The sequence below is a fragment of the Microbulbifer echini genome (assembly GCF_041447225.1).
GTDB classification, from domain to species: Bacteria; Pseudomonadota; Gammaproteobacteria; order Pseudomonadales; family Cellvibrionaceae; genus Microbulbifer; species Microbulbifer echini.
The window spans coordinates 57,112-172,454 of sequence record NZ_JBGMEL010000007.1 but is presented as its reverse complement, the minus strand read 5'-3'; the positions used below and the strand labels follow the sequence as shown (position 1 = coordinate 172,454).

The window sequence follows — 115,343 nt, the reverse complement described above, 5'->3', positions numbered from 1 at the left end:
AGCTGACGCAGGTGTTGGTGGTCTATCTGGGGGTGTTGATCAAAGAAGGCACCTTGGGCAGTGTTGCCCTCTTCGAGCAGGCGCTTGCGCCACTCCTCCGCCATTTTGTCAAAACGCAGGTGCTGATGATCCCGCTCTTTGAACTTATTCAGGACAGCTTCTACCGCCTCGTGGTCGGCGCTGCGCATCAGTTTGCCAATATATTGCATTTGGCGACGGCGGGCCTCGTTTGATTTGATTCGTGCGAAGGTCTCAATCGCCTCGCGCATGTCTTCATCAATAGGCACCTCGGCCAGTTGGGCTTTGGACAGTTCGGTCAACTGTTTCCCCAGGGCTTGCAGCTCGTGCATTTCTTGCTTTAGCTGTGTCTTGCTCTTTGGCAAATCTTCATCGTGGTCGTCGTATTCGTACATCTCGAGTTCCGTGTATTGGTTCCGGGTCGCCCCGGTCTAATTGAGACGGTTGCGTATTTCCGCTCAGCTAAATTGCCAGGTGGCGAGTCCCAGGAAGGACATAAACCCCACCACATCGGTGACTGTTGTCAGTGCGACACTGCCGGCCAGGGCCGGGTCGATGCGCATGGCGCGTAATACAACTGGTAAAATTGCCCCTGCCATTGCCGCCACAATCAAATTGATAAGCATCGCCGCAACAATAATGACGGCAATAGTAATATCGTCAAACCAGAGTGCGGCTACTCCCCCCATGACTAGGGACCAGAGTAGGGCGTTCATCGCCGCTGCGCCGAGTTCCCGCGAGAGGAGCCAGCGCAGGTTGCTCCTGCCAATTTGCCCCAGCGCCATCCCCCTGATCACAACTGTGAGGGTCTGACTCCCTGCGACCCCGCCCATACTTGCGACAATTGGCATCAAAACGGCCAGGGCTACTACCTTATCCAGCGTATTCTGGAACAGGCTGATTACCCAGGAGGCGAGCAGGGCAGTAAGCAGGTTGATGCCGAGCCACAGAGCGCGCCTGCGGGCAGTGCGCCTTACCGGGGCAAAAGTGTCCTCCTCCTCATCGAGACCAGCCATGCTCATCAGAGAGTGGTCGGCCCCCTCGCGGATTACGTCGACGATGTCATCGATAGTGATTCGGCCCAGCAGGCGGTTATTCTCATCCACGACCGGAGCGGTAATCCAGTCGTATTTCTCAAAAAGCTGGGCCACTTCGGTATCGCGCATATCTGCGGGAATGGGCTCTACATCGGTGCTCACCACCTCGCGAACGGTAACGGAGGGGTCCGTTGTCAGTAGCTTAGAAAGAGGGAGCAGCCCAATATATTGCCCCTGGCGATTAATCACAAAGAGGCTGTCGGTGGATTCTGGCAACTGTTCGTGGCGGCGCAGGTAGCGCAGGACTACGTCCAGGCTTAGATTGGGGCGCACAGAGATGGTATCGGTGTCCATCAAACCGCCGGCGGTGTTCTCATCGTAAGCGAGAACGCTTTCTACCCGCAGACGGTCTGTTTCGCTCATTGCTGAGAGGACTTCCGAAACAACGCGCTCGGGGAGTTGCTGGAGGATATCGGCAATATCGTCCGCGTCCAGCCCCTCCATAATCTCGACCATCTCCTCGGTGTCCAAGGTATCGAGGATCTGGCTGCGCACCTCATCGGTCAGTTCCTGCAGAACCTCACCTTCGACATCCCGGTCGATCAGGTTCCACAGTACTTGGCGGATACGCGGGGGGGAGCTCTCCAGGAGTTGCGCAATACTCTGGGGGGTCAGAGTTTTAAGCATGCGCCGGACTTCCTGCCCGGTGCCACTATCCAGAGCGGCGAACAGCTCACTGAGCTGGTTTTGCGCGCGGAACTTGATTTCGGCTTGGGGTGGGCTGGACACGATAAATCCTTACTGCTCAGCGATAATTGGGAGGCGATGGCCACTGGAGAACGGTGGCGATTTTATGCTCATGGCGGGACTCTATCCAGAGCGGCTAACCATTGCAAATTACTCCGCTTCGCCAAAGCGCTCGGTGACCAGGGCGCAAATAGCGTCGAGCGCGGCGCTCTCATCCCGACCTTCAATCTCCAGCTCCAGCTCAGTACCTTGGCCGGCGGCGAGTAACATCAGCGCCATCACGCTCTTGCCATCCACTGAGCGCCCGTCACAGTGCACCTTGATGTTGGAGGAAAAGCGGGCGGAGGTCTGGGCGAATTTACTGGCTGCACGGGCGTGTAGGCCGAGCTTGTTGATGATGGTAAGGCGCTGTTTTTGCATAGGGGCCGGAGGGTGTGGGGTTATCTCTGTTGTTCGCGGTGGCGGACCTGGATATTGCCAAACTTGTGTAGAAAAGTACGGGCCAGTTGTTCAACCATGTATACAGAGCGGTGTCGCCCACCGGTACAACCGATGGAGATACAGGTGTAGCTTCGGTTACTCTCCTGGAAAGAGGGCAGCCAATTTTCCAAAAAGCCGGTGATGTCAGCTTCCATTTTACCGGTTGCGGGGTGCGAGCGTAGAAACTCAGCGACCTCTGGATCTAGCCCGGTTTTTTTTCTCAGGCTTGGCTCCCAGTAAGGGTTTGGCAAGCAGCGTAAGTCGAACATTAGGTCGGCGTCCACAGGGATCCCATACTTGAAGCCGAAGGACTGAAACAGTATTGCCATTCCCTCCGAGTGCCCGCCCACTACGCGGTTTTTAATCAGCTCCCTCAGCTCGTGCAGGCCGAGACTGCTGGTATCAATTACCATGTCGGCCATGGCAGAGATTGGCGTTAATAACTCCCTTTCCTGGTTGAGGGCTTCCAGTAAATGGGTGCAGTCATTACTGAGGGGATGTTTTCGGCGTGTCTCACTAAAGCGCTGTACCAGTACGGGTTCGCGTGCATCCAAATAGATGATGTCACACTGGACGCCGCTGGCGCGCAGGGACTCGATCACTCGCGGAGCCTGTTTGATATCCTGCCAGAGATTGCGTGCGTCTATTCCCAGGGCGAGGCGGGCATCCCCTTTCGGCGGTTGTTGTTCGACGCGCTTGATGAGTTCCGGCAGCAGGCTGGTCGGCAGATTGTCGATGCAGTTAAATCCGGCGTCTTCAAGTAGCTGTAGTGCGGAGCTTTTGCCGGAGCCGGAGCGGCCACTGATAATTACCAAGCGCATAAAGACCCTCTCTTTTTTGTTCTTTATACCACTAGTTCATTCAACAATAAGTGTTTTTATTCCTAACGGTAATTGAAACGTCGCAACGCAGTAAAATATTGCAGATGGCATTTGGGTGGACGTGCAGTGCAGAGATCAGGCCGCTGCGGCAGAGTCTATGGCCAGTGCGTAGAGAGCATCACTACTATCGGCTTGCCTTAATTTGTCCCGAACCTGGCTGCTGGAAAAGAGCGCGGCGATTTCTGCCAGGGTGTCCAGGTGTTGTTGCTCTGAGTCTTCTGGAACGAGGAGGACAAAGAGCAAGTCGACAGGTTGGCGATCAATTGCATCGAAATCTACGGCCGGCTCGATAGTGCAGAGCACGCCTATGGGCTCCTCACAGCCGGGGAGGCGGCAGTGGGGTATGGCCACGCCCTCGCCAATTCCAGTAGAACCCAAACGCTCGCGAGCAATCAATTGGTTGAATATTGTGTCGGAATCATGCTGTGGGTATTGTTCGGCGATAGCCTGGGCGATGTTGAGCAGCAATTTCTTTTTGCTGCTCCCCGCCAGGTGGCAAAGGCTGAGGCGGGGAGATAGTAGGGCTTCCAGTGTCATAATTCAGCGGTGGTTCTGCAACTTCTCTTTGTGTTTTTTCAGTTGGCGGTCCAACTTATCGGTGAGCGAGTCGATGGCCGCGTACATATCTTTATCTTCTGAACCGGCACAGAGGTCGTGACCATTGATATGTACTCGGGCCTCGGCTTTCTGGATCAGTTTTTCTACCGATAAAATGACCTGCGCGTTGGTTATGTTGTCGTAGTGACGTGTGAGCTTTTCCAGCTTGTTTTCACAATAGTTGCGCATTGGCGAGGTAACGTCGACGTGGTGACCACTAATGTTGATCTGCATGGATTTCTCCTTATTGGGTGCATCACATTTCGGCGAGCCTCCTTTCGGGTCGCAACCCTACTAGGAAGTGGCCCAGAATGGAAGGATACACTCAAAGTTCGGAGTTCGGTTGCGAAGGCGCAGCTACAGGCGCCAAATAGAGCGTGACCGTGGCAGTTAGCTTGGCTGGTCACAAACACCGTGACCGCTTAGACCAGGCGCTTTCTCTCGCTTGAGGAGGGGATGCCCATGGATTCCCGGTATTTGGCCACAGTTCGGCGGGCCACTTTAATCCCCTGCTTGTCCAGTTCCTGGGTAATCTTATTATCGGATAAGGGTTTACGCGGGGTTTCCGAGTCGATCAGTTTTCGAATCAATGCGCGTATGGCGGTAGAGGAGGCATCTTCGCCTGAGTCTGTGCTCACGTGGCTTGAAAAGAAATACTTCAGCTCGAAGACCCCGCGGGGCGTGAGCATATACTTCTGAGTAGTTACTCTGGAGATGGTCGATTCGTGCATACCGATTGATTCGGCGACATCTGCGAGCACCATGGGGCGCATAGCTTCAGGGCCTTCTTCAAAGAAACCCTGTTGTTTCTCGACAATACAGTTGGCCACCTTCAGCAGGGTCTCGTGGCGACTTTGCAGGCTTTTCATAAACCAGCGCGCCTCTTGTAAGTTGTCTCGCAGGAAGTTGTTATCCCTAGAGTTGTCGGCGCGCTTGACCAAAGAGGCATAGTGGTCATTGATTCGGATTTTTGGAGTGATTTCCGCATTCAGTTCCACCTGCCAGCGCAGAGCTTTGCGGGAAACAATGATATCCGGAATCACATAGTCCGGCTCCTGCCCGCCGAAGCTCTCCCCAGGGCTTGGGTTGAGCGTTTGTATAAGGCGAATTGCCTCTCCGAGCTGAGCCTCACTGAGGCGGGTGCGCCGCCCCAGCTGGCGAAAATCTCTTTTACCGAGCAGATCCAGATGTTTCTCAACAATATCGTGCGCCTGCTGGAGCCACGGGGTTTCTGGCGGTAACTGCTTTAACTGTAGTTGTAAACATTCCTTCAGGTCCCTGGCGCCGCACCCTGCGGGCTCGAACTGCTGGATGGTCTTTAATACCGCAAGCACCTCATCTTCCTCGACATTCACCGAGGAGGAGACTTCCTCCAGCGGGGTGCTCAGCAGACCGCTGGGGGTGATACCGTCTATGAGGTTCTCACCAATCCACTTATCCTGTTCGGATAAGGGGGTCAGGTTGAGCTGCCAGCGCAGGTGGTCCTGTAGGTCGATTGAGGTGGAGTTGCGTTCAAAGGCTGGCGAATCGGCATCGTGGCCACTGCTGTGGCTGGTGTAGATGTCATCCCAGCGGGAGTCGACGGGAAGTTCATCGGGGAGGTTTTGCTCCCAGTCCCTCTCAGTGAGGTCTCTTTCCTCTAAAGGTTGAGCGGCACTTTCGGGCGCTTGCTCTGCTTGGGGCTGCGGCTCTTCTGTTTTTGCTGGCAGTTCTTCACTATCCGCCTCCAGCATTGGATTGCTGTCAAGTGCTGCCTGGACCTCTTGCTGCAGATCGAGGGTGGATAGTTGCAGGAGGCGAATTGCCTGTTGCAACTGGGGAGTCATTGTCAGCTGAGTGCCGAGTTTGAGCTGGAGAGACTGCTTCATAATAGAGAGCCGCAGGCCATACGACAGAGTGATTATCAAATTGTCCTGAGATGGCGCAGACTACCTTTCTCTCCAAACCATTACAAGCAATAAGCGTGCCGACCCCGGAGCGAAAGCTGGGGGTCGTGATTCGGACTGATGACTCATTTAATGCAAATTGGCAGGAGAGAGGACAATGATCGGTGATTCACTTTAAATAGTGAATTCGTGTCCCAAATAGACTTCGCGAACCTGCTGGTTGGCAAGAACTTCATTCGGGGTGCCTTCAGCAATGATGTGGCCTTCGCTGACTATATAGGCCGTCTCGCAGATATCGAGAGTCTCGCGTACATTATGATCGGTGATGAGGACTCCGATATCGCGGTCCCGAAGGTGGCGGATGATCCCTTTGATATCATTGACTGATATGGGGTCTACCCCTGCGAAGGGCTCGTCCAGAAGGACGAAGCTGGGGTTGGTGGCCAAGGCACGAGCAATCTCTACCCTGCGGCGCTCTCCCCCAGAGAGGGCCATGCCCAGGCTCTGCTCTATGTGAGTAATGTGGAACTCCTCGAGTAGCTCTTGTGCCTGTTGTTGGCGCTCAGCTCTGGAGAGGTCTTTGCGGGTTTCAAGAATAGCCAGGATGTTGTCTTTAACGCTCAGGCGGCGAAAAACGGACGCCTCCTGGGGGAGGTAGCCTATTCCCTTGCGCGCCCGACCGTGCATGGACAGTCGGGTAATATCCTCGTCGTCAATCATCACCCGCCCAGCGTCGGCCTGTACCAGACCGGCAATCATATAGAAACAGGTGGTTTTCCCGGCGCCGTTGGGTCCGAGAAGGCCCACGACCTGCCCGCTGGAAACGCTGACACTGACATCCTGGACAACTTTTCTTTTTTTATACTGCTTGGCGAGGTGTAACGCTTTGAGCGTTGGCATAGTGTGTACCGAAATCTATCCATGCCGCGGACATAGTAATGTCCGCCGGTGCAATTATATCTAGAGCTTTGGTGCCCGAGTGGTGCCCAGGGACCCTACTGTCCCTTGTTATCACCGTTACTGGGTGTACTTTCTTTTTTCTCGGGCTTCCAGGTCATTTCCACGCGCCCCTTGCCTGTCTGGCCCTGGGCACTCATTTGCTCGGTGGTGAGGTCGTAGTCAATTTTCTCGGCGGCCAGCGTGTTACCTTCCCGGTCCACATGGGCCTTGCCTGTGAGCTGGAGTTCCTCAGAGCTTACCCGATAAACGATTTTCTGGGCTTTGGCCTTCACCGGGCGCTCAGTTTGTAGAATTTTTTGCTGGAAATGTGCGGGCTTACCGATGGCTACGACACGGCTGATCTCTTTCTCCGGGGTGAAGTAAACCTCGACGCGATCAGCCTGAATCTTTAAAGATCCCTGAGTTATAACAACATTCTTATTATATACCACCAAGTTATTATTGAGACCTGCGTTCATTGCATCAGAGCTGATATTGATCCGTTGTTGGCGATCTTCAGGGAGGGCTACAGCGCTAGAGGCTGTGAGTACCAGGGCTGCAATGGCGGAGGTTTTCAACAGATGGCGGTATTTAGTCAGTGTCATAGATGCTCTTTACGTCGGACAGTATTTCCACCCGATCTTCATTTAAGTAAGCGCGCATCCCCTTTCCTGTGGTGCGGTTGGGGCCGGAACTAATAGTAACAACTTTGTCTGTCTCGGCGAATTCCTTGCCGGGCAAAATCGTAAGACTTGGCGTTTCCAATTTGATACCACCAGGGGTCGGTAGTTCATCAATTTCTACCTTGCCGCGTAAAACAACCCGCTCGCCACGATTGTGGGCCACCCCCCGGCGGGATTCGGTGCGCCACTTTGGCTGGTCATCCTGATAAAAGAGCATGCGGGGCTCGGTAAGGTCTGCCCGGTCACGACGTTTAAACTGGTAGTAGGTTATTTGCTCCGCATCCACCCGGTAAGCCAGGTTTCCGGCTTCATTAAAATGGCGCGTTTTGGCATTTCGGATGATCAGTTCCGCGGCTTTATCATGCTGCTGTGGAGTGGGGCGCATCCCCAGAAGCTGTTCTGGGGGGCTTTCCGAGAGCCAGAGTCCGGCGCTGATTAGGGATACCACCAGCAACAGTGGTAGCCAGGTGCGCACTACTGCTCTCCTATGTAGGGCGCCAGTGCTGAATCAAATGTCCCCTGTACCTGCATAATGCGATCACAGGCTTCGCGCACGGCACCTTCGCCACCACGAGCGTGGGTGATCCATAGGGCGCGCTCGCGAACGGGCGGGGCGGCATTTGGGGGAGCGATGGGACAGCCGATGCGGGTCATAACCAGCAGGTCCGGGTAATCGTCGCCGATATAGGCAATATCTTCGAGGCGGCAGGATTCGTCAGCTAACAGCTCCTGAAGGGCGGAAAATTTATCCTCGCGCCCCTGAATAAGTTTGGTGATTCCGAGGTCGTGCGCGCGGCGCTCGACCACAGAGCTGCGTCGCCCAGTGATAATCGCTACCCGGACCCCCGAACTCTGCAGCATCTTAATACCGTGCCCATCTAAAGTATTAAAGGTTTTCAGCTCGTTGCCATTATTGTCGAAATAGAGTTTGCCATCGGTGAGGACGCCGTCTACATCCAATACCAACCAGCGCACTTTCTGCAAAGCGCTCTTTAATGCATCTTCGGAAATCACCAGGGTCTTCCTTAATTGCTTATAGCGGGGTGCTCATTCTCCCCGCAATTTCTTCGATTATCTCAGATTACGCCGGCGCGGAGTATATCGTGCATATGCAATACGCCGACGGGAAAGTGGGCTTCGTCTTCCACCACCAGGGCCGTGATCTTGTAGTCTTCCATGATGCGCAGCGCTTCCGCGGCTAATGTGTCGGCGGAAACTGTTTTGGGGCGGTGGCTCATAACCTGTTCCATGGTGGCTTTATCCAGCTCGATTTTATGGTCAATGACACGGCGCAAGTCGCCATCGGTAAACACACCGAGCAACTCCCCTTTCTGGTCAACGATAGTGGTCATACCAAATCCTTTGGTGGTCATTTCCAGTAAGGCTTTGGAGAGAAGGGTTTCTGGGTGAACCTGCGGCAACTCCTCTCCTGCGTGCATCACGTCTTCCACTTTGAGTAGCAGGCGTCGGCCTAGGGCGCCACCTGGGTGGGAAAAAGCGAAGTCCTCGGCGGTGAACCCTCTCGCCTCGAGGAGGGCAACGGCCAGGGCATCACCCATTACCAGGGTGACGGTTGTCGAGGATGTGGGGGCCAGGTTAAGGGGGCAGGCTTCTGTTTGCACTGAGATATCCAGGTTGGCCTCTGCCGCCTGCGCCAGAGGGGAGTCGGCTTTGCCGGTCATGCTCACCATGGGGATGCCCAAGCGCTTCAGTAGGGGCAGCAAGGTCAGAACCTCGGCGGAAGAGCCGGAATTTGAGATGGCAATTACCAGATCGTCGCGAGTGATCATTCCCAGGTCCCCGTGGCTCGCTTCGCCGGGATGCACAAAAAAGCTCGGCGTGCCGGTGCTGGCGAGGGTGGCTGCTATTTTGCGGCCGATATGCCCCGACTTGCCCATGCCTGTCACAATGGCACGGCCGGGGCACTGTAGGATCATTTCGCAGGCGCGTTGGAACTCGCCATTGATCCTGTGTTCCAGTGCGGCAACAGCTTCTGTTTCCATGCGAACAGTGCGTTGCCCAGCTTCCATTATTAGTTCTCGGGTCATTGGGTGCCTCTGGTTACTGACTTCTAATTTAATAACTTCTCATTTTACTCGGTATCTTTGATCGCTTCCTTCGCCCAAGTTATTCGCGGGCATGGACGTTATGGGATGCAGATTTTAGATCCTGAGCCTGGCCGCAGTAGATCCACTGTTGTCGTGCTAATCTGATTGTGAGCCCGTAACAGGCATTTCAGAAAGCCAGCCGCCAGCCGGTGGGGCAAATGACACGCTCGTACACTGCCACACCACCGGACGCGGCCATGGTATAGTCTGCCGCCGCTGCTGTCAGCTATGTCACTCAGAGGATGAACGACAAGCTCCCATTTCCCTGGGAGCAAATGCCAGTAGTCTCGTCATGGCACTTATTTTCGCTGTGTGCGTCCAAGGAATGATTTGCTAATTGGAGAGTATTTGTGAACACATCATTTTGGATTGGTCGGTACGGTTTTTCCCGATGGCTAAGATTCTTACTTTGCGCAGTACTGGTGTCTGCTGTGGTTCCCGCTGCGAATGCCGATCAAAACCCCTATGTAATGATCGAGGGGGTTTCCGAAAAACTTCTCGGTGTGATTCGCTCAAATGGGCAATATGCCAACACTGATCCACAGAGATATTACAGTGCTATAGAGGGTGTGCTGACGCCGGTTGTGGATTTTGACTTTATCGCCCGCGGTGTAATGGGGCGCTATGCCAAACAGGCCACGGCAACCCAGCGCTCCCGCTTTGCCAGCGCTTTCCGGCGTGATCTGGTGGCAACATTTGCTCGCGGCGTAGCGAATTTTGGCGACCTTGATGTGAAGGTGGTTAACCCTGGAACGCAACCCAGCGGTAACCGTGTCAATGTGCTGCAGGAAGTGCGCAGCAAAGAGGGTATTACCAAAGTATCCTATACCCTGGTGCGTAATCGCGCGGGCCAGTGGAAGTTAATCAATGTCATCTTAAACGGCGTTAACCTGGGCAAGACCTTCCGCAGCCAGTTTTCCCAGTCTATGCAGACCTATGGCGATATCGACAAGGTCATCTCCAATTGGTCCGCCGGGCAGGATGTCGCTGATAAAGTGAGCTAGTCGGTGAACTTCAGGGTGTGCAGCTGCGCACCCTCTTCGATTCAAGTACACTTGCGTGCTGTTTTTTAACTAACGCAAATCCCACCTATGCAACCAGATGAAATCAAAACCCTAATTGAGGGTCATATCCCCGAGAGTAATGTAGACGTCACTTTTGAAGGCAGCCACGTGATGGTAACCGTGGTGAGTAGTGCCTTCGAAGGGCTCAGTCGCTTAAAAAAGCAACAGCTCGTTTATGCAGCACTGAATGAAAAGATTGCCGATGGCACTCTACACGCCGTGCAAATGCAGACCCTTACTCCAGAAGAAGCCAGTCGTTAACCCGTCGCCTGAAAACAGGCGACTCCCGATATACGAGACCGAATGGATAAGTTAATAATAGAGGGTGGCAGCCCAATTTCTGGCACCTTGCGAATTTCTGGTGCAAAGAATTCCGCACTGCCAATATTGGCCGCAACTTTGTTGGCCGATGGCCCAGTGCATATTCATAATCTGCCACACCTTAACGACATCACTACGATGATCACCCTGCTGCGATGTATGGGGTGCGAAGTCACAATTGATGAAAAACTGGGTGTCGAGATAGACCCGCGTTCGGTTAACGATCTGACAGCACCCTACGAGCTGGTGAAAACCATGCGCGCCTCTATTCTGGTGCTGGGTCCACTGCTGGCGCGTCACGGTGTGGCCAATGTTTCTTTCCCCGGTGGTTGTGCGATCGGCAGTCGTCCTGTGGACATTCACTTGAAGGGGCTGGAGGCGATGGGGGCCGAAATTACCATTGATGGTGGTTTCATCCGCGCTCGCTCAAATGGCCGCCTAAAAGGCGCCAATATCGTTATGGAGAAAGTAACGGTTGGTGGGACAGAAAACCTGTTGATGGCTGCGGCCTTGGCTGAGGGAACCACGGTACTGCACAATGCGGCACGGGAGCCCGAAATTGTCGACTTGGCAGAATTCCTCATCGCCATGGGGGCGCAAATAGAGGGTGTCGGCACCGACACTATGCGTATTCACGGCGTACCCAAGCTGAACTCTTGTACCTTTACGGTTATGCCGGATCGCATCGAAACTGGCACTTTCCTTGCGGCGGCCGCAGCCGCCAGAGGCAAGGTACGTCTTCTGCACACTCGCGCGGATATCCTGGATGCTGTTTTACTGAAATTCGAAGAGGCGGGCGCCCATCTGAGTTGCGGCGATGACTGGATCGAGTTGGATATGAAGGGTAATCGCCCCAAAGCGGTCAGTTTCCGCACGGCGCCCTACCCGGCATTTCCCACCGACATGCAGTCGCAGTTTACCGCTATGAATGCGGTGGCAGAGGGCAAGGGTGCGGTGGTCGAGACGATTTTTGAGAACCGACTGATACAAGTACACGAGCTGAATCGCATGGGGGCTGATATCACCCTCGAGGGCAATACTGCGTTTGTCACTGGCGTGGAAAAGCTTAAGGGAGCGCCTGTGATGGCCTCGGATTTGCGTGCGTCGGCGAGTTTGGTTATTGCGGGTATGGTGGCGGAAGGTACGACCATCGTAGACCGTATCTACCATATTGACCGGGGTTACGAGTGTATCGAGGAAAAATTACAGCAGCTGGGGGCGAATATTCGCCGAGTGCCCGGTTAGTAAGTGGAGAAGGCCGCCTTTGAATAGGGCGGCTGTCGAAGACAAGCCGGCTGAATAATGACTATGCAAATCACTATCGCCCTGACCAAGGGGCGCATTCTGCAAGAAACTTTACCGCTACTCGCCGCTGCGGGCCTGGAGCCGCTGGAAGATCTGGGGAAGAGTCGCAAGCTGATTTTTCCCACCAACCGTGAGGGGGTTCGACTACTCCTTTTGCGCGGTGTTGATGTCCCTACTTATGTGCAGCATGGGGCGGCCGATATCGGCGTTGCCGGAAAAGACACTTTGCTGGAACATCACTCCGATGGTCTCTATGAACCCCTGGATTTGGAGATCGCACGCTGTCGCCTGATGACAGCAGGCGTGAAGGGTGCGGCACTGCCGTCGGGTCGGATTAAAGTGGCGACAAAGTTTGTCGAGAGTGCCAAGCGTCATTACGCGGCTCGGGGTCGCCAAGTGGATATCATTAAATTGTATGGCGCTATGGAGCTGGCTCCATTAATGGATCTGGCCGATGAGATAGTGGATATTGTCGACAGTGGCAATACTTTGAAAGCCAACGGCCTCGAGGCCCGCGAAATGATTGCCCATATCAGCAGTCGCCTAATCGTCAATAAAGCCGCGATGAAGATGAAGTATCAGCCCATCAGTGAGCTGATCGAAAAATTATCAGCGGCGGTCGCACAAAACTAAAAGTCCCCGGAAGTCATGACTCGCAAGATTATTCGCAGGCTGAATGCAGCTGAAAAAAATTTCGACACGCAATTAAAACAGCTGCTCGCCTGGGAGGCGGTGGCCAATGAGCAGGTTGAGGCAACCGTTGCGGAGATCCTGCAACAGGTGCGCAGCCGTGGAGATGCCGCCGTAGTTGAATATACCAACCGGTTTGACCGGCGTGATCTTGTTGTGGCTGAAGACTTTTTATTGGCGTCACTGGAGCTGGATCAGGCGCTCGGGCGTATTGGTGCCGAAGAGCGCGAAGCCCTGGAAATTGCCGCTCAGCGAGTGCGGAGTTACCACGAGCGGCAGAAGCAAGAATCCTGGCGCTATACCGAGGCCGATGGCACGGTATTGGGACAGCAGATTACGCCAATGGAGCGCGTTGGTATTTACGTTCCCGGTGGCAAAGCCAGTTATCCGTCCTCGGTGTTAATGAATGCCATTCCGGCCAAGGTTGCGGGTGTGGATTCGGTGACCATGGTAGTCCCTGCTCCCCAGGGCGAAATCAGTGATTTGGTTTTGGCGGCGGCGGCTATAGCCGGGGTCGATCAGGTGTTTACTATTGGCGGTGCACAAGCGGTGGCGGCTCTGGCCTATGGCACCGAAACCATTGATTCTGTGGATAAAATAGTCGGCCCCGGCAATATCTTTGTCGCCAGCGCCAAGCGTGCTGTCTTTGGTCATGTGGCTATCGATATGATCGCCGGGCCTTCAGAGATCCTGGTGATTTGTGACGGTGCTACAGACCCCGATTGGATCGCGATGGACCTGCTGTCTCAGGCCGAACACGATGAGCAAGCGCAGTCAATTCTGTTATGCCCCGATAGTGAGTTCCTCGATGCTGTGGAGGCATCCCTACTACGCCAGTTGGAGGATCTACCCCGGGCTGAGATAGCGACCAAATCTCTATTGGATCGTGGAGCCCTGATTCTGGTGGACTCCCTTGAGCAGGCACTGCAAATTTCAAACGGTATCGCACCGGAACACCTGGAAGTTTCTGTAGCTGATCCAGAGCCTTTGTTAGCGCAAATTCGTAATGCAGGCGCCATCTTCCTGGGCCGCTATACTGCTGAAGCTCTGGGGGACTATTGTGCTGGTCCCAACCACGTGTTGCCCACCAGTGGTACAGCGCGTTTCTCCTCCCCCCTGGGCGTTTACGATTTTCAGAAGCGCAGTTCAATTATTTTTTGTTCACCGCAAGGTGCCGATCAACTCGGTCGTGTGGCTGCTACCCTCGCTCGTGGTGAGGGACTGGAGGCACATGCGCGCTCGGCTGCATTTCGAGTCAAGAAGTAAGCGTGTGCATTGCGCACCGCTTCGGCATCAGCGCCAGCAAGACACATCATGCGTAAAATACTATTGGCTTTAATCGTCTTGTTGTTGACCGGTTGTGTGGTCACCAATGAGTACAGTGCCGCGGATTACACCCGGGCCGAGCAGAACCTCCCGCCCATTTCGCTGTTCGCAAAAATGCCTGAGGCGGATTTTGAGCAGCGCTGTAATGACTATGGCGACAGCTCTCTGTTGAAGCACTGCCAGTTTGGTGTGTTGGATTATGCCGAGTTACTCCGGGCATTGGAGGGGGCCGCTGCTTTTCGTTCGGTACAGCTTGGTAATGAGGATGTTCCCTATCAATTACTGATAACCTCGGCCGGATATACCGAAGAGGGCGTTGAAGATATCGGTGAGGCGGTGATTGCCGGAGCTACCATGATGTTGGCTCCTATGAGCACAACTCGGGACATTCATGTCGATGCAATCCTCACTTGGCACGGTCTGCCTTTACAGCGCTATCAGCTGGAATTCCCTTTCACCACTACGGTCAATTTATTCACTCCCCCGGAAGCGGCGAAGAGGGGGCTGGCTCAAGTGGTGGCATCGAAGTTGATTGCCCACGTGCAAGAGAGTGGGGCCATGGCTCCGGAGTACCTCTACCGCTCAATCGGTGCAAGTGATTACCATTCTGCGCTGAATTTACCGGATTCTGTCGGCGAATATGTGAGCAATCCACTGGAGCTTGCCAGCCACCCTTTGTTTGGCGCTCAGGCCCGGTATATACATCGCCATTTTCAGTTCGACTCAGTAGATGTTTTTGTGTACCCGATTCCCAACTGGCAGTGGGAGGATTTGGCGTTAACGCAGGTGCGCGAACTGGACAGAGTGCGCGAGGAGCTTCAGTTGGTGGAAAGGGAGGCGCAGTGGCAGGTATTGGATCTCAGTGAGGAAGCGTCAGAAAGTTGGCGTATTCAAGGGCGGGACACCCCGGTGGCCAGACTTTCTGGCTATTTCCTTTCTGCCGATGGGGAGCGGTTTGATACCCATACTTACCTGTTTGTGCGCAAAGATAAGTTTATAAAAGTACGTGCCTCTTTTTCCGGCCAAGGCAGAAGCAGACAAGACGTGGAGGCGTTTGCGCGGGGGCTGATCGCCCAGGCGGATGTCCCCAGTGAATCTCAATTTATGCTAAATGTCCGTGAGAACTGGCGAGAGGCCCAGGTGGAGGATTAACGGGGTCTGCTCCGGGTATTATTTTTTCTCACTGGGTTTTCCCTCGTTGGGAATTTGAGTTGCCTGCCAGGCGACTACGTACCAATCGCCTTTGCGTTTGGCAAAGGTGCCGGTATTGAAGTAATAGTTCTTCACCCCGTTGCTTCTGTCGTTAGCCACCAGTTTGAAAGCCACGATTGCCGTATCGCCCAGTAGGCGGATATCGATATCTTCCGCTGCATAACGCATCGTTACCGGCTCGTCGGGTGAGACTTCCATTCCCTGCATAATTTGTGTTTTGCCAAACCGCTTGCCGGCAGAGCTGGTGTAAATCAGATCCTCGGCCCAGAAGCGCCGATGAACCTCGGCACTGCTGGCAGCATTTTCAATAAAGTGATGCAGCAGTTGTGATAGCTCCTCCTTATCGTCCGCTCGGGATTGCCCAGCTGTCAAAACCAGGAGAATACAGAGGATGATTGCGCGCATAGATTTACCTTCCGTGTTGCGTTAATTGATTATTCTTCGGGCGCTGTCGTGTCAGGTTTGACTGACACCGTTGCCTCTACGGTGTGGGATGCACCCTCGCGGGTAAAGGTTATGGAGATGGTGTCTCCTGGTCGCAGGGTTGCCATGGTGGCCTCTCCCTGCTTTCCATCGCCAATGGGTAGCCCGTCGATATGGGTAATCACATCCCCTGGCTTGAGTCCGGCGCTGTGGGCTGGGCTCTCATTGTAAATTGCGGTAATCATAACGCCCCCGGTAGAGGCCAGCTTAAACTCTTTGGCCATCTGTGGGCTGATGGCACTGGCTTCAATACCCAGCCAGCCGGGCACGACGCGACCGTAAGCGATGATGTCCTGCATCACCTTGAAGGCGATATTGGCGGGAATCGCGAAACTGATTCCGCCGGAATAACCGGATTGGTTGAGTATGGAGGTATTGATGCCGAGTAGGCGACCTCGAGAATCTACCAGCGCGCCCCCTGAATTACCGGGATTGACCGCCGCATCAGTTTGCAGAAAGTTTTGTAGGTGGCTGCCGGTGCCGGAGTTTTCCAGGTGGCGGCCTTTGGCGCTGATAATACCTTGGGTGACGGTCTGACCGACCCCAAAGGGGTTTCCGATTGCGAGTACTACATCGCCCACTTGGGCAGATTCAGGCTCGCCCACAGAGATTGAGGTGAGATTGTCCAGTTCAATTTTTAAGACGGCCAGGTCAAAGTCGACGTCGCTTCCGACCATGCGGGCGTGTGCTTCGCGGCCATCAGCCAGCAGAATAACGATAGCAGCGGCCTGATCGACAACATGGTGGTTGGTGAGAATATAACCATTGTCGCTGACGATAACCCCGGAGCCCAGATTCGATTGCATACGCTCCCTCTGCGGGACGTTCATATTGTCGAACAGCCGGCGAAAAAGGGGGTCGTTAAATAACGGATGTTGCCGCTGTGGCAGTGCCATGCGCGTATAGATATTCACTACAGCAGGTCCGGCCATATTGACGGCCTGGGCATAGGATATCGGCCCCTGCCAACTCTCCTGCGGCGGGGTGGGGTTTGCACCGCGCAACTGCGGAAATAGCACCAGCAGCAGGGCGGCCATGGTCAGGCCTATCAGGGCAGGCAGGGCCCAGTCCTGTAAAAAGCGATTTTGGGACACTCGAGACTCCTCTTTGCGCTGATTATACACACGTCTTGCCGGGGATTCGCTGAGTAGGGGAGGCTCGACTCTGTTGGCTGGGGGCTCAGTAAGGGGAGATAAAGAGTCTTCGTTCGACTTTTACGCAGCGTAACCCTCTCGGTGCTTCCGATTAGCTCCCAGCAGATTGGTATTGCTTCGGGGGAGCGTGAGTCTCCGATGGAATTTCTGCCCGGAGTGGGTTTTCCGCTGGTATTCCTGGTCGTTGGATGGATTTTGGTTGGGCGAATGCATTTTAAAAAGTGGGCATTGTTGTTCAGGGCTGCCACACGGGCTCTTCATTGCCTGAGGTTCATTACGGCTTCAAGACTTATCACAGAATGGATCTGAGGCTCTTTTAAATAACTTTTTTTTAGACATTTTGGTTTGAGCCGTTTGAATAGCCTTGGTGGGGATAAGTGTTTTTGTGGTTAGTCAATGACGCTGCTCGTAGACATTGTCTTTTTCGCAGAATGCGAGTTCAGGCTGTTTTATTCATCGAGCCAATATCGGTGGGTGGTAAATTTGGTCCTCAGGTTGACCGCAGGCGGGGGGCTATACTCTCTCATCCTGTATAGGTTTGACATTGGTCGGCCAGCACAGATGCGTATAATAACCAGTCGCAATTTTAAGACTAACCGGCAACCTAAGTATTTGGAGACCAAAATGTCCCTTGTTCGCCCCCATGGCAGTGTTGATTTGCAACCTCGCTTTGTTTATGACAGTGAGCGGCATCACCAGTTGATGCATGAAGCGGAATCGCTGCCCTCTATTGTGGTCAGTTCCGCTGCCGCTGCCAACGCGGTAATGCTGGGTGCGGGTTACTTTAATCCTTTGCACGGTTATATGAACTTGGCGGATGCACTGAGTGTGGCGGAGACCCTGCGCACTGTCGATGGGCTTTTTTGGCCGGTTCCGGTATTGAATGTTGTAGAGGATACCCGGGCAATTGAAGGCGCCTCCCGTATCGCCCTACGCGACCCAAATGTTGAGGGTAACCCGGTACTGGCGGTGATGGATGTGGAGGCGATTGAAACCGTTTCCGATGCGCAGATGGATACGATGGCCGAGCAGGTTTTCGGTACTTTGGATGACAAGCACCCCGGTGTCGCCACGTTTAAGTCTGCTGGTCGCAAGGTGATTTCAGGCCCAATCGAAGTGCTTAATTTCAGCTACTTCCTGAATGATTTCCCGGATACCTTCCGCACCGCAGTGGAAATTCGCAACGAATTCGCTGAGCGCGGCTGGAGTAAGGTGGTGGCATTCCAAACCCGCAACCCCATGCACCGTGCCCACGAAGAGCTGTGTAAGATGGCCCTGGATGGGGTTGAGGCTGACGGTGTACTGATTCACATGTTACTGGGGCAGCTGAAGCCTGGCGATATTCCCGCCCCGGTACGGGATGCCTCGATCCGCAAGATGGTGGAGCTCTACTTCCCGGCCAATACGGTAATGGTGACCGGTTATGGCTTTGATATGCTCTATGCAGGTCCCCGCGAGGCGGTTCTGCACGCGGTGTTCCGCCAAAACTGCGGTTGTAGCCACCTCGTCGTAGGTCGCGACCACGCCGGTGTTGGCGATTACTACGGCGCCTTTGATGCGCAGACAATCTTTGATGAAAAAGTCCCCGAGGGTGCTTTGGAAATTGAAATCTTCCGTGCCGACCACACCGCTTATTCAAAGAAGCTCAATAAGGTAGTGATGATGCGGGATGTGCCGGATCATACCAAGGAAGACTTTATTCTGTTGTCCGGTACCAAGGTGCGGGAGATGCTGGGGGATGGTATTGCGCCTCCGCAGGAGTTTTCCCGCCCGGAAGTGGCTCAGATCCTTATGGATTACTACCAGAGCCTGTAAATTTTAAATTTACACGGACACATTAAAAAAGGCGGGATTACCCGCCTTTTCTTTGATCCCCGACAGGTTTGCTCAGTTACCTGCGTGCGCCTCTTTTTCTAGGCCGTAGTCTTCAGCGAGGGTGCCTTTGGCGCCGGGTTCTTTTGGGGCCCAGTCTTTTGGTGGGCCCATATCCTGAAGCTGTGTGTCATCTTCCTTCAGCTTGCCGCTACCGGCTTCCAGCATTTGCCGCCCTATATCCTGATTGGATAGGCGTAAGGCACTATTCGACAGATATTCGTGTATCTCTTTATAGCTTTCGGTCAGATTGTGAACCAACTGGGAGGTCTGGTCGAAGTGTTCATTGACTTGAAGCTGGAAGTCTTCGAGCTTGTCATTGGCTTCGTGTAGGCGCTGTTCCAACTCTTGCGAGCGATCGACACTGGAGCGTCCGCGAATAGCGAGGTACGCCAAGAATGCACCCAGCGTCATGCCGAGGATGCCAGCTAGAATTAATACCGATGTAGAGTGCACTTCCTACCTCCTGAACTTGCTCTTATATGGCACTGGCGATCCCTGGTGCATGATGGATGGCGGTGTATTTGGGGAGTATTGTCGCCCCAGGCCCCGGGAAGCCCCTTAAAGTGGCTGATGCCCCCTGTTAGCGGGCCCAGTATACGCGATTATTAATCCGACAATTAAGATTGTTGGTGGTTTGCGATACACCGATTTACTGACAATTCCGAATCGCCAGTGTCGGCTGGCGAATCAAGCCTGGGTGGCGGCGAAAAGTACTCTCAGCTCGTCGAGTCTTTGCCGCCTAGGCGGCTCTGTGTTGAATTTGGTAGAGTGCGCGCCAGTAATCCAGTTGTTAAAGATATTTTCCTCTATGTTGCCCGCTAAACCCCAACGATTTACTCCTCTTGAGCGCTATGAAAGTGATTTGCAACGTCCCGACTTTATTGAGGATTTGTCCCAGCGCGCGGCCGTGCAGGAGTTGCAAGACTTGCATCTACGTTTAGTGGCCAGGGGGGAGCGGGGCTTTGTGGCAAATATGCTCGCACGACTGCGCCGTACGGATACCGGTCCGGAGCGAGGGATCTATTTTTGGGGGGGGGTCGGACGGGGCAAGACATACCTTATGGATGCATTTTATGAATCCCTGCCATTTGCCCAGAAGCAGCGAACACACTTCCATCGTTTTATGCGCCAGGTACACGGGGACCTGAAAGAGTATGCCGGGGAGAAGAATCCCCTGGAAAAAGTGGCGGATAAGATCGCGGGACGGGCCCGGGTGCTTTGTTTTGATGAGTTCTTTGTGTCAGATATTGCCGACGCCATGATCTTGGCGGGTCTGCTGGAGGCGTTATTCCGCCGCGGAGTGGCACTGGTGGCCACTTCCAATATTGAGCCGGAGGGGCTTTATAAGGATGGCTTGCAGCGGGCGCGCTTCCTGCCGGCCATTAAACTCCTGCAGCGTCACACCAAGGTAGTGAATGTCGATGGAGGCACCGATTACCGCCTGCGCACTCTGGAGTTGTTGGAGTTGTACCACGCACCTCTCGATAGAGAGGCAGATGAAAATCTGTCCCGCAGCTTCGCTCGTCTGAGTGTGGATGGCAGTGAGATGCGCAACAACGTGGAGCTACAGGTCGAGGGGCGCCCGATTCGGGCCTTGAAAGTGGCCGATGATGTTGCCTGGTTTGATTTTGTGGACCTCTGCGACGGTCCCCGCTCCCAGAATGACTATATAGAGTTGGCGCGAGAGTTCCAGACGGTTCTGCTGGCTGCGGTGCCGAGGTTTGATGAGCGTATGGATGCCCAGGCGCGCCGTTTTATCAATCTGGTAGATGAATTTTATGACCGCTGTGTCAAGTTGGTGATTTCTGCGGAGGCGCCGGCTGAGGAATTATACGCTGGACAGCACCTCCGTTTTGAGTTTGAGCGAACGGTCAGCCGGCTATTGGAAATGCAGTCTCGGGAGTACCTGGAGAGGGCGCATCGCCCGGAGTGATTTCGGTGCATACGGCCCTAGGTTAGGGGCTATAAACCGCTTGAAAAGCGAGCACTCCTTTTGTACTATCCGCGCTCTTTTGTGGGACGGCCCCTAATACTAGGGGGTCATATTACAGGTGTTTATAACATGAAGACATACAGTGCCAAACCGGAAGCGGTAACACGCGACTGGTACATTGTTGACGCTGCGGACAAGACCCTCGGCCGTATTTCCGCCGAGATCGCGCACCGCCTGCGTGGCAAGCACAAGCCTGAATACACGCCCCACGTGGACACTGGCGATTACATTATTGTGATCAATGCCGAGAAGGTTCGCGTGACCGGCAACAAGGCCAAAGACAAGATCTACCACAGCCACTCCGGCTATCCCGGTGGTCTGAAGTCGATCAGCTTTGAAAAGTTGATCGAGAAAGCGCCCGAGCGCACCATCCAAAGCGCCGTTAAAGGTATGCTGCCGAGGGGTCCTCTGGGTCGAGCCATGTTCAAAAAGCTGAAAGTATACGGCGGTAGTGAACATCCTCACACGGCACAACAGCCGATTGAACTGGCGATCTAAACGGGAATAAATCTGATGGCAACTACTCAATACTACGGTACCGGCCGCCGCAAGACCTCCACCGCTCGTGTATTTATCGTGCCTGGTGAAGGCAAGATCAGCGTAAATGGTCGCGCCCTGGACGAATACTTTGGTCGCCAGGTGGCTCGCATGATCGTGCGTCAGCCGCTGGAAAAGGTTGATCTGGTCGAAAAATTCGACATCATCGCAACTGTAAAAGGTGGTGGTTCTTTTGGTCAGGCGGGTGCTATCCGTCACGGCCTGACCCGCGCCCTGATGCAGTACGATGAGGAGCTGCGTCAAACCCTGCGCGCCGCTGGTTATGTTACCCGCGATGCTCGTGAGGTTGAGCGTAAGAAAGTCGGTCTGCGCAAAGCGCGTAAGAAACCGCAATTCTCCAAGCGTTAAGCTTTCTTTTTGGCCCGGCTTCTGCCGGGCTTTTTTCTGTCCTGTGTTTGAGGATTTGAGCGGCCGTTCTGGGTTTTGCTTGATTTCTCATGGTTCCACCACGCAATTCCTGACGTTCCCCATGTCTTTGCCTTGTATCAAAATGGCATTTTCTTTAACATTGCGCGGATTTGTATCCGCTTGATTTGTGGGGTTTATTCGCGCGGGCAATCTGCCGGAGCGGGACTTCTTTCAAGACTTTTTGGGTTTGGGCCAGCGCATTTCCGGTTTTCCCGGGATCGCTGTGATGGGAGAACTACGTCATGAGTGATGACGGTGTAAATGTAGGACGGCGTCGTTTCTTGACCGCTGCTACCTCTGTCGTTGGTGGTGCGGGTGCGGTTGGGGTTGCCGTGCCCTTCGTCGCCTCCTGGAATCCGAGTGCCAAGGCAAAAGCTGCGGGCGCTCCGGTTAAGTACAACATTAGCAAAATCGAGCCGGGCCAGATGGTCACCGTTGAGTGGCGAGGCAAGCCGGTATATGTGGTTCGTCGAACAGACGAGATATTGCAGGACCTGGAGAAAGTGGAGCCGCTGTTGCGGGACCCCAACTCCGAGGAATCCATTCAGCCGGTTTATGTAAATCCGGAAAACCGCTCTATCAAACCGAAGCTGTTAGTCCTGGTTGGCTTGTGCACACACCTGGGCTGCGCCCCGATGTACCGCCCCGAAGTCGGCGCCGCTGATTTGGGTGGTGCCGAGTGGATGGGCGGCTTCTTCTGTCCCTGTCACGGCTCCAAGTACGATATGGCTGGTCGGGTCTATGCCGGTGTTCCGGCACCGACGAACCTGGAGGTTCCGCCTTATTCCTATGAGAGCGACGACGTAATCGTGATTGGTGTAGACCAGGAGGGCGCTGCATGAAATGGCTAGCAAATTTCGGTGACTGGGTAGATCAGCGACTGCCGATCTACCAGGCCTGGGATAAGCATATGGGCAAGTACTATGCGCCCAAAAACTTTAACCTCTGGTATTTCTTCGGTGTTTTCTCCCTGCTAGTACTGGTCAACCAGCTGTTGACAGGTATCTGGCTGGTGATGAGTTTCACCCCTTCCGCCGAAGGAGCCTTTGCCTCCGTTGAATACATCATGCGCGATGTGGAATGGGGCTGGTTGATCCGCTATCTCCACTCGACAGGTGCGTCTGCATTCTTCGTAGTGGTGTACCTACATATGTTCCGCGGCTTGATGTACGGCTCTTACAAGCCACCGCGCGAGCTGGTGTGGATATTCGGTATGTGCATCTACCTGGTGCTGATGGCGGAAGCCTTTATGGGCTATGTGCTGCCGTGGGGACAGATGTCCTACTGGGGCGCCCAGGTGATCGTATCTCTGTTTGGGGCCATACCCGGTATTGGGGACAGCCTGGTAGAGTGGATTCGCGGTGACTACCTGATTTCCGGTATTACCCTGACCCGCTTCTTCTCCCTGCATGTGATTGCTCTGCCACTGGTATTGGTACTGCTGGTGGTATTGCACATTCTTGCCCTGCACGAAGTGGGCTCCAATAACCCTGACGGCATCGAAATTAAAAAGAACAAGGATGAGAATGGCATTCCTAAAGATGGAATTGCTTTCCACCCTTACTACTCGGTCCACGACCTGGTGGGTATCGCGGTCTTCCTGTTTATCTTCGCCACTGTGGTGTTCTTCTTCCCGGAGATGGGCGGTTTCTTCCTAGAATACGCTAACTTCGAAGAGGCGAACCCGCTGAAGACCCCGCCGCATATCGCGCCGGTTTGGTACTTTACGCCGTTCTACGCGATTTTGCGTGCAGTAACGATGGATATTGGCCCGCTTACAGCTAAGTTCCTCGGCCTGGTGGCTATGGGCGCAGCTATTGCTGTTCTGTTCGTGCTGCCCTGGCTGGATAAGAGCCCAGTGCGTTCGATTCGCTATAAAGGCTGGCTGCCCAAAGGCCTGCTGCTCCTGTTCGCAGCGGTATTTATTATCCTGGGCTACCTGGGGGTTAAGTCTCCAACTCCGGATCGCAACTTCCTTTCCCAGTTGGCGACTCTGTTCTACTTTGCCTTCTTCCTGACTATGCCGGTTTGGACGAATCCAAAGGGGCGCAAAGGGATCGGTTCATGGGTTGTGAGTATTGGCTTTGGTATCCTGTTCCTGTGGATGGCATTCGCAAACTTTACCTTTGGTCATGAAGATCAAGACAAGAATGGCTTTGTGAATACCTTTGTTGGTATTTCGGCTCTGTTACTTGCTGCTTTCTTTGCTGCGCTACCGTGGATTACCAACCGCGATGAGGTATACCCGGAGCCAGAGCGTGTCACCAGCCCGTCTGGCGGTAAGACTTTCGGTATCCTGTTTATTGGTATCGTTGTTGTGGGTCTGCTGACCTTTATTCCGATCAAGGCCGTGGGTGCTGAGTCCAGTGTTGAGCTGGACCACATTGATATCGACCTGCAGGACAAGCCGTCCTTACAGCGCGGTGCCAAGTACTTCGTCAACTACTGTATGGGTTGTCACAGTGCCAACTATTCCCGCTGGGAGCGCGTTGCTACTGATCTGGATATCCCCAGAGAGTTGATGATGGAGAATCTGATTTTGGGGAACGATAAGATCGGTAACCTGATGGAGATCTCCATGCGCTCGGACGACTCCAAAGTATGGTTCGGTGCCACGCCGCCGGATCTGACATTGGTGGCTCGCTCACGCTCCCCGGAATGGCTCTACACTTATCTGCGCAGTTTCTACAAGGATGACAGTCGGGCTACCGGTGTGAACAACCTGGTATTTCCCAGCGTTGCTATGCCCCACGTGTTGATGGAGCTGCAAGGCTTGCCTGAATGTGCTCCGGGCCCCAAGCGTGACCACGGAAAAATTGTCCGTGATGAGCTGGGTAACCCGATTATGGATGCGGATTGTGGCAGCTTGCAGGTTGGCAAAATCAAAGGCTCCATGACTCCAGACGAGTTCGACCAGGCTATGTATGATCTGGTTAACTTTATGGAGTATATTGCTGAGCCTATGGCAGAAGATCGCAAGCGCATCGGTTTCTATGTGTTGGCGTTTATATTTGTGTTCTTTATCTTTGCCTGGTTACTGAACCGGGAGTATTGGAAAGACGTGCAACACTAAGCGTGGCAGTTTTTCTCTGATGGGTGGTGGAGTTAGTCCTCCACCCTTTTATATTTTGAATAAAAAGGTTGGCACTCGCTAACCAAAAGTTTGAGGTAGTTTGAACATGGGTGTGCCTACCAACAAGCGCTCCTCTATGACCTTCTTCTCCGATGGTCGCAGCCACTACAGCCACCGCGTGCGTATTGTGCTTGCAGAAAAAGGAGTTTCCGTCGATATCATAGATGTTGATTCTGACGATAAACCAGCCGAGCTCGCTGACCTCAACCCCTACAATTCGCTGCCGACTCTGGTGGACCGCGATTTGGTGTTGTTCGAAACCAAGGTAATGATGGAGTACCTGGACGAGCGCTTCCCTCATCCGCCACTGCTGCCGGTTTATCCGGTTGCTCGCGCACAGAGCCGCCAGATCATGCACCGCATCGAGCGAGATTGGTGCCCTCTGGTCGATAAAATTCTTGCCGGTGGCAAGGATGTGGCTTCGGCTCGTAAAGAGTTGCGCGATAGCTTCGTTGGCATCGCACCGATGTTTACCGAACTGCCGTTCTTCTTTAACGAAGAGTTCTCTCTGGTGGATTGCTGCATGGCACCGCTGTTGTGGCGTCTTGAGCAGTTTGAAATCAGCCTGCCCAAAACCAAGCAGGTTAAGCCGTTGCTGGATTATATGGATCGCCTGTTCGCTCGCGAAGCCTTCCAGCAGAGCCTGACCGAGTACGAGCGGGAAATGCGTTGAGGATACTTTTGTGAGTAAGCCGGCTATGACATCCAATCGCCCCTATATTTTACGGGCATTCTATGAGTGGATAACCGACAACCGGTGCACTCCTTATATTCTTGTGGATACCCACCTATCCGGGGTACTGGTACCCCAACAGCATGTCAACGATGACGGTCAAATTGTACTGAACGTTTCCGAGGGTGCTGTCGCTGGCCTGACGATGGATAACTACGCGATTCGCTTCAATGCGCGTTTTGGCGGGGTACCCACCGATATTCAGGTTCCGGTCGGGGCCGTGGTCGGTATTTACGCGCGTGAAAATGGTCAGGGAATGGTGTTTGAGGCGGAGGAAACTCCAGAGCCACCAGAGCCCACACCACCCACCAGCCTGGGTAAGAAGTCGGTGAAGAAGCCTGCGTTGCGGGTTGTGAAGTAACTTCACTAGAAAAAGGAGGCATTAGGCCTCCTTTTTTTCTTCTGTATCACTGGCCTGAGCCTGTATGTCCAGTTGGGGCCTATATTTCATCCCGTATTGCCTGGACTATTTTTCCTTCTCCTTCTCTCATTAAACTCATACTCTAGCTTTTTCACAGCTAAGCAATGTACCGACTAATTTTTCCTCTCTCAGAAATCTCAATTCAGTGATCGTATTTTGACGCTAATTTTACTTTTAGATTTTTCAGGTGTTGCCTGATACAGCCTGCGGTTTGAACGTTGAAATGCCTAAGTAAGGGGCTGCTGTCATTAAAGGGATTTTCGAGACGCAATGCCGATCAGAGCCACTGAAGGCGCTTCTGTAAAATTAGCTTATCAAATTGAAAGCGCGGACGGCTTTGCTGTGGAGCTGGTAATAAATAGAAAAAAGCCACGGATATTTAATGTCCGTGGCAAAGGGTCGAAGGATGGAGGCCTTCGGGGCTACCTTGGGGGGGTAGCGGGGAGGATTAATTCATGCTGGCAACGGTCGGAGATTCATAGGCTTCGTTTTTGCCCAGTAATACAACTTCTACACGGCGGTTATGCTGTCGGCCTGCGAGAGTATCGTTACTGGCCACGGGGTTCGATTCGCCATAACCTTTAACGCTAATACGGTCGCTTGCAACACCGGAATTGATCAGAACATTTTGGATCGACCGCGCGCGTTTTTTGGATAATTCCAAATTATATGCTTCGCTGCCTAGAGAATCGGTATAACCTTCAATAACCGCTTTGGTATTCTCATGTGCGCTCAAGAAATCAGCTAATTTCTTCACTGTGGGTTTGGCACCGGGTTGCAGCTCGTGGTCGTCAAAGGCGAAGAGTACGTCACCAAGAGTTAGCACATTAGTATCTGCACTTTGTTTGCTTCCCATTTTTTCGAGCTCTTTTTTCAGCATCTTGAGCTCCTGCTGATTCTGGGCCAGCTCTGAATTCTTATCTTGCAGTACTAGACCTGCACGCACCATATCGGCATTTTCAAACTGAGCTTCCATCTTGGCAATATCAACTTCGTATTTTGCAACGCCCAGCATTTTTTGCGCCAAGTAAACTTGATGCTCCATATCGGTTTCATTGCCTTCCTGCCATGCCGTTTTGGCTTCACTCACGCTATCACCCGCAGCTCTGAGCGGCACTGTCGCATGGCGATTAACCAGATCATTACGGCTCATAGCCTGGTACTGATCCTCAACCTCGGCGAGAGGTTTTGGCATTTCTGTGGTGGCACAGCCGCTGACTACTGCAGTGGCGATGCCAAGAGCGATTAACGACTTATTCATGGTCAAATCCTGTATTTTAAATGGCAAATGTGGGCGTAGTTTGCGAAGGGTGATTAGATTAAGAGTCCTGATCGATTGTCTGCTTGAGCTGAATGAGGGTTGCATTCAATTCATAAAGTTTTTGCTTGGTGGATTCGGAGCGGGCCTGTGCGCTGGCGAGCTTGGCATCGGCTGTGGCTTTCTCTGCAAACCTGCGTGCCTTATTAAATTCACTCTTGTCTACAGCAGTCTGTGCCTTTCCCTGGTGCTCTTTTGCCGTAGCCAAGTGTTGAGCGGCAAACTGTTCACTTTTGTCTGCTTCAGCCGTGGAGATATGTATTTTTGCTTCTGCAATCTCATTTGTGGGCATGTTTCCGGTGGCACAGCCTGAAATTGCAGTGACCAGTACCAGACTGCCAAATAGCTTTGTTGACTTCATTTCCTTCTCCTTCTGTAGTGGATAGAGAGTTCGCTAGAGAAGGTACATCCCTGTACCTCTCTGGCTAAATATTTACCGGGTCCTTAAAAAGCGAATTGCAGAGAAGCGGAGGCGACATCAAGTTTTGGTTCGATATCATCTTCAATTTCGAAGCGCTCATACTCTAAACGCAGGTCAAGGTTCTCAAGCAGACCAACTTTTACACCAGCGCCATAGAACCAGTCGCCACCGTCCATATCTTCAGAAACCCCACCGAGTACAGGCAGGTCAGCCTTCACTTCAGCATTCCAGGTAAACCAGCCACCTTTTACATACACAGATGCGCGCTCATGAATGGGAGCAGACAAAATACCGGCGAAGGTAAAACCATCAATTTCAGCATTGGTGTCGAAATCGTTGGCTTCGTCGAAGTTTAAGTAAGCGACTTCGGCACCGAGGTATTCATTCAGTTTGATACCACCAAAAATTTTCACGACTTCAGATTTTTCATCGAATTCCGTTTCTTCGTCATCCCATTTAACGGAGTACTGGCCGTAGCCGCCGCCTACAAAGAACTCTGATTCCGAGCGATCAAAGATGTCCTGTGCCATAGCTTGACCAGTAAGGCCAGTGGTCATTGCAATTGCAGCGATTAGTTTTCCGTAGTTCATGATAGTAATCCTCATGTGAAAATATTTTGTTACTTCTCGGTATTTTCTCTTGGGAGTAAAACCGAATTCAGTTTCGAATCTCTAAGCTGTGAAGCTTGTTGTTGATGGTTGCAACCGGTATGCCAACTTTTTTGCATGGGGAAGAAAAATATTTCAAAAGTGTGTCTAAGCCGCATGGGTGCTGAGTTTTTTTGGGGGCAGGTACTGTTGAGATTTTTTAATATCGGTCAATAACTGATGGCTTCCAGGGGTGTTCTTACGGTGTAGGAATGTTTTTGGTATGTAAAAATTGCAAAGAGTTCTATTTCTGTTTTGTAAAAATTTATACAAAGTGCAATTTGACGTTGGGTATTTAAAAGAACAATGCCCATTTCGCACCTATAAAGAAGGGAGAGATGTCAAAGTAGAAGTTGGCATGCTAACTGCAGGTTCACTAATGAACTTTGCAAACTAGGAGATTCTCATGGCTACAGCAGATAACTCAAAAACAAACTCAAGCCGCGGTAATAAAAGTGCAGTTGGTAAGGATGCGGTGCAGGAAGAGGTTCTTTTATCCGAAATGGCGAGAGAGAAAGCCCACTCGGCGGTAGACAGCGTCTCTGATAAAGCGGCTGCTACGGAAGAAAAGATCCGTGAATCTGCAGCGCAATCATCTGAGTCACTCTCGCAAAAGCAGGAGCAGATCAAGCAGACCGCTAGCCAGACCCGTTCAGACATAGAAGGCTTTGCGAAAAAAAATCCATGGGCTGCTGCGGGTATTGCGTTCGCTACAGGTGCGATTGTCAGCGCACTAATTCGTCGTCGCTAATTTATGTCGGACGTTGAAAATACTCAGCAATGCGACTCCGGGGTAGAGGGCTCTGGCGAAGCGTCGGATTGGCAGCGTCTGGGCGTGAGCGCCCAGGCGCTGCTGTCAGCATTGCAGCAAGTGGCCGGCGGGCGCTTGGCATTGATCGGCGCGCAGTGGCGACTCAGTCTTGTTGCTATCTCGCTGTCACTTGTCATGTTGGTCAGCCTTGGCTGTGTCATCGCATTAAGTTGGTTTGCTATTTCCCTCGGGGCAGGTTTTGCCATTTGGAAATTTCTTGATCACTGGCTCTGGGCACTTTTCGTGGTGCTGTGTATGCAGCTATTGGCCGTATTTTTATTATGGAAGCAAAGTCGACGCCTGTTACAGTTGATTTCCATTGACCTGAATATCTTTGAAAGTGAGGCTTCTGGTGCTGGATCTCCTGCTAAAGAATGAGAAGGCTGCTGTGCGGGCAGCACGCAAAACTGAGCGAGAAGGTCTAGTAAGTGCCAAAGCGGCCCTAGATTCACTTAAGACTTACTCCGCCAAAGTTGCTGTACAGCCAGTCAGTTTGGCGGCCATGGTTGCAGCTGGATTTATTTCGGACAGGGCTTTTGCCGATGTAGGGAAGCAAAGACTTAAAGTCCTGCTTTCAGGGCTCAGTTACAGTGCCCTCGCAGAGTATGGTTTTCAGTTTTGGTCGGACTATGCCGATGAAAAACCCGGTGAAGATAAAACTTCCGGCGAGGCAGAAGCCTCTCAGATTTGACCACTCCCTAAGTCTAATAAAATCTCAGATGCAACTGCATTGTTGTGAGCGAGTGCCGGTCACCTTGAGGGATGGGGCAACTTGCACTTTTAATATTCAAGTACGGCAGATACCCGAGTGAATGCACAAGACAGCCCTGAACAAGAATCAATACAAGCACCTAAAATGAGCAGTGAATCTAGGAGCCATCGTCAGTTTAAGATCCTAGCTACTTGTGCGGTCATCCTGACCGCCCTGGCAATTATCGCAGCCCTTTACCTAGGGCGTACGATTCTTTTGCCTTTTACCCTCGCATGGATGAGTTCGCTGCTGCTCTCACCCCTCGTGCGCTGGACATCTCAAAAGGGCATACCCAACCCTATTTCAGCGGGGTTTTTGGTTCTGTTTGCCGTATCCATGTTATTTCTCGCTGTGCGTTTGCTGGCGGAGCCCGCTAGCGAATGGGTAGAAAGTTGGCCGCAAAAAACGGCAGAGGTACAGGAAAAACTCAATATGGTGCAAAAACCCTTAGTCGATTTGCGTAAGGCGGGTGACGAGGTGGTGAAGCTCGGTAAGTCAAACGATGAAAGTCATGTAACGGTATCGGTAAAGCAGGAAAGCTGGCTGAAAAGTATTGTTACGGATGATATTCCAACTTTGTCTGGTCAGGCGTTAATGATTATTGTTCTGACCTTTTTCCTGCTTTCAAGCCGCGGAAGTATTGCTCGGCACATTGGCCAGTTTGGCCGTGACTTCAGTGGGCGCCGACATCTTATGGGCATTGCTACCCAGGTGAGAAGGCAAATCTCAACCTACCTAAACACGATCGCATTAGTGAACTTGGCATTGGCGATTGTTACGTCACTAGTCTTATGGGCTCTGAACTTTCCCAATCCCTTTCTTTGGGGATGCCTGGCAGGCCTTTTGAATTTTGCCCCCTATGTAGGGCCTTTGATTACTGTTTCTTTGCTCTCAATCGTTGGCTTGGTTTCTTACGATACACTCTGGGCAGGCCTGCTGGCGCCAGCGGCATTTATGGGAATTACAATGCTCGAAGGGCAATTGATCACCCCCTCAGTGGTTGGGCAAAGATTGAAACTATCGCCCATCTCAGTTTTTTTGGCAGTAATTTTTTGGACTTGGATCTGGGGTGTCGGCGGAGCTTTGATGGCAGCGCCAATTCTGGCTTGTCTGAAAATATTTCATGAAAACCTCTTCCCCGCTCCACCAAGAGCTGAATCGAAAGAAGAAGCGTTGAGGCCCTTAGCACTATAGCTGGGCCAGCTTGTTAAGGTCATAGGGTTTGCTGAGGATGCCGTCGAACCCCGATTCAGTGAGCTTATCAGAATTCGGACTTTCGCCTGTGGCGGCGAGTAATCGCCCCGTGTAAGACAGTTTGCGGATTCTTTTGGCAAGCGTGAAACCATCCATATCTGGAAGGTTAATATCCATTAATATCAGATTTGGCTGGTAGGTTGCGAAGAGTTCCAGGGCTGATTGGGCATCGCCACAGGCTTTCGTTTCCCAGCCTAAAGCGATGAGTAGTTGCTGTGTCGCACTGCGCGCATCTTCATCGTCTTCAACCAGAATCAGCTTTTTATTGATTGCAGGGGCTGGCAGGTGCTTAGTAAGAAGATCAAATAACTGATCTGGCTGCACTGGCTTGCCTAAGTGATCGGTACAGCCGGCATCCAGGCAGCGTTGGCGTTCGCCGAGCATCGTCTGAGCTGTGAGCGCAATGACCGGCGTTTCGAACCCTAGCATGCGTAGCTCTTGAGTGGCGGTAAGACCGTCCATAATGGGCATCTGCACATCCATTACGACTAAATCAAAGGGTTTGCCATTATTGCGGGCCGCTAGTAATAGATTGATTGCCTCCTGGCCATTCGCTGCTTGCTGGACGTTACAACCTGCGCTTTCAAGCAAGTGGGCTACCAGTTCGCGAATTTCCCTGAGATCGTCTGTAACCAATACCTGCCCAGACAGGCTTGGGGTCTGGATATGCACCGCAGAAGAGGGTTGCTGAATATCCCAGGTCTGATACTGGTATTGCGCAGGGTGCTTGCACTCTAATGTCAGGGTGAAACAGCTGCCCGATCCCTCCTCGCTGTGCAAAGAGATTTTCCCTCCCAACAGCTGGGCTAACTGCCGGCTGATGGCCAGCCCCAGGCCCGACCCGAGTTCGGAACGGTGGGCACCGCCGTGGGCCTGGACAAAGGGGGTGAACAGTTTTTCCTGTTCGGCGGGAGGGATACCAATGCCGGTATCGATGACACGAAAGCGCAGCTGGCAACTGTGTTCAAGTCGAGTCGCGTCAACTTCGAGGCGGACTTCACCGGTATCGGTAAATTTCACAGCGTTGCTGAGGAAGTTCAGTAGAATCTGTCGCAAGCGGGTTGTATCCGTGATGATCTGCGATGGGAGTTCTGTCTGAATATCAATACTAAAGCGGATCCCCTTATCTTCCGCCTTAATTGCGATTAATTGATAGAGCTCGGCAAGAAAGCCGGGGAGGGCCAGTTCGCTGAATTGCACCTCCAGGCGACCCGCTTCGATTTTGGATAAATCGAGTACATCGTTCAAGAGGCTCAACAAATGATAGCCGTTACGCTTGATAATACTTAAGTGATCGAGCTGTTGCTGGCCCTTGTGATTTTGTAGGAGAAGGTCGGTATAGCCCAATATAGAAGTTAAAGGCGTGCGCAATTCATGGCTCAAATGCGCGAGGAACTCGCTCTTGGATTTGTTCTCGGCTTCCGCTTTGAGGCGCTCCAAGCGCTCCCGCTCCATATCCCTACGTGATACTGCGTAGCGGATAGCCCGACTTAATCGGGCTGCGGTAAGTTGGGTTTTGACCAAATAATCGACTGCGCCTGCAGAGAGGGCTTCGGCATCCAGGGTGCTATCGTCATGGCCTGTGAGCATGATGATAGGGGCATCGAAACCCTGGCGTCGCGCCTCAGCGAGAATCTGCAGGCCAGTAAGTGCACCCAGAGAGTAATCGAGTAGGCATACATCAAAATTATTAGAGGCAAAGTATTTGTGGGCCTCCTCCGGCGAGCGTGCCCACTCGATCTGGTAGCCCTCAGGGTCTATATCCTGAAGAAGATCTTTCGCGATAATAAAATCATCTTCGTCATCTTCTACCAGAAGTAATCTGGTGACGCCCATCTTAAAACTCTACCTTGCTGTTTATCTTATCGAAACTTATATCGGGGAACTACTACTGATAGCTGCGTTGCTTACCAGGGAATTCAACAAATTCGACCCAATAACGCCCCAGTGAGCGCATCAATTCCACCAGGTCTTCAAAAGTTACAGGCTTGGATAGATAGGAGGCCGCGCCAAGGTCGTAGGATTTGAACATGTCCTCTTCGGCCTTGGAGGTTGTGAGAATGACGACTGGAATACGTCGCAAATTGGGGTCTGCTTTTATCGCTGCCAGAGCCTGTCGACCATCCATACGAGGCATATTTAAATCGAGCAGAATCAAGTCGGGCAGATGCTCATTAGCCAGATGTTCAAATTCGCCTTCTCGCTTTAGGTAGGACAGCAACTCGGCACCATCGCTAACGATGGAGAGTTCGCTTTTTACGAGGCTTTCTTCGAGGGCCTCTCGGGTGAGCAATTGATCATCCTTGTCATCGTCCGCGAGGACGATGCTGATGGATTTACTTGCTTGCATAAATTGTTCTCTTAAAGGTTGAGACCTTGCTGTGACTGCGCACTCGTATCGAGCAAGCGAGGTTCAGAATCATTGTATTCCACTTGTACCGGCGGGTTTTCCGGTATCAGCAGTTCAAAGGTTGCCCCTTTACCTGGTGCGCTGGCAGCGTGAATTTCGCCGCAGTGGCGCTCCAGTATTCTTCTACAAATCGCAAGGCCAATACCTGTACCTTCATACTCATTGCGACCATGCAATCGCTGAAAGGCTGAAAACACTTTGTCGACAAACTGCTCGTCAAAGCCAATTCCATTGTCACTAACAGTGATGCGATAGCCTGGTACCTTGGTGTCCACATGGGAAATTTCTGTTTTCTCACATTGGATCCGAATAATTGGCGGGCATTCGGGTTTGATAAATTTAAGCGCATTACCGATCAAGTTGAGAAACAGTTGGGCCATCTGCGTCGGATCAGCAAGGATCGTCGGTAGAGGCTGAACGTCAATTTGTGCGTTGGTTTCTTCGCGCTTAATTTGTAGGTCATCCAGTACTTCTTCGACCACAAGATTGAGGTCGACTGTCTCAAAAGGTGTCGTTCGTGTAGAAACACGGGAGAAGGCGAGCAGATCTTCAATCAGCTTGGACATTCTTTTTGCAGCACTTTGCATACGCTCCACATAGTCCTTGCCGTCGCCTAGTTTTTCGCTATACCGAGCCGTTAGCCGGTCGCCAAATGCACGAATCTTGCGCAGCGGCTCTTGCAGGTCATGGGAGGCGACAAAAGCAAAGTTTTGCAGCTCGCGGTTACTGCGTGTTAATTCCTGTGAGTACAATTCCAATTCCTGGGTTCGCTCCGTGACCCTCAGTTCCAGAAGTTGTGCATATTCGTTTTGTTGCCGCATCGACCGGTTGGTAAGCATGGCGATGACCAAAATTAAGCCTATACCCAGGCAGTTGGCGAATAAAACGGCACGCGTAACCTCTCGGCGTCGGAGGGCGGAATCATCCATTAGCGATTGAATGTGCTGGAATTCTTCCTCTTCGATGGTGCTGATAAACTGTGAGAGCATCTCCAGAGTCTTGTGGCTAGCCTCCATCGTTCGCGCAAGACTTTTCACTTCGCGCTTATCTTGGGCGGCGTTAAAATCTGTTACAAGCTGTGAGCTTTGGTTGCTATCAGCAGGCGTCGTCACGGTGTCAATTGCTCGGTAATGACTGCTTAGCAGCCGCTCGAGTTCGTCAAAACGAAATGCCGACTTGGGGATTTTGGTATTTTGAGCTTGCAGTTCGTTGACCAGTTCTGAGGCGTGAGCAACTGCGGCCTCATACTTGGTAAAGTTTGCAGCATTTTCGTTTTGTTTGAATTCACGCAACTGGAGTTCGGCGGTATGCACGGCAAAATAAGTATCGCTGGCCAGCTGAAGGATATCTTTAATCTCACCGGAGCGTGCCGCATTTTCCCCGAGCTCATTCAGGTTGCGGTAGGTATAATAGCTGTTTGCTGCAAAAAGGAGGCATAGTCCCAGGATCAAAGCCGACCAGAAATAACGCAGCTTGGACGGTTTGCTATCCATGATCATGCGGCTCACTATCCAGTACCTCTGCGCAGCTTCGACAGCTTTCGGTGACTTTTTCCAGGCTGACCAGGATTTTTTCAGCAGGCGCTTGCTGGCTTATCTGCAGTTTGGCCAGCTCCGCATTCATGGCAATGTTGTTCATCAAATTACGCAGCTTGTGATGAATATCTTGTTTGGTCATGACTCACTCTGCTTGTACTGATTGAGACGGTTGTAAAGCGTTTTTAAGCTAATCCCAAGCATATCGGCGGCTTGCTTCTTATTGCCATCTACCGCTTCTAAGGTATTCGCGATCAAGCGTTTTTCCATGGCCTCGATGGTCGTGCCCGCCTGTAGATTACTGGAAGAGTCTGAGCTCTGTGTCTGTTCCGTAGTTGTGGCGGAACGCCCAAAAGGAGAGCCCAGTTGTGGAGGGAGACTGAGGGTATTCTGATTGCGGTCAGACAGAATAAATGCGCGGTGTAAGGTATGGCGCAATTCTCGCACGTTGCCTGGCCAGTCGTAACTCTGCAACGACGCCAATATTTTGTCATCCAGAGCGTAGGCGGTTGCGTACTCTTCGTTCATCTGATCGATAAATGACTGGGCCAGTAGGGGGATGTCTTGTTTTCGATCCCTCAAGGGTGGCAGCTGCAAAGGGAACACCGCGAGGCGAAAATAGATATCCTCACGTAGATGGCCGCCATCGGCAATATTTTCATTGCTGCGGTTGGTTGCGGATACTACCCGGCAGGAGACATCTAACTCTGTGGTACCCCCCAGCCTGGTTACCTTACCGGTCTCGAGCACCCTCAGTAGGTTAGGTTGCTGATCGATCGGCATTTCAGTCACTTCATCTAGGAAGAGGGTGCCTTCATTGGCGCGCTCGAACAGGCCGGGCTTACGCGCTACCGCACCGGTAAAAGCTCCCTTTTCGTGACCAAATAATTCGCTACCGATCAACTCCGCGGAGATGGCCCCGCAGTTGGCTGCTACGAGAGGGCCTTGTGCGGCAGAAGCATTGTGGATTGCCTGGGCGACCAGCTCCTTACCTGTACCACTTTCTCCCTGGATCAGCACATTGGCTTGGGTTTGCGCAACTTTGCCGATCATATCGTAAAGAGCTTGCATGGCTGGAGACTCACCGACTAAAACACCAAAATGCCGTTCATACGTTGCCGGTGCCGATTCCCTTTTCCGCAGTAGCAAATCTTGCAGCTGCTGGATTTCAATCGGTTTAACCAGATAGGTCATGTTCGGACCGGCCAGGTGATCCACCATGGATCTGATGGCGCTATGCCCAGTGACAAAAGCGACTTTATCGGGGGTTCGATCGAGGGGGAGGGCGTCCAACACATCAAAGCCGCTGCCTTCAGGAAGCATTAGGTCAAGCAAAAGCGTGTGGTAGCGATTGCGGGCCAAGTAACTGCGGGCTTCGCTTACCCTGTCAGCCACATCTACCGCAAATCCCATATTTTCAATTAGGGGGGAAACTGCGCTCGAGAAATCTTTGTCGTCATCTACCAATAATACCCGTTGCAAAGTCCCAACTCCTATCGATTAGGGATTAAATAAAGGCAACGTAGTTTGCGGTGATTGCAGAGCGTGCCGCAAGCAGTTGATACAAAAAATCGTCATCTTGAGAGGAATGTCTAGATTGGGATGAAATTTACGAACTCAACCCCTGGGCTCGAAGTTTTATTTAAAGCGAGTTTTTGGATTTCTGATCGGATTGGGCTTGTATTCTGAGACTTTGCGGTGAAGCACTACAGTGCCAACAATGACATGTCTTGGCGGTTAAGCGAAAACCTGAGGGAGGGGTGCTGGAAGGATTGCGGGGCTGCCGACAGCGATAGCTTGTCGGCGAGCGCCACTTAGACCAATCGATTAGCAGTTGGTATCTTTAGCTTGCACGCCTTCTTTTACTTCTTCACAGGCGTCCTCAACACTGTTGCCAATTTTATCGGCTGTCTGATCTACAGACTCACCCAGCTCCTCAGCAGGGCCTTCGTTAATATCGCAAGCGGCCAGGGCAAAAACGGAGAGCATGATTGAAAAAATCAGGGTCAACTTGGTCATTTTGTAAGTCCTCATTCTTAGTAGTTACATTTCAACTTTATTGCTAGAAAACTATTCTGTAAAAAATCAATTTTCTGCATTTACATAAAATGTTATTCAAGGAGTGTGCCAACTTTGTGGGATGCAGTGATTCTGCGCGGTTGCGCTGGATTCTCTCGTTTTGGCTGTGGGTAATAGTTGCCCATACTGTAAAAATTGGCTGGCAATTGGGCTTGAAATTGTAATAGCTACAAAAAACCTTCGAAATTTAGCAAAAATACTTGGAAATTCGTTGGCATGGGGATTGCAGATTACCCATTGTCAAAGGAGGGCGGTGCTGAATCTGCTCACTAAAACACAGGAACGCTCAATTTTATAAAAGTTGAGTGGAGTGTTTTACCAGTTGAGGTCATAAATTTATTGTTTGCTAGAAAGAGAGTAGAGGTCTCCTATGCTCATTTGGGCTAATACCTTTTTAGTGCTGTCAATTATTGCCGGGATTATAGGTTTCTCTGGCTTTGCCAGCGGCTCTCTTGATTTTGCGAAGGTGCTGTTTGCGGTATTTGCGTTACTGTATCTAATTTCGCTGGCAGCACATTTTATGACGAAGCGTGAACCCCCGGCCGATTAACTCGTTTTTGCCAGTATTAAAAAGAAGGAAGAAACATGGATATTCAAGTAGGTGGCATATTAGGTTTTCTGATTTTGGTTGCTGATATTTGGGCCATTTTAAATATTGTGCAGTCGGGGAGTAGTACGGGATCGAAGTTGATCTGGATTCTACTCGTCTTGTTTTTGCCGGTGATCGGTTTGATTTTATGGTTCCTTTTGGGCCCCAAGAGTGCCAGGGCTTAATTTTAGAGGCTTTTGGTAGTTTTTTCAGAAGGTTTTGATGGACCTTATTGCTGCGTCGCAGCTCTTTCTAGAGCTGCGACGCTTTTCATCCTCTAATCGCCGTGGCATCTCCCTAGGTATTTGGGCGTATATTCATCCTCGGAGTGGCGAGGTATCGGCCCTGATCTACCCCGCAGTTAAGATGATGACAAGGCTTCCGGGTGGCAGCCAGAGCCCATAGGCATTCGCCTGCAGAGCCTACCTGCCTGTGTGCCCAGGCTTGATATAAGTCAACCTGATTTGAAAGTGGCGCTTAATTTCTTATTCGCATTGGTTAATTCCGCGCCGGCCCCCGATACTGCAAAGCAGGGTATAAAAGGGAGCATTAGCGTGCGGTTACTCAGTCACACAATTGGTATTCTGACCAATCCGGAAAAAGAGTGGAAAGCTATACGGGCGGATCGTCACTCTTTCTTCCAGGTTTTCCTGACCCATGTGCCATTTTTGGCGTTGATACCCACAGTCGCCGGTTATTTTGGCGTGACCCGTGTAGGTTTTGAGGTGGGCGGTCACTTGGCAAGGTTGACCCCAGGGAGCGCAGCGGTTTTGTCTATCGTTACCTACTTTGCGCTATTGGTTGGCGTTTATTGCCTGGGCGAGTTTATTAACTGGATGGCAAGATCTTACGGGGTGGAGGGCGATGAGCCCACTAGGCATTATGAGGGTACAGCGCTTGCAGTATTTATTAGTACGCCAATTTTTCTCGCCAGCATCGTGGTGTTGTTTCCCCATCCCTGGCTGACCATGGCCTCAGTGGGGATTGCCGGAATGTACTCTATTTACCTGGTGTTTGCTGGCATTCCGATTTTAATGAATATGAATAAGGACCGGGCATTTCTCTATGCTTGTGCGGTATTGACCGTCGCCTTGGTCATGATGGTGACGGTACTTATTACCTCTGTAATTTTGTGGAGTGTGGGTATAGGCCCCATTTACCAGCACCATATTCACTAAGGCATTTGATGCGTGATTTCACCGCTGGTTATTTCACCGGCAGCAAAGGCGGCATAGGGCAGTCCAGGCTGTCGGCCACCGCGCGCAACAATTCAATTTCCTCCGCTTTAATAACGCCATTGTGGTTCAGGGTATGAACCATAGCCTTCAGGAGCGCGGGCTTTTCCAGCGGCTTCATTTGACCGGCTATTGCGATGGCTTTATCGAGGTGCTGCAGGCCGATGTCTTTGCGGCTCGGTAGTGGCGTTACATCTAGGGATAAAAACTTTAGGCCCTGTTCGTAGGCGCGCTTCGCCGGCAGGTACTGGTTGTTGCCCGCGTGAGCGATAGCGGCGAGAAGAAAGCGGGAGGCATCCTTGCTGGCCCCTTTTTTATTGGAAAGGCGCTGTCGATCGGGCGTTTGTTCCAGAGCGTGCATTAGTACTCGGTACAGTGCCCACTCCCAGGTCTCAATAATTTCATCACTGCGCAAGAGCTTGATCAGGTTTCTTTTGAATATTTGATACTGCTGAGGAACCAGCGCTTTGAGCGCAGGGATACAGAGATCCAACAGTGGCAGGCGAGCATCGTCGGGCAGGGCCTTTATTTGCGGTGCCAGCTTGTCCATTTCCCGCACAACGGCAGGGTGGGCAATTTTTTTCAGAAGTGCCATTTGGGCCCGCTGCTTAGGCGCTTGGTTGTGTAATAACAAGTGATAAACCAAGGCGCGCGCAATAAAGGGGTCATGTGCGGCTTGCTGGAGACTGACCGGGATGGATTGCAATAGCTGACGGCCGTATTGCACCTGTTGTTCACTGGGGTTTGCAATACTGTTGTCCACCGCATCCAGAGCCATTTGAAATGAGGCAGTCCCTGCGATACCTGCCGCCTGTGGCCGGTTCGATTCTCTCCCCTGAAGTTGTGGGGTTGGGCTGGCGCCGCTGGGGTACTGGCCGTTCCAGGTGGGGTCGAGCCGCAAAATGCGCTCGGTTAACGGGGGGTGCGTGGAAAAGAGGTTGAAAATCGAGCGCTTTAGACCGCTGGCGAAAAACATATGGCTGAATTCCGCTGCTCTGCCGTTACTCAGATTGGAACCGGCGCTGCTGCCACCAATTTTTTTCAGTGCGCCGGCGATGCCCGAATTGTTACGGGTGAATTGCACGGCCGAGGCATCGGCGAGAAACTCCCGCTGGCGGCTCACGGCGGATTTGATCAGGTTGCCCAGCAGTGTCCCGGTGTAACCCACTCCTATCAAGGCGACGCCGAGTCCAAATAAAACGGCGCGTCCGCGATTGTTGCGGTTCGGATAGATACCGCGCACCAGCCAGTGACCGAGCAGGCCGATGATCAATATCCCATTTAACCAACCAACGATACGAATGTTCAGGCGTGTATCGCCATTGAGGATGTGGCTAAATTCATGGGCCACTACGCCTTGCAGCTCATCTCGGTTGAGCCTCTCGATACAGCCTCGGGTGAGACCGATTACCGCGTCGGAGGGCTTGTAGCCCGCGGCGAAGGCGTTGATGGCCTGATCTTCGATCAGGTAGACATCCGGCACCGGGGTGCCCGAAGCGATCGCCATTTCCTCTACCACATTCAGAGCGCGCTGCTCCGCGGGACTCTGTGGGGCAATATTGAGTTTGCGCCCGCCGAGCGATTCCGCCACAGCAATGCCACCAGTGTCGAGCTGGTGCAGTTTGTACAGGCTGCCCAGGCCTACAATGATGGTAATGGTGAGGGCGATGGAGCCTACCGTTTGCCAGCCCAGCAGTTGCTCAATGTCCAGCGGAGAAAAAAACTGGCCGCGGGAGTAAGCCACAGCGGCAGCGGCGATCAGGGTGGTCAACCCAATCAGCAAGACTACCGCCAGAGAAAATAGAGCGATTAACAAGCCGCTGTTCCGCCTCGCTCTATCCTGGTACTCAAAGAAATTCATGGCTTAAAACTCTATTCGCGGGGCTACCTGGATGGCTTCGGTGTCGGCAAACTCGAGCAGGCGGCCGTCGGTGCGGTGACCGAAGAATCCCGCGAGCAGAACCGGGGGAAAGCTCTGTTTGTAAATGTTGTAACTGGTGATGGCGTCGTTGAAAGCCTGGCGGGCAAAGGCAACCTTGTTCTCGGTGCTGCTCAGCTCCTCGCTCAGCTGCATCATGTTTTGATTAGCCTTGAGGTCCGGGTAGGCTTCTATAACAGCACTGAAGCGACCCAATGCACTATTCAGAGCACTTTCGGCGCGACCGAGACTTTCTATTGCGCCGGCATTGGAGGGGCTGGCCGCCGCGGCTTTTAGGTCGCTGATGGCCGTGTTGCGCGCGCTGACCACGGCTTCCAAGGTGTCCCTTTCGTGCTTCAAATAACCCCTGGCAGTTTCAACCAGATTGGGAATCAGGTCGTGACGGCGCTTTAGTTGCACTTCAATTTGCGCAAAGGCATTTTCATTGCGGTTTTTCAGAGAGACCAATCGGTTGTAGATGCCGACTCCGTAAAACAGTAGCGCGGCCAAAACAACCAACACGACGATACTCGAAATCTCCATATACTCTCTCGCCACTTTCTCATGTGATTGGCGTCGATAGTAACACGGCCCTTGCTTCAATTGAGATGCACCACTGCGCGACCCTGGCGAAGCGGAGGGTCGCTTCGGCTATAATGGCGCGACATTAAAAACAATTGCCGCCACAACAATGATGGCGGCGCAGAATTGGGAGCAGACAGAATGAGCGATGTAACCTCAGATCCGGTAGTGATCGTTGGAATGGCACGCACCCCGATGGGTGCTATGCAGGGCAGCCTGTCGGCGCTGAGCGCACCGCAGCTGGGTGCCGCAGCGATTCGCGCAGCCCTGGAGGACGCCGGCGTGGCGCCGGCCGATGTCGATGAAGTACTGATGGGCTGTGTGCTCCCGGCTGGTGTTGGTCAGGCTCCTGCACGCCAGGCGGCACTGACGGCGGGCATTCCCGAGGGCACACCTGCTACCACGGTGAATAAAGTCTGTGGCTCCGGTATGAAGACCGTGATGATGGCCCGAGACGCCCTGCTGCTGGGCGAGGGGAAAATTATCGTCGCTGGGGGTATGGAGAGTATGAGCAACGCTCCGTATCTGATACCCAAGGCCCGCTCCGGCATGCGTCTCGGACACGGTGAGATCAAGGACTCTATGTTCCTCGATGGCTTGGAGAATGCGGCCGATGGCAAGTTGATGGGGACCTTTGCCGAGGCTACGGCAGAAAAATACGGTTTCACTCGTGAGGAGCAGGATGCCTTCGCGTTGGAATCTCTCGCCCGCGCCCAGGCGGCTATCGAGAGCGGTGGCTTCGAGCGCGAAATCGCCCCGGTCACTATCACTTCGCGCAAAGGCGAGGTGCAGGTTGGCACCGATGAGGCGCCGGGCAATGCTCGCCCGGACAAAATTCCCCAGCTAAAGCCAGCTTTCCGCAAAGATGGCACCGTGACAGCGGCCAACTCTAGCTCTATCTCCGACGGCGCTGCGGCCTTGGTGTTGATGCGCAAAAGCGAGGCGGAGAAGCGCGGCCTTAAAGTGCAGGCGGTGATCAAGGCCCAGGCCCAGTTTGCCCGCGAGCCCGAGTGGTTCACCATCGCCCCCGTAGGCGCCATGCACAAGTTGCTGGAGAGTAGCGGCTGGTCTGCTAGCGATGTCGATCTGTTTGAAATCAACGAGGCCTTTGCTGTGGTGACCATGGCGGCTATGCGCGAGCTGGACCTGCCCTGGGAGAAGGTCAATATCAATGGCGGTGCCTGCGCACTGGGGCATCCGCTCGGGGCCAGTGGTGCCCGAATCCTGACTACTCTGCTGGCGGCGATGGAAAAACGCGATGTGAAAAAAGGGGTGGCGAGCCTCTGTATCGGTGGTGGTGAGGCCACTGCGGTAGCGATAGAGCGCGTATAAAAAGCTCGGGCTCTTTTGCATAAAAAACGGAGGCTTGAGCCTCCGTTTTTTATGTTGCCGATTCTCGCCGGGTCGCATCTGAGCCCGGCGGCGACGCTCCAGTTTTAGTTGATGTACTCTACGGCCTTGACCACTTTTTGAACTCCGCCAATAGAGCGGGTGATGTCCGCGGCGCGTTCGGCTTCGGCCGGAGTCAGCAGGCCCATCAGGTAAACCACACCGTTTTCTGTCACAACCTTGATGCGGGCACCATCGATTTCCTTGTGCGCGAGCAGGTTGGTTTTTACCTTGGTGGTCAGCCAGGTATCGCTGGTGGAGGCGAGCAGGGTGACTTTGCCACGCACCTGGGTTTCATTATAAACCTGACGCACATTCTGCACCTGGCTTGCGGTGCGCCCGGCGAGCAGGCGCAATTCCTGATCGGGCACCTGTCCGGTAAGCAGTACCACACCATTGAAGGAGGTGATATCGATATTCGATGCCTTCAGGTCCGGGTGTGCTTTATTGATATTGACCGTAACTATGGTTTCGATTCTCTCGTCATCGATATAAGTGCCCAGTGAGCGCTTGCCCGGGTCTTGCTGAATGGGGCCATCGTGCGTGGCCTCCATAACGGTGCTGCAGCCGCTCAGAAGCGCGGTTGCGGCGAGTGCAGAGAGAAGACGTTTTCCCAGGGAAAGTCGGTTATTTTTCATTGTTCAGTCCTCGTAGCCACCAAACAGGCTGCTGTCGATTAAGTCACACAGGCAAAAAATAGTCAGAAGGTGTACCTGGTGTACTTCAGCTGCGACATCAGATGGTACGCGCAGTTCAATATCGTGTGTATCGATTAGGGCTGCGCAGTCGCCGCCGTCGCCGCCGGTCAATGCCAGTATGCCCATATCGCGATCCCGCGCAGCGCGCATGGCTTGTACCAAATTGGAATCGCGGCCGTCGCTGCTAATAATTACCAGAAGGTCGCCGGGTTGGCCCAGGGCGCGCACCGGATGGGCAAAGGTATCCGCACTGCCGTGATTCTGTGCCACTGTGCCCATCGAGACCCCGTCGCTGTTGAGCGCCATGGCGGGCAGCCCGGGGCGCTCCCGCTGAAAGCCGCCAGTCAGTTGCGAGCAGAAACTCTGTGCCAGGGCACCGCTGACCCCATTGCCGCAGAGCAACACTTTGCTCTCTGCCAGCAGTGTGTGCACCACCATTTCACTGGCTTCCGCAATCAGGGGCGCCAGTATTTCACCGGCGTTCATGGTGGCTTCCAGGCTGTGGTGAAAAAGGGTTACGACTCGCTGTTCCATTGTGTCCTTAATACAGGCGAACTGCAGTTCGCCATAACTTGGCAAGGTAAATCTCGGTTTTGCCTCAAGCTTCGAAGGCGTTCTTTATCCACTGAATGTTTTGCGCATCGCCCTCTATGGCAAGGACATCGAAGCGGCATGGACAGTCCAGTTTGTGTTGTTGCAAATAGTTTTGGGCGGTGGCGAGCAGCTTCTGTTGCTTGCGGATATCCACACTGGCCCCGGCGCCGCCGAAGCGATTGTTGCGGCGAAAGCGCACCTCCACAAACACTACAGTATCGCTTTCGCGAGCGATTAGGTCTATCTCTCCGTGACGACTGCGGTAATTTCGTTCGATCAAAGAGAGTCCAGCACACTGTAAATAGTGTGCTGCGGCCTCCTCCATCTGGGCGCCGACGCTCCCCGCGGAGCCCTTAAAAAGCTTCACTTTCGCCGGGCTGCAGGCTGGGTTGTTGTGTGGGAAAGTGGGGCTCCATAGTGGTTACCGGGACGGGTATCCCCTTTTCAATTTGCGCCCACATCTGTTCGCGCACTATGCGGCCATCCGCACTTAGACTCAGCGCGCCGGTGAGGCCGTGCATCTTTTGTGCGGGGAATTGGCGCAACATGGGCAGGCGCGGATAGAGGCGGAACGCATCGGCGCCGAGGGCGTAAAGGCGCGCAAAAGCCGGTGGTGGGGCCGCCTGCTGTTCGATCTCCTGTTTGGTCGCATTGTCTTCAAACAGCCAGGGCAGAGCGGTAAATCGTACTCCATTGAGGTCGCGATCGCGGTTTGGGTTAGCTTTGCCGGCGAATACGTGTGAGGTCGCGTAAATTGGCAGGTCATTGGCGTAGTAGTAAGTCAGCATGGGGTTAATCTGTCGGGCCTGCTGCGGTAGGGCGGCGACAAAGATCATATCCACATCGTCGCGCCGGCGCGGAGTGAACTCCAGCGGTGCGGACAGGCGGCCCTGCAGCGTTTTCTTGCGCGCGTTGCTGTCGGGGATCAGTAAAGCATTACTAATCAGATTGGAAAACTTACTGCTTTTCGTGAAAGTTTTGTTGATGCTCACCGAGCCGCCGAGTTGTTGCCAAGCTTCCACAAAAGTCTCGGCACCGCGTTGCCCCCAGCTGCTATCGCTGGTCAGGATCATGGCTTGGCGGTGGCCTTGGCGGTAGGCGTGTTGGGCGATCTGGCGCGCTTCATCCTCAATGGCCAGGCCGAACTGAACCAGATCGCCAGTGAGGCGGCCCTGGTCGCCGTAGTTCAGGGCGAGTGTGGGTACGGGCAGCTTTTCGGTGGCCAACAGGTTGGCGACCTTGCTTTTGTCGAGAGGGCCGATAATGGTTTGGGCCCCCGCATCCACCGCGGCTTGGTAGATTTCCTCGAAAGGCTGCTCGGTGCCGGTGTCGTACACCATTACTTTTGGCGTTGCGGCACCGGCTGTCAGGGCGGTGTAGTGGGCCGCCATAAAGCCGTCGCGAATTGCGCGACCGGCGCTGCCGAGTGATCCGCTGAGTGGTAGCAGCAGGGCGATATTATTGGCGCGTTGATCCGCCAAGCGCTCGAGCAGCTGCAGCGCTTGAGGTGGATGGGTATTGGCGCTGTGGGCTGGCCAGCGTTCGCGCCAGCGGCTTAGGGCAGAGAGCTGCGAGCTGATATCGGCCTGGGTGTCGCGCCCCAGCAGAGCCAGCTGGTACCAGCCGCGCATCTGTGTGTCACTGCTGGTGTTGGCGCGCTGCTGGAGTTCGCTGGAGGGGAGTTGAGTCAGCAGTTGCCAAAAACCGTTGTTGTTTTCGGTAATGGTCTTGTCGGACTGGGTCAGGTAGGAAATCTCGCGGCGCTCACTGATGGCGCTGTCCAGGTTGCCCAAGAGCCCCCAGAGATCGGCGCGCAGGTTGCGCAGTGGCAGCGCTGTGTCGCGCGGCAGTTGCGGCCAGACACCCTCGAGGCGGGGTGAAGTCGCCAGATCTAGGGCCTCAAAGAAATCGTCATCATCGACTAGAAGGCTGCCGTACACCTGGGCGTAGTTGGCAAAGAGGGTGTTATCGAGCTGCTCGGGAATAATTTTGGTAACAGCTTCTTTGGCCGTCTCTTTGTCGCCCAGCTCGTATAGAATGGCCGCCGCTTGCAGGCGCTGTTGATCACGTGCGGGTGTCGGCAGGGTGTCTGCCCTGCGCAGCAGGCGCACGGCATCACTGCGGCTGGCTTGGTGGCTGGCCGGATGTGTTGGCTGGTAGCCCCCTGGTCGTGAGGCCGGAGTCTGGCAGGCAGCCAGTGCCAGTGCCAGTGTGGCGGTTGCCACACTGGTTATCACAGTAGAGGTACGCCGGGAAGAGGCGGACATATTCTTCTCCCGCAAAATTTATATTTGGAGTGAACAGCTATGGGGCCGGATCAGGCGCTACTTTATATTGTCGCTACGCCCATCGGTAATTTGGCCGATATGGTACCGCGAGCCATTGAAGTTCTACAATGTGCCGATCTGGTTGCGGCAGAGGACACACGTCACAGTCAGAGACTCTTTTCTCATTTCAATATCGATACGCCTCTGATGGCGTACCACGATCACTCCGACGACAAGCGCACCAACCAGATCCTGCAGCGTTTGGAGCAGGGGCAAACGGTGGCGCTGATCTCCGATGCGGGCACGCCACTGATTTCTGATCCCGGCTACCGCCTGGTGCGCGAGGCGCGTGAACGGGGCATCCGCGTAGTGCCGATTCCCGGAGCCTGTGCCTTCGTGGCGGCACTGAGTGCGGCGGGATTGCCCAGTGATCGATTCAGCTTTGAAGGTTTCCTGCCCGCCAAGACCGGCCCGCGGGAGCGGGCACTGCAGGAGCTGGCGGGGGATACCCGTACTCTGGTCTTCTACGAGGCCCCGCACAGGGTGGCCGATACTTTGCAGGCTATGGCAGAGGTTTTCGGCGCCGAACGCGAGGCGGTCATCGCGCGGGAAGTGAGCAAGGCGTTCGAAACTTTCCAGTTACTACCCCTGGGTGAGCTGGTGAGCTGGGTGCGCTCCGATAGCAATCAGCAGCGCGGTGAGATTGTCTTGCTGGTGCGCGGTGCCGAGCGCCGTCGCGACACAGAGCTGGATGGTGAGGCGCAGCGGGTAATGTCTCTGTTGCTGGCCGAGCTGCCACCCAAAAAGGCCGCCGCTATTGCCGCTGAGATCACAGGGGTGAACAAGAAGGTTCTGTATAACTGGAGCCTGGAACAGAAATAAGGCGCAATCTTTTCGCTTTGTGGGGAAATCGCTGTTGCAATCCAGCTGTCGCCTCATTACTCTTCGCCGCGAGCTGGCCGGGCAATCGCTGTCGCCTTGTGCGATGGAGGAAAGTCCGGGCTCCATAGGGTGGAACGCCAGGTAACGCCTGGGGGGCGCGAGCCTACGGAAAGTGCAGCAGAGAGTAGACCGCCGATGGCCCGCTTGCGGGCACAGGTAAGGGTGAAAGGGTGCGGTAAGAGCGCACCGCGCGGCTGGCAACAGTTCGCGGCATGGTAAACCCCGTTCGGAGCAAGACCAAATAGGCCCTCAATAGGTGTGACCCGCACTGAGGGCGGGTAGGTCGCTTGAGGTGTCTGGCGACAGGCATCCCAGATGAATGATTGTCCTCGACAGAACCCGGCTTACAGGCCAGCTCACACAATTCTAAAGCCCGGCATCCGCCGGGCTTTTTGTTTTGGCCCCCAGTTTGGCCCCCAGTTTGGCGCTGGTTGGTTGGCGCGAATCCCCATTGCGATTTAGTGAGGAAGTTTGGGCTTTTGTCGTTGGCGCAGGCATCGGCACAGTGGCGGCTAGTTTAAGATGATCGATTATTTTGTGAGTGAGCGCTCGCACTATTTGGCTGGGTTGTGGGAGTGATTTTTATGTCATTGCTTCCATCTGGGCTGCAGACCGCGAATTTACTGGGGTTTATGGGGACTTTGCGGTCGATTTCCTTGACTTTGTGTCGACCAGTTTTATAGTGTCGAAGGTGGGGAAAAGTGGAAAATCGTGGAACTTTGTGGTTTATTCGTTGCGGGTGAGTGGGTATTTACACCGCGCGGGTAAAGTTTGAATTTTTCCTGCTATCGGCCCGCCAAAATAAGGCCTGCCGCGACAAGTGCGAAACAAGCGAGCTATATCACAAAGTGTATCTGGGTAGCCATGCAATCAATATGGACGCCAAGGGGCGTCTGGCGATTCCGGCGAGGGTCCGCGACCACTTGCTGGATGAGTGTGCCGGTTGTCTGGTGGTGACTGCCCATACGGAAGAGCGCTGCTTGCTGGTATATCCGGCGCCTCAATGGCAGCAAATCCTACCGAAGGTGGAGGCTCTCCCCAGTTTTAACAAGGTGGCACGGCGTGCCCAGCGGTTACTGATTGGCTACGCCTGTGAGCTTCAAGTCGATGCTAATGGCCGTGTGCTGATTCCCCCCACCCTACGTGAGTACGCGGGGTTGGAGAAAAAATTGATGCTCGTGGGGCAGGGTAAGAAATTAGAACTTTGGAGCGAGGAACGCTGGATGTCCTGGCTCGATGACAGTGAAGACGAGGAGGGAATGCCTGAGGAAATGGCTTCCCTCTCTTTATAGGAGCACACCGGGTGTCTCAAGAATTGCATCGCAGTGTGTTGCTGCGTGAGGCCGTGGACGCTTTGGTGATTGATCCAGAGGGTTTCTATGTGGACGGAACCTTCGGGCGCGGTGGACACAGTGCCGCGATCCTCGAACAGCTAGACCCTAACGGGCATCTGCTGGCGGTGGATAAAGACCCCCAGGCGATTGACTACGCGCACGAGCGTTTTGCTGGTGAGGCGCGTTTTTCGATTTGGCACGGTTCTTTTGCCGATATGGATCTCGCCGTAGCCGAACGGGCCGGCAAGGTCAGTGGCATCCTGCTGGACTTGGGGGTTTCCTCACCTCAGCTGGACCAGGCCGAACGCGGCTTTAGTTTTATGCAGGATGGGCCATTGGATATGCGCATGGATACCAGTCGAGGTATCAGTGCCGCCCAGTGGGTCAATACCGAAGCCGAGGCCGAGATGGTGCGGGTATTTAAAGAATACGGTGAGGAGCGCTTTGCCCGACGTATTGCCGCTGCGATTGGGCGCCGCCGAGTGGAAACACCATTTGCGCGCACTCTGGATTTGGCCGAGGTGGTCAAGGCGGCCAACCCGGCTTGGGAGAAGGGCAAGCATCCCGCTACCAGGGTCTTTCAGGCAATTCGCATTCACGTGAATGGCGAGCTGGATGATCTGCACAATGCACTGGAAAAGTCTCTGCAGTTGCTGGCACCTGGAGGGCGGTTGGTCATTATCAGCTTCCACTCCCTGGAGGATCGCATGGTTAAGCGCTTTATCCGCGACAAAGAGCGCGGGCCAAAGCTGCCTCGCGGGCTTCCGGTGATGGATAGCGAAATTATTAAAACCCTGCGTTCACTGGGTAAAGCGGTGAAAGCCAATACCGTGGAAATCGATGAAAATTTGCGCTCGCGCAGTGCCGTAATGCGGGTTGCGGAAAAATTGGGCGGGAGTTGATCTGGTGTCCACTAGATCGCTATTGGCCTTGGCCGCACTTTGGGTCGCTGCAATTGCCTCGGCTTTGGCGGTGGTGTATTCGACTCAGCGCAATCGGGAGTTGACCGCCGAATTAGGTAGGGCACAAAAGGCCCGCGATGAGTTGCGCTATGAACAGGAGCGCTTGTTGTTGGAGCGAGGCGCCTGGTCTGCCTACAGCCGTGTGGAGAAGGTGGCGCGAGAAGGGTTAAAAATGCATATGCCGAGCCCCTCGGAGCAGGTGCTGGTTCCGGCAGAGTGATGCTTTAGCGCAGGGGTTTACACTGCGCTTCTGTATTTATAGGCGCGAATGGATTTCTATCTAATCGCGGCAAAATAACCATAAAAATTTTATGTGCCGATGCGCAATCGGGGGTGGTGGTCGAATGCTCCCGCGAAGAGGTTTGTCCTCAGGATGAAAATATAACGCCAATTGGAAAATTATGGGCGCAGTAAAGAAAAAGCAAACTCAACCGGGAATCGCTCGCTGGCGCTTTGTGCTGGTGGCGGCCCTGTTGTGTCTGCTCGCCCTGGCGTTGGTGTTGCACCTGGCGCGTCTACAGGTCGTGCCCGCAGCAGAGCGGGGTTACCGTTTTCTGCAGGACCAGGGGCGCGCGCGTACCATCCGCACTGAGGAGATAGCGGCTTACCGAGGCTCCATTGTCGATCGCAATGGCGAGCTGTTGGCGGTGAGCACCCCTGTACACAGCCTTTGGGCCAACCCCAAGCTGCTGCGTGAAAGCAGTCCTGCCCAGGTAAGCGAACTTGCACGGGCTCTGCAGATAAAGCCGGGAGCGTTGTCTGCTCGCCTGGAAAAATACCGCAATAAAGAATTTATGTACCTGCAGCGCCACCTGACGCCCGAGCAGGCGGAGCAGGTGTTGTCTCTCGATTTGGCCGGCGTTTACAGTAAAAAGGAATACCGCCGTTTTTACCCTGCCGGAGAAGTGGTTGCGCAGCTACTGGGATTTACCAATATCGATGATCGGGGGCAGGAGGGTATTGAACTCGCCTATGACAGCTGGCTCTCCGGTGAGCCTGGAGCCCAGCAGGTGGTCAAGGACCTGAAAGGCCGTACGGTGCAGGAGCTGGCTATTCGGCGGGAGGCCCAGCCGGGGCAAGAGCTGCGCCTGTCGATTGATATGCGCCTGCAATACCTCGCCTATCGGGAGTTGAAACGTGCCGTGGCGGAAAACGGTGCAGCCTCCGGGTTTATGGTTATTTTGGATACCCGCAGTGGCGATGTCCTGGCGATGGCCAATCAACCTTCTTTTAATCCCAATAATCGCAAGGGAGTGAAGGCCGCGGCAATGCGCAACCGCGCCCTGATCGATCAGTTTGAGCCCGGCTCTACGGTGAAACCCCTGACAGTACTGGCCGCCCTTGAGAGCGGGCGCTACAAACCCTACACCCAAATTGATACCAGTCCGGGTTATATCCGTGTGCCCGGCAAAACCCTGGTGGATCCGGTTAACTACGGCAAGCTGGATTTGACCAGCATTATTACCAAGTCGAGCCAGGTGGGTATTACAAAAATTGCCCTGGATTTGGAACCAAATACGTTACGGGAACTCTTTTACCGCCTGGGGCTGGGAGAGGCGATTGGTAGTGGCTTCCCTGGAGAGACCCCGGGAATCCTTCCCAGCCGCAGTCGCTGGCATCCAATCGAGCGGGCCAATTTTGCCTTCGGCTACGGTTTAACAGTGAATGCGGTGCAACTGGCCCAGGCTTACAGTGTACTGGCCAACAGCGGGCTCAAACGCCCGGTGTCTCTGGTTTTATCCGGTGACAAAACGGACGCTGAAGCGGCGCGCGTGGTCGAAGGACCCCTCGCTAAGCAGGTGAGCGCCATGCTGGAGACGGTCATTGGCAGTCGTGGTACCGGCCGCCTTGCGGCGGTTGAGGGTTATCGGGTGGCGGGAAAGACCGGCACAGTACACAAGGTTGGCCGTGGTGGTTATGCCGATAATCGCTACCGCTCAGTATTCGCGGGTTTTATCCCCGCAGATAAGCCGCGCCTCGCCGCGGTTGTAGTAATAGACGATCCCAGTCAGGCGAAATATTACGGTGGTGAAGTGGCCGCGCCGGTATTTGGCGCTGTGATGACTGGGGCCATGCGCCTGCTGCAGGTACCGCCGGAGCGTAAGTCGTCGGCGGAGCGGCAGCTGGCCGCGCAGTTAAGCGAAAGGGGTTCAAAGTCGTGACTCAGCGCGAACAATTATTTATTTCCCTGCAGGAGCTGGTGCCCGGCTATGCGGGTATTCCCGATGTGCCGGTCAGTGGAGTGGCGCTCGACAGCCGCCAAGTGGCGGCGGGCGATGTTTTTATGGCGTTGCGTGGCTCAGTTGTAGATGGGCGGGCCTATATTGATGCGGCTATCGATGCTGGTGCTGCAGCGGTACTGGCCGATGGGGATAAGCTGGAGAGTAAAGAATACCGAGATATTCTAGTGGTCACTGTGCCGGGGCTCGCCAAGCGTGTGGGGGAGATTGCCGCGCGCTTCCACGGTAATCCCAGTGGAAAAATGCATCTGGTGGGGGTGACTGGCACGAATGGTAAAACCACCTGCGCCTATCTCACTTCCCAACTACTCGCCCAGCATTTTGGTAGTGCCGCACTGATTGGCACCATTGGTAATGGCATTTGGAATAATGGCGTGATTGAGCTGCAGGAAACTGGGCTCACTACGCCGGATCCGGTGCGCTTGCAGAAGGATTTTGCCGATTTTCGCGATCGCGATGTGGGCGCGGCGGCGATGGAAGTCTCCTCCCACTCCCTGTCTCAGGGGCGGGTGCATGGCCTTATTTTCGATACGGCAATTTTCACCAATTTGTCCCGCGATCATCTCGATTATCACGGCAATATGGCGGCCTATGGCGCGGCCAAAGAGAAACTTTTTGGCTTGCCGAAATTAAAGCGCAGCATTATTAATTTGGATGATCCATTCGGTGCGCAGTTGGCTGAACGCTGTAGGTTACGCGGGCTGCGTGTACTGACTTATGGTCTGCAGGCGGGTGACCTGCATGTGACGGATTTGCGTCGCCACGAAAAAGGGTTTTCTGTGCAGCTCAGCTCCCCATGGGGAAGTGGAGAACTCAACGCGTCACTGATTGGCGATTTCAATATATATAACGCTCTTGCCGTAGTGGCTGCAGCGGGTTCTGCGGGGATGCCGTTTGCAGAAATTCTTGCGGCTTTCCCCTCTATTCAGGCGGTGCCTGGTCGTATGGAGCGGGTGCAGGTTGAGGATGCTGACGAAGTGGGCGTACTGGTCGATTACGCTCATACCCCGGACGCGCTGCGCGCTGCACTCGCCGCTGCGCGCCCTTATTGCCGTGGCAATTTGTGGTGTGTGTTCGGTTGCGGTGGCGATCGCGATACCGGTAAACGCGCTTCCATGGGGCGCATAGCCTCCGAAATGGCCGATCGCGCCATCGTAACCAGTGATAACCCGCGCAGCGAGGAACCGCAAAAAATTATTGACGATATCCTTGAGGGCGCCGCGAGCAATATTGAAGTGGAAATTGATAGGGCCAAGGCCATTGATCGAGCGGTAGCTGCGGCGCAGCCGGGCGACATCGTATTGATTGCTGGCAAGGGCCATGAGGATTATCAGATTATCGGTAGCGAAAAAATTCACTTTTGCGATCGTGAACAAGCTGCAGCGGCGCTTCGCCGGCGCACGGGCAAATCCGCCCAGACCGAAGGTGTAGAGGGGGAAACTGAGTGATTGGGTCGCTGACTCTACAACAGTTGCAGAAGCGCTTTGGCGGCGAACTGGTGAATGGTTCTGTCGAGTTTTCCGAGGTGTGTAGCGACACTCGCAAGCTGAGTCCCCAGGCCCTGTTTGTCGCCCTGGTGGGCGATAACTTCGATGCTCACGATTTTGTCGGTGAGCTGGATGGCCAGGTACTGGGTTTGGTGGTTGATCGGGAAGTGCCGAACTGCGGATTGCCCCAATGGCGGGTGGAAGACACTACCGTGGCGCTCGGCCAAATTGGTCTGCTGTGTCGCGAGCAATTCAGCGGGCCGGTTATTGCCATTACCGGCTCTTGTGGCAAAACAACGGTCAAGGAAATGTTGTCGGCGATTTTTTCCCTTAGCCACACACCCTGTGTGACCAGGGGCAACCTGAATAATCAATTCGGTCTGCCCCTAACGCTCTTCAGTCTTTCCAGAAAGCACGATGTATTGATTCTTGAAATGGGGGCCAACGGGCCGGACGACATTGCCTACTTGTGCAGTATTGGGAAGCCGCAGGTCAGCGCCGTTAATAATGTAATGCCTGCCCATGTAGAGGGCTTTGGCTCTATTGATGCAATTGCGAAGGCAAAGGGGCAGATTTACACCAGTCTGGATATTGGCGGTACGGCAATTATTAATGCCGACGATAATTATGCCGATTATTGGCGGGGGCGGATGCCTGAAGGCGTAGAAACCCTGGAAGTAGGCCTGGCCAGCCAGTGTGAAATTTATGCGGATAATATTGTTCTGGATAAAACCGGATGTGCCGCGTTCGACCTGGTTATCGAAGGACTTGCGCACCCGCTGCAATTACAGTTACTCGGTGAACACAATGTGCACAACGCGCTGGTAGCCGCGGCCTGTGCTTTTGCTGCTGGTTTGTCTGCAGCAGAAATTGTCCAGGGGCTCAGTACTTTGAAGGGCGTAGACGGCCGCCTGCAGGAACAGCGCGGCATCGCCGGGGCCACTGTCATTGATGATAGCTATAACGCGAACCCGGGTTCGGTCGGGGCTGCTATTGAACTGCTGGCGCAGCGCTCGGGTAAGAAAATCCTGGTGCTGGGGGATATGGCTGAGCTTGGCCCAGATGCTGAGGAGATGCACCGCAGTGTCGGAGACCTGGCGCGGGAGCGCGGGCTCGATGCGCTATTTACTCTGGGACCGTTGGGTGCCGCTGCCAGCTTGGCGTTTAATCAGGGGAGCAGTGAGTCCTTGCGAAATTACCGGAACAGGGAGCCGCTTATCGCAGCTCTGACTCACGAACTGGATAACAATACCACCATTTTGGTGAAGGGTTCTCGCAGTGCCCGTATGGAACTGGTCGCTGAGGCCCTGCTTGGCAACAGCAGAGGGGAGAAGTAATGCTGCTTTGGCTGGCGGAATTATTACAACAACATGTGAGCACCTTTTCGGTGTTCAACTATTTAACCATGCGCGCCATTCTGGCAGCCCTGACGGCCCTGGGTATTTCCCTGATCGTTGGGCCGCGCATGATCACCTGGTTGAACCGTTTGCAGGTTGGGCAGGCGATCCGCGACGATGGTCCACAAACTCACCTGAGTAAGTCCGGTACTCCCACGATGGGCGGCACCTTGATTCTTGCCTCGATCTTTGCCTCGGCGCTGCTGTGGTCGGATCTTGGCAATCGTTATGTGTGGGTTACCCTGTTGGTGACTTTTGTCTTCGGTGCCGTTGGATTTGTCGATGACTATAAAAAGGTCGTACACAAAAATCCCCGCGGCTTGATCGCGCGCTGGAAATATTTTTGGCAATCCATTGCCGGCCTGGGCGCGGCAATTTATTTGTTTATGAGCGCGACGAGCCCGGCGGAGACTCAGTTTTTTGTGCCCTTCTTTAAGGATGTCGCCATTAATCTGGGGCCGGTCACTTTTATTTTATTGACCTATTTTGTAGTAGTGGGATCGAGTAATGCCGTAAATCTCACCGATGGTCTCGATGGCTTGGCGATTATGCCCACGGTGATGGTGGGAGGAGCCCTGGGGGTTATCGCTTACTTGTCAGGACATGCTGAGTTTGCCGATTACCTGCACATTCCCTCGATCCCCGGCGCCGGTGAACTGGCCGTTTTTTGCGCGGCATTGTGTGGCGCCGGCCTCGGGTTTCTATGGTTTAACACCTACCCTGCTCAGGTGTTTATGGGGGATGTAGGTGCCCTGGCGCTGGGCGCGGCACTCGGCATCATCGCGGTGATTACTCGTCACGAAATTGTGCTGTTTATCATGGGCGGGGTGTTCGTGATGGAGACGGTATCGGTAATTTTGCAGGTGGCCTCATTCAAGTTGACCGGCAAACGTATCTTCCGTATGGCACCACTACATCACCATTTTGAATTAAAAGGGTGGCCTGAACCGCGCGTGATTGTGCGTTTCTGGATTATTACGGTCATTCTGGTTTTAGCCGGATTGGCAACACTGAAACTTCGATAAAAATACAATGAGTCTGATCGCGACTTCATCGCAGCACAAAGTGGTAATTGGGTTGGGCGCTACCGGAAAATCGGTGGTGCGCTACCTGCTGCGTCACGGTCACACTCCGCTGGTGGTGGATAGCCGCGATAATCCGCCGGGACTGACTGCGTTTAACCGGGAGTTCCCACAGATATCGGTGGAAACTGGGCCCCTGAGTGTGAACACTTTGCTTGCCGCCAGTTTGATTATTGCCAGTCCAGGCATTTCCCTGTCAGAGCCTGTTCTACAACAGGCCATTGCCGAGGGTATACCGGTGGTGGGGGATATCGAATTGTTTGCGCAGGCTCTGCTGCGCAAGCAGTCGACCGCGAAATTGGCAGCGATTACGGGCTCCAATGGCAAAAGTACGGTAACGACTCTACTTGGGAAGATGGCTGAGGTTGCCGGAGTTCCCGTGCGCGTAGGAGGCAATATCGGTGTGCCGGTACTCGATTTACTGGATGACCCGCTGCCCGAATTGTTTGTGCTGGAACTGTCCAGCTTTCAGCTGGAGACCACTTACTCCCTCGCGCCCACGGTGGCTACCGTATTGAATATGAGCGCGGACCATATGGACCGCTACCCCAGCATGGTGGAGTATCACCGGGCTAAACAGCGTATTTATCGCGGTGCTGAGGCGTTTGTGGTCAATCGTGAGGACCCGCTGAGTCAGGGGCCGCTGTCGCGAGACCGGCGTGAGACGAGTTTCGGCCTGGACCAACCCGACCTCAAACAGTTCGGGGTGCGCAAAGTTGGTGGAGAAAGTTGGCTGGCACAGGGTAACGAAAATTTATTGCCCGTCGGTGCGCTGGCCATGGTGGGCAAGCACAATATTGCCAACGCTCTGGCTGCGCTGGCAATGGGCCGTGTGGTTGGATTGCCGATGGATGCAATGCTCTCGGTATTGCGCACTTTCCCAGGCCTGACACACCGCTGCGAGCGGGTGGCAGATTTGCATGGCGTTACCTATGTCAATGATTCTAAAGGCACTAACGTCGGGGCAACCCAGGCCGCGCTCAATGGGCTGGCTACCCCAGTACGAAAAATCGTATTAATTGCCGGAGGTGATGGCAAAGGTGCGGACTTTTCCGCCCTGGGAAAGAGTGCCGATACGCTGCGCGGGATGATTTCAATCGGTGTGGACGGCGATAAGATCGCCCAGGTATTTGCCGATCAATGCACAACTATCCGAGCGGACTCCATGGCCGATGCGGTAGGCAAGGCTCGCACAATGGCCCACAGTGGAGACTATGTGCTTCTATCGCCGGCTTGTGCGAGTTTTGATATGTACCGCAATTTTGAGGCCCGCGGTGATGATTTCCGTAAAATCGTGACGGCGCTGAGTGAGAACGCAGAGGCGGGGCAATGAGTGAATTACCCTCTCTGAATCGTAGGCGCAATTTCCTCGACAATCTGTTGCCGTTTAGTGTTTTGGCGCTGGTGAGTATTGGTGTCGTGATGGTGGCCTCGGCCTCCATTGCATTTGCTACAGATATTTATGCGGACCCATGGTACTTCCTTAAGCGTCACTTGGTGTTTTTGACAATTGGCGCTATGGCCGCATTACTTGTAAGCCAGATTCCTTTGGTCATTTGGTCGCGTTTGTCCTGGCCACTTCTTTTATTTTCCTGCTTGTTGCTGATTGTGGTACTGGTGCCCGGTATTGGGCGAGAGGTGAACGGTAGCCGGCGTTGGTTGGTGTTTGCGGGTATCACTATCCAGCCTGCAGAAGTGGCCAAGTTTTGTATGTTGGTCTTTTTTGCCAGTTTTTTAACGCGTCGCAGCAAACAACTACATCACTGGAGCAGCTTTATGGTGCCTGTGGTGATTCTTGCAGTTGTCGCTTTCCTACTGTTATTACAGCCGGATTTTGGTTCTGTTGTGGTGCTCTCTGGCACAGTGCTGGCCATGGTTTTCTTGGGGGGCGCGCGCTTACCTCACACATTTTTGTTGGTGGCAGCTGCGGCCTGTGGACTTGCGCTGATGGCACTAATGAGCCCCTATCGTCTGCAGCGTTTATTGACATTTTTAGACCCCTGGGGAGATCAATTTGCCAGTGGTTATCAGCTTACTCAGTCGCTGATCGCATTTGGTCGCGGCGAGTGGTTTGGGGTAGGCCTGGGTAACAGCGTACAGAAGCTGTTTTATCTCCCCGAGGCGCACACCGATTTTATTTTTGCCATCCTCGCGGAAGAGTGGGGCATGTTTGGTGGTCTTGTTGTTGTAGGGCTCTTTGTATTGTTGACCTGTTCACTGCTGCGCTTGGTGCGTGAAGCGTTAACACAGCAGAAATTCTTTGCCGCCTTACTGGCATTTGGCATGGCTGTTCAGCTGGCTGGGCAGGCATTCGTGAATATGGGGGTGGCCTCAGGTCTGCTACCGACCAAGGGTTTGACTCTGCCGTTTGTCAGCTCTGGCGGCAGTAGCTTGATTGTGTGCTGCGCCCTGCTGGGGTTGGCTTTGAGAATTCGCACCGAGTTGCGTGAGCCACTGACTAGCGGCGATGAAAATCCGGGTTTGTTTGGCCGCCTTCCCATCTTTATCCGGCGCCGGACTAGCGGTGGAGTGGCCCGTGGGGAGGTGGCTTGATGGCCCATAATGGGAACATATTTGCCGGCAAGAAATTCTTAATGATGGCCGGTGGTACAGGTGGACATGTTTTCCCCGCACTTGCAGTGGCAAAGGCTTTGCAAGAGGAAGGGGGCTGTGTCGAGTGGTTGGGTACCCAGCGTGGCATTGAGGCGCGTTTGATCCCTGAGGCTGGAATACCTCTGCACTGTATTCGCGTGGTGGGTGTGCGCGGAAAAGGTAAGTTGGCCCTCCTGAAGGCGCCGGTGCAGATATTGCGTGCAGTGGCACAGGCCCGCGCCGTAATTAAAAAAGTTTCGCCGGACGCGGTGCTGGGCTTTGGTGGTTTTGCAACAGGTCCCGGCGGAGTGGCTGCAAGGCTCAGTGGAATTCCCCTGATTATTCATGAGCAAAATGCGGTAGCCGGCACGACCAATCGCCTGCTTGCTCGAATTGCGAGCAGGGTACTAGAGGCTTTCCCCAGTGGCCTGCCTGGTGCGAAACAGGTTGGCAATCCCGTGCGCGCTGAGATCGCGGGCCTTCCAGATCCACAGCAGCGTATTGGGAGTGAATCGCCTCTGCGACTGCTGGTCCTCGGTGGCAGTCTCGGCGCTGTGGCAATTAATGAATTAGTCCCTAAAGCCATTGCCTTGTTGCCGTCGCCAGTGCGCCCGAAAGTGGTTCATCAGGCTGGAGAGCGCCACTTACAGCTGGCCCTAGAAGCCTATAGTGCCGCCGGGGTAGAAGCTGAAGTTGTGCCTTTTATTGCGAATATGGCCGATGCTTACAGCCGGGCGGATTTGATCATTTGCCGTTCTGGTGCGCTGACGGTATCGGAAATCGCTGCCGCCGGAGTCGGAGCGATTATGGTGCCCTTTCCATTTGCGATCGACGATCACCAAACACGCAATGGAGAGTGGCTGCAAAATGCTGGTGCAGCAGTGGTTATCCAGCAGAGTGCCATGGATGCGCAGGGGCTGTCAGAGCTATTAGAGAAACTGCTCTCTGACCCCCAGAAATTATTGGCCATGGCGCAAGCTGCACGGGGTGTGGCAAAGATTGATGCAACGGAGCAGGTAGTTGGTGCCTGTGCCGAAGAGCTGGCGCTTGCCAGATAATAAACGCAACAAAAGTGGATCAAGGTTAGAGAGTATGTCTTCTGAGCGTGCCAATGCGAAAAAAAGTTACGCGGTACCGGCAATGCGTCGCATCCGTCGCATCCACTTTATTGGTGTTGGCGGTGCGGGTATGAGTGGCATCGCTGAGGTGCTGCAGAACCAGGGTTATGAGGTTTCCGGCTCCGACCTGCGCGAGTCAACCGTGACAGATAGGCTGCGCAAGCTCGGGGTAAACGTGCAAATCGGGCACAGTGCGGAAAATATTCGTGGTGTGGATGTGGTCGTGAATTCCTCTGCGGTGCATGGGGATAATCCCGAGCTGGTCGCCGCCCAGGAAAATCGTATCCCAATTGTGCGCCGTGCAGAAATGCTCGGAGAATTGATGCGTTACCGCTATGGCATAGCCGTGGCGGGGACCCACGGCAAGACCACAACAACCAGCCTGATCGCTTCGATTTTTGCGGCGGATAAAAAAGACCCCACTTTTGTGATTGGTGGGCTGGTCAATGCGGCTGGTGCCAATGCCGCGCTTGGCGAGAGCCGCTACCTGATCGCTGAGGCGGATGAAAGCGATGCGTCTTTTATCCACCTACAGCCGATGGTAACGGTGGTAACCAATATCGATGCGGATCATATGGAGACCTATGGCGGGGACTTCGAAAAGGTCAAACAGATCTTTATTGATTTTGTTCACAACCTGCCTTTTTATGGCCTCGCTGTCGTTTGTGGGGATGATGCCAATGTGCAGGAGGTGATTCCGAAATTCTCCCGCCCGGTGTTGACCTATGGATTTGCTGAGGGTAATGACTTTCGCATCGTCGAGGTAAATCAGGAGCCATTGCGCAGTCACTTTACGGTGCAGCGCCCCGGTGGAGACCTGCTAGAGGTCTCGGTAAATACCCCAGGTATTCACAACGTGCTGAATGCCACTGCAGCGATTGCCGTGGCTAGTGACGAGGGCATCGGCGATGAGGCCATTCAGAAGGGCCTCGAGGGTTTTCAGGGGGTGGGTCGCCGTTTTCAAATTTATGGAAATTTCTCTGTTAGTGACGACGGTAACGCAGAAAAAGTGATGTTGGTGGACGATTATGGCCACCATCCTCGGGAAGTGGCAGCCACAGTTAAAACCGTGCGCGATGGCTGGCCGGAGCGGCGCCTGGTTATGATTTATCAACCGCACCGCTATACGCGCACCCGGGACCTTTTTGAAGATTTTGTTCAGGTTCTCTCCGAAGTGGATAAATTAATTTTATTGGACGTGTACAGTGCCGGGGAGCCGCCGATAGCCGGAGCTGATGGTCGAACGCTGGCGCGCAGCCTGCGCAATCGTGGCCAGGTCGATCCGATTTTTGTTGAGACCGTGGATCAGGTGCCCCCGATTCTAGCTGACTTGCTAGAACCCGGCGATGTGGTTTTGACCCAAGGGGCGGGTAATGTGGGGGCTCTTTCACAAAGGCTGGCACAGTGGCGTCTGGGTGAGAACAGCACCGAGGATTGAGTGGCGGTGAGACCCTCAGAAAAAAAATCCACGAGAACAAAGCGCACACCTGTACGCGGGGCTAGTCCCCTCGGGGGGGCGACGAAAAGCAGAGTTCATTGGCACCCCTGGTTGCTGTTGGTTGCATTGGTGCTTTTGGCCAGCGGACTGGCCACCGGCGGTTATTGGTTGTGGCAGCGTTTACCGGCATTTCAGTTGAGCAAAGTTGATGTGCTGGAGCAGGTTGAGGTTCGCGGAACGTTCAATGCGGTGACTGAAGAGCAGATAAAAGAAATCTTACTGCCTTATTTGCATGCAGGTTTTTTTTCTGCTGATATCCGCGCGATGCGCTTTGCCTTATTGGAGCACCCGTGGGTTATTCGGGCATCGATAAATAGGCGCTGGCCTAAGGGTGTTGTTGTTGAGGTCAGCGAGGCGCAGCCTCTTGCCGTTTGGGGGCGCGACCGATTACTAGTGGCCAGTGGGGCATTATTGCCGCGACCGGTGCAAATGCAGGTCGGTAATTTGCCTGAACTCGCCGGGGATGAAGAACTGGTGGGGCAAATCATGTCTCAGTACCAAGCGCTTGCGAGTCTATTGACTACACGGGACATGGAGGTCAAACGGTTGTCATTTGATGACCTTAGTGGCTGGCACCTGGAGTTAGTGTCGGGAATTGAATTAAAACTCGGGCATGATGCACTGCTGGAGCGAGTTAACCGCTTTCTCTCATTGAGCCGCGGCTTACTCGCTCCGTATTTACAAAAAGTGGCCGGGGTAGATACCCGTTATGGCAACGCGGTAGCGGTTCAATGGAAGAGCGAGCAAGAGTAAACAGGGATGCGGTGATAGCCGCTGTTGAAAATAAAGTTTAAAAGCGAAGGCGGTGGTCCGGCGGATACTCAAAAAAGAGACCCGGAGCATGGCCCAGCGAGGTTGGAACAAAAATGACACAAGTATCCGATCAGCGCATGATTGTTGGGCTGGATATCGGCACCTCCAAGGTAGTTGCCATCGTGGGCGAGGTAGGCGCTAACGGGGCACTCAATATTGTCGGTATAGGTTCGCACCGCTCCACCGGTATGAAAAAAGGTGTGGTGGTCAATATTGAGTCCACGGTGCAATCTATTCAGCGCGCAGTAGAGGAGGCGGAGTTGATGGCGGGGTGTGAAATCCACTCTGTCTACGCGGGTATCGCGGGTAGCCATATTCGCAGTCTTAATTCACACGGTATTGTGGCGATTAAAGATCGTGAGGTAACTCAGCAGGATTTGGATCGGGTTATCGATGCGGCCCGTGCGGTTGCCATTCCCGCAGATCAGAAGATTTTACATACGCTTCCGCAAGAGTATCTGATCGACAACCAGGAGGGTGTGAAGGAGCCACTGGGAATGTCGGGTGTGCGATTGGAAGCGAAGGTACACCTGGTAAGTGGTGCGGTTAATGCCGCGCAAAATATTGAAAAGTGTATCCGTCGCTGTGGGCTTGAGGTGGAGGATGTCATCCTCGAGCAGCTCGCTTCCAGCTATGCGGTTCTGACTGAAGATGAGAAAGAACTCGGAGTATGTATGGTCGATATTGGTGGGGGTACTACCGATATTGCCGTATTTACTGGAGGTTCGATTCGTCATACCGGTGTCATTCCCATTGCCGGGGATCAGGTGACCAATGATATTGCCATGGCTTTGCGCACACCGACGCCGCACGCTGAAGACTTAAAAATAAAGTATGCCTGTGCACTGGCAAAACTTGCGCGGGAAGGTGAAACCATTAAGGTGCCGAGCGTGGGAGACAGAGAGCCCAGGGATTTATCTCGTCAGGCTCTGGCCGAAGTGGTGGAGCCCCGCTATGACGAGTTATTTACTTTGGTGCAGGCGGAATTACGTCGCAGCGGATTTGAGGACCTGTGCGCAGCAGGAGTGGTTTTAACTGGAGGCTCCTCAAAAATGGAGGGTGCGGTTGAACTGGCTGAGGAAATTTTCCATATGCCTGTGCGCCTCGCGGTGCCTCAGGGAATTTGCGGTTTAACTGATATTGTAAGTAATCCAATTTACTCCACCGGAGTTGGATTATTGATGTATGCGATGCAGCAAGACGAGTCTGCCGGGGGTAAAACTCAGCCCGTGCGCAACGATAATCAGTGGTGGGATAAAGTGAAACACTGGTTTCGCGGAAATTTGTAATAGCATGCAACCAGAATTAGCCATCCCATAAGGGATTTTTTTTAAGCGTGGCTGTAATATTCGACATGAGCAAGAAAGGGGAACAGCGATGTTCGAGCTAGTTGATAGCGTACAGGATAAACCTGTCATCAAGGTAATAGGAGTCGGCGGCGGCGGTGGCAATGCTGTAAAGCATATGATTGTCAGTGACGTGGAGGGCGTGGACTTTATCTGCGCGAACACCGACGCTCAGGCGCTCAAAGATGTTGAAGCGCAAACCATTCTGCAGCTTGGTAATACCATTACCCGCGGTTTGGGTGCTGGGGCCAATCCCGATATTGGTCGAGAGTCGGCCCTGGAAGACCGCGATCGGATCGCTGAGGTCCTGAGCGGTGCCGATATGGTCTTTATTACCGCTGGCATGGGTGGTGGCACCGGCACCGGTGGGGCACCGATTGTGGCCGAGATTGCCAAAGAACTCGGTATTCTCACCGTGGCTGTGGTGACCCGTCCGTTTAAGATCGAAGGGCGCAAGCGCACCGTTGTGGCTGAGGAGGGTATTCTCGAGCTGCGCGATAAAGTGGACTCCCTGATCACTATCCCCAATGATCGCCTGTTGGAGGTATTGGGCAGCAAGATCACCATGAAGTCTGCCTATAAAGAGGCCGACAACGTACTGCTCGGAGCGGTGCAGGGCATTGCCGATCTGATGATCCGCCCAGGTATTATGAACGTGGACTTTGCCGATGTGCGTACGGTGATGTCTGAGATGGGGATGGCAATGATGGGTTCCGGATCCGCAATTGGCGAGAATCGAGCCCGTGAAGCCGCGGAAAAGGCGGTTCGCAGCCCACTGCTGGATAACGTCAACCTTGCCGGTGCCCGCGGTATCTTGGTCAATATTATTACCGGCAGTGAAGAATCCGGCTGCCAGGAGCTGACGCTGGGGGAATACTCAGAGGTCGGTGAGATCGTGCAGGAGATCGCTTCAGATGAAGCCACGGTGGTTATTGGCACCGCGGTGGATGATAAGCTGGGTGATGAGATGCGCGTGACCGTTGTGGCCGCGGGTCTGGGAGAGGGAACCCCTACGGCGCGTCCGGCCAAGGTGGTGGACAACACCCGTCGTCCGGAGTCTCGTGATATGCGCGAGCCCCGTGAGACGAGAGAAGCCCGCGACATGCGCGAAATGCGTGAAAGCCACGGCGCGGCGGGGCTGGTCTCTCGCGAAAATACTGCGGACCCTCGCCCCCGGGTGGATGTCGAGCGTCCAAAGCGCCCGGCTCCGACTCTGAACTCGGCAGATGCCGACATGGAGTACCTGGATATTCCAGCGTTCCTGCGTCGCCAAGCCGATTGAGGAGAGCCGCCGCAGAGGCAGTACACTGCTCATGTCCGCCCAGCCCCTGGGCTGGGTGTCGCCTCTGCGGTGTGGCTTGTTCCAGGAAGGCCAGTCAACTGTTACTGGTAGCGAGCGTACAACTTAAAAGGGATTTATTTTGACTTTTTGGTCAGGAAAAGGAGTTTAATTAACAATTTTTTACAGTGAACCTGGAGCTAGAGGTCTTAGAATGCTGTTTCAGCGACTGAGGTGTGGCGCTCCAATCTTTGCTTAAACTATCCTTTCAGGGAAGGTGGCGGTGTGTTGATCTGACCACACGCTCACAATTGGTATTGGCGTCGCAATTATGCTAATATCGGCGGCTTGCTGCGCATTATGCGTAGACCACCGACTGGGAAAAGATAGTTTCATGATCAAACAGCGCACGCTTAAAAATGCTATTCGCGCCACTGGCGTAGGTCTGCACACTGGCAAAAAGGTTATTCTAACCCTTAAGCCGGCTCCCGTAGACACCGGCATCGTGTTCCGTAGAACGGACCTAGATCCGGTGGTCGAAATTGAAGCCCGCGCCGAGAATGTGGGTGATACCCTGCTCTCCACTACCCTGGTAAAGGACGATGTGCGCATCGCTACGGTCGAGCATCTGCTCTCTGCGATGGCGGGTCTTGGTATTGATAATGCCATTGTTGAACTTTCCGCCCAGGAAGTGCCGATCATGGACGGCAGTGCCGGTCCATTCGTATTTCTCATTCAGTCTGCCGGTATTCAGGAGCAGTCTGCGCCGAAGAAATTCCTGCGTATCAAGAAGCCGATCACTGTGGAAGAGGGTGACAAAGTTGCCAGTTTCCTGCCTTTCAATGGTTTCAAAGTGTCCTTTACCATTGACTTCGACCACCCTGTTTTCCAAGGGCGCAACCTGACTTCTTCTGTGGATTTCTCCAGCACCTCCTTCGTGAAAGAGGTGAGTCGCGCGCGTACATTTGGCTTTATGCACGAAATTGAATACTTGCGCTCCAAGGGGTTGGTTCAGGGTGGCTCAGTGGATAATGCCATTGTGGTTGACCAGTATCGTATTTTGAACGAGGGTGGATTGCGTTACGAAGACGAATTTGTGAAACACAAAATTCTCGATGCAATCGGCGACCTTTATTTGCTGGGTACCAGCCTGATCGGCGAGTTCAAGGCCTTTAAGTCTGGCCATTCTTTGAACAATAAATCCCTGCGCCATCTAATGACACAAAAAGACGCCTGGGAAATGGTGACTTTTGAGGGGGAGCAAGAGGCTCCTATCTCTTACGTTAAGCCAATACTGGCCGTTTAATCCCCTCCATAAAAGCCGGCATTACAAAGCCGGCTTTTTTACGTGACTGATTCAGCAGAGAAGGCCTGGCAGTTCTGATAATCTTGCCCGGCGTCGGGGATTTCCCAACTGTTTACTATGAGGTATAGCGCTGGAGTCTCGTCTCTCTTATACCGAGACAAAAAAATTACAAAATGTCGAACTTCTCCTGCTTGTTATGAAAGTAATTCTGGTCAATGAGCGCGGTGCAACCCGCAGCTTTAATTTTGGTGGATTGAGCAAAGCGCTGTTGAGCTTATGCCTGCTCGGTTTGCCCGTTGGTGCCTTCCTGTTGGGTGCCAATCTACCTGTGACCAAATCAGATTTGTTCGACGCGCGCACGGCCAAGGCGTGGGAGCGCGCCCTGCGCAAACAGCAGCAGGAAATTGAAGAGGCTGATCGCGAAGCGCATGAGCAGCTCGCTGCGCTCACGGTCAAACTGGCCGAGCTACAGGCCCGTCTCACCCGTTTGGATGCCGTTGGTGAGCGCCTTACCGCGGCGGCTAACCTCGATGAAGGCGAGTTCGAATTCAGTGCGGCTCCCGCCGTAGGCGGTCCGGAAGATCCCGGAATCTCAGGTACGTCGGAACTGCCTTATCAGCCCCCCGAATTTCTCGATGTGATTGGCAACCTGTCCCATAAAGTGGATGATCGCCAAATGCAGCTTAATACGCTCGAATCCCTGATGGCCAATCTCCAGCTGGAGGACGAGCAGTTTATCGCCGGGCGCCCAATTACTAAGGGTTGGATGTCTTCACGATACGGTTATCGTACTGACCCCTTTACCGGGCGACGCACTTGGCACAAGGGCGTGGACTTTGCCGGCAAGAAGGGCTCGGACGTGGTTTCCGTTGCCGCGGGTGTTGTTACCTGGGCTGATGAGCGTCACGGTTACGGTCATTTAGTGGAAATCAACCACGGCAATGGTTATTCCACCCGCTATGGCCATAACAGCAAGCTCAATGTCGGTCTCGGTGATGTGGTAAAAAAAGGCCAGGTGATTGCCCAGATGGGCTCCAGTGGTCGCTCCACCGGCCCTCACGTGCACTTCGAAATCTTCAAGAACAACCGCACGGTCGACCCGGCCAGCTATATCCGCCGTACAGGCAGATAACAACTATTCTTCCCTTACGCGTAATTGCTGGCAGCTTGGCATAGGAGTTGCCAGCGCCTGCGCCTTCCTGTTTACTTGCACCCCTCGCATAAAGGAGTGTCGGTGCGATATCTGCCCAGCATTAGCGCCGACAGCGCACATAAGATAAGTGGTTTCTAGATAATGATTGGCAAACTGATTAAATCGGTCTTTGGTACAAAAAATGACCGCGAGCTGAAGCGCATGCGACGCATCGTGGAGAAGGTCAACGCGCTGGAAGGGGATTTTCAGCAACTGGACGATGCCGCTCTTCGCGCCAAAACAGAAGAGTTTAAGAAACGTGTTGCGGATGGGGAAACCCTGGATCGGTTGTTACCCGAAGCCTTTGCCGCTGTGCGTGAAGCTGGTCGCCGTACCCTGGGTATGCGCCATTTTGATGTGCAGCTGATCGGCGGTATGACCTTGCACGAAGGCCGCATTGCGGAAATGCGCACCGGTGAGGGTAAAACCCTGGTGGCGACATTGCCCGCCTACTTGAACGCCCTGGAAGGCAAAGGTGTTCACATTGTGACGGTCAATGACTACCTGGCATCGCGGGATGCCAACTGGATGCGACCAGTTTATGAGTTCCTCGGCCTGACCGTAGGGGTGATTGTTTCCCAGCAAAACCCCGACGATAAAAAGGCCGCTTATCAGGCCGATATTACTTACGGCACGAACAACGAATTTGGCTTTGACTATCTGCGTGACAATATGGTGTTGCGCAAAGAAGACCGCACCCAGCGCCCGCAGAATTTTGCCATTGTGGATGAGGTGGACTCCATCCTTATCGATGAAGCGCGCACCCCGCTGATTATTTCCGGCGCGGCAGAAGATTCCTCCCACCTGTATCTGGCCATGAACAAGCTGATTCCTCAGTTGGAGCGCGCCGAAGAGGGTGGGGAGGGCCACTACACGGTAGATGAAAAGACCCGCCAGGTGGAGCTGACCGAGCAGGGGCATCAGCTGGTTGAAGACTTGCTGTCCCGCAGTGGGCTGATGAAAGAAGATCAGTCCCTGTATGCTCCCGGTAACCTGGGCCTGTTGCACCATGTGCATGCTGCGTTGCGTGCCCAGGTGCTGTTTAACCGCGATGTGGACTATATCGTGCAAAACGGCCAGGTCGTGTTAATCGATGAGCATACCGGCCGCACCATGCCGGGTCGTCGCCTTTCCGAGGGGCTGCATCAGGCCTTAGAGGCCAAGGAGAGTGTGCAGATCCAGAATGAAAGCCAGACCCTGGCTTCCACCACCTTCCAGAACCTGTTTCGCTTCTACCCCAAGCTTTCCGGTATGACGGGTACCGCGGATACCGAGGCGTTTGAGTTTCAGCAAATTTATGGTCTGGATGTGGTGGTTATCCCCACGAACAAAGACATCCAGCGGGAAGATCTCAATGATCTGGTCTATCTGAGCCAAGAGGAGAAGATGGACGCCATCATTGAGGACGTCAAATTCTGCCGTGAGAAGAAGGCGCCGATCCTGGTGGGCACCGCTTCTATCGAGACCTCCGAGGAAATGTCGCGCTTGCTGCAAAAGGCGGGTATTAAGCACCAGGTGCTGAACGCCAAATACCATGAGCGGGAAGCGCAGATTATCGCCCAGGCCGGTCGTCCCGGCGAAGTTACCATTGCCACGAATATGGCTGGTCGCGGTACTGATATTGTCTTGGGTGGTAACTGGGAATCCGAAGCGGAAACTCTTGCCCAGGAAAAAGGAAGCGCCTTAAGCGAGGCTGAGCTGGCCAGACTGAAAGAGGACTGGCAGAAGCGCCACGACTTGGTTATCGAAGCCGGCGGCCTGCATATTATTGGTACTGAGCGCCACGAGTCCCGCCGGATCGATAATCAGCTGCGTGGTCGCGCAGGGCGCCAGGGTGATCCGGGTGTGACCCGTTTCTACCTGTCTCTGGAAGACAGCCTGATGCGTATCTTCGCCTCCGACCGGGTGAAGAATTTTATGCAAATGCTGGGCATGGAGCGCGGTGAGGCCATCGAACACCGCATGGTTTCTAACGCTATCGAAAAGGCTCAGCGGCGTGTTGAGGGGCGCAACTTCGATATCCGCAAGCAGTTGCTCGAATACGATGACGTGGCTAATGACCAGCGCCAGGTGATTTACAGTCAGCGCAACGAATTGCTGGAAGCCGACACGATCAGCGATACCATAAACGCTATTCGCGAAGATGTGGTACACGAGATTATATCGGCCTCTGTGCCTCCAGAAAGTGTTGAAGAGCAGTGGGATATCCCTGCTCTGGAGCAGCAGCTCGCCGGTGAGCTGGGTGTCGAGTTACCTATCCAGAAGTGGCTGGATGAGGATCGCAACCTGCACGAAGAGACTCTGCGCCAGAAGATTACAGCAGAGGCGCAGAACGCCTATGCCGCTAAGGTTACGCGCATCAGTGAATCTTCCGGCGATGCCAACTTGATGCCCACCGTGGAGCGTCAAATCATGCTGCAGGTGTTGGACCAGCTATGGAAAGAACACCTTTCCAGTATGGATCACCTGAGAGCCGGTATTGGTTTACGCGCCTATGCCAATAAGAACCCCAAACAGGAATTCAAGCGCGAATCTTTCCACTTGTTCCAAAGCATGCTGGAAAACCTCAAGCACGAAGTGGTACGTATCCTTGCCCATGTGGAGCCGATGACCCGCGAGCAGATGGATGAGCTGGAGGAGCGTCGTCTGGAGGAGCAGCGTCAGCAGCAGCTGGAGCTGCAACATGCGGAAGCTTCCGCCCTGCCTGAGAGTGAGCCCCAACAGCAGGCGACCCTGGTGCCGGAGCGCCGTGGACCGAAAGTTGGCCGCAATGACCCCTGTCCCTGTGGCTCCGGTAAAAAGTACAAGCAGTGTCACGGAAAATTGGCTTCCTCGACCCAAAGCTAGAGAGATATCCGGCTTGATAGGCCGACTTTGCCACCAAATACCCCGCTTTCGCGGGGTATTTTTTTAGCAGTCTTAAAAATATTCTGCGGCATTAGGGCTGATTTCCGCACATGGTGCGGATTTTTCTTGCCTCATTCTGGTTGGGCTTTAATAATGACGTCCTTTCTTCCATAGCCAGCCCGCGCAGCAAGCTTGCGTTTAGGGTATTAAGCCAAATCGATATGTCTGAACTACAATTTCCTTCCCTGAAAGGGGTCCGTCTTGCCAGTGTGCCGGCCAATATCAAGAATTGGCTTCGTGACGATCTGTTATTGGTCGAGATCTCTGAAGGTGCATCGGTCTCGGCCACCTTCACCCAGAATAGCTTCTGTGCCGCACCGGTACTGGTAGCGAAAGAGCATATTGCCCAGGGGGATATTCGCGCGCTGTTGGTCAATGCGGGTAATGCCAATGCGGCCACAGGTACCCGCGGTCTCAGCGATGCCAAAGCCTGTTGTGCGGCTGTGGCGGCGGCTATGGGTATTCGGGCGGAACAGGTGCTGCCCTTTAGTACCGGAGTGATCGGTGAACATCTGCCACTGCAACGTTTGCTCGATGCTATTCCCCCAGCCGCTGAAGCGCTGGCCGGCAATGGCTGGGGAAGAGCTGCAGAAGCGATTATGACGACGGACACCCGTCCAAAAATCGCTAAGCGCACCCTGAAGATCCGTGGCGAAGAAATTGCGGTAGTGGGTATCGCCAAGGGTTCGGGCATGATTCAGCCAAATATGGCAACTATGCTCGCCTATGTTGCCACCGATGCAACCGTGGCCCAGCCGCTGCTGGATGAGATGGTGAGGGATGCGGTGAGCGCCTCGTTCAACCGGGTTAGCGTAGATGGGGATACCTCAACCAATGATGCCTGCGTACTGATTGCCAGTGGTGCTGTCGGCGAGTCAATCCAGACTCGATCCGATGAAAGCTATAGCGCGCTAATGCGAGCTATTACCGAGGTGCATGTCGAGTTGGCTCAGGAAGTGGTTAAAGACGGCGAAGGTGCCACTAAATTTGTCACCGTGCAGGTCGATGGCGCAGACAATAGCGAAGAGGCACTTAAGGTTGCTTTTGAAGTGGGTAACTCGCCTCTGGTAAAGACTGCGCTCTACGCCTCCGACCCCAATTGGGGGCGTCTGGTAATGGCTATTGGCAATGCCCTGCCAAATGATTTAGATACCGGCAAGGTCAATATATTTTTAGATCGTGTGCAGGTGGTGGAAGGCGGAGGCCGCGCGGCGGACTATCGGGAAGAGCTGGGCGAACAGGTGTTTTCTCAGTCTGAGTTTACTGTTCGCATCGAGCTTGGTCGTGGCAACGCCAGTGAGCATATCTGGACCTGTGACTTCTCCCGCGAGTATGTCACCATCAACGCCGAATACCGTACCTGAGGAGTTGTTGTGAGCCGTGTTATTCATGTCGCCGTGGGTGTTGTTCGCCGCGGTGATGGCAAGATCCTGATTGCCCGTCGCCCCAAGCATTTACATATGGGTGGGCTTTGGGAGTTTCCTGGCGGTAAGGTGGAAGCTGGAGAAACCGTGCAGCAGGCGCTTTCCAGGGAGCTAAGGGAAGAGGTGGCTATTGAGGTGCAACAGCTGCAGCCACTGGTAGAAATTCGCCACGAGTACCCAGAGAAAAGCGTACTTTTAGATACCTGGCTGGTCACCGCATTCAGCGGGGAGCCTGAAGGTTGTGAGGGGCAAGAGACAGCCTGGGCGACCGTGCAGGGATTAGAGAATTACCAATTCCCGGATGCCAACCAGGCAATTATTAAGGCCATTCAGACAGTAGAAAATTAAGGCGGTCTGCACCGGTTACACTGTGGGCCTCTGCACCTAAAGCGCGCGAGGCCCACAGTGATGGCGAATAGGATTTGTGATTCGCACTTAGTGGCGCTGCTTATTCGGGTCCAGCTCGTCACTCAGCACGTCATCGTAAATCGATTCCCCCGCTATTTTATGTCCCTCACTGGCCCACTCCCCCAGATCGATTAGCTTGCAGCGCTCACTGCAAAAAGGCTTAAAGGGAAATTTGTCGCTCCACTCGATGGGCTTCTTACAGGTAGGGCAATTCAGGCTGGGGGCTTCTTTCGACTTGGACATAGTGGGTCTGGATTCTGCTTATTCAGTTAGGGTGGGTCGCATGCCCTATTGGGGCGAGTTATTTGGATGGCGGACACTCTTGTGCCGCTGCCGCCAGTAACAGGTATTTCTGATGCAGGGCCTCAATTTGACGGTTGAGTGCCGCTAAGTCCGCAGTATTGTCCAGTACATCGTCCGCCTTGGCTAGACGCTCCTGTCTATCCAGCTGCGCGGCCATAATCTTACGAATCTGTTCTGGGTGATTCTCATCCCTGGCGCTGGCTCTTTCCAGCTGCAGACTTTCCGGCAGATCCACCACGCATATCCTGTCTACTAACTGATGCTGCCCGGACTCTATCAGTAGTGGCGATTCTAAAATCGCATAGGGACTTGCGCTCCTTGCCAGAGATAACAGTATCTCCTCGCGAATCAGGGGATGTAACAGCCCTTCCAGCCAAGCGCGTTCTGCGGGATTATCAAAGACTAAAGCGCGTAGTTGCGCCCGGTCCAATGTACCATTCTCAAGCAGTACACTGGCCCCGAAGTGCTGGGCGATTTGCTCCAGGGCCGGTCTACCTGGTTGTACCACTACCCTTGCCGCCCAGTCCGCGTCCACCACATGAATGCCCAGCTCGCGAAAGTAGGCGGCGGCGGCCGACTTGCCGCTGCCGATACCACCGGTTAAGCCAATTCGGAACAATGGAATGTCTCCTCGGAGTGAAAGTTGAGGGCTAAAAATACGAAACCCGGCCAGTAGCTGGCCGGGTTTATGGTAATTCACTTGCCCGATAAGGGCGAATTGTGGACGGAAGCCTGAATTAGCCACCGAGCCCGGAGAAATTCAGGTACCAGCCAACAATTTGCTCCCCCCACAGCATGGCAATCCAACCGGCACCAGCCAGATAGGGACCAAAGGCAATCGGCAAATTGCGATCGCGACCAACAGCCAGGCTCCAGGATAGACCGGCAATAGCGCCCACAGCGGCAGAGAGCAGAATCACCAAAGGCAGCATCTGCCAGCCAAACCAAGCCCCGATTGCCGCGAGTATCTTGAAATCCCCGGCGCCCATCCCCTCTTTGCCGGTGACCAGCTTAAAGATATGGAATACCAGCCAAAGAGCGAGATAACCGGCAATAGCTCCAATCACGGCGTCCTGCAGTGGAACAAAAACACCCCAGAGGTTAATAAGCAGCCCGCCCCAAAGTAGCGGCAGGGTGATGCTATCAGGCAACAACTGCTTGTCGAAATCGATACCGGTCAATGCGACCAAGGCCCAGGTAAATACACAGCCTGCCAGCGCCTGCCAGGTAAAGCCCAGCTGCCAGACCACCACCGCCGTAAGAATACCGGTAGCCAGTTCAACCAGGGGGTAGCGCTTGGATATGTGTGTGCCGCAGGAGCCGCATTTACCTCGTAGTAGCAGATAACTGACAACTGGAATATTTTGCCAGGGTTTGATTTCCGTTTTGCACTTGGGGCAGTGGGAGTGCGGTAGCACCAGATTAAAAGGTTTTTCTAATTCTTCCTGCTCTGTGGGACCGGGTTGAGCGTTGAAGTAGCTATAGAAATCCCGCTTGTATTCTCGCTCCATCATTATTGGCAGGCGCAGGATGACTACATTGAGGAAGCTGCCTATGATTAAGCCTAAAATAAAGACGCTGCCTAATAGCGGGGCTGGATAAAAAGATAAATATTCGAGCATTATTTTTTATACTACTTGGCCGAGCTGGAATATGGGTAAGTACATGGCAATCATTAAACCACCAACCAAAATACCTAAAACAGCCATAATAATAGGTTCAAGTAAGGTTGTTAGGTTGTCTACCATATTATCTACAGCTTCTTCGTAGTATTCAGCAGCCTTGCTGAGCATTTCATCCAGTGCTCCGGACTCTTCACCGATAGCCGTCATTTGAATCAACATGGTGGGGTAGAGATCTGAAGTACGCATAGCCGTATTTAGTGGGATGCCAGTTGAAACTGAATCCCGAATTTTATACGTGGCTTCTTCGTATAGACTATTCCCTGTGGCACCGGCAACAGATTTTAATGCATCTATTAAGGGGACACCTGCAGCAAAGGTTGTTGAAAGTGTACGGGCAAAACGAGCGGAGATCGAATTGTAAGTAATTTTACCTAGAATAGGTAATTTAAGAATTAATCGATCAAAAAATCCGGCAATTTTTTTATTACGTTTTTTTGATTCAATCAAGCCGCCCACACAAAAAATTATAGTAATCAAAGTAAAAAACCAATTTGCCTGCATCCACTCTGACATGTTTACGACTAGTCGGGTGAAAGCGGGCAGGTCTGCACCAAAGCTGGAAAATGTTGAGGCAAACTGGGGTACGACTTTGATTAGTAGTATTGATGTCACAATAATTGCGACGATAATTACGGCGATGGGATAGGTCATTGCCTTTTTTATTTTTGCTTTTAGCGATTCAGTCTTTTCTTTGTAGGTGGCAATTCTATCCAGCATGGTTTCCAGTGCACCAGACTGCTCACCAGCGGCAACGAGATTACAGAAAAGCGCATCAAAGTAGAGCGGATATTTACGTAATGCATCAGCAAACGCGGTGCCAGAAGCAACATCGTCCCTAATTTTGAATATTAGTTCTTTTACGCCTTCATTGTCCAAACCGTCAGCAACAATTTCAAAGCTCTGTACGAGAGGTATACCAGCTTTCATCATGGTGGCCATCTGCCGGGTGAATAGGGCAATATCTGCAGGCTTAACTTTTTTCTTCCCCCCCCCAAATAAGGGTTTGGGCTTTTTTTGTACGCGATTGGCGATGATTCCCTGTTTCCGTAATTGGGCTTTCACCAGTGCTGGACTGATGCCATTGATTTCCCCTTGAACCTTGCCCCCCTTACTATCCACGCCTTTGTAGATATATGGGATTGCTGTGGGATTGGCCATAAGTGGTTTTCCTACTTTATCTCTGCTAGCAACGGCATATTGTTTAATTGTGCCGTTGACATATTTTAACGAGAAAACCGCAAGGTTCTGTCGCTCGTATGGCGCTGAGTCAAATATGAAGGCTGTTAATCCTTGGTTACTCGATTCGCCTCCTCCAGACTCGTAATCCCCATTACTACTTTACGTAGAGCAGAGGTTCTTAAGTTGTTGAAGCCCTCCTCGCGGGCTTTATCGGCAATCTGAATAGAGTTGCCGCCTTCCATTATAATTCTGGAGATGCTGTCAGTAATGCGAACTACTTCATACACGCCCACACGCCCCTTATAGCCTTTGGAGCAGTGTTCACAGCCAACAGGCTGATAAATATTCCAGTGGTCTTTAGGGATTGTTACCGAATCAAAGCCCTCAATCTCGAGTACCTCTTCAGGCAGATTTACGGGCTTTTTACACTCATTGCATAGGCGTCTTGCCAAGCGCTGAGCAATAATTACGCTGACCGAAGTGGCTATATTAAAAGTGGGGACCCCCATATTCATCAAGCGAGTGAGGGTCTCGGGTGCTGAGTTGGTATGCAACGTAGAGAGCACCAAGTGCCCAGTCTGGGCAGCCTTGATAGCAATTTCGGCCGTTTCCAGATCCCGTATCTCCCCCACCATTACGATGTCTGGGTCTTGTCGTAGAAAGGAGCGTAGTGCCTCTGCAAAATTGAGCCCCACTTTATTGGACACGTTGACCTGGTTGATACCCTCCAGATTGATCTCTACCGGGTCTTCTGCCGTGGAGATATTGCGTTCTGAGGTATTGAGGATATTGAGACCTGTATAGAGTGAGACAGTCTTACCGGAGCCAGTGGGGCCGGTGACCAGGATCATCCCCTGGGGCTGGGCCAGGGCATCCATGTAGATTTTTTTCTGCTCGTCTTCATAGCCGAGCGCATCAATGCCGAGCTTGGCTGAGGAGGGATCCAGAATCCGCAATACAATTTTCTCCCCCCATAAGGTAGGTAGGCTGTTTACACGGAAGTCAATCGCCTTGATTTTGGACAGCTTCATCTTGATGCGGCCATCCTGAGGTACACGCTTTTCAGAGATATCCATTCTGGACATCACCTTCAAGCGTGCCGACAGTCGATTAGAGAGCTGAATTGGGGGCTTGGCGACTTCATGTAAGACGCCATCAGTGCGGAAACGAACCCGATAGGATTTTTCATAGGGCTCGAAATGAATATCAGAGGCGCCGCTGCGAATAGCGTCGAGTAGCACCTTGTTCACAAAACGTACTACCGGAGCCTCATCGCCTCCGGGATCATCGGAGTCCCCATTATCTTTATCATCGCCACCAACATCCAGGGCATCTAGCTCTTCATTATCTATCCCTTCCAGTCCAGCACCCATATCGCCACTGTCGGAAAGGTAGCTCTCAATAGCCTTGGACAATTTATCGGCGTCAACGAGTACAGCATCTGTATTGAGGCCTGTATTGAAGTTAATTTCATCTAGGCCAGCCAGATTCGTAGGGTCGGCAACTGCGATAAAAAGGCGGTTGCCGCGCTTGTAAAGAGGTAGAGCAAAGTGCTTGCTGATGAGCTTTTCATCAACGACGCTCTTTGGAATCAAATCAAAATTGTAGGCGCTCATATCAAAAAGAGGGGTACCAAATGCCTCTGAAGCGACTTTCGCAAGTTCGCGGCTTTTAACAAGTTTGGACTCCACTACGTGCTGGGCGAAAGTCTGGTTTTCTCTTCGGGCTGCCTTAATTGCAGATACTGCCGCTTGTTCTTCTAGGATTTTGTCTGCAACAAGACGTTTCGCTAAGCCGCTGAGGGGGGAAGTTGTCATTGATAAACTGCCGCTATAGTTCTCTTGCGCCAGGTATTGAGAGTGGACATATTTTATTAGCCCTATGCAAACCTAGGCATGAATAGAAGAAGTGGTGGAATATAGCGAATTAATGAACCTGAGCCAAATATCAACAACAAAGGGGTTACATGTCTTGGTGGATACACAGAAGGTGACAAATTTTGTCACAACCCGGCTGCTGTTGTCAGTAGTAGCTTGTTAAAGACCTTGATTTGAGAGAAGTGATCGACTGCACACCGATTACACATAAGCTTTCGCTTATCTTGCCAACCTTGGCATAATCCTTGTATCTTGTTCGGCGACATCCTCACGGGATTCACTTTATATTACAAGTCTGTATGGAGACGGTTAGAATGAAAAAGCAACAGGGTTTTACTCTTATTGAATTGATGATTGTAGTGGCGATCATCGGTATTCTTGCAGCAGTAGCTATTCCTGCTTACCAGGATTACACCGCACGTGCTCAAGTCACTGAGGCCATTAACCTTATGGGTGGGCTGAAGACAACCGTTACTGAGATATATACTACAGATGGTGCTTTTACTAGTGCCGATAGTGGCTCCAGCGGTATCCCAGCTGACGTAGACGTTAAAGGTGCAAATGTAGAGAAAGTTACAGTATTGAATGGTGTTATTACCGCAACGATGCAGAGTTCTGGAGTAGGTGAGGCTATTCAAGGTAAGACTCTTAGTATGAGTCCTGTTACTAACGCCGGTTCTATTGATTGGGTATGTAAGAAAGGTACTATTGAGGACAAGTTCCTTCCATCTGAGTGTCGTTGATTTAAGTTTGGGTAGCTAAGACCGCTCCAGATTAATCTGGAGCGGTTTTCTTATAAGTGAAAAATCAGAAATTGGTTTATAAATACTGCTCACCGTTAGCCTGGTTGATATTTACAGTTATTATCTTCGTTGTCTATTTACACGGCGTTAATGGGCCTTTCCTCTTTGATGATTTTTCAAACTTAGATGCACTGGGAGCACAGGGCGGTATAAATGATTGGAAAAATTTGTGGGTATATCTATTTCAAGGTACGAGTGGGCCGACTGGGCGCCCTATATCTTTACTAAGCTTTCTAATTGACGATAATACTTGGCCCAGCCAACCTGCTAATTTCAAATATACAAATATACTTATACATTTATTAAATGGTTGTTTAGTATTTTGGTTGCAGCTGGTTTTATTAGGGCGATTTAGTGGTAGCCTTGCAAAGGAATCCAAATTTTTTGTAGCGCTTGTTGGTTCCTCCCTTTGGTTAGCACACCCACTCTTCACTTCGACAGTTTTATATGTCGTTCAGCGTATGGCGATGTTGTCCGCGATGTTTGTCCTCGCTGGAATGCTATCACATGCATATTTTCGTACGTTAATAGATGAACGACCTAGAAAAGCTTATTGGGGGATGACACTCAGTTTAGGTTTTTTTGGGGGAGGGGCGCTGTTAAGTAAAGAAAATGGAGTCTTACTACCAGTTTTTATATTGGTACTGGAGAGTACAATATACTCTTTTCAAAAAAATAAGCTATCTAGCTTGTGGATACTTATCTTTCTTCAAGTTCCCACTACTTTTATAGTGGCATATCTTTTTTATTTACCAATTAAACAGGGTTTTTTTATTGAGTGGCCTGAACGAGGCTATTCGCCCTTTGAACGTTTAATTACTGAATGTCGAATCATTTGGGAGTATATTTTTAACTTATATAGCTTTCGTGGGGCCGGCAGTGGCTTATTCCATGATGACTACACTGTATCAACCAGTCTAACCTCCCCGGCTTCTACAGTTTTTTCTGTTCTAGGCGTGGTAATTTCAGTATTGTTATTTATCATAAAGAGAAAAGAGTGGCCAATGCTTTCTTTGGCCTTTATTTTCTATCTTGCAGGCCACTTGATTGAATCAACAACCGTTGGGTTAGAGTTATATTTTGAGCATCGTAACTATCTCCCAGCCATTTTTCTTTTTATTCCAGTTGGATTGTTGTTACTAAAACTAAAAAATAAAGTAAGATATATTGCAACTGGCACCCTTTTTATAATATTGGTTTTTCTGTTGTTTAACCGAGTTGACCTTTGGGGAAGTAGTGTGAGATTGGCTATGGCTTGGGCCCAGGAATCCCCTAGTTCAGTGCGAGCACAACGTTCGGCAGCAATTTACCTTACCCAGGCTGGATATCCGAGAGAGGCTGCAAGGATACTCAAGGTAGCACTTGAGAAAAGGCCATCGAGTCATGCTATCTTGATCCATGGAATGCTCTTAAACTGTTCTCTTGGCCAGGACATAAGCACAGAAAAAGAAAGGTTACTTGAAAATTTAGAAACTACCGCTTTTAATCCAAAGTTGACTAACCTGTTGGAGGGATTTCTCTCGGTTATTGAAACTCAGGATTGTCCCCAGTTGGATTATGACTACGCTGAAAAGTTCTTTCTGATGTTGCTTAACAACCCTCATGCAAAGAGTTCCGATGGGTTTTTACATCAGATATATTATTTTTTAGGTGTTGTTAAAGTTGCTAAAGGAGAAGTACTTACAGCAACAACTAATTTTTCAAAAGCAATTAGTTTGCGGCCACGAGTTGGGACATATATGCAATCCCTGGCTGTTTTGGCTTCTGCAGAGCACTGCGAGTCAGCACTTGAGTTGTCTGCACATTTTGGTAAGAAAGTATTGTCAGGAAGTGCTTTGACAGAAAAAGAACGTGAATATTATATTAATGAGCACGAAATAATGATTGATAACATTAGAAAAAGTTGTGGGTTATCAAAGGATGAAAGATAGTCAGATCAAGGTAAGTATTGTAATTCCTGCTAAAAATGAAGCTAAAAACTTAAATAAATGGTTGCCACGCTTGGCTGAATGGAATGGTTATAATGAGCTAATTATTATTGATGACGGTTCTGATGACAATACAGCTAAGGTGGCAAAAAGCTATGGAGCAAAAGTTTTAAGAAATCCCCAAAGCCTTGGTAATGGCGCTTCGATAAAGCGAGGCTTTCGTGAGACTAAAGGGGAGGTAGTCGTGTTTATGGATGCTGATGGACAGCATAAACCCGAGGATATTCCAAAACTTCTAGAAACTTTGGAGTCCGAATCTGTGGATATGGTAGTTGGGGCTCGTGATGCCGGTGGGCAGGCAAGTAAAGCAAGATATCTTGCTAATGTATTTTACAATCGTTTTGCGAGTTATGTGACAGGTCAAGAAATTAAAGATCTTACTTCCGGTTTTCGTGTGGTTAAGGCAGATAAATTTCGCGAGTTTATCTACCTTCTACCTAATAAATTCTCCTATCCCACTACAAGCACTATGGCTTTTTTGAGGGCTGGATACCTTGTGCGATATGTTTCAGTAAATGTTCTTCGTAGGGAGGGAAGAAGCCATATTAGCCCTTTAAGAGATGGTGTAAGGTTTCTCTTAATCATATTTAAAATTGCAACACTATTTTCTCCTCTTAAGGTCTTTCTACCATTCGCAGCGCTCTCTTTTTTACTAGGGCTAGGTCGTTATATTTACACCTATTTGGAGATGGGGGTGTTTACTAATATGTCCGCATTGTTAATGGTCTCGGCTGTACAAATATTTCTGATTGGTTTGATTTCTGAACAAATTACAGCGCTAATTTACAAGAAGGATAACTGAAATACCTCGGTATTTGTCTTACAGATAAGAGGCCATTGATTTTATTTAGTCTCAAAGGAATTCCTTGATCTGAAAATCATACCTTTCCATCTTGAAGCGATAAATGAATAGATTATGAAAATCATTAAAAATTTTAGAGATTATCAAAGAAATAATTTACTGTTAGACGTTGACAATTGGCAAAGAGAAATTGTTGAAAAAGTTAAACCCTACAGTATGGCAGGTACTGCAAGAACTCTTGCGACTATTTCGGCTGTTGAATATATTGTAGTCCATGATATACCAGGCGCCATAGTTGAGTGTGGTGTTTGGCGAGGGGGGCAGATGATGGCAGTAGCTCTGAGTTTATTAAAACTTGGAGCTTCTCGAGAGCTTTTTTTGTATGACACTTTTTCAGGAATGACTGAGCCAACTAATTTAGATAGTGACTTTCTGGGAGTGAGCGCTAAGAGTATTTTTGATAGATTTAGATATCAGGAAAAAGGAAAACGTTGGTGTGAGGCAACTCTTGAAGAAGTTAAAGGAAATATAGAGTCAACAGGCTATTCGATGAATAGGGTAAACCTTATTCAGGGTGAGGTAGAAAAAACAATACCAGAAGTGGTTCCTAGTGAGATTGCTCTTCTTCGTTTAGATACTGACTGGTATGAATCAACACTCCATGAGCTCAATTATCTTTACCCGCTCGTTTCTAATCTAGGTGTCATTGCAATTGATGATTATGGGCATTGGCAAGGCTCTCGTAGAGCAACAGATAAGTATCTTATGCAAAATAAAATTGTGCATTTCTTACATCGAATCGACTATTCCGGTCGTCAATTTGTCAAGTATAGTAAATAGGCCTTGAAATGGGAATTGATTTACTAGAACTTAAGTTAATAAAATATGTAAATGATAAATATGGAAACCTTGGTAGAACAATTACTCTAGGGCGACAAGCTATACACCTAGGCCCCAGGTTAGCAAAAAAAATTTTAGAAAATGTTAATTCATTATTTTGTGAGTCTTTACTTGAAAATAGGTTTGGAGCAACGAAGGTTGACTCTATCGATAATTCCAATTACGAAGGTGCGAGCATAACCTGGGATCTAAATCATCCAATAGATTCTACTTTGGAGGGATATTATAATACCGTTTTGGATTTTGGTTGTAGTGAACACATATTTGATATCGCTCAGGCAATAAAAAATATTGCCAAATTATGTAAGGTCGGAGGATTGATAATTCATTCCGTTCCAGCCAATCAAAGCTGTGGCCATGGTTTTTATCAATTTTCTCCTGAATTTTTTTTCAGCCTTTACAATAAGGATAATGGTTTCTCTGACACTGAAGTCTTTTTAGTTGAGAGGCATGCCCCTTCGAATTGGTTTCGTGTTGATCCGCCTAAAGATGGATTTAGAGTTAATGTTAGGTCCTCGGAAGAGCTTTACTTACTTATAATCACTAAGCGTGCACAGAATAAAGAAATAACTATGCAACAATCTGATTATAAATTAATGTGGGATAATGGCACTAGTGGACCCATTAATCTAGCCGAGAGGAAATTTGGGCGACTATCTATATTTCGGGAATTGATGCAAAAAAATAGGGTATTTTCATACCTGATTAGAAGGCTTGACTCAATATTGAAAATAGATGGAGCTAGATCGCTTCGGCGCCACCCTTCATTGAGCCTCTACAAAAAAAATGATTTTAATTGAAATCTGAGTTTAGAGCTTCCAGCCACTTTTTCGTTGCGGTTTGCACTGAGAAATCTTGAGCCCGTAGTACATGAGCCTTTCCTTTTCCTTTTGAATTTTTCTTTAGTGCTATACATATAGCATTGGCGAGTTTCTCGGGATCTTCGGGTACAACAAGAGTGCCAAACTTGCCATCGTCTAAAATTTCCCTTGGTCCATGGGGGCAATCCGTAGCAATGATATTAGCGCCACAAGCTAAGGCTTCTATTAATACAGTTGGAAGACCTTCATGTCGAGATGGTAGTATAAATAGATCGGAGGATTGAATCTTTTCATGTACAGAAAATGTATGACCCATCAAGAAAACTGAATTGTAAAGGTTCTTTTTATGAATTAATTTTTCTAAATTTTTACGCTCTGGCCCTTCCCCCCATATTTCTATACGGAATGGAAGAGGTATTTTACTGGCAGCTTCTACAAGAATATCAAAGCCCTTCTGGCGAGTTAGTCTACCGACAGCAATAATCAAACTATAACTTTTGTTAATGGACACTTCATTACAAGGTGGAAAGCAATCATTACTGATTACAGGGTTGTAAATGGTTATAACTTTATTCGAAGGAGCTTTATAAATCTGTAAGATTTCATTTCTTACACCCTCTGAGACAGAGATAATCTTATTCGCGCGCTTATAATTAAAACTTGCACACAAATTAAACAAGCGATGCTTTACAGCCCCCAAAAGTCCAGGGGGGGCTACGGTTTTATCATGAGTATTATGTACCCAGTGTAGCCATATAGCTTGACTTCCGCATAATTTTAGCCCGAACCACGATAGTGTAGCCACATCATGAAAGGAAGTTACGATATGAGTTGGCTCACTCTTTTGAATTAATTTTGAAAGATTGGGAATATACTGTATTAAACTGTTTGGAGCTAATTCATAAGTTGAAACTATTTTTTGCGCCTCTTCTAAAAAATCTCCATTTCTCTTTAAAAGACCAAGTTCACAATGATACCCTCGGACAATAAGGTCCTTTATTAATGATAACGTGACTCTTTCAACACCACCGGTTACCATTCTGGGTAAAATAAATAAAATTTTCATTTTTATAGATATTAACACACTATGAGGTTGTCTAATCAAAGTTTTATTTGTGGTTTTGATTCTTGAGAGAAAGTATGATTCTTTCCATCTTTATAAAGAAAAATGAATTTTCCTGGTTTTTTTCAGGCGTGATCAATCTTGCAGGTGATAGCATTAAATTTAGCACGCCCATTCATTATTACATAACATATATAAATCTATCAATCTTTCAATCTTTCAATCTTCCAATCTTCCAATCTTCCAATCTTCCAATCTTTCAATCTTTCAATCTTTCAATCTTTCAAGGCTGTACCTAGCGATTTCATTCCACATCATGTTCGATGGCATATCGAGTAAAATTGGACTTTTAAATTGTAAAAGAATAGTTCTTGCGATGTCGGAAGGATTTCCAGGCTTAGCTAGTAGGCCTGATAGTTTCTTTGCCTGGGTAGGAAAATTCTCTGTTAAATTAGGAGTTTCGGTAGCTACAATAGGCCGGCGACTTGCGATGTATTCAGCTATTTTATTGGAGGAGCCAGAATCCATAAATGGAGAACGACGATACGGGATTGAGAGTAGATCACAGCATGCTAATATTTCAGGCATATCAATGTAAGGAATATTGCCAAGATAGCACACAGCCTGAGCATTTAAATCTAGGTTAGGGGGATTAGCGCCACCCATAACGAGCTGTATAGGAACGCCTTGGCTACGAACAATTTTCACAGCTGAAATTAGATCCTCAACTCCTCTATCTGGTTCCATTCCGCCAAAATAACCAATAAGAATAGCTTTTTCTGATATCCTAAATTTTTTCCGTGAGTCTGTTTTACTTAGACGATCGAATCTTTTACCATCAATTCCATTGGGGACTAAAATATCATTTTCTTGATCTTGAGATAATTCTCTCATTAATTTTTTGCTTGCAAATAGGCAGATATTAGCTTTGGAAATTAGAAACTTAAGTAAATTGAAACCAGGCAGATTAAAGTGTCCAGAAAATTCATCATATTTGTCGTACACATCAAAGACAAACTTTACTCGTTTTTGCTTGGCAATATTGTAGGCTAACAAACCTATATAACAATCACCACTAGCCACAATAATATCATTAGGTTCATGTTTCCTCTGAATAATATCCCTTAATTCCTGCCAAAAAGATCTTTTGAATATTGGGGTTGATTTTACGCTGAAATTACCACTGCTCTCGCATATATGTTCCTTACGGTGATAATCAATCAGCCATAAATCATTTGCAGTTCCTAGGTTTGACCAGTGGTGGGGGAGTTGGTATATTCGGCCATACTGATCAAGGATGGCGTCCCTATTGGTGTAAATTCTTTTTCCTATAAATGTAATTCTCATTTTACGACGTGGTTACCTATGTTTATTTAGCGTTATGCTTTGAGGATATTTTATTTAGTTCATGATGGATTCCTTCTCCAAAGTGAAGCCACGTTTTTCTTTGAGCGAAAGTGAGGCTGCCTTCCTTTAAAGGTTTTTTGTTTTTCAGGTCCAAAAAACTTGAAACCTTTTCTGCAAAATTAGAATAATCTCCACTTTTTACCAGCCATCCACTTTTATTGTTTCCGATTGCATCGGTAACTCCACCAGTTGAAAAGGCTACGGTTGGGACTCCATGTGCTGCAGCTTCAATGGCAACCATGCCAAAACCCTCTGGATCATTTGGTATTTTTCGGATAGGAAATACATGTATTTCACTTGAATTGAAGGCGGCGCTTATTTCATCTCTATCTGTTACCCATCCTATGAATTTTACATTGTTTTTCACCCCAGCTTTATCAGCCGCTTCTAAAATACTATTTTTGGTTTGGGTTTTTGCGGCTAAGGAATCTTTGGCTTCGCCACCAATAATAACTAGAAGAATATCTGGACACCTGCGAACGATTTGAGGAAGTGAGAGTTCAACAAATTCCCGAATACCTTTGCGCTCTGTAAGTCTGCCTAACGACAATAAAATCTTACGTTTTTCCAGATTGTATTTTCGCCTAAATTTTAGCGCCCTTTCAGGATCAATTTTTCCAGGTATTTCCACTCCTGGATGTACTATGCCAATTTTACTCCGACAAATACCATAATTTTCTGCTAAACCTGCTGTTGCATTACTGTTTGTAACAACCCTGTCCATTTTTTTTATAAGTGGAATCCAAAGATTACGATAAAAAAAATTGTCAACCGTGATGTCTAGCCCATGAAGATAAACAATTGATTTTGCTCCAGATGCGCGAGCAGCAATCCAGGCTGCTGGAGCAGTTAGGCCGCTGCCGGCAATAATATAATCAGGCTTCCATTCTCTTGCTAAGCGTAAGGTGAGAACTAAGCTAGAGATCAAAAACTGCCAAACTGTTGATGCTGTGGCCGGATAAAACCTGATCGGTGGAGGTATTTGTTTTGTTGAATGATTAGGCCCTATTGCTTTTGTGTCATAAGTTTTAGTAAGTTCTTTTAGCATGTGCCAATTTAAGCGCTCCATTCCTCCGATAAGAGGAGGGAGGTTACGTGTAATCAATAGTACTTTCTTTTTTTTGTGATTTTTTTCAAACATTTTTTTCTTTTTCTTTTCCCGAAAAAATTAATATCCAGCCACTTGCAGCAAGTAACCATTCAGTACAGAATACAGCTAAAATTGCGCCTTCTAACCCAGAGGTATGAGTTAAAATGAGAAGTAGCACGGTCAAAAGAAATATATTTACTAATTCATAGATGATTCGGTGCCAAGGTCCCCTTTGAGTCATAAATATATTGCTTGCAGCGATCTTTAGGGCCAGGCCAGGAATGATTAGGTATGCCTGACTCAAAACGTTTCCCAATCCATAGAATTGATATCCGAATGCCTTTTCAATAATGCTGGTGCTCATCCAGAGTAGTAAGCTTGCAAGTATACCGTAAGCGGCCGTAGCAAAAAAAATCCACAAGATTAAGTGGGTTTTCTCATGATTGTTTTTGAATAAATTAGGTAGGGACGAAACAAGTAGAGCTACAACCGGTAATGAAAACGCACCTAAAATTCTCATTGTTACAATGTATAGCCCGGCAGAGAAGGAGGGGATCAATTTAATAATTATTGTTTTATCTATTTCATTTGTGGCCAAGCTTGTTAGATTTACAGCGCCGAATCCTAGACTATCTTTCAAGTTCTTTATTTTAATTAATCTCCAAGTATTCACTGGAGGCCAAAAATAGGAGAGTGTTTTATTGGAAGCTATTAGAGCTAAAATTCCTGCTAATAATGAAAGATTAAAATAGTCATAAACGTTTATACTACTCGTAAATGCGATTGTGCAGAAGAGAAGAGCTAAACGAAATAAGTTTGGGGTAAATAAAATTAGCTGGGATAACCATGCCGACCTGGCCGCCAAATGAAGTGCAGACATTAGGGATAGAATAGGAATTATAATTATTTCCGTCAGGCCTATTGAGATTATTGCCCCCACATTTGATATGGGTATGCTAAATATGGCTTGTATAGAAAAAGTAAAAATAACTAAGGATATTGTGCCGATAGTAAGTATTGTTGGGATGGCGTAAGAAAGAATTACTTGCTGAGATTTGCTGCTACTGATTTCTTTTAAAAGAAATAAATTTAAACCTAAATTAGAGCAACTTCCTAATATTAGCGCCCCTGCAGATACAGCAGCGAAAAATGCGAATTGATTGGGGCCTAGTAATTTGCCAACTAAAATTAGTAAAGCTGCCTGCACTCCAAAACGGAAAAAATATACCGAGCTTGTCTTAAGTGTTGACAGAGCAATAGGGCTAGACGAAACGGCCCGCCGCATGTCCTTAATGGTAAGTTCTAGATGTCGCATATTAAATATATTAATAAAGCTCTCTTAATTATAGGTTTTTTTAAAGTTGGGTTTGCCTTTCAAATAAACTGTTTTTTTCCGATCGCCATCTTCGAGCTACTTCAAATGCTTGATTGCCTTGTAATTATATTATACCTTGCATTAGCATTTTAAGCACTTGCGAGATGAGAGGAAATTCTCCTTTTACATATATTATACGAGATTCTTGGATATTTAAGACATGTTCCTATATTTATATTAACTTGGTTTCAACTCTGAAGTATATTACTTGACAGGATAGGAAAAGAAGTAAGTTGTAGGTGGCCTTAGTCGTTTTTTCAGGGCAAAGAGACGAAGTGATGACCAAGAGCAATAAATAGCGGCCCCTTGAGTAAGGGTCCCAGATTTCAGTCCTAATCAAAAGCGATTTGAACCAAAAGGTGATAACTATAGCTATTGACGTAAGTCAATTACCATCTGTAGGAATCTGGCCAGGAACAATGGTGGTAGAAGGTATCGCCATAAACAAGTGCAGGGTGGAGGCGGAGCAGCTTCATAAAGATGCTACAAAACTAGCGAAGATGACGCCTGCTGATAGGCTCTCTTTTAGTCGAAGCTATGCTTAGAATGCAGGTTTCTGACCGGCTGCTCGCGGACTTAGAGCAGCTGAAGAGTATATTTGAGCGAAACGAATAGTCTCTTGAAGACCTTTATAGGTACCTTCGCGGAAGGGTAAGAAATAAACATGCGCCGCAATGGTGGAGCGACACGATACCAGAGAAAGAGCCGAGTAAGTATTGATGAGCGCTCTACGATTGTTGACTAAATCACAGATAGGCGATTGGGAGATCGATACTGTGGCAGGTAAATACCACAGTGGAGCCTTGGCTGCCAGCGTAATACGAGTGATACACTTCACAGTATCTACACAGGTCCTGCATTCAACTCTGAAGTGCATCACCCTTTAGGCTGCTGCCAAAGCCATATATTCTCCAAAAATCTGGCTAGGGCTTTTATAGTCTAACGTTTTCCTGGGGCGATCGTTCAAATGTCCAACAACCTCTTCAACTGCTTTTTGATTCACAAGATTGAAGTCAGTATTTTTCGGAAAGTACTGCCGCAGCAGGCCATTCGTGTTCTCGTTTAGGCCTCTCTCCCAAGAGGCATACGGATGTGCAAAATAGACCTCTGCATCCAGAGCTTCAGTAATCTTCTCATGCTGGGCAAATTCTTTGCCATTATCTGCGGTAATGGTATGTACTAAATCCTTATACTGCTCAAGTAGTGCAATCGTAGCCTGAGTGACTAACTCTGCCGTCTTGCGTTCAACCTGCTGAGAGAGAGTAAACTTGCTCTTGCGATCTACGATTGTAACCAGGGCACCACTATGGCCTTTGCCTATAACGGTATCAATTTCCCAGTCTCCGATACGGGATTTATCATCGACAACCTGTGGTCGCTGTTCGATGCTGATCGCGTTCTTAATGTGCCCCCGAGTGGACTTTCCATTCGCTCGCTTGTTGTAGGGCCTATCCCTACGCCGCAAGTTCTCGTATAGGGTTCCACCATGCTGCTTATCAGCCCAGACATGCAGATAAATGGTTTCATGGCTGATTAACAGATTTTCTTCTTGCTCTAACCAGCCGGAGATTTGCTCTGGGCTCCATTGCAGTTTCAGCTTGCGCTCTATCAGCTTAATGGTCTTGAGTAGCATCTTTGTTGGCTCTTTCGCATGTCTATGACACTCTTCGGCCATCTGTTGTGCTTGTTTATAGCGGTAGCCGTTGCCACCCCGATTCCGAGCCAGCTCCCTACTAACTGTAGGCTGGCTAACCCCAATTTCCCTAGCGATTGCTCTCTGACTCCAATCACTTTTCTTGAGCGCCCAAATCTGGCATCGTTGCTCTTCGGTCAGCTGTCGGTAGCTTTCTGTCATCACTTAATCTCTTGGCGGAGAAGAAGCGGCAGATATTACCTTCAGCTGACCGTTCTTTTCCAGGTGATTAACTGATGCACTTCAGAGTTGAATACAGGAGTCAATAAATTTCAGTTTCAGCATAATGAGGATTACAGGTTTAGCTGGCTTATGATGTGGGTCTGGGACATGGATGAAATGAAAAAAGCAGGTTATGGGGGGCTCGATTGAATAAGCACCTGTCCAAACAAGACTTTATCAACAATCACTTTTTCTGGATTAGTTCAAACCAAATCTGGCATATTTTCTTAAAAAATAACGGATTTACTGGTTTTGCTGAAAGCATCTAAACTTAAGCGCAACTCTAAAAATTTCACGAATTTCTATAAAGAATCTCAATCACTTTCAGGGCAAGGTTATTGCAAAAATACAGCCGGGCCTTAGGCCGCGATAACAGGCTGAATGAATGCGACCTATTGATTGCCTTGTATAAGATGATTGATTGGGGGAACTTTCTTAATGTTGAATAAAGTTCGTTCAATGTTAAGAAAGAGTAATGTCGGAAGAAATCCTTTCGATAACATGCTGGTATGTAAGGCACTGGTCTTGCAGCATTTGTACAACCAGCCAGACGAACAGCTGGAATATCAGATACGCGACCGCTTTACATTTTGCTGGTTTGTCTGCCTCGATTTGGAGGACCGAACACCAGATACCTTGACAATCTGGTTATTTTGCCAGTGACTGGTGAATGCTGGCCTCATGAAATCTCTCTTTATCTATTTTGATTTACAGCTTGATGCGAAAGGATACGGAGCTCAGGAGGAACAAATGGTCGATGCCAGTTTTATCAGTTCGCTGAAGCAATGTAATAGCAGGGAAGAGAATGAGAAAATTAAGTCAGGTAAGATTCCAAAAAGCATCAGGAAAAACCCAAACGTCAAGCGCCATAAGGATCTTGATGCCCACTGGACCAAGAAAAAAACGAGACACATACGGCGTCAAGAACCACGCCCGCGTAGACAGCAAGCACTAACTAATTCGAGATCTGGAGGTTACCTCTATCGAGGTACACAACTCACAGGTGTTTCCTGAACTGCTGGGTGACAATAGCCCCAAGGATTTTTTGCAAGACACTGCCTACTACAGTGAAGAGAACGAGTACATTCGAAAGCAAAGGGCTAATGTTCACATGAATGCTCATAGTGGCAAACCTGCTTAATAAACGGGACCTAGTAATCAACCGTCGAAAATCCAAGAGTCGGGTTCGAGTTGAGTGCGTATTTTGTTCTATGGAAAATGAATAGGACGGTATTTTTGTTCGGACTATTTGTAGTAAAGGTCGTTAAGATGAACTTGGCTTACAACGGGGGCTGCTGCATGGGGAATATAGAAATATAGGAACTCAGCGGCCCTAAAAAGAAAAATGGCCAAACCTAGATGTTTTTTGACTAATTCTTAGTTGGTATTTACAAGTTTGCTAAAAATTTTCATGATCTTCTAGATTTATATAGGTGCCCTGAAGACCTCAAACAAGCAAAGATTATCATTGAGTGATATTGAAACCTATTATCGAGTACTGGAAGGTAGGTTTCTATAGAGTAATCGCTTCAGAACTGAGTTGCCAATGTTGAACTTCATTGTGATCTATATGATTGTTGATGGGCGAGTTACATTCGATGGCCACACTCGTAATGAAATTACCTGAGATCGTTTGGTTGCACCTATTCTGAAAAAAACAGTCGAGTGTGGTAATAATTATACGAGATAAAATGCTCGGTCAAATCAATTTTTACGCACGGGGGAGATAACCCCCTTGTCGGCATGTTTTCTGATAAGTAAAGTGGGTTGTGAGCCTGGGGTTAATTCCGTTTGGCAGGGATACACCAAACCGCTTCATTCTATTGAGGTTGCAGAAGCTCTAAATAGGCTTGAATGATGTATATAAAACATAGGAGCTGCGTTAGGGACTTTGACAATGATGCACTTGGAAGAGGGTGTTAAAAATTCTGCATTAGCTAGGCAGTTTTTTACCGGCTGATATATTTCTCCAGGCAATATATAATATCTTGTTAGCTGCGGTGGCGTGAGTATCAAGTTTTGAATAGGGGGTGTCCAGCGTCTTGAGGATTTTAGTATACCTGCGTAGAGAAAACTTCAGGAAGCTGTTCTTGTTGACGAAGCCCCCTTTAGTTTTGGCCAGCTTGCGGAACTGCCTCCACCGCAATAGTCGTGTAGATCGGGGTACAGATATATTCCAGGTATTTAAACTAGGTCGAGAGATTTGCCCATTTACCGCGCCACGATTTAATCACCATAGTATATTTCCACCCCGCTTCGCCCCCTGCTCTTCTCAGACATGGTCTGTGGCATTTAGCGTTGATGCCTTATAAGCACTTCTGAGATCAGCCACACAGGCCTTCTGTTTTTTTGAATCCACATATTTCCGCGAGTTGCGTATTTGTGGGTGATCTAGTACTGGTTCTTAGTCTTAGGGTAGATACTTTATATAGCTTTAAGTCCCCCTGTAGGCTATCAACACAAGTAATGAGGATATATTTTACTCTACGATTATGGAGGTCGGTCAGAACTCTCAGTCAGTAATGTGCGCCCTCTTGGTTAGATAGGTAGAACCCCAGTCACTTCTTTTTGCCTTCGATAATGAGGCCAAGAGCCGTATCAATGCCCTTGCTGTATGGTGGTCTTGTTCAAGCCGAACCTAAAGTTCAGGTAGCTGTATGTCTGTAATGGTATTGATCATGCCACTGGGAAGCCCCACTAGGTAGATGTTGGCAATATGTGTGTAAATATCCAGGTAGTTGTTATCCAAGGTGAGCAGGGCGGTGATCTTGCTATGCAGTTCGTTGGTAAGCTGAGCCTGATGCTTCTTGACTATTTGAGGCTCGAAGGTTTCGGTGCGATTTTGCGGCATCTGCATCGCGAAGCTGCCAGTAGCACTTTTCATGGTTTTTGAGGTGGTGCCATTCTTGCGATTGGGCATATCCTTGCTGGAGAGGTACTCCTCCAGTTCTACCTTCATGGTAACATCAGTGAGTTATTTGATCAGAAAGGCTTGGATGTCACTTTGCTACTGAGGTCTTTCCAATCACATAAGGCTTTGATGGCCGCATCCTTATCGAAAGTGGGTTTGGACTTGGATCATCTCTTTTTTGTGAATAGTAAAGAAATGACTGGGAATTCTGAACACTACCCATAGGAATTGAAACCAAGTCTTAAAAATTTTTCTTAAACTTGATGCTTGTTAATGTCTGATATCCGAGGCGGTTCTTTAGCTTTTCTATAAGTTTTTGACTTTTTATCACTTTATCTTTAAGCACGTCTTCAGGATGATAGCCCCCCCATTCCTCTTGAGTCTCTATGGGTAATCGAGAGCAGTATAGTTGTAACAACCGTATTGGTTGGCTAAAACTTAAAGCATCAAGCCTAAATTTAGTTTGCGTAATCAGCTCTTGCATTTCAAACTTTGTGTAAAGCTCTAAATTGAAGCTTGTCATTTGTCCCATCTCCCCCTTCAATTGGCAGTGAGTTTGCTGGGTGGAATCCCCGCAGCGCTGCAGCTGTTGGCTGGGCTCCTGAAGAAGGCGGATGCAAGGAAAAAGCAGTTGCTCACTCTTACTAAATGCCTTTGGAAAATATAATTCATTGTTGAGATGGGCAGGTAGCTGCTGGTAGGAAACAGGTTTTTGCAGGCTGCCAGTGAGCTGAGCCAAGTAATCAATAAAAGCACAGCCAAAGTGTGCCTCCAACTCCGATAAAGGTGCGGGCAGTAGCTGACCTATTCGCTTATACCCATATTTATAAAGCTTCTCTATAGTTTGATTATCGCACTCCAGTAGCTTGCAAGGGGCGTGGCCGATCCACTGTTTACATTGTCCTGTGGTCGGTGGGGCATTAGTTTGTTGCAACCACTGGCGGTGTTCTGCTAGTTGGCTGAGCAGTAGCGCGGCGCTGGGACTGTGGCCAAGCCCTAGGTAATAGCTGATACCTATTTCTATAAGTTCTTTCTCCAGTTGATTCAGCAGCGTTCGAAGTCCGCCGTGGGTTTTTAAACAATCACTGAGCTCAAGGTAGAGTCGTGGGGGATGGCTGCCTTCTTCAGGGGACGCGGCCTTCAAAGAAACCATGGGTGTAAAGCTGTGCCCCCATTGCGCTAGCGCCTCCAGCTGCCGTTGCTCCCTCTCTTTATGGCGCTGCAGCATCTGTAGGTTCGGGCACCGAATACGAGCGCTTCTGGTGCTTAAGCCGGGCGAGATACCAAACTCTAAGGCGGCATTATTGGATTGCACTATGATGTGGTTTTCCACTATCGCCAGAGCTTGGCTTCTCTCTCCTGAGGTTAGGGCACGTGTGAGCGTCTCGAGAGAAAGCTTGGGAAACTGAATGCAGAGCCAGAGCATACGATGCCTCTTAGATATTTCTCAATGTAGGCCTTGGCGGACTCGTTCTGCAGGGGTGGCCCGTTGACGATTTAGCTTTAGGTGCTGCCCACTGGGACCATTGATTTGCTTGAGTAGCCTGAGGGAGAGATCTCGCTCTTTATTTTTCAGTTGAAGCCTGAGTTTGGCGGGAGAGGGGCAGGGGGATTCTGATTGAGGCCGGAAGTGGAAGTGTAGAGAATCGCCCATTTCGGTGGCTTGCTGTAGGCGTTGCAGCTCTCGGTAACTCATCGACCGGTCACCTTGCCAGTTCAGAAGGGCGCCGCAGCCGCCGGATTGTAGTGACTGCTCTATCGCCCAGAGGTAGTCCCTCTTTCCTCGGGGGTGTACCAACAACAATTGCTCCAGCTGGACGCCGTACTGTGCGAGTAACTGAGCATCGGGGATAAACGGCGGCTTGATCAATACCACCATCGTCTGTGCGCGGGTCAGCTCGGCCAGAGTTGGTAGCAGAAGGGATAATTCATTCATCCCAGTTTGATTTGCAAGCAGTTCTACACTGGCTCCCTTTGGCCATCCACGGCCGCAGAGTAGGGCGTCGAGACTGGCGAAGCCCGTAGCGATACCAGGCTCCCCGCATCCATTGGCCGTCCGATTAGCCTCAACCCCGACAAAGCGCCGCAATCTGAGCAGGGGTTTGGATTTGTGGTTTAACTTATTGTTTTTAAAAAGATTTTCAGCTTTATTCACTCTGGCACCATTTGTTTCTGGCCCGGTATTTGGCAGTGCTTTGCAGTAGAACTGTATGTACATACAGTTATCTGTTGATTTATACAGTGTTTACCTGTTGGTGACAAGGGGCAAAGGTGCCGATTGGCACTTTTTTGCACAGCGCAAACCGGCTATGATTCGGCCTCTTTAATCGAGCACCAATCTTTTGTCTTCAGGGGGACGGAGTGAGTATCAAGTCCGATAAGTGGATTCGCCGTATGGCAGAGCAGCACGGCATGATTGAGCCTTTTGAGCCGGGCCAGGTGCGCCATGGCAATGACGGTGAACGACTCATCTCCTATGGCACCTCCAGCTACGGTTACGATGTGCGCTGTGCCCGTGAATTCAAGATCTTCACCAACGTGCATTCCGCTACTGTGGACCCGAAAACCTTCGACGAGAACAGTTTTGTCGATGTGGAGGGTGAGTACTGCATTATCCCGCCGAACTCCTTTGCGCTGGCGCGCACCGTGGAGTATTTCCGTATACCCCGCTCGGTACTGACGATTTGTTTGGGGAAATCCACCTACGCACGCTGCGGCATTATCGTGAATGTGACGCCGCTGGAGCCGGAGTGGGAAGGGCATGTGACTTTGGAGTTCTCCAATACCACCAACCTGCCGGCGAAGATCTATGCCAACGAAGGTGTGGCACAGATGCTGTTTTTCGAGTCCGATGAAGTCTGCGATGTGTCTTACGCGGATCGCGGTGGCAAGTACCAGGGCCAGCGCGGCGTAACCCTGCCACGCACTTGATCGCCAAGGGCGGTCCAGCTACACAACCTACCTTTCTATGACCGATGTATCCAATAACCAGTTGCCTGAGCGTGTCGATGTAGTAATTATCGGCGCCGGGGCGGCGGGGTTGATGTGTGCGGCCACTGCCGGCCAGCGCGGTCGCAGTGCGCTGGTATTGGACCATGCGAATAAAGTCGGTAAGAAAATCCTGATGTCCGGCGGCGGTCGCTGTAACTTCACCAACCTCTATACCAGTGCGGAAAATTTCTACAGTGGTAACCCCCACTTCTGTAAATCGGCCTTGGCACGCTATAGCCAGTGGGATTTTATTGCGCTGGTGGAAAAATACGGGATTGCTTATCACGAGAAAGCGCTCGGCCAGCTATTTTGCGATAACAAGTCCAAGGATATTGTCGATCTGCTCTTGGCTGAATGTCGTGCGGCTAAAGCGCAGATTCGCACGCGCTGTGCGGTGTCCACCATCCAATTTGAGCAGAATGGTTACCTAGTAGAGACCAATCTGGGGTTGGTGCACTGTGAATCCCTGGTGGTGGCCACTGGCGGTTTGTCGATTCCCACTATGGGTGCCACGGGTTTTGGTTACGATATCGCCCGTCAGTTCGGTCTTGATATTGTGCCCACCCGTGCGGCCCTGGTGCCGTTCACCCAGCATAAGCGCCAGCTACAGCGGCAGGATAGCTTGCCCGGTAGCTCTCTGGCGGTGACGGCCTCCTGTGGTGAGGGCAGCTTCCACGAACAGATGCTGTTTACCCACCGGGGGCTGAGTGGCCCAGCGGTTCTGCAAATATCCAGTCATTGGCGTGAGGGGCAGGCGGTTACCTTCGACTTGGCGCCCGACCGGGATCTGGTTGACTGGCTGCGGCATTGTCGACAGGGGAGTCCAGAGAGTCACTTACACAGCGTGTTAGCCGAGCTTTGGAGCAAAAAACTGGTACAGTTTTTCTTGCAAAGGCTCGATATTGCCAGCCGTCCCCTCAAGCAGTTTTCCGATGCGGAACTGCAGGCACTTGGGGCCAAGCTGCAAACCTGGAAGCTGGTGCCCGACGGCACCGAGGGTTACCGCACGGCAGAAGTAACGCTCGGTGGTGTGGATACAGATCAGGTTTCCTCCCGAACTATGGAGTGTAAAACCCAGTCGGGTCTGTATTTCGTCGGCGAGGTACTCGATGTTACCGGTTGGCTGGGGGGCTTTAATTTTCAATGGGCCTGGGCTTCCGGGCATGCGGCAGGAGAGGTGGCCTGATATGGGAGATGTGATTCCTTTTAAGCGAAAGACAGCCTGGCAAAAGCATAAGGGCAGCACCTTGTGCCGGGAGGGTTTTCACAAGTGGAAAGTCGTTACCGAGCGTAAATTTGACGTGAAGCAGGGAAGGCTCGTTACGGAATATCGCTGCGAACGTTGTGCTAAAACCAAAACCGAGTTGCTTTAAAGGCGGGCTTCGAGAGAGGTAATTCTCCCATTTGCGTTAGTGCTAGCCGATGAGCCCCGGCCTGGCTGGTGCCACACCGGGGCTTTTCTTAGGGGGAGTTTCTGAGAAACGAAAAACTCCCTATTCTCAGTGCATCATTAATAGCGATAGTAGCGGCCGCGATAGCGATAGTAATCTCTGCGTTTTCTGTCTCTGTCGTAGAGATAGCCAGCCCCCGCGCCGATGACCGCACCTGCGGCAGTACCACCGGGGCGCCCGCCGCTGATCAGGGCACCGGTAACGGCCCCGACACCTATCCCGGTTCCGATACGGCGGTCGGTATCGCTCATATTGGCACAGCCTTGGCTACCGAGTCCCACGGCAAATACCGCGGCTAGGCTGAGATATTTGATGGCTTTCATGCGCATAGGCACCTCTTTCAGTAATTCTTGAGGTAGAGAGATTCGGTAAATCCGACCGAATAATTCCGGAGCCAGTGTAAGGTGAGGCAGTGGCCGCAACAAATATCTCAGTCCAGAGTCACGCGTAGCACAAAATAAGAACTTTGAAGGATTTTGCGATGTTTGAAAAACAACAGCTCATCGATATTGCGCGCACACCGATGCCGTTTGGCAAATATGCGGGGTGCCCACTGATCGACCTTCCAGAGGAGTATTTACTTTGGTTTTCCAGAGAGGGCTTCCCCTCGGGCAAGTTGGGGCAGCTCATGGCCCTGGCTTTGGAGGTAAAGATTGAAGGGCTTGAGGGGCTGATTACGCCGTTGAAATAACGTGTGACTCTATATTTTTCTTATTATGCCTTCGGATTACTGTGGCACTGATGTGTATCCGAGGATGTCTTTATTAACCTACGCCGACTGGTGGTACTGGTGGTCGGTAGGTCACGCTCAGGCGCAGTTTCTGTGTAAACTAAACTGTTCTTGAGTCGGCATTATGCTTACCGTTTTACTTTGATCTTCTGTACAGCCATCTTATTATATAAATGCCTAGGTGAGCTTTGCGGAGCGAAGCGGTAAGAAGAAGCGGGCCGTAATGGAGACTGGACTTACCCGGAAATAGGCCCACAGCGGGTGACCACTGGTCTGAATGATTTCAGCGAGGTTGCAGCGGGAGTAGAGCCAGTCACTTAAAGAGGGAGCGGTCGAAATGAATTCGGCCGCTAATTCTTTTTTGGGGATTCGATTTCTAGATTTATATTTTGACCTCTCAATTTTTACTCATCTCCAATCTTCCCCCATTACCAATTCTATCTAGCTACTTTTATCCCTCTAAAAATCATACCTTCTCGGTCTGCAGTCGCATTTTTTGTCGCCGGATAAATTGTCTATTTTTCAGAGTGGGATTGACTGGGGAGACTATTGTAAGGAACCCGGCAACAGGTTGCCGGGTTAGTAGGCAGACTTAAAATAGAGGCTTAGAGCGGTATACGAATAACCACGCCGCCCATCGTTTCGCCGAGTTCAAAATTATCGCGTGGGCTATCGGCGTGATCATTGTGGCAGCTGACACAGGCTGGAGAAACACCGACATCGGCGTAAACGGCGGTAAAATATTCGGTATCCCCCAGTGTCTCACGACCGTAGAAGTTTTGGCCGGGATTATCAATCACATACTGCAGACCCTGCTTTTCCATTTCGGTGCGCGGTTTATTTTGCTTATTCACTGGCCAGAGTGAGAGCAGAGCGTAGCTGAAGCCAGACTCTTTTTCCGCGATGCGTTCGGCTCCCATACGCATCATCTGTGCCGGCAGGGGCAGTAGTTTTTTATCCTGCCAGTGCTCGTCAGCATCCAGGACTTTTTCCTCATTTTGCAAACGGTTAACCACCTTATTGGTGTAGTTGGCCCTGTCTGCCTCAATCACGGCAAAGACGGCATCCGCCATTCGCTCGGGTGCCACTCCCTGGTTTTTTTCACAGCCAGTGAGTAGTGCCAGTCCAGCGATAAAACAAGCGGCAATACGCATAGTGTTCCCCTCCTATTGGGATTTGGTTTGATTTTTTTTGCTATTGGAAATTCGCGCAATGCGATCGCGGATTAAGTCGAAGGTCTCGTGCTTGTCCGCGGGCTTATGCTTGAAGTTCTGTGAGATCAGTTTTTTGTCGGCCATCGCTGCCAGGGAAAACTCCGCCCCATGGCAGTTCAGGCAAACGGGTAACATTTTTTCATTGGGGCGGAGATTGTGGTTTTGATTGTGGTTGGCCACTACCTGCTCACCGTGGGTTTCCCTTGGTAAGTGGCAGCTGGCACAGCTGACGCCGTTTTCCGGATTGGCTTGCCAGGTGTCAAAGTGGGGTGAGGCCTTGTAGGCGAGGCTGTGTTCATCGCTGTGGCAGTTGAGGCAGGACTCTACTGCGGCAAATTGTAGGTCGACGTCGTGTGGGCCATGACAGCTAATACAGTTCAATTCACCGGAGGCGTCGGACTGCATAGGTATCCAGGCTTGCTGCGGCGTCATGGCGCCAGCCTGCTGGACAAACTCCTGCGGCAACTTGGCTGACAGTCGCATACCGTGTTTACCCTGGGTAAAGGACTCCTGCTGGGCGCTGTGGCAACTTGCGCATTGTTCGACTACTTCGATACTGCTGAATTGCATCTGTCCGTCGGCATGGCAATTGGTGCAGTTTACCTCGACTTGTGCGTGGGCACTTTGCGACCAGAGTGCGGCGATTTCTGCAGAGGTTGATTCGCCCTGAATATCCGCCTGCTTTTGTTGCAGTGGTTTGGCGTCAGGGTGTTCTTGTAGCCAGAACTGCATCGCCGTGCGCACTGGTAACTTGGCTTCTTCGAGTAGGTCCGGTTGTCCTACGTGGGCGATCAGGAAGTCCTCATAGAGGGTGCCATTGTCGTGGTAGTTATGGCAGCCGGCGCTGGCACAGGTCTCGAATCCCATGCCCTGATGGCTGCTGCGTTCCTCGGCAATTTCACTGTGGCAGTGAAAGCAGAAATCCCCGGCCAGACTGACCCCCATCTCGCGGGTAATTTCCTGTTTATGCTCCGTATGACAGCTGATGCACTGGCGTGCATCCAGGGTTTCCAGCAATTGTGCATTGCGAGGGTCGAGGAATTTTTTGCGTGGGTGGGAATCGTCGGCGAGTTCCAGTTCTTCTGCGTGGCAATTCAAGCAGGATTGCTGGATGGATTCCTCTCCGGCAAAACCATCGGTGTGACAGGAGGTGCAAGCGAGCTCGATCTGGTGATGGCCGTGAGTGGGTTCGCCGGTGATAAATAGGGACTTGTCATCTGCTGTCAGGTTATAGGCGGCATAGGCGCCCACAGCCAAAGTCAGCAGTAGGCCGTAGTGCCAAAATTTGAATTGATAAGATTTCATTTAGAAGTAATAAACCGCAAGAATATGATAAGCGAGGAGTACCGGCAGTGCCCAAAGCAGGGCGTAGTGCACACGTGACCACCACTTGCGGTGTTCGCGTAGCTTGAGATCGGTCCAGTGGTGGTTGCGTGCCATAAAGACGCCGACCAGCGAGCCTGTGGCGGTAACGCCAAGGAAAACCAGCATAAGGGCGAGATTGAGGTTTTGCCCCATGCGGAAACCGGTGTGTACTGCCAGGGTGGCCACGGCAACGACCCCGATTAAACTGTGGGCGTAGCGCCAGTGATCCATATGCCCGAGTGCGAGTTTATTCCAGCGTTTGCGCACACTCAGGGCGGCGGTAAATAGGCATAGTACGAGGATGGTGTAGCCAGTTACCTGTTTCCAGAAATTGTCATACCAGAGCTTTTCCCAAAATTGGCCAGTTTGCACGGTGTCCGAAACCGGGGGAGAGGGCATCAGGAATGACAGAGTGATTAACAATAGAGATATGACCGAAGTAACCAAGATACCTTTCGCGTGGCGCATAACCAGGTTGGGCACCGGGGCATCGAGCAGTTCGGCCATCAGTGGGCGACAGCTTCCGCAAACAGAGCCTGCCGTGGTGGCTTGTTGCAGTTCGTTGAGCGTGCGCTTTCCCTCGGAGATCGCTTTGCACAATTCTCCTTTACTGACTGAATTACATTGGCATACCAGATAGCTATCGGGGAAGTTCTTGATGCTATTGGATGCCTGCTGGCCAAAAAGGCGGCCTTCATCGGAAAACTGCTTAAGCGCGTGCGCACTCACTTTTTCTTCTTGGGCTACAGCTTGGCGCAGACTGTTTGCCTCATCCCAGCTGCCGATATAAACAGCCCCTAGGATACGACCCTCCCTAACAAAGAGTCGTCGGTAAATTCCTTTGAAGCGGTTGCGAAAAACATGGCTCTCGAGCCCTTCATGCTGCTGAAGGTTTTCCGAGGCAACATCTCCCATAATGGCACAGGGAATATGGGCAATTTTGAGTTGGATATCTGTATAGCTACCGGTGTAGGGGCGCTCTAAAATCTCGCCTCCATGATCGCGGCGAATATGGGAACAACAGCTTTCCGCTTGTTCGTAACCTGGGCGTACCAGTTGGTAAACTTTGCGATCAAACTCGGCGCACTCGCCAACCGCGTAGATATCCGGGTCGGAAGTTTGCATCCACTCGTTGACAACCACTCCCCTATCGATATTGAGTCCAGACTGCTGTGCGAGTGAGACTTCCGGTTGAATACCGGTACAGAGGACAATGGCATCGACACTAAGGGTTTCATCGCCTTCGAAAACCAGCCTGGACTTATCTTCATCTTGTTCGATCAATTGGAGCGTTGATCCCACCTTGAGTTGCACGCCCAAAGCTGCAAGCGAAGACTTTAAAAACTCTTCCCCTTCTTCGCCCAGTAGACCACTCAGCAATTTTCCGCGGGATTGCAGGGTGACGGTATTTTTGGGTGTTTTTAACGCGGTTGCCGCCTCCAGGCCGAGGGCGCCGGCACCGATCACGCAAATATCGGCATGCTGCTCTCGCAGGGCGATCAAGTCATTGGTGTTACGCAGGCTGCGAAAGGGATAAACACTGGGAAGTTCTGCACCGGGGATCCTGGGGATACTCGGATTAGAGCCGGTGGCCAGGATCAGCTTAGTGTAGGGTTGTCTATTTCCCGCTGCGTCAGTCACTATTTTTTTGACGCGGTCGATGGAGATGATTTCCCGGTCGATATATTCTGCGAGCCGGTGGTCGCTCTTGCCCAAAATAGGGTTATCCAGCTCGTCCCGATCTACGTGGCGGGAGAGGTATTGGGATAATTTTACCCGGTTATAGGGTGATTCTGTTTCAGCACCGTAGATAACAATTTGCGCTTCATCACAGAATTCTAGTAGTTTTTGTGCACACCGGACCCCAACCGGTCCTGTGCCTACAATGACATAAATTGGATAGCTGCTATCGCTGGCTTGAGCGCTATTTGGCGAATATTGTCGAGCAGCTGAACTTTTAAGTTCAGTCATATTTCCCCCGATTCCCCTCGGCTTTTACTACTGGCCTGCTTGTCATTCTTGTTTTTAAGCCATAAAGCTTTCAGAACTTCTTAGACCAATATCCCACCGTTGTGAGTTTTTTTGAATTCTAATTTCTCTATGTTTAAACAAAATTAAATAAACGTCTAGTGTTGAATAGAAATGACGATAGGGGATAGGAAGTTAAGGGAGGTCTGAACGGAAAGTTTTGTTCAGTTGTTGTTGTCATGCACTTTGTTGGAGCAGGATTATTTTACAGATGTAGCAGAGCGCTTCTGTTGAACCTGGAGTGGAAATATTTTCCGGCAGTTGGCTCCCGCAGATTTTTTGAGCAGGATGGTTGGGGCGCTGGGGGAGGGATTGCGAGTAGGGTGAAAAATATGCGCCCCGTCCCTGTGGGTCGCAGATGTTTCTGTGTGGCACTTACAAAATAAGTTGTTGCTCACTCATCGGCTTGCGCCTTATTCCTGTAGAGATTGAGTAACAAATTCAATATTGGACAAGTGCTCAGGATGGTTGATAGAGAACGTAGAGTTCTTTTTCTTCCAGTGCTGTGCGGCGGGTCAGTGCTTCCCCGATTTTTTGATAGTCTACTTTGAAGTCGCGAACCATTTCCGGCGTGAAGGCTTCATGGTTGTAGCGTTTGCAGAACTGCACAACGGCATTGGCGATTTCGTTCATGTCGGTGCGGAAGTCTTTCACAACTTGCAGGGTATGTGCGTCTCCGGCGAGGGCCTGCTCGAGGTACACATAAAAGCGCACATTTTCTTTGATTAGGTGCGCTTGAAAGCCCGATTTGAATTGAGTCAGCAATTGCGATAACTGGCGGTAGTTCTGTTTTTCAAAACCCTCAGACCACATGCGTTGAAAAATACCGATCAGGTGGCGGTGGTCGTCTTCCAGGGCTTTGATTAGGGTTGGGTCGTAGGAAATTGTACGGCTGCCCTTGGCGCTAGCATAAGAGCTTCGGGTGTATTTTTCTTCCAGGTCGACGCTGTCTGAAGACTTGCTGCTTCGGAACATGCCGGAGATAAAGCTAAGCATATGCTGTGCCTTTGATAGTTTTGCTTTTGTGTATTGTACGGGTAAGAAACTTCTCGGCGGGGCGGTAACGGCGGTGCGCAATCGCGCCGTGCTTGTACCCCCTCCGGAAGGCGCGGATTTTACATCGCATGACAGTTGTTTGACTGTGTGGCGGGAGTTGCAACTGGGCAAAAATTCTTAAAGTGTGAAGCTTGTCACAAGCTGGGGTGGGCCTGCTTATTGCGTTATTTTAAATTTGTCGAACATTCGTGAGTTGTAGGTAATAAAAAACCCGGCAATGCCGGGTTTTTTATTTGGGGTTTTGCTAGCGCTGCTCTACCGATGTGTAGTCACGCTCGGTATAGCCGGTATAAAGCTGGCGTGGACGGCCAATTTTGTGCGGATTGGAAATCATTTCATTCCAGTGGGCAATCCAGCCGGAGGTGCGGCCGGTGGCGAAGATTACGGTAAACATATCGGTGGGGATGCCGATAGCCTTCATGATAATGCCGGAGTAAAAATCTACGTTCGGGTAGAGCTTCTTCTCGACGAAGTACTCGTCCTCGAGGGCGATTTTTTCCAGTCTTTTGGCAATCTTCAGCAGAGGGTCATTCTCGGCACCCATGGCACCCAGAACTTCGTCACAAATACCCTGCATCACGCGGGAGCGCGGATCGAAGTTTTTGTAAACGCGGTGGCCGAAGCCCATTAGGCGGAAGGGGTCGTTTTTGTCTTTGGCGCGCTTCACGAATTCGTCGATACGGCTTTCATCACCAATTTCCTGCAGCATATTCAGTACCGCTTCGTTGGCGCCACCGTGCGCTGGCCCCCACAGGGCGGCGATGCCAGAGGAGATGCAGGCGAAGGGGTTGGCGCCGGAGGAGCCGGCCAAGCGAACGGTTGAGGTGGACGCGTTTTGCTCGTGGTCTGCGTGCAGCAGGAAGATGATATCCATTGCCTTGGCGACAATCGGGTCGATCTTGCTGGGTTCGCAGGGGTTGCCGAACATCATGTGCAGGAAGTTTTCGGAATAGCTGAGGCTATTATCCGGGTACATGAAGGGCATGCCTTTGGAGTGCTTGTAGCACATGGCGGCCAGGGTCGGCATCTTGGCGATCAGGCGGTGTGCGGAGATCTCACGGTGCTCTGGATTGTTGATGTCCAGGGAGTCGTGGTAGAAGGAGGCTAAGGCGCCAACTACGCCGCATAGCATCGCCATTGGGTGGGCGTCGTAGTGGAAACCTTTAAAGAAGTTCACCAGGGACTCGTGCACCATGGTGTGGGACATGATGGTGTCCACATACTCTTTTTTCTGCTGGGCGTTGGGCAGTTCGCCGTTCATCAGCAGGTAGCAGGTCTCGAGGTAATCTGACTTCTCTGCCAGCTGTTCGATGGGGTAGCCGCGGTGCAGAAGCTGACCTTTGGCGCCATCGATAAAGGTGATCTTGGATTCACACGCGGCAGTGGATACGAAGCCCGGGTCGTAAGTGAATAAGCCCTTGCCTGTTAGGTTGCCGACATCGACAACATCGGGACCGAGGGTGCCGGAGCGAACGGGCATTTCTATTGCGCCGTCGATACCGTCGACCGTGAGTTGCGCTTTTTTATCGGACATTGCGGACTCCTAAAAACTGTTCTTATGGCGGCCTTTTCCTGGTGTTTTCGGGTGCTGGCGGCCTTTTGAGCGGGGCCAAACTTAAGTGCCGCGCCGCAAATTGTCAAACCAAAAGGCGTGGACGACCAGTCGGCCGGCAACAGGATATCCGGTAACTGGGTGGGCCTGTAGAGCTTTTACCTAATTGCAGGCGTAAAAATCTGCGGAAATTCCGCAGTGTTAAATGATCTGCCACTGGGGTTCGTGAAGACGGCGTTTTCCCAGGCGTTCGTTGTGTTTTGACTATTGAATGCCTATAATCCGCGCGGCTTGCGCCATGGTACGGCTACTTTGTACAAGGCTTCATCAGGTCGAGTGCAAAGTGATCAGCAAGCAGCTCGTCCCTCCAATTGAAAAGCTAACGGGCGCCCGGTCGTTCAGGGCAACAAGGTGTTTTTCCTGTGAACAAAAACAGACCTGTCAATTTAGACATTTCCACAATCAAGCTTCCCGCTGCTGCTTTGGTTTCCATTTTGCATCGTGTGTCCGGTGTAGTGCTCTTCGCCGTTGTGGCGCTTTTGCTCTGCATACTCGATGCCAGCCTGGAATCCGAACAGGGCTTCGCCGATATGGCGGCAGCATTTAACAGTATTCCAGCCAAGCTCATCCTGTGGGCCTCCCTGGCAGCTCTTATCTACCATCTGCTGGCCGGTGTTCGTCACCTGTTTATGGATATGGGGATGGGTGAGAGCCTCGAAGGTGGTCGCCGCAGCGCTATTGCCGTGCTGGTGGTGAGTGTAATCCTTATTCTTCTGGTGGGGGTATGGTTGTGGTAAGAACAGTAACTAGTTTTGGCCGTAGCGGTACGTTCGACTGGCTTTATCAGCGTGTTACCGCAGTTATACTGCTGGCTTATGTCCTCTTTATAGTGGGCTTTATCTTTTTTACCAAAGACTTTGGCTACCAGGCCTGGTCTGAGTTGTTCGCCCAGCGCTGGATGCGTGTATTCAGTTTGGTCGCCCTGCTGTCCACCATTATTCACGCCTGGATTGGCCTCTGGTCCGTGGTTACCGATTACATCACCAACCGGATGATGGGCGGTAAGGCCACAGTTCTGCGCCTGTTTGTAGAAGTGATCCTGGCTGCGGTCGCCGTGCTTTACACGGTGTGGGGCATTGAAATTCTTTGGGGTGTATAAGCAATGGCGAACATGCGTACTATTTCTTTTGACGGGATCGTAATTGGTGGTGGCGGCGCAGGTATGCGTGCGGCCCTGCAGATGGCCCAGTCCGGCTACAAGACTGCGGTAATCACCAAGGTATTCCCGACTCGTTCACACACAGTATCCGCTCAGGGTGGTATCACTTGTGCGATCGCCAGTGCAGACCCCAATGACGATTGGCGCTGGCACATGTACGACACCGTGAAGGGCTCTGATTACATCGGAGACCAGGAAGCGATCGAGTACATGTGTTCCGTGGGGCCCGAAGCGGTCTTTGAGCTGGAGCATATGGGATTGCCCTTCTCCCGTACCGAGGAAGGCCGCATCTATCAGCGCCCGTTCGGCGGTCAGTCCAAGGATTTTGGCCGCGGTGGTCAGGCCGCGCGCACCTGTGCGGCGGCCGACCGTACTGGCCACGCCCTGCTGCACACCCTTTATCAGAACAACGTGAAGCATAAAACGGAGTTTCTGAACGAGTGGTTTGCCATTGATCTGGTCAAGAACCAGGACGGTGCCGTAGTAGGCGTTATCGCCATGTGCATCGAAGATGGCGAAGTGGTTTTCATTAAGTCCAAGGCAACGGTATTTGCTACTGGTGGAGCGGGTCGTATCTTCGCCTCTACCACCAACGCGCATATCAACACCGGTGACGGTGTGGGCATGGCCCTGCGCGCCGGCATGCCGGTGCAGGATATCGAGATGTGGCAGTTCCACCCCACGGGTATTTACGGTGCGGGCGTACTGGTGACTGAAGGCTGTCGCGGTGAGGGTGGATACCTCATCAATAAGGACGGCGAGCGTTTCATGGAGCGCTATGCGCCCAACGCCAAGGACCTCGCGGGACGGGATGTTGTGGCCCGCTCCATGGTGCTTGAGATCCTCGACGGTCGCGGCTGCGGCCCGGAAGGCGATCACGTATTCCTGAAGCTCGACCACTTGGGTGAGGAACTGTTGAACAGTCGCCTGCCCGGTATCTGTGAGCTTTCCAAGACCTTCGCGCACGCCGATCCAGTTAAAGTGCCGATCCCGGTTGTGCCTACCTGTCACTACATGATGGGCGGTATCCCCACCAACGTTCACGGCCAAGCTTTGACCCAGGACGCGGCGGGGAATGATCAGGTTATCGATGGCTTCTATGCCTGTGGCGAGGTTGCCTGTGTATCTGTCCACGGCGCCAACCGCCTGGGCGGCAACTCCCTGCTGGACCTGGTTGTATTTGGCCGCGCCTCTGGCCTGTTTATCGAAAAAGCCCTGCGTGAGGGTATCGAGCACCGCGAAGCGTCCGAGTCTGATATCGAAGCGGCAATGGCGCGTCTGAATCGCCTCGAAACAAACGAGACCGGTGAAAAGGCTGCAGACCTGCGCAAAGAATTGCAGGGCGTGATGCAGAATCACTTCGGTGTATTCCGTCGCGGCGACTACATGGCCGAAGGCGTGAAGAAACTGGCCGACTTGCGCGAGCGTATCGAGAATGTACGCCTGGACGACAGAAGTCGCGCCTTCAACACGGCCCGTGTTGAAGCCCTGGAGTTGCAGAACCTGCTAGAAGTTGCCGAGGCCACGGCGATTGCCGCTGAGACTCGCACGGAAAGCCGCGGCGCTCACGCCCGCGAAGACTTCCAGGAACGCGATGACGAAAACTGGCTGTGTCACTCCATGTACTTCCCTGGGGAAAAACGTGTGGGCAAGCGTGCGGTAAACTTCGCGCCGAGCACCATGGAAGCCTTTGAACCGAAAGCTCGGACCTACTGATTCGGGAGCGGAATAGAGTATGTTGAAAGTAAGCATTTACCGTTACAACCCGGAAACCGACAAAGCGCCGTACATGCAGGACTACCAGCTCGACACCCAGGGCAAGGACCTGATGGTGTTGGACGTGCTGGAGTTGCTCAAGGCTGAGGACGCAACACTGTCCTTCCGCCGCTCCTGCCGCGAGGGTGTCTGTGGTTCCGATGGTATGAATATCTCCGGACGCAATGGCCTGGCCTGTACCACGCCACTGTCTGAAGCTGCACCGAAGGGTAAGTTGGTACTGCGCCCACTGCCGGGCCTGCCGGTGATCCGCGATCTGGTTGTGGACATGGAGCAGTTCTACGAGCAGTACAGAAAAATTGAGCCGTACCTGCAAAATGATACGCCGGCACCAGCCATTGAGCGTCTGCAATCCCCTGAGGATCGCGAGAAGCTCGACGGTCTGTACGAGTGCATTTTGTGTGCCTGTTGCTCCACTGCCTGTCCGTCATTCTGGTGGAACCCGGACAAGTTTATCGGCCCGGCGGGTCTGCTGCAGGCTTACCGCTTCCTGGCGGATAGCCGCGATCTAGCCACAGATGAACGTCTCTCCAATCTGGATGATCCATTCAGTGTGTTCCGTTGTCACGGTATCCAAAACTGTGTCAACGTATGTCCCAAAGGTTTGAATCCGACCCGCGCCATCGGCCATATTCGCAATATGCTGTTGACGCGCGCCGTATAGAGAATACCGGGCACGCCGCTGGCGGGCCCGGTGCCAGGTATGGCGCTAGGTGATATAACCGGTTGCACCGGAATTAAATTGAAAAGGGGAGGTGGCTTTATGCGCCTCCCCTTTTGTGAGTGAAGGAAAGCGCAGTGGTTAGAGCGACAAAAGCCCACTGCAATCGAGGTAGGCATCAAAATGCACGAAAGTACCATGGAGCAGCTGTGGCGTAGCTCCCATATCTCCGGGGGCAATGCCGCCTATGTGGAGGAGCTTTACGAGACCTATCTGCATGACCCCAACGGTGTACCGGAGGAGTGGCGCAATTACTTTGACAGCCTCCCCCGTGTTGGTGGCAGCAGTGATGTTTCTCACGCCGCAGTGCGCCAGCACTTTGAGCTGCTCAGCAAACACCGCGCCCGCCCGGTAACGGCTCCGGGCTCCGGCTCCGGCTCCGTTAATATCGATCACGAGCGCAAGCAGATTAAAGTTCTGCAGCTGATCGATTCTTATCGCCACCGCGGCCACAAGAAAGCCACCCTGGACCCGCTCGGCCTGATGGCCCGTGAACAGGTACCCGATCTGCAGCTGAGCTACCACGGTCTGACCGAAGGTGATTTCGACACCACCTTCAATACCGGTAGTCTGTTCCTGGGTAGGGAAGAGGCCACCCTGCGTGAGATCGTCGAGGGCTTGGAGCGGACCTATTGCGGCAATCTGGGCTCGGAAATCATGCATCTCTCCAATCTGGAAGAGCAGCAGTGGTTCCAGCAGCGCCTGGAGCGCAGCCAGTCTAAGGCCAATTTCGGCACCGATATCCAGATTGAAATTCTGCAGCGACTCTCCGCCGCAGAGGGCCTGGAGCGCCACCTGGACTCCAAATACCCGGGCACTAAACGCTTTGGTGTTGAGGGTGGCGAGAGCCTGATCCCGATGATGGACGCCCTGATCCGTCGCTCCGGCACCTACGGGGTGAAAGAGATCGTGATTGGTATGGCTCACCGCGGCCGCCTGAATACCCTGGTGAATATCCTCGGTAAGAACCCGTCTGACCTATTTGAAGAGTTCGAGGGCAAGAAAACCCTGGATACTTCTGGTGATGTGAAATACCACCAGGGCTTCTCTTCCAATGTGATGACTCCCGGTGGCGAAGTGCACTTGGCTCTGGCGTTTAACCCGTCGCACTTGGAAATCAGTGCACCGGTCGTGGTTGGCTCTGTGCGTGCCCGCCAGGATCGCCGCAAAGACTCCACCGGCGAGAAAGTTATGCCGATCAACATCCACGGCGACGCGGCCTTTGCCGGCCAGGGTGTTGTGCAGGAAACCCTGCAGATGTCTCAGACCCGCGGTTACTACACCGGCGGTACAGTGCACATCGTGCTGAATAACCAGGTGGGCTTTACCACCAGCAAGCGCGAAGACGCTCGCTCCACCGAGTACTCCACCGATCCCGCCAAAATGATCGATGCCCCGGTGCTGCACGTAAACGGCGACGATCCAGAAATGGTTGTGCTGGCGGCGCTGTTGGCGGTGGACTACCGCTACGAATTTAAGAAAGACATCGTGATCGACCTGGTGTGCTACCGCCGCCGCGGTCACAACGAGACCGATGACCCGTCCGGTACCCAGCCACTGATGTACCAGACCATTCGCAAACACAAGACCACCCGCACGCTCTACTCCGAGAAGCTGGTGGGTGAAGGGATCCTGGACAAGCCTGCCGCCGACAAGCTGGCCAACGACTACCGCGACAAATTGGATGCGGGCGAAGACGTGGCCACCGGTTTGGTGAAGAAGCCCGACTCCTCCATGTTTGTGGACTGGAGCCCCTATTTGGGCCACGACTGGGACGAGCCCGCGGATACCGGCTATGCGCTGCCCAAGCTGCAGGATGTCGCTACACGCATGACCAATGTCCCCGACGGCATTGTGATGCAACGCCAGGTCTCGAAGATCTATGACGACCGCCGCAAGATGGCCGGTGGTGCCCTACCGCTGAACTGGGGAATGGCGGAAACACTCGCCTACGGTACCCTGCTGGAAGAGGGCTTTATGGTTCGCTTCACCGGTGAGGATGTGGGGCGCGGAACCTTCTCCCACCGCCATGCGGTGGTTCACAGTCAGAAGGACGGTCAGAGCTATGTGCCCCTGCAGCACATGTTCGAAGATCAGCCGCCGTTTTACATCTACGACTCCCTTCTATCCGAGGAAGCGGTGTTGGCGTTCGAATACGGCTACGCCACTACCACGCCAAAATCCCTGGTGGTTTGGGAAGCCCAGTTTGGTGACTTCGCCAACGGTGCCCAGGTGGTGATCGATCAGTTCATCACCTCTGGTGAGCATAAATGGGGCCGTATGTGCGGTCTGGTGATGCTACTGCCTCACGGTTATGAAGGCCAGGGCCCGGAGCACTCCTCCGCGCGCCTGGAGCGCTTTATGCAGCTGTGTGCCGAGCACAATATCCAGGTGTGTAACGCCACCACCCCGGCGCAGATCTTCCACCTGCTGCGCCGTCAGGCGGTACGTCCTATGCGTCGCCCTCTGGTCATCATGAGCCCGAAATGGATTCTGCGTCATAAGCTGGCTACCTCCAGCCTGGAAGAGCTGGCCGAAGGCCGCTTCCAAAATGTGATCCAGGATCAGGGTGTGGATCCGGCCAAGGTCAAGCGTCTGATCCTGTGTTCCGGCAAGGTGTACTACCACCTGCTGGAGGCGCGTATGGAGCGCGAACAGGAAGATGTCGCATTTGTACGTATTGAACAGCTGTATCCCTTCCCGGACGAAGAGTTCGTGGAAGCGGTCTCCGCATTCAAGAACATCAAGAGTGTCGCCTGGTGTCAGGAAGAACCCATGAACCAGGGCGCCTGGTACTCCAGCCAGCATCATTTGCGCCGTGTGCTGTCGGAAACCCATCCGAAGCTTCACCTGGATTATGTGGGCCGCGCGCCATCGGCGGCACCTGCGGCGGGCTATATGTCCACGCACTTGGAAGAACAGAATAAGTTCATCAACGAGGCGCTGACCGTCAAATAAAAGACGGCAGTAATTTAAGCAGAGTCAATCTCAGGAAACAGGAAAAATGACGATCGAGATTAAAGCGCCAACTTTCCCGGAATCCGTTCAGGACGGTACTGTCGCCACCTGGCACAAACAACCCGGCGAAGCCGTGTCCCGCGATGAACTGATCGTGGATATCGAAACCGATAAAGTGGTACTGGAAGTGGTTGCACCGGCTGACGGCGCGCTTTCCGAAATCATCAAGGGCGAGGGCGATACCGTTCTCTCCAATGAGGTGATCGCCAAGTTTGAAGAGGGCGCCGGCGCCGCAGCCGCTCCCGCAGAAGAAAAGGCCGAAGCACCTGCCGCTGCAGCACCTGCTGCCGGCGATAAAATTGCTATGCCGTCCGCCAAAAAAATGGCCGCGGAGAAGGGCGTGGATCTGGGCGGTGTTGAAGGCACTGGCAAGGGCGGTCGCGTTCTCAAAGAAGATGTAATGAAAGCGGGTACTGCACCGGCGGCCAGCGCACCTGCGGCTGCCGCTGAAGTGGCCGTGGCTCCGGGTGAGCGCGTAGAGAAGCGCGTTCCTATGACCCGTATGCGTAAGCGTATTGCTGAACGCCTGCTCGACGCTGCCCAGTCCACCGCCATGCTCACCACCTTTAACGAGGTGAACATGAAGCCGGTGATGGATCTGCGTAAGAACTACAAGGATCTGTTTGAGAAGACCCACAATGGCACCCGCCTTGGTTTCATGGGCTTCTTTGTTAAGGCTGCGGTTGAAGCGCTGAAACGCTACACAGCGGTGAACGCCTCCATTGATGGTAACGATATTGTTTACCATGGCTACCAGGATATCGGCGTAGCGGTTTCCTCTCCGAAAGGGTTGGTTGTGCCGATTCTGCGCAACGCTGAAAATCTGGGCCTGGCGGATATGGAAAATAATATCCGTGATCTGGGTGTGCGCGCTCGCGACGGCAAGCTGTCTATCGAAGAGATGACTGGCGGTACCTTTACCATCACCAACGGTGGTGTATTTGGCTCCCTGTTGTCCACGCCGATCCTGAATCCACCGCAAACGGCAATTCTGGGTATGCACAAAATCCAGGAGCGCCCGATGGCGGTAAACGGCAAGGTGGAAATCCTGCCGATGATGTACCTGGCGCTGTCCTACGACCACCGCCTGATCGACGGTAAAGAAGCGGTTGGCTTCCTGGTGGCGATCAAGGAAATGATCGAAGATCCGGCGCGTATTCTGCTCGAAGTTTAAAAATAGGTCCTGGGGCCCGTGGGTCCCCTCGATCACACTGCATTAGAATTATCTGGAACTGATCATGTCGGAAAAATTTGACGTAATCGTAATTGGCTCCGGTCCTGGTGGTTATGTCGCTGCCATCCGTGCCGCTCAGCTGGGCCTGAAAACCGCTTGTATTGAGAAGTGGAAAACTAAGGATGGCAAATACGCAAATGGCGGCACCTGCCTCAACGTAGGTTGCATCCCATCCAAGGCACTGCTGGACAGCTCGTGGAAGTACCACGAAGCCAAAGATGCCCTCGACGTGCACGGCATTGAAGTCGGCAAGGTCAAGATGGATGTCAGCAAGATGATCGAGCGCAAGGGCGAGATCGTCAAAAAGCTGACCGGTGGCGTGGCGAGCCTATTCACGGCCAATAAAGTGACCTCCATTTTCGGTACCGGCAAACTGCTGGCCAACAAGAAAGTGGAGGTTACCGACGACGAAGGCAACACGACAGTCTACGAAGCGGAAAACGTGATCCTGGCCTCGGGTTCTGTGCCGGTCAATATTCCGCCCGCTCCGGTAGACGATAAAATTATTGTCGATTCCACCGGAGCCTTGGAATTTACCGAAGTACCCAAGCGTTTGGGTGTGATCGGTGCTGGCGTTATCGGTCTGGAGCTGGGCTCTGTATGGAACCGTCTGGGTTCCGATGTAGTAGTTCTGGAGGCCATGGACAAGTTCTTGGCAATCATGGACCAGCAGGTTGCTAAGGAATCCCAGAAAATCTTCAAAAAGCAGGGTCTGGATATTCGCCTGTCCTGCCGCGTTACCGGTTCTGAAGTGAAGGGCGACGAAGTGGTTGTCACTTACCAGGACAAAGATGGTAAAGAGCATCAGGAAACTTTTGACAAGCTGATTGTCTGTGTTGGCCGTCGTCCTTACACCGAAGGTCTGTTGTCCGAAGACGCCGATGTGAAAATGGACGAGCGCGGATTTATTTATGTCAACGACCTGTGCATGACCTCTGCACCGGGCGTATGGGCTGTGGGCGACGTAGTACGCGGTCCGATGCTGGCACACAAAGCTTCTGAGGAAGGTGTTGTAGTTGCCGAGCGCATCGCCGGGCAGAAACCGATGATGAACTACGACGTGATCCCCAACGTGATCTACACCCATCCGGAAATCGCTGCGGTTGGCCGTACCGAAGAGCAGGTGAAAGCTGACGGCGAGCCCTACAACGTAGGTAGCTTCCCGTTTGCGATCAACGGCCGCGCTATGGCCGCCAACGATACCCAGGGCTTTGTAAAAATCATCGCTCACGCAGAAACTGATCGTGTACTGGGTGCCCATATTGTGGGTCCTTCTGCCGCAGATCTGGTTCAGCAGGTGGCGATCGCGATGGAGTTTGGCTCCAGTGCGGAAGACATCGGTATGACCGTATTCGCACACCCGACACTGTCCGAGGCGGTGAAGGAAGCGGCGTTGGGCGTGAATGGCCATGCGATTCACACCATGAATCGCAAGAAGCGTAAGTAAAAGTATTTTTCGATGTCGGGGCGACGAATTATTTTAATTGGTCGCCCCGGTTTCATTTGCAGAATTCGAAATTTGCAACGACGGAAATTTCGAGTTCTGTGTTTCAGGTGCAGAGCGATCTGCAATTAGTAAACACATTTTTATATGTGAATTGGTATTGACTATGAACTTGCATGAGTATCAGGGCAAACAACTGTTTGCGGCATACGGATTGCCGGTTTCCAAAGGCATTGCAGCGGAAACCCCGGCAGCGGCAGTAGCAGCGGCTGACGAAATTGGCGGTGATAAGTGGGTAGTAAAGGCCCAGGTACACGCCGGTGGCCGCGGTAAGGCTGGCGGTGTAAAGCTGGTAGATTCCAAGGCAGAAATTGAAGCGTTTGCCAAGAAGTGGCTGGGTGAGCGTCTGGTAACTTACCAGACAGATGAAAATGGCCAGCCGGTAACCCGCATTCTGGTAGAAAGCTGCACTGACATTGATCAAGAGCTGTACCTCGGTGCTGTTGTTGACCGCTCCACTCGTCGTATCGTTTTCATGGCCTCCACCGAAGGTGGCGTTGAGATCGAGAAAGTAGCGGAAGAGACTCCGGAAAAAATCCTCAAAGCCACCATCGATCCTCTGGTAGGCGCTCAGCCTTATCAGGCGCGCGAATTGGCTTTCAAACTGGGCCTGAACCCGACTCAGGTTAAGCAGTTCACCAAGATCTTCCTGGGCCTGGCAAAAATGTTCCAGGAAAAAGATCTGGCTCTGCTGGAAATCAACCCGCTGGTAATCACCACCGAAGGCAACCTGCACTGTCTGGATGCCAAGGTTGTGATCGACAGCAACGCGCTGTACCGCCATGCCGACCTGCGCGAAATGCACGATCCTTCCCAGGAAGATCCGCGCGAAGCGCACGCTGCCAAGTTCGAACTGAACTACGTAGCCCTGGATGGCAGCATCGGTTGCATGGTAAATGGTGCTGGCCTGGCCATGGGCACCATGGACATCGTCAACCTGCACGGCGGCAAGCCGGCCAACTTCCTCGACGTTGGTGGCGGTGCGACCAAAGAGCGCGTTGTTGAAGCGTTCAAGATCATCCTGTCCGATGAGAACGTAAAAGCCGTACTGATTAACATCTTCGGCGGTATCGTTCGCTGTGACATGATCGCCGAAGGCGTTGTGGGCGCAGTGAAAGAAGTTGGCGTAAAAGTACCGGTTGTTGTACGCCTGGAAGGTAACAACGCAGACCTGGGCGCTAAGGTTCTGAGCGAAAGTGGCCTGAACATTATCGCGGCCACCAGCCTGACCGATGCGGCTCAGCAAGTGGTTAAAGCTGCGGAGGGTAAATAATCATGTCAGTACTGATTAATAAAGACACTAAAGTAATCTGTCAGGGCTTCACCGGCTCCCAGGGGACTTTCCATTCCGAGCAAGCGATTGCCTACGGCACCAAAATGGTTGGTGGCGTAACTCCGGGCAAAGGCGGCCAGACGCATTTGGGCCTGCCGGTTTTCAACACCGTGAAAGAAGCGGTCGAAGAGACCGGTGCGGAAGCCTCCGTCATC

110 protein-coding genes, 1 other RNA gene and 1 pseudogene (2 of these 112 only partly in view) are annotated in these 115,343 nt (G+C 51.7%); 63 read left to right on the top strand and 49 right to left on the bottom strand.

Going from position 1 to position 115,343, the window contains the following annotated elements; genetic code table 11:
• From yjgA to ACCI51_RS09045, 12 genes are all read right to left on the bottom strand, one after another.
• Positions 1-413: the 5' portion of a ribosome biogenesis factor YjgA gene (gene yjgA / locus ACCI51_RS09100; RefSeq protein ID WP_299582520.1), read on the bottom strand. The gene continues 103 nt to the left of window position 1, outside the view; 413 of the gene's 516 nt are visible here — the first part of the coding sequence; the start codon lies at positions 411-413; its stop codon lies off the left edge, out of view.
• A 63-nt stretch (positions 414-476) separates the two neighbouring features.
• Complete coding sequence (gene mgtE, locus ACCI51_RS09095; RefSeq protein WP_371843346.1) at positions 477-1,844, bottom strand: magnesium transporter; 1,368 nt, start codon at positions 1,842-1,844, stop codon at positions 477-479.
• Between the two features lie 108 nt (positions 1,845-1,952).
• Positions 1,953-2,222: an HPr family phosphocarrier protein gene (locus ACCI51_RS09090; protein WP_371843345.1), complete on the bottom strand. Its 270-nt coding sequence runs from the start codon at positions 2,220-2,222 to the stop codon at positions 1,953-1,955.
• Between the two features lie 20 nt (positions 2,223-2,242).
• The gene (gene rapZ, locus ACCI51_RS09085; RefSeq protein WP_299582526.1) at positions 2,243-3,103 is read right to left on the bottom strand and encodes an RNase adapter RapZ; all 861 of its coding nucleotides are present in this window, start codon (positions 3,101-3,103) and stop codon (positions 2,243-2,245) included.
• Positions 3,104-3,238: 135 nt separating this feature from the next.
• Positions 3,239-3,700 carry a PTS IIA-like nitrogen regulatory protein PtsN gene (gene ptsN / locus ACCI51_RS09080; RefSeq protein ID WP_455363776.1) on the bottom strand — a complete coding sequence of 154 codons (462 nt, stop codon included), beginning with the start codon at positions 3,698-3,700 and terminating at the stop codon, positions 3,239-3,241.
• A 3-nt stretch (positions 3,701-3,703) separates the two neighbouring features.
• Positions 3,704-3,994: a ribosome hibernation-promoting factor, HPF/YfiA family gene (gene hpf, locus ACCI51_RS09075; protein WP_299582529.1), complete on the bottom strand. Its 291-nt coding sequence runs from the start codon at positions 3,992-3,994 to the stop codon at positions 3,704-3,706.
• A 188-nt stretch (positions 3,995-4,182) separates the two neighbouring features.
• Positions 4,183-5,628: an RNA polymerase factor sigma-54 gene (locus tag ACCI51_RS09070; protein WP_371843344.1), complete on the bottom strand. Its 1,446-nt coding sequence runs from the start codon at positions 5,626-5,628 to the stop codon at positions 4,183-4,185.
• Between the two features lie 192 nt (positions 5,629-5,820).
• Positions 5,821-6,546 carry an LPS export ABC transporter ATP-binding protein gene (gene lptB / locus ACCI51_RS09065; protein WP_299582534.1) on the bottom strand — a complete coding sequence of 242 codons (726 nt, stop codon included), beginning with the start codon at positions 6,544-6,546 and terminating at the stop codon, positions 5,821-5,823.
• A 95-nt stretch (positions 6,547-6,641) separates the two neighbouring features.
• Complete coding sequence (gene lptA, locus ACCI51_RS09060) at positions 6,642-7,190, bottom strand: lipopolysaccharide transport periplasmic protein LptA (protein WP_299582538.1); 549 nt, start codon at positions 7,188-7,190, stop codon at positions 6,642-6,644.
• A complete protein-coding gene (lptC, locus tag ACCI51_RS09055) occupies positions 7,177-7,743 on the bottom strand; it encodes an LPS export ABC transporter periplasmic protein LptC (protein WP_299582541.1) in 567 nt (188 codons plus the stop codon). The genes lptA and lptC overlap by 14 nt, the downstream gene beginning before the upstream one ends.
• Positions 7,743-8,282, bottom strand: coding sequence for a KdsC family phosphatase (locus ACCI51_RS09050; protein WP_455363775.1), 540 nt, complete (start codon positions 8,280-8,282; stop codon positions 7,743-7,745). Before ACCI51_RS09050 ends, lptC begins: the two co-directional genes overlap by 1 nt.
• Before the next feature lie 62 nt (positions 8,283-8,344).
• Entirely contained in the window at positions 8,345-9,316 is a 972-nt protein-coding gene (locus ACCI51_RS09045) for a KpsF/GutQ family sugar-phosphate isomerase (protein WP_299582544.1), read from the bottom strand.
• Between the two features lie 410 nt (positions 9,317-9,726).
• Between ACCI51_RS09045 and ACCI51_RS09040 the strand changes: the two genes are divergently transcribed.
• The 6 genes from ACCI51_RS09040 (at position 9,727) to ACCI51_RS09015 (ending at position 15,234) form a co-directional block, all read left to right on the top strand.
• Positions 9,727-10,380, top strand: a complete 654-nt coding sequence (locus tag ACCI51_RS09040) for an MlaC/ttg2D family ABC transporter substrate-binding protein (protein ID WP_299582547.1) — start codon at positions 9,727-9,729, stop codon at positions 10,378-10,380.
• Between the two features lie 87 nt (positions 10,381-10,467).
• Positions 10,468-10,701, top strand: coding sequence for a BolA family protein (locus ACCI51_RS09035; RefSeq protein WP_299582550.1), 234 nt, complete (start codon positions 10,468-10,470; stop codon positions 10,699-10,701).
• 42 nt (positions 10,702-10,743) lie between these two features.
• Positions 10,744-12,006, top strand: a complete 1,263-nt coding sequence (gene murA / locus ACCI51_RS09030; RefSeq protein WP_299582553.1) for a UDP-N-acetylglucosamine 1-carboxyvinyltransferase — start codon at positions 10,744-10,746, stop codon at positions 12,004-12,006.
• Between the two features lie 57 nt (positions 12,007-12,063).
• Positions 12,064-12,699, top strand: a complete 636-nt coding sequence (gene hisG, locus ACCI51_RS09025; protein WP_299582556.1) for an ATP phosphoribosyltransferase — start codon at positions 12,064-12,066, stop codon at positions 12,697-12,699.
• A 15-nt stretch (positions 12,700-12,714) separates the two neighbouring features.
• The gene (gene hisD, locus ACCI51_RS09020; protein WP_371843343.1) at positions 12,715-14,022 is read left to right on the top strand and encodes a histidinol dehydrogenase; all 1,308 of its coding nucleotides are present in this window, start codon (positions 12,715-12,717) and stop codon (positions 14,020-14,022) included.
• Positions 14,023-14,070: 48 nt separating this feature from the next.
• Positions 14,071-15,234: a hypothetical protein gene (locus ACCI51_RS09015; protein WP_371843342.1), complete on the top strand. Its 1,164-nt coding sequence runs from the start codon at positions 14,071-14,073 to the stop codon at positions 15,232-15,234.
• Between the two features lie 18 nt (positions 15,235-15,252).
• Here ACCI51_RS09015 and ACCI51_RS09010 read toward each other — a convergent pair whose 3' ends face one another.
• Both ACCI51_RS09010 and ACCI51_RS09005 read right to left on the bottom strand, forming a co-directional pair.
• Complete coding sequence (locus ACCI51_RS09010) at positions 15,253-15,699, bottom strand: nuclear transport factor 2 family protein (RefSeq protein WP_371843341.1); 447 nt, start codon at positions 15,697-15,699, stop codon at positions 15,253-15,255.
• Positions 15,700-15,728: 29 nt separating this feature from the next.
• Positions 15,729-16,871 (bottom strand): trypsin-like peptidase domain-containing protein, encoded by a 1,143-nt coding sequence (locus ACCI51_RS09005; RefSeq protein ID WP_371843340.1) that lies wholly within the window; start codon positions 16,869-16,871, stop codon positions 15,729-15,731.
• A 684-nt stretch (positions 16,872-17,555) separates the two neighbouring features.
• Between ACCI51_RS09005 and sat the strand changes: the two genes are divergently transcribed.
• Positions 17,556-18,746: a sulfate adenylyltransferase gene (sat, locus tag ACCI51_RS09000; protein ID WP_371843339.1), complete on the top strand. Its 1,191-nt coding sequence runs from the start codon at positions 17,556-17,558 to the stop codon at positions 18,744-18,746.
• A 72-nt stretch (positions 18,747-18,818) separates the two neighbouring features.
• On the opposite strand, the gene ACCI51_RS08995 is transcribed toward sat, so the two are convergent.
• A complete protein-coding gene (locus ACCI51_RS08995; protein WP_371843338.1) occupies positions 18,819-19,259 on the bottom strand; it encodes a YhcB family protein in 441 nt (146 codons plus the stop codon).
• Positions 19,260-19,614: 355 nt separating this feature from the next.
• On the opposite strand from ACCI51_RS08995, the gene zapE reads away from it, so the two are divergent.
• From zapE to ACCI51_RS08960, 7 genes are all read left to right on the top strand, one after another.
• Positions 19,615-20,739 carry a cell division protein ZapE gene (gene zapE / locus ACCI51_RS08990; protein ID WP_299582762.1) on the top strand — a complete coding sequence of 375 codons (1,125 nt, stop codon included), beginning with the start codon at positions 19,615-19,617 and terminating at the stop codon, positions 20,737-20,739.
• Positions 20,740-20,868: 129 nt separating this feature from the next.
• Positions 20,869-21,297 carry a 50S ribosomal protein L13 gene (gene rplM, locus ACCI51_RS08985; RefSeq protein WP_299582577.1) on the top strand — a complete coding sequence of 143 codons (429 nt, stop codon included), beginning with the start codon at positions 20,869-20,871 and terminating at the stop codon, positions 21,295-21,297.
• A 15-nt stretch (positions 21,298-21,312) separates the two neighbouring features.
• Complete coding sequence (gene rpsI / locus ACCI51_RS08980; protein WP_299582580.1) at positions 21,313-21,705, top strand: 30S ribosomal protein S9; 393 nt, start codon at positions 21,313-21,315, stop codon at positions 21,703-21,705.
• Positions 21,706-22,007: 302 nt separating this feature from the next.
• On the top strand, positions 22,008-22,607 hold the full coding sequence (gene petA / locus ACCI51_RS08975; protein ID WP_299582583.1) for a ubiquinol-cytochrome c reductase iron-sulfur subunit: 600 nt from the start codon (positions 22,008-22,010) through the stop codon (positions 22,605-22,607).
• Positions 22,604-24,838, top strand: coding sequence for a ubiquinol-cytochrome c reductase (locus ACCI51_RS08970; protein ID WP_299582586.1), 2,235 nt, complete (start codon positions 22,604-22,606; stop codon positions 24,836-24,838). Before petA ends, ACCI51_RS08970 begins: the two co-directional genes overlap by 4 nt.
• A 106-nt stretch (positions 24,839-24,944) precedes the next feature.
• Positions 24,945-25,571, top strand: a complete 627-nt coding sequence (locus ACCI51_RS08965) for a glutathione S-transferase N-terminal domain-containing protein (RefSeq protein ID WP_299582589.1) — start codon at positions 24,945-24,947, stop codon at positions 25,569-25,571.
• A gap of 25 nt (positions 25,572-25,596) precedes the next feature.
• Positions 25,597-25,992: a ClpXP protease specificity-enhancing factor gene (locus ACCI51_RS08960; RefSeq protein ID WP_299582765.1), complete on the top strand. Its 396-nt coding sequence runs from the start codon at positions 25,597-25,599 to the stop codon at positions 25,990-25,992.
• 508 nt (positions 25,993-26,500) lie between these two features.
• On the opposite strand, the gene ACCI51_RS08955 is transcribed toward ACCI51_RS08960, so the two are convergent.
• The 3 genes from ACCI51_RS08955 to ACCI51_RS08945 form a co-directional block, all read right to left on the bottom strand.
• Complete coding sequence (locus tag ACCI51_RS08955) at positions 26,501-27,313, bottom strand: OmpA family protein (RefSeq protein WP_371843337.1); 813 nt, start codon at positions 27,311-27,313, stop codon at positions 26,501-26,503.
• A gap of 58 nt (positions 27,314-27,371) precedes the next feature.
• The gene (locus tag ACCI51_RS08950) at positions 27,372-27,731 is read right to left on the bottom strand and encodes a DUF4398 domain-containing protein (RefSeq protein WP_371843336.1); all 360 of its coding nucleotides are present in this window, start codon (positions 27,729-27,731) and stop codon (positions 27,372-27,374) included.
• Between the two features lie 83 nt (positions 27,732-27,814).
• Complete coding sequence (locus ACCI51_RS08945) at positions 27,815-28,381, bottom strand: porin family protein (protein ID WP_299582598.1); 567 nt, start codon at positions 28,379-28,381, stop codon at positions 27,815-27,817.
• Positions 28,382-28,844: 463 nt separating this feature from the next.
• Here ACCI51_RS08945 and ACCI51_RS08940 point away from each other — a divergent pair, with 463 nt between their 5' ends.
• From ACCI51_RS08940 to ACCI51_RS08925, 4 genes are all read left to right on the top strand, one after another.
• Positions 28,845-29,189: a DUF883 family protein gene (locus ACCI51_RS08940; RefSeq protein ID WP_371843335.1), complete on the top strand. Its 345-nt coding sequence runs from the start codon at positions 28,845-28,847 to the stop codon at positions 29,187-29,189.
• Positions 29,190-29,192: 3 nt separating this feature from the next.
• The gene (locus ACCI51_RS08935) at positions 29,193-29,627 is read left to right on the top strand and encodes a hypothetical protein (RefSeq protein WP_299582604.1); all 435 of its coding nucleotides are present in this window, start codon (positions 29,193-29,195) and stop codon (positions 29,625-29,627) included.
• Complete coding sequence (locus ACCI51_RS08930) at positions 29,602-29,940, top strand: hypothetical protein (protein ID WP_299582607.1); 339 nt, start codon at positions 29,602-29,604, stop codon at positions 29,938-29,940. Before ACCI51_RS08935 ends, ACCI51_RS08930 begins: the two co-directional genes overlap by 26 nt.
• Positions 29,941-30,057: 117 nt before the next feature.
• Positions 30,058-31,194: an AI-2E family transporter gene (locus ACCI51_RS08925; protein WP_299582610.1), complete on the top strand. Its 1,137-nt coding sequence runs from the start codon at positions 30,058-30,060 to the stop codon at positions 31,192-31,194.
• On the opposite strand, the gene ACCI51_RS08920 is transcribed toward ACCI51_RS08925, so the two are convergent.
• The 6 genes from ACCI51_RS08920 to ACCI51_RS08895 all read right to left on the bottom strand — a co-directional run bounded on the left by ACCI51_RS08920 (position 31,189) and on the right by ACCI51_RS08895 (position 37,218).
• Positions 31,189-33,090 carry a response regulator gene (locus ACCI51_RS08920; RefSeq protein ID WP_371843334.1) on the bottom strand — a complete coding sequence of 634 codons (1,902 nt, stop codon included), beginning with the start codon at positions 33,088-33,090 and terminating at the stop codon, positions 31,189-31,191. The genes ACCI51_RS08925 and ACCI51_RS08920 overlap by 6 nt on opposite strands.
• A 52-nt stretch (positions 33,091-33,142) precedes the next feature.
• Positions 33,143-33,604, bottom strand: a complete 462-nt coding sequence (locus tag ACCI51_RS08915) for a response regulator (RefSeq protein ID WP_299582616.1) — start codon at positions 33,602-33,604, stop codon at positions 33,143-33,145.
• An 11-nt stretch (positions 33,605-33,615) separates the two neighbouring features.
• On the bottom strand, positions 33,616-35,163 hold the full coding sequence (locus ACCI51_RS08910) for a sensor histidine kinase (protein WP_371843333.1): 1,548 nt from the start codon (positions 35,161-35,163) through the stop codon (positions 33,616-33,618).
• The gene (locus tag ACCI51_RS08905) at positions 35,150-35,341 is read right to left on the bottom strand and encodes a hypothetical protein (protein WP_299582619.1); all 192 of its coding nucleotides are present in this window, start codon (positions 35,339-35,341) and stop codon (positions 35,150-35,152) included. Before ACCI51_RS08905 ends, ACCI51_RS08910 begins: the two co-directional genes overlap by 14 nt.
• Positions 35,338-36,681: a sigma-54-dependent transcriptional regulator gene (locus ACCI51_RS08900; RefSeq protein WP_371843332.1), complete on the bottom strand. Its 1,344-nt coding sequence runs from the start codon at positions 36,679-36,681 to the stop codon at positions 35,338-35,340. Before ACCI51_RS08900 ends, ACCI51_RS08905 begins: the two co-directional genes overlap by 4 nt.
• 345 nt (positions 36,682-37,026) lie before the next feature.
• Positions 37,027-37,218, bottom strand: a complete 192-nt coding sequence (locus ACCI51_RS08895) for a hypothetical protein (RefSeq protein WP_299582625.1) — start codon at positions 37,216-37,218, stop codon at positions 37,027-37,029.
• 430 nt (positions 37,219-37,648) lie between these two features.
• Between ACCI51_RS08895 and ACCI51_RS08890 the strand changes: the two genes are divergently transcribed.
• From ACCI51_RS08890 to ACCI51_RS08880, 3 genes are all read left to right on the top strand, one after another.
• Positions 37,649-37,828: a DUF1328 domain-containing protein gene (locus ACCI51_RS08890; protein WP_371843331.1), complete on the top strand. Its 180-nt coding sequence runs from the start codon at positions 37,649-37,651 to the stop codon at positions 37,826-37,828.
• A 35-nt stretch (positions 37,829-37,863) separates the two neighbouring features.
• Positions 37,864-38,052: a PLDc N-terminal domain-containing protein gene (locus tag ACCI51_RS08885; protein ID WP_299582631.1), complete on the top strand. Its 189-nt coding sequence runs from the start codon at positions 37,864-37,866 to the stop codon at positions 38,050-38,052.
• A gap of 369 nt (positions 38,053-38,421) precedes the next feature.
• Positions 38,422-39,045, top strand: coding sequence for a Yip1 family protein (locus tag ACCI51_RS08880; protein ID WP_299582634.1), 624 nt, complete (start codon positions 38,422-38,424; stop codon positions 39,043-39,045).
• Positions 39,046-39,073: 28 nt separating this feature from the next.
• Here the strand turns inward: ACCI51_RS08880 and ACCI51_RS08875 are convergent, their stop codons facing one another.
• On the bottom strand, positions 39,074-40,963 hold the full coding sequence (locus ACCI51_RS08875; RefSeq protein WP_371843330.1) for a M48 family metallopeptidase: 1,890 nt from the start codon (positions 40,961-40,963) through the stop codon (positions 39,074-39,076).
• Positions 40,964-40,966: 3 nt separating this feature from the next.
• Positions 40,967-41,563 carry a LemA family protein gene (locus ACCI51_RS08870; RefSeq protein WP_371843329.1) on the bottom strand — a complete coding sequence of 199 codons (597 nt, stop codon included), beginning with the start codon at positions 41,561-41,563 and terminating at the stop codon, positions 40,967-40,969.
• Positions 41,564-41,743: 180 nt separating this feature from the next.
• Between ACCI51_RS08870 and ACCI51_RS08865 the strand changes: the two genes are divergently transcribed.
• Positions 41,744-42,934: a thiolase family protein gene (locus tag ACCI51_RS08865; protein WP_299582643.1), complete on the top strand. Its 1,191-nt coding sequence runs from the start codon at positions 41,744-41,746 to the stop codon at positions 42,932-42,934.
• Between the two features lie 104 nt (positions 42,935-43,038).
• Here the strand turns inward: ACCI51_RS08865 and ACCI51_RS08860 are convergent, their stop codons facing one another.
• From ACCI51_RS08860 to ACCI51_RS08845, 4 genes are all read right to left on the bottom strand, one after another.
• Positions 43,039-43,629 carry a BON domain-containing protein gene (locus ACCI51_RS08860; protein WP_299582646.1) on the bottom strand — a complete coding sequence of 197 codons (591 nt, stop codon included), beginning with the start codon at positions 43,627-43,629 and terminating at the stop codon, positions 43,039-43,041.
• A gap of 3 nt (positions 43,630-43,632) precedes the next feature.
• A complete protein-coding gene (locus tag ACCI51_RS08855; protein WP_299582649.1) occupies positions 43,633-44,223 on the bottom strand; it encodes an SIS domain-containing protein in 591 nt (196 codons plus the stop codon).
• Positions 44,224-44,287: 64 nt separating this feature from the next.
• Positions 44,288-44,650: a YraN family protein gene (locus tag ACCI51_RS08850; RefSeq protein WP_299582652.1), complete on the bottom strand. Its 363-nt coding sequence runs from the start codon at positions 44,648-44,650 to the stop codon at positions 44,288-44,290.
• A complete protein-coding gene (locus tag ACCI51_RS08845) occupies positions 44,637-46,550 on the bottom strand; it encodes a penicillin-binding protein activator (RefSeq protein ID WP_371843328.1) in 1,914 nt (637 codons plus the stop codon). The genes ACCI51_RS08850 and ACCI51_RS08845 overlap by 14 nt, the downstream gene beginning before the upstream one ends.
• A gap of 39 nt (positions 46,551-46,589) precedes the next feature.
• Between ACCI51_RS08845 and rsmI the strand changes: the two genes are divergently transcribed.
• The 21 genes from rsmI to mutT all read left to right on the top strand — a co-directional run bounded on the left by rsmI (position 46,590) and on the right by mutT (position 71,817).
• On the top strand, positions 46,590-47,432 hold the full coding sequence (rsmI, locus tag ACCI51_RS08840) for a 16S rRNA (cytidine(1402)-2'-O)-methyltransferase (RefSeq protein WP_371843327.1): 843 nt from the start codon (positions 46,590-46,592) through the stop codon (positions 47,430-47,432).
• Positions 47,433-47,501: 69 nt separating this feature from the next.
• Positions 47,502-47,855, top strand: an RNA gene (gene rnpB, locus ACCI51_RS08835) — RNase P RNA component class A.
• A gap of 485 nt (positions 47,856-48,340) precedes the next feature.
• Positions 48,341-48,784 carry a division/cell wall cluster transcriptional repressor MraZ gene (gene mraZ, locus ACCI51_RS08830; protein ID WP_371843375.1) on the top strand — a complete coding sequence of 148 codons (444 nt, stop codon included), beginning with the start codon at positions 48,341-48,343 and terminating at the stop codon, positions 48,782-48,784.
• 11 nt (positions 48,785-48,795) lie between these two features.
• The gene (gene rsmH, locus ACCI51_RS08825; RefSeq protein WP_371843326.1) at positions 48,796-49,728 is read left to right on the top strand and encodes a 16S rRNA (cytosine(1402)-N(4))-methyltransferase RsmH; all 933 of its coding nucleotides are present in this window, start codon (positions 48,796-48,798) and stop codon (positions 49,726-49,728) included.
• A 4-nt stretch (positions 49,729-49,732) separates the two neighbouring features.
• A complete protein-coding gene (gene ftsL / locus ACCI51_RS08820) occupies positions 49,733-50,008 on the top strand; it encodes a cell division protein FtsL (RefSeq protein WP_299582664.1) in 276 nt (91 codons plus the stop codon).
• Positions 50,009-50,189: 181 nt separating this feature from the next.
• The gene (locus ACCI51_RS08815) at positions 50,190-51,950 is read left to right on the top strand and encodes a peptidoglycan D,D-transpeptidase FtsI family protein (protein WP_371843325.1); all 1,761 of its coding nucleotides are present in this window, start codon (positions 50,190-50,192) and stop codon (positions 51,948-51,950) included.
• Positions 51,947-53,476 carry a UDP-N-acetylmuramoyl-L-alanyl-D-glutamate--2,6-diaminopimelate ligase gene (locus ACCI51_RS08810; protein ID WP_371843324.1) on the top strand — a complete coding sequence of 510 codons (1,530 nt, stop codon included), beginning with the start codon at positions 51,947-51,949 and terminating at the stop codon, positions 53,474-53,476. The genes ACCI51_RS08815 and ACCI51_RS08810 overlap by 4 nt, the downstream gene beginning before the upstream one ends.
• Entirely contained in the window at positions 53,473-54,852 is a 1,380-nt protein-coding gene (locus ACCI51_RS08805) for a UDP-N-acetylmuramoyl-tripeptide--D-alanyl-D-alanine ligase (protein WP_371843323.1), read from the top strand. The genes ACCI51_RS08810 and ACCI51_RS08805 overlap by 4 nt, the downstream gene beginning before the upstream one ends.
• A complete protein-coding gene (mraY, locus tag ACCI51_RS08800) occupies positions 54,852-55,937 on the top strand; it encodes a phospho-N-acetylmuramoyl-pentapeptide-transferase (RefSeq protein ID WP_299582675.1) in 1,086 nt (361 codons plus the stop codon). Before ACCI51_RS08805 ends, mraY begins: the two co-directional genes overlap by 1 nt.
• A 7-nt stretch (positions 55,938-55,944) precedes the next feature.
• Positions 55,945-57,327 carry a UDP-N-acetylmuramoyl-L-alanine--D-glutamate ligase gene (gene murD / locus ACCI51_RS08795; RefSeq protein ID WP_371843322.1) on the top strand — a complete coding sequence of 461 codons (1,383 nt, stop codon included), beginning with the start codon at positions 55,945-55,947 and terminating at the stop codon, positions 57,325-57,327.
• Positions 57,324-58,547, top strand: coding sequence for a putative lipid II flippase FtsW (ftsW, locus tag ACCI51_RS08790; RefSeq protein WP_299582681.1), 1,224 nt, complete (start codon positions 57,324-57,326; stop codon positions 58,545-58,547). The genes murD and ftsW overlap by 4 nt, the downstream gene beginning before the upstream one ends.
• Positions 58,547-59,644, top strand: coding sequence for an undecaprenyldiphospho-muramoylpentapeptide beta-N-acetylglucosaminyltransferase (murG, locus tag ACCI51_RS08785; RefSeq protein ID WP_371843321.1), 1,098 nt, complete (start codon positions 58,547-58,549; stop codon positions 59,642-59,644). Before ftsW ends, murG begins: the two co-directional genes overlap by 1 nt.
• A gap of 34 nt (positions 59,645-59,678) precedes the next feature.
• Positions 59,679-61,142: a UDP-N-acetylmuramate--L-alanine ligase gene (gene murC / locus ACCI51_RS08780; RefSeq protein WP_299582687.1), complete on the top strand. Its 1,464-nt coding sequence runs from the start codon at positions 59,679-59,681 to the stop codon at positions 61,140-61,142.
• Positions 61,143-61,271: 129 nt separating this feature from the next.
• Positions 61,272-61,955, top strand: coding sequence for a cell division protein FtsQ/DivIB (locus ACCI51_RS08775; RefSeq protein ID WP_371843320.1), 684 nt, complete (start codon positions 61,272-61,274; stop codon positions 61,953-61,955).
• A gap of 113 nt (positions 61,956-62,068) precedes the next feature.
• Positions 62,069-63,304 carry a cell division protein FtsA gene (gene ftsA / locus ACCI51_RS08770; protein ID WP_299582693.1) on the top strand — a complete coding sequence of 412 codons (1,236 nt, stop codon included), beginning with the start codon at positions 62,069-62,071 and terminating at the stop codon, positions 63,302-63,304.
• Positions 63,305-63,392: 88 nt separating this feature from the next.
• Positions 63,393-64,643 (top strand): cell division protein FtsZ, encoded by a 1,251-nt coding sequence (ftsZ, locus tag ACCI51_RS08765; protein ID WP_299582696.1) that lies wholly within the window; start codon positions 63,393-63,395, stop codon positions 64,641-64,643.
• 391 nt (positions 64,644-65,034) lie between these two features.
• Positions 65,035-65,946 carry a UDP-3-O-acyl-N-acetylglucosamine deacetylase gene (gene lpxC / locus ACCI51_RS08760; protein WP_299582699.1) on the top strand — a complete coding sequence of 304 codons (912 nt, stop codon included), beginning with the start codon at positions 65,035-65,037 and terminating at the stop codon, positions 65,944-65,946.
• Between the two features lie 196 nt (positions 65,947-66,142).
• Positions 66,143-67,078, top strand: coding sequence for a M23 family metallopeptidase (locus ACCI51_RS08755; RefSeq protein ID WP_371843319.1), 936 nt, complete (start codon positions 66,143-66,145; stop codon positions 67,076-67,078).
• A gap of 162 nt (positions 67,079-67,240) precedes the next feature.
• On the top strand, positions 67,241-69,985 hold the full coding sequence (gene secA, locus ACCI51_RS08750) for a preprotein translocase subunit SecA (RefSeq protein WP_371843318.1): 2,745 nt from the start codon (positions 67,241-67,243) through the stop codon (positions 69,983-69,985).
• A gap of 215 nt (positions 69,986-70,200) precedes the next feature.
• Positions 70,201-71,409, top strand: a complete 1,209-nt coding sequence (gene argJ, locus ACCI51_RS08745; protein ID WP_371843374.1) for a bifunctional glutamate N-acetyltransferase/amino-acid acetyltransferase ArgJ — start codon at positions 70,201-70,203, stop codon at positions 71,407-71,409.
• Positions 71,410-71,418: 9 nt separating this feature from the next.
• Positions 71,419-71,817: an 8-oxo-dGTP diphosphatase MutT gene (mutT, locus tag ACCI51_RS08740; RefSeq protein WP_371843317.1), complete on the top strand. Its 399-nt coding sequence runs from the start codon at positions 71,419-71,421 to the stop codon at positions 71,815-71,817.
• Between the two features lie 87 nt (positions 71,818-71,904).
• Here the strand turns inward: mutT and yacG are convergent, their stop codons facing one another.
• From yacG to pilB, 5 genes are all read right to left on the bottom strand, one after another.
• Positions 71,905-72,120, bottom strand: a complete 216-nt coding sequence (gene yacG / locus ACCI51_RS08735) for a DNA gyrase inhibitor YacG (protein ID WP_371843316.1) — start codon at positions 72,118-72,120, stop codon at positions 71,905-71,907.
• Positions 72,121-72,178: 58 nt separating this feature from the next.
• A complete protein-coding gene (gene coaE, locus ACCI51_RS08730; RefSeq protein WP_371843315.1) occupies positions 72,179-72,799 on the bottom strand; it encodes a dephospho-CoA kinase in 621 nt (206 codons plus the stop codon).
• A gap of 118 nt (positions 72,800-72,917) precedes the next feature.
• Positions 72,918-73,802 (bottom strand): prepilin peptidase, encoded by an 885-nt coding sequence (locus ACCI51_RS08725; RefSeq protein WP_371843314.1) that lies wholly within the window; start codon positions 73,800-73,802, stop codon positions 72,918-72,920.
• Between the two features lie 6 nt (positions 73,803-73,808).
• Positions 73,809-75,023, bottom strand: a complete 1,215-nt coding sequence (locus tag ACCI51_RS08720) for a type II secretion system F family protein (protein ID WP_371843313.1) — start codon at positions 75,021-75,023, stop codon at positions 73,809-73,811.
• A gap of 125 nt (positions 75,024-75,148) precedes the next feature.
• A complete protein-coding gene (pilB, locus tag ACCI51_RS08715) occupies positions 75,149-76,861 on the bottom strand; it encodes a type IV-A pilus assembly ATPase PilB (RefSeq protein WP_371843312.1) in 1,713 nt (570 codons plus the stop codon).
• A 374-nt stretch (positions 76,862-77,235) separates the two neighbouring features.
• On the opposite strand from pilB, the gene ACCI51_RS08710 reads away from it, so the two are divergent.
• The 5 genes from ACCI51_RS08710 (at position 77,236) to ACCI51_RS08690 (ending at position 82,214) form a co-directional block, all read left to right on the top strand.
• Entirely contained in the window at positions 77,236-77,664 is a 429-nt protein-coding gene (locus tag ACCI51_RS08710; protein WP_371843311.1) for a pilin, read from the top strand.
• Between the two features lie 56 nt (positions 77,665-77,720).
• Positions 77,721-79,655 (top strand): hypothetical protein, encoded by a 1,935-nt coding sequence (locus ACCI51_RS08705; protein WP_371843310.1) that lies wholly within the window; start codon positions 77,721-77,723, stop codon positions 79,653-79,655.
• Entirely contained in the window at positions 79,645-80,514 is an 870-nt protein-coding gene (locus tag ACCI51_RS08700) for a glycosyltransferase family 2 protein (RefSeq protein WP_371843309.1), read from the top strand. The genes ACCI51_RS08705 and ACCI51_RS08700 overlap by 11 nt, the downstream gene beginning before the upstream one ends.
• A 114-nt stretch (positions 80,515-80,628) precedes the next feature.
• Positions 80,629-81,354 carry a TylF/MycF/NovP-related O-methyltransferase gene (locus ACCI51_RS08695; protein ID WP_371843308.1) on the top strand — a complete coding sequence of 242 codons (726 nt, stop codon included), beginning with the start codon at positions 80,629-80,631 and terminating at the stop codon, positions 81,352-81,354.
• 8 nt (positions 81,355-81,362) lie between these two features.
• A complete protein-coding gene (locus ACCI51_RS08690; protein ID WP_371843307.1) occupies positions 81,363-82,214 on the top strand; it encodes a class I SAM-dependent methyltransferase in 852 nt (283 codons plus the stop codon).
• On the opposite strand, the gene ACCI51_RS08685 is transcribed toward ACCI51_RS08690, so the two are convergent.
• The 5 genes from ACCI51_RS08685 to ACCI51_RS08665 form a co-directional block, all read right to left on the bottom strand.
• Positions 82,207-83,301, bottom strand: coding sequence for a glycosyltransferase (locus ACCI51_RS08685; RefSeq protein WP_371843306.1), 1,095 nt, complete (start codon positions 83,299-83,301; stop codon positions 82,207-82,209). The two genes, ACCI51_RS08690 and ACCI51_RS08685, sit on opposite strands and share 8 nt — an antisense overlap.
• A gap of 264 nt (positions 83,302-83,565) precedes the next feature.
• The gene (locus tag ACCI51_RS08680; RefSeq protein ID WP_371843305.1) at positions 83,566-84,645 is read right to left on the bottom strand and encodes a glycosyltransferase; all 1,080 of its coding nucleotides are present in this window, start codon (positions 84,643-84,645) and stop codon (positions 83,566-83,568) included.
• Positions 84,646-84,667: 22 nt separating this feature from the next.
• Entirely contained in the window at positions 84,668-85,846 is a 1,179-nt protein-coding gene (locus ACCI51_RS08675; RefSeq protein WP_371843304.1) for a glycosyltransferase family 4 protein, read from the bottom strand.
• Positions 85,839-87,110, bottom strand: coding sequence for a lipopolysaccharide biosynthesis protein (locus tag ACCI51_RS08670; RefSeq protein ID WP_371843303.1), 1,272 nt, complete (start codon positions 87,108-87,110; stop codon positions 85,839-85,841). Before ACCI51_RS08670 ends, ACCI51_RS08675 begins: the two co-directional genes overlap by 8 nt.
• 943 nt (positions 87,111-88,053) lie before the next feature.
• Positions 88,054-89,025 carry an IS30 family transposase gene (locus tag ACCI51_RS08665; protein ID WP_371843302.1) on the bottom strand — a complete coding sequence of 324 codons (972 nt, stop codon included), beginning with the start codon at positions 89,023-89,025 and terminating at the stop codon, positions 88,054-88,056.
• A 498-nt stretch (positions 89,026-89,523) separates the two neighbouring features.
• Here ACCI51_RS08665 and ACCI51_RS08660 point away from each other — a divergent pair, with 498 nt between their 5' ends.
• Together ACCI51_RS08660 and ACCI51_RS08655 are read left to right on the top strand one after the other, a co-directional pair.
• A complete protein-coding gene (locus tag ACCI51_RS08660) occupies positions 89,524-89,748 on the top strand; it encodes a transposase (RefSeq protein ID WP_371843301.1) in 225 nt (74 codons plus the stop codon).
• A gap of 18 nt (positions 89,749-89,766) precedes the next feature.
• On the top strand, positions 89,767-90,099 hold the full coding sequence (locus ACCI51_RS08655; RefSeq protein ID WP_371843300.1) for a hypothetical protein: 333 nt from the start codon (positions 89,767-89,769) through the stop codon (positions 90,097-90,099).
• Positions 90,100-91,065: 966 nt separating this feature from the next.
• On the opposite strand, the pseudogene ACCI51_RS08650 reads toward ACCI51_RS08655, so the two are convergent.
• The 3 genes and pseudogenes from ACCI51_RS08650 to imuA form a co-directional block, all read right to left on the bottom strand.
• Positions 91,066-92,127, bottom strand: a pseudogene (locus ACCI51_RS08650) (transposase); the annotation flags it as partial.
• Positions 92,128-92,237: 110 nt separating this feature from the next.
• The gene (locus ACCI51_RS08645) at positions 92,238-93,422 is read right to left on the bottom strand and encodes a Y-family DNA polymerase (protein WP_371843299.1); all 1,185 of its coding nucleotides are present in this window, start codon (positions 93,420-93,422) and stop codon (positions 92,238-92,240) included.
• A gap of 21 nt (positions 93,423-93,443) precedes the next feature.
• Complete coding sequence (imuA, locus tag ACCI51_RS08640) at positions 93,444-94,151, bottom strand: translesion DNA synthesis-associated protein ImuA (RefSeq protein ID WP_371843298.1); 708 nt, start codon at positions 94,149-94,151, stop codon at positions 93,444-93,446.
• Between the two features lie 206 nt (positions 94,152-94,357).
• Between imuA and dcd the strand changes: the two genes are divergently transcribed.
• From dcd to ACCI51_RS08625, 3 genes are read left to right on the top strand one after another with little or no spacing between them, the layout of a single operon-like run.
• Positions 94,358-94,927: a dCTP deaminase gene (gene dcd / locus ACCI51_RS08635; RefSeq protein ID WP_299587284.1), complete on the top strand. Its 570-nt coding sequence runs from the start codon at positions 94,358-94,360 to the stop codon at positions 94,925-94,927.
• 37 nt (positions 94,928-94,964) lie between these two features.
• Positions 94,965-96,173, top strand: coding sequence for a BaiN/RdsA family NAD(P)/FAD-dependent oxidoreductase (locus tag ACCI51_RS08630; protein ID WP_371843297.1), 1,209 nt, complete (start codon positions 94,965-94,967; stop codon positions 96,171-96,173).
• A 1-nt stretch (position 96,174) separates the two neighbouring features.
• Complete coding sequence (locus tag ACCI51_RS08625; RefSeq protein ID WP_299587279.1) at positions 96,175-96,360, top strand: hypothetical protein; 186 nt, start codon at positions 96,175-96,177, stop codon at positions 96,358-96,360.
• 137 nt (positions 96,361-96,497) lie between these two features.
• Here the strand turns inward: ACCI51_RS08625 and ACCI51_RS08620 are convergent, their stop codons facing one another.
• A complete protein-coding gene (locus tag ACCI51_RS08620; RefSeq protein ID WP_299587276.1) occupies positions 96,498-96,761 on the bottom strand; it encodes a hypothetical protein in 264 nt (87 codons plus the stop codon).
• A gap of 158 nt (positions 96,762-96,919) precedes the next feature.
• On the opposite strand from ACCI51_RS08620, the gene ACCI51_RS08615 reads away from it, so the two are divergent.
• Positions 96,920-97,129, top strand: a complete 210-nt coding sequence (locus ACCI51_RS08615) for a DUF3820 family protein (RefSeq protein ID WP_299587273.1) — start codon at positions 96,920-96,922, stop codon at positions 97,127-97,129.
• A 644-nt stretch (positions 97,130-97,773) separates the two neighbouring features.
• On the opposite strand, the gene ACCI51_RS08610 is transcribed toward ACCI51_RS08615, so the two are convergent.
• The 5 genes from ACCI51_RS08610 to gltA form a co-directional block, all read right to left on the bottom strand.
• Positions 97,774-98,322: a Tll0287-like domain-containing protein gene (locus tag ACCI51_RS08610; protein WP_371843296.1), complete on the bottom strand. Its 549-nt coding sequence runs from the start codon at positions 98,320-98,322 to the stop codon at positions 97,774-97,776.
• Between the two features lie 12 nt (positions 98,323-98,334).
• Positions 98,335-99,687 (bottom strand): ammonia-forming cytochrome c nitrite reductase subunit c552, encoded by a 1,353-nt coding sequence (locus tag ACCI51_RS08605; protein ID WP_371843295.1) that lies wholly within the window; start codon positions 99,685-99,687, stop codon positions 98,335-98,337.
• Positions 99,688-101,718 (bottom strand): FAD-dependent oxidoreductase, encoded by a 2,031-nt coding sequence (locus ACCI51_RS08600; protein ID WP_371843294.1) that lies wholly within the window; start codon positions 101,716-101,718, stop codon positions 99,688-99,690.
• A 516-nt stretch (positions 101,719-102,234) separates the two neighbouring features.
• On the bottom strand, positions 102,235-102,771 hold the full coding sequence (locus ACCI51_RS08595; protein ID WP_299587262.1) for a hemerythrin domain-containing protein: 537 nt from the start codon (positions 102,769-102,771) through the stop codon (positions 102,235-102,237).
• Positions 102,772-103,075: 304 nt separating this feature from the next.
• Positions 103,076-104,365: a citrate synthase gene (gltA, locus tag ACCI51_RS08590; protein WP_299587259.1), complete on the bottom strand. Its 1,290-nt coding sequence runs from the start codon at positions 104,363-104,365 to the stop codon at positions 103,076-103,078.
• A 440-nt stretch (positions 104,366-104,805) separates the two neighbouring features.
• Here gltA and sdhC point away from each other — a divergent pair, with 440 nt between their 5' ends.
• The 9 genes from sdhC to sucD all read left to right on the top strand — a co-directional run.
• The gene (sdhC, locus tag ACCI51_RS08585; protein ID WP_371843293.1) at positions 104,806-105,180 is read left to right on the top strand and encodes a succinate dehydrogenase, cytochrome b556 subunit; all 375 of its coding nucleotides are present in this window, start codon (positions 104,806-104,808) and stop codon (positions 105,178-105,180) included.
• Entirely contained in the window at positions 105,174-105,542 is a 369-nt protein-coding gene (gene sdhD / locus ACCI51_RS08580) for a succinate dehydrogenase, hydrophobic membrane anchor protein (RefSeq protein ID WP_299587256.1), read from the top strand. The genes sdhC and sdhD overlap by 7 nt, the downstream gene beginning before the upstream one ends.
• A gap of 3 nt (positions 105,543-105,545) precedes the next feature.
• Positions 105,546-107,318: a succinate dehydrogenase flavoprotein subunit gene (gene sdhA / locus ACCI51_RS08575; protein WP_299587253.1), complete on the top strand. Its 1,773-nt coding sequence runs from the start codon at positions 105,546-105,548 to the stop codon at positions 107,316-107,318.
• Positions 107,319-107,337: 19 nt separating this feature from the next.
• Positions 107,338-108,042, top strand: coding sequence for a succinate dehydrogenase iron-sulfur subunit (locus tag ACCI51_RS08570; protein WP_299587249.1), 705 nt, complete (start codon positions 107,338-107,340; stop codon positions 108,040-108,042).
• Between the two features lie 180 nt (positions 108,043-108,222).
• The gene (locus ACCI51_RS08565; RefSeq protein WP_299587247.1) at positions 108,223-111,057 is read left to right on the top strand and encodes a 2-oxoglutarate dehydrogenase E1 component; all 2,835 of its coding nucleotides are present in this window, start codon (positions 108,223-108,225) and stop codon (positions 111,055-111,057) included.
• Positions 111,058-111,103: 46 nt separating this feature from the next.
• Positions 111,104-112,291, top strand: a complete 1,188-nt coding sequence (gene odhB, locus ACCI51_RS08560) for a 2-oxoglutarate dehydrogenase complex dihydrolipoyllysine-residue succinyltransferase (protein WP_371843292.1) — start codon at positions 111,104-111,106, stop codon at positions 112,289-112,291.
• A gap of 64 nt (positions 112,292-112,355) precedes the next feature.
• A complete protein-coding gene (lpdA, locus tag ACCI51_RS08555; protein ID WP_299587243.1) occupies positions 112,356-113,798 on the top strand; it encodes a dihydrolipoyl dehydrogenase in 1,443 nt (480 codons plus the stop codon).
• 163 nt (positions 113,799-113,961) lie between these two features.
• Entirely contained in the window at positions 113,962-115,128 is a 1,167-nt protein-coding gene (gene sucC, locus ACCI51_RS08550) for an ADP-forming succinate--CoA ligase subunit beta (protein ID WP_299587241.1), read from the top strand.
• A gap of 2 nt (positions 115,129-115,130) precedes the next feature.
• Positions 115,131-115,343, top strand: the 5' end (the start) of a protein-coding gene (gene sucD / locus ACCI51_RS08545) for a succinate--CoA ligase subunit alpha (RefSeq protein ID WP_143730881.1). The gene runs 660 nt beyond the window's last position; 213 of the gene's 873 nt are visible here — the first part of the coding sequence; it begins with the start codon at positions 115,131-115,133; the stop codon falls past the right edge of the window.

Coding starts and splice junctions, on each gene's coding strand:
- ACCI51_RS09090 (WP_371843345.1), bottom strand. CDS start 2,222: ATGCAAAAACAGCGCCTTACCATCATCAACAAGCTCGGCCTACACGCC.
- rapZ (WP_299582526.1), bottom strand. CDS start 3,103: ATGCGCTTGGTAATTATCAGTGGCCGCTCCGGCTCCGGCAAAAGCTCC.
- ptsN (WP_455363776.1), bottom strand. CDS start 3,700: ATGACACTGGAAGCCCTACTATCTCCCCGCCTCAGCCTTTGCCACCTG.
- hpf (WP_299582529.1), bottom strand. CDS start 3,994: ATGCAGATCAACATTAGTGGTCACCACGTCGACGTTACCTCGCCAATG.
- ACCI51_RS09070 (WP_371843344.1), bottom strand. CDS start 5,628: ATGAAGCAGTCTCTCCAGCTCAAACTCGGCACTCAGCTGACAATGACT.
- lptB (WP_299582534.1), bottom strand. CDS start 6,546: ATGCCAACGCTCAAAGCGTTACACCTCGCCAAGCAGTATAAAAAAAGA.
- lptA (WP_299582538.1), bottom strand. CDS start 7,190: ATGACACTGACTAAATACCGCCATCTGTTGAAAACCTCCGCCATTGCA.
- ACCI51_RS09045 (WP_299582544.1), bottom strand. CDS start 9,316: ATGACCCGAGAACTAATAATGGAAGCTGGGCAACGCACTGTTCGCATG.
- ACCI51_RS09035 (WP_299582550.1), top strand. CDS start 10,468: ATGCAACCAGATGAAATCAAAACCCTAATTGAGGGTCATATCCCCGAG.
- murA (WP_299582553.1), top strand. CDS start 10,744: ATGGATAAGTTAATAATAGAGGGTGGCAGCCCAATTTCTGGCACCTTG.
- hisG (WP_299582556.1), top strand. CDS start 12,064: ATGACTATGCAAATCACTATCGCCCTGACCAAGGGGCGCATTCTGCAA.
- hisD (WP_371843343.1), top strand. CDS start 12,715: ATGACTCGCAAGATTATTCGCAGGCTGAATGCAGCTGAAAAAAATTTC.
- ACCI51_RS09015 (WP_371843342.1), top strand. CDS start 14,071: ATGCGTAAAATACTATTGGCTTTAATCGTCTTGTTGTTGACCGGTTGT.
- ACCI51_RS09010 (WP_371843341.1), bottom strand. CDS start 15,699: ATGCGCGCAATCATCCTCTGTATTCTCCTGGTTTTGACAGCTGGGCAA.
- sat (WP_371843339.1), top strand. CDS start 17,556: ATGTCCCTTGTTCGCCCCCATGGCAGTGTTGATTTGCAACCTCGCTTT.
- zapE (WP_299582762.1), top strand. CDS start 19,615: ATGTTGCCCGCTAAACCCCAACGATTTACTCCTCTTGAGCGCTATGAA.
- rplM (WP_299582577.1), top strand. CDS start 20,869: ATGAAGACATACAGTGCCAAACCGGAAGCGGTAACACGCGACTGGTAC.
- rpsI (WP_299582580.1), top strand. CDS start 21,313: ATGGCAACTACTCAATACTACGGTACCGGCCGCCGCAAGACCTCCACC.
- petA (WP_299582583.1), top strand. CDS start 22,008: ATGAGTGATGACGGTGTAAATGTAGGACGGCGTCGTTTCTTGACCGCT.
- ACCI51_RS08970 (WP_299582586.1), top strand. CDS start 22,604: ATGAAATGGCTAGCAAATTTCGGTGACTGGGTAGATCAGCGACTGCCG.
- ACCI51_RS08965 (WP_299582589.1), top strand. CDS start 24,945: ATGGGTGTGCCTACCAACAAGCGCTCCTCTATGACCTTCTTCTCCGAT.
- ACCI51_RS08960 (WP_299582765.1), top strand. CDS start 25,597: ATGACATCCAATCGCCCCTATATTTTACGGGCATTCTATGAGTGGATA.
- ACCI51_RS08955 (WP_371843337.1), bottom strand. CDS start 27,313: ATGAATAAGTCGTTAATCGCTCTTGGCATCGCCACTGCAGTAGTCAGC.
- ACCI51_RS08950 (WP_371843336.1), bottom strand. CDS start 27,731: ATGAAGTCAACAAAGCTATTTGGCAGTCTGGTACTGGTCACTGCAATT.
- ACCI51_RS08945 (WP_299582598.1), bottom strand. CDS start 28,381: ATGAACTACGGAAAACTAATCGCTGCAATTGCAATGACCACTGGCCTT.
- ACCI51_RS08940 (WP_371843335.1), top strand. CDS start 28,845: ATGGCTACAGCAGATAACTCAAAAACAAACTCAAGCCGCGGTAATAAA.
- ACCI51_RS08935 (WP_299582604.1), top strand. CDS start 29,193: ATGTCGGACGTTGAAAATACTCAGCAATGCGACTCCGGGGTAGAGGGC.
- ACCI51_RS08920 (WP_371843334.1), bottom strand. CDS start 33,090: ATGGGCGTCACCAGATTACTTCTGGTAGAAGATGACGAAGATGATTTT.
- ACCI51_RS08915 (WP_299582616.1), bottom strand. CDS start 33,604: ATGCAAGCAAGTAAATCCATCAGCATCGTCCTCGCGGACGATGACAAG.
- ACCI51_RS08910 (WP_371843333.1), bottom strand. CDS start 35,163: ATGATCATGGATAGCAAACCGTCCAAGCTGCGTTATTTCTGGTCGGCT.
- ACCI51_RS08905 (WP_299582619.1), bottom strand. CDS start 35,341: ATGACCAAACAAGATATTCATCACAAGCTGCGTAATTTGATGAACAAC.
- ACCI51_RS08895 (WP_299582625.1), bottom strand. CDS start 37,218: ATGACCAAGTTGACCCTGATTTTTTCAATCATGCTCTCCGTTTTTGCC.
- ACCI51_RS08890 (WP_371843331.1), top strand. CDS start 37,649: ATGCTCATTTGGGCTAATACCTTTTTAGTGCTGTCAATTATTGCCGGG.
- ACCI51_RS08885 (WP_299582631.1), top strand. CDS start 37,864: ATGGATATTCAAGTAGGTGGCATATTAGGTTTTCTGATTTTGGTTGCT.
- ACCI51_RS08875 (WP_371843330.1), bottom strand. CDS start 40,963: ATGAATTTCTTTGAGTACCAGGATAGAGCGAGGCGGAACAGCGGCTTG.
- ACCI51_RS08870 (WP_371843329.1), bottom strand. CDS start 41,563: ATGGAGATTTCGAGTATCGTCGTGTTGGTTGTTTTGGCCGCGCTACTG.
- ACCI51_RS08865 (WP_299582643.1), top strand. CDS start 41,744: ATGAGCGATGTAACCTCAGATCCGGTAGTGATCGTTGGAATGGCACGC.
- ACCI51_RS08860 (WP_299582646.1), bottom strand. CDS start 43,629: ATGAAAAATAACCGACTTTCCCTGGGAAAACGTCTTCTCTCTGCACTC.
- ACCI51_RS08855 (WP_299582649.1), bottom strand. CDS start 44,223: ATGGAACAGCGAGTCGTAACCCTTTTTCACCACAGCCTGGAAGCCACC.
- ACCI51_RS08845 (WP_371843328.1), bottom strand. CDS start 46,550: ATGTCCGCCTCTTCCCGGCGTACCTCTACTGTGATAACCAGTGTGGCA.
- rsmI (WP_371843327.1), top strand. CDS start 46,590: ATGGGGCCGGATCAGGCGCTACTTTATATTGTCGCTACGCCCATCGGT.
- ACCI51_RS08815 (WP_371843325.1), top strand. CDS start 50,190: ATGGGCGCAGTAAAGAAAAAGCAAACTCAACCGGGAATCGCTCGCTGG.
- mraY (WP_299582675.1), top strand. CDS start 54,852: ATGCTGCTTTGGCTGGCGGAATTATTACAACAACATGTGAGCACCTTT.
- murD (WP_371843322.1), top strand. CDS start 55,945: ATGAGTCTGATCGCGACTTCATCGCAGCACAAAGTGGTAATTGGGTTG.
- ftsW (WP_299582681.1), top strand. CDS start 57,324: ATGAGTGAATTACCCTCTCTGAATCGTAGGCGCAATTTCCTCGACAAT.
- murG (WP_371843321.1), top strand. CDS start 58,547: ATGGCCCATAATGGGAACATATTTGCCGGCAAGAAATTCTTAATGATG.
- murC (WP_299582687.1), top strand. CDS start 59,679: ATGTCTTCTGAGCGTGCCAATGCGAAAAAAAGTTACGCGGTACCGGCA.
- ftsA (WP_299582693.1), top strand. CDS start 62,069: ATGACACAAGTATCCGATCAGCGCATGATTGTTGGGCTGGATATCGGC.
- ftsZ (WP_299582696.1), top strand. CDS start 63,393: ATGTTCGAGCTAGTTGATAGCGTACAGGATAAACCTGTCATCAAGGTA.
- lpxC (WP_299582699.1), top strand. CDS start 65,035: ATGATCAAACAGCGCACGCTTAAAAATGCTATTCGCGCCACTGGCGTA.
- ACCI51_RS08755 (WP_371843319.1), top strand. CDS start 66,143: ATGAAAGTAATTCTGGTCAATGAGCGCGGTGCAACCCGCAGCTTTAAT.
- secA (WP_371843318.1), top strand. CDS start 67,241: ATGATTGGCAAACTGATTAAATCGGTCTTTGGTACAAAAAATGACCGC.
- yacG (WP_371843316.1), bottom strand. CDS start 72,120: ATGTCCAAGTCGAAAGAAGCCCCCAGCCTGAATTGCCCTACCTGTAAG.
- ACCI51_RS08725 (WP_371843314.1), bottom strand. CDS start 73,802: ATGCTCGAATATTTATCTTTTTATCCAGCCCCGCTATTAGGCAGCGTC.
- ACCI51_RS08720 (WP_371843313.1), bottom strand. CDS start 75,023: ATGGCCAATCCCACAGCAATCCCATATATCTACAAAGGCGTGGATAGT.
- pilB (WP_371843312.1), bottom strand. CDS start 76,861: ATGACAACTTCCCCCCTCAGCGGCTTAGCGAAACGTCTTGTTGCAGAC.
- ACCI51_RS08710 (WP_371843311.1), top strand. CDS start 77,236: ATGAAAAAGCAACAGGGTTTTACTCTTATTGAATTGATGATTGTAGTG.
- ACCI51_RS08700 (WP_371843309.1), top strand. CDS start 79,645: ATGAAAGATAGTCAGATCAAGGTAAGTATTGTAATTCCTGCTAAAAAT.
- ACCI51_RS08695 (WP_371843308.1), top strand. CDS start 80,629: ATGAAAATCATTAAAAATTTTAGAGATTATCAAAGAAATAATTTACTG.
- ACCI51_RS08690 (WP_371843307.1), top strand. CDS start 81,363: ATGGGAATTGATTTACTAGAACTTAAGTTAATAAAATATGTAAATGAT.
- ACCI51_RS08685 (WP_371843306.1), bottom strand. CDS start 83,301: ATGAAAATTTTATTTATTTTACCCAGAATGGTAACCGGTGGTGTTGAA.
- ACCI51_RS08680 (WP_371843305.1), bottom strand. CDS start 84,645: ATGAGAATTACATTTATAGGAAAAAGAATTTACACCAATAGGGACGCC.
- ACCI51_RS08675 (WP_371843304.1), bottom strand. CDS start 85,846: ATGTTTGAAAAAAATCACAAAAAAAAGAAAGTACTATTGATTACACGT.
- ACCI51_RS08670 (WP_371843303.1), bottom strand. CDS start 87,110: ATGCGACATCTAGAACTTACCATTAAGGACATGCGGCGGGCCGTTTCG.
- ACCI51_RS08665 (WP_371843302.1), bottom strand. CDS start 89,025: ATGACAGAAAGCTACCGACAGCTGACCGAAGAGCAACGATGCCAGATT.
- ACCI51_RS08660 (WP_371843301.1), top strand. CDS start 89,524: ATGTTGAATAAAGTTCGTTCAATGTTAAGAAAGAGTAATGTCGGAAGA.
- ACCI51_RS08655 (WP_371843300.1), top strand. CDS start 89,767: ATGAAATCTCTCTTTATCTATTTTGATTTACAGCTTGATGCGAAAGGA.
- ACCI51_RS08645 (WP_371843299.1), bottom strand. CDS start 93,422: ATGCTCTGGCTCTGCATTCAGTTTCCCAAGCTTTCTCTCGAGACGCTC.
- ACCI51_RS08630 (WP_371843297.1), top strand. CDS start 94,965: ATGACCGATGTATCCAATAACCAGTTGCCTGAGCGTGTCGATGTAGTA.
- ACCI51_RS08625 (WP_299587279.1), top strand. CDS start 96,175: ATGGGAGATGTGATTCCTTTTAAGCGAAAGACAGCCTGGCAAAAGCAT.
- ACCI51_RS08620 (WP_299587276.1), bottom strand. CDS start 96,761: ATGAAAGCCATCAAATATCTCAGCCTAGCCGCGGTATTTGCCGTGGGA.
- ACCI51_RS08615 (WP_299587273.1), top strand. CDS start 96,920: ATGTTTGAAAAACAACAGCTCATCGATATTGCGCGCACACCGATGCCG.
- ACCI51_RS08610 (WP_371843296.1), bottom strand. CDS start 98,322: ATGCGTATTGCCGCTTGTTTTATCGCTGGACTGGCACTACTCACTGGC.
- ACCI51_RS08605 (WP_371843295.1), bottom strand. CDS start 99,687: ATGAAATCTTATCAATTCAAATTTTGGCACTACGGCCTACTGCTGACT.
- ACCI51_RS08600 (WP_371843294.1), bottom strand. CDS start 101,718: ATGACTGAACTTAAAAGTTCAGCTGCTCGACAATATTCGCCAAATAGC.
- ACCI51_RS08595 (WP_299587262.1), bottom strand. CDS start 102,771: ATGCTTAGCTTTATCTCCGGCATGTTCCGAAGCAGCAAGTCTTCAGAC.
- gltA (WP_299587259.1), bottom strand. CDS start 104,365: ATGTCCGATAAAAAAGCGCAACTCACGGTCGACGGTATCGACGGCGCA.
- sdhA (WP_299587253.1), top strand. CDS start 105,546: ATGGCGAACATGCGTACTATTTCTTTTGACGGGATCGTAATTGGTGGT.
- ACCI51_RS08570 (WP_299587249.1), top strand. CDS start 107,338: ATGTTGAAAGTAAGCATTTACCGTTACAACCCGGAAACCGACAAAGCG.
- ACCI51_RS08565 (WP_299587247.1), top strand. CDS start 108,223: ATGCACGAAAGTACCATGGAGCAGCTGTGGCGTAGCTCCCATATCTCC.
- odhB (WP_371843292.1), top strand. CDS start 111,104: ATGACGATCGAGATTAAAGCGCCAACTTTCCCGGAATCCGTTCAGGAC.
- lpdA (WP_299587243.1), top strand. CDS start 112,356: ATGTCGGAAAAATTTGACGTAATCGTAATTGGCTCCGGTCCTGGTGGT.
- sucC (WP_299587241.1), top strand. CDS start 113,962: ATGAACTTGCATGAGTATCAGGGCAAACAACTGTTTGCGGCATACGGA.